Genomic DNA, 115,343 nt, shown 5'->3' with positions numbered 1-115,343 from the left:
GAGATTGGAAAACCACGACGGCAGTTGGCGCAAAATCCGCAGCCGGAAATATGGTATACCAGCACCCGATCTCCCGCTTTAAAATGCCGACAGCCGGCCCCGGTTTCCATAATTTGCCCGCAGGGTTCATGGCCATTAATAAAACCTTGATACAGCGGTTTCTCCGGTGCCGCAGCGGTACCACGATGCTGATGATAAATATAATGAACATCGCTACCACAAATCCCCGAAGACTTCATTTTAATCAGAACCTGGTTAATTCCCGGCGTTGGTACAGGAACTTCGCGCAACTCAACGCTTGAATCCCCGGGTAAAAAAGCAGCCAACATTGTTTTCATAATTCCCTCTAAACAGATTAATGAATATTAATGTTTACGTTTACTGTTGCGCTGGGTCAGCAATATATTTGCCAGAACAGCAACCACGATAATTAATCCGCGGACGACCTGCTGGAAGAATGAGTTAATACCCAGAAGCACTAACCCATTGCCAATAAGGGTAATAACCAGTACGCCTAATAATGTGCCAAATAGCGAGCCGCGGCCGCCAGACAGTGCGGTGCCTCCGACCACCACCGCGGCGATAACATCAAACTCGAGTCCGTTGGCGGCCCCGGCATTGCCCGATCCAAGCCGCGCTGCCAGCAGAATACCGGTAATCGCCGCCAGTAAACCTGAAAGCGTAAAAATTAAAATACGCACCCGCTTGACGTTAATTCCACAGAGTTGCGCTGCCGTTGCGTTACCGCCGGTCGCGAATACGGAACGGCCAAAGGCGGTTTTGCGGCTGATAAAGACAAAGATGACGAACAGAATCAGCATAATTAATGCCGAAACGGGGATGCCAAAGAGTTGCCCGCCAAGCCAGTCCAGCACCTCATTTTCATCAATGGGTACCGGCAGCGCGTTGGTCATGAAGAGCCCCATGCCGCGTAATGCGCTCCATAGACCTAAGGTCGCGACAAAGCTCGGCACGTTGAATACGCCTCTCAGCACGCCAGCGAGAGTCCCCAGCGCAGCACCGAGGATTAATACCAGCAGGCAGGCAATACTAAGCGGAACCTGAAACTGCAACAGAAAGGCCAGGCAGACGGAGATAAACGCCACCATCGGACCGACGCTGACATCAATCTCACCGGAGATAATAATCAGCGTCATCGCCCATGCGGCAATACCAATCGTCGCCGCATCGCGTAGGACATTCATTTGATTGTTTAAAGAAATAAATCCCGGCGCGTTAAATGAAAACACCAGATATAGAATAGCGATCACCACCAGCAGGCCAATTTCATTAATATGACGACTGACAAACTGCTTGGGTGTGGCATTTTTGCCTTGCGGCAGCGTTAATGATGAGGCAGACATCTGTTAATTCCTCAATAAACGTTGTGGCTAATGCGTGGATAAAATTGCCGACATTAATTCATCGACATTAACGGGGGCTAAAAGCTCGCGAGTAAATTCGCCGTTTTGCAGCAGCAAAATACGATCGCAGACTAAGGGCAGTTCCTCTATTTCGCTGGAAATGAATACGACGCTTTTTCCTTCAGCCGCGAGTTCCCTCACAATTCGATAAATCTGCTGCTTAGCTTCGATATCAACTCCGCGCGTGGGCTCATCAAGCAGTAAAATTTCACTTCCGGCGTAAACCCAACGGCCAATCACCACTTTTTGCTGGTTGCCCCCCGATAGCGTCCCGATGGCAGTCTCCGTATTTGCCGCTTTGACCGTCATTCTGCTCATGACGGCGGCAGTCAACTGCTGGATCCGCTGCCAGTTCAGTACGCCGCGGCGGCTCACCTTATGCCGGTTGGTCATCACCGTATTTTCATCTACGCCCAGCAGCGGAATGATGCCCGCTTCCTTACGGTTTTCCGGGGTATAGCCCACTCCACACTTGAGCATTGAGATATATCGCGGGCGCTCAATGCGCTCACCATTGAGCGTTATCTCCCCCTCAGCAAACGTTTCTAAACCGATGATAGCCTTGAGTAACTCGCTACGACCCGATCCCAGAAGCCCGGCAATACCCAGCACTTCGCCGCGGTGCAGTGTAAAATTAATCTGCTGCAGCTTAGGGGGATGGCGTAGCCGGGCCACCTGCAGTACCGGGGTTGTCAGTGCGATTTCAGATTTCACCTGCGGAAGATCGATGTGCTCCCTGCCTAGCATCAACGATACAATTTCCTGCGTTGTCGTACTCTCCAGCGTGACATCACCGGCAACCTGACCATCGCGCATAATAGTGGCGCAAGAGGCGATGCGGCGTATCTCCTCCATTCGATGACTGACATAAATTACGGCAACGCCCAGCGCTGACATTTTCTTCACCGCGTTGATCACCAGTTCAACCTCCGCATTAGCCAGTGAACTGGTCGGCTCATCAAGAATCACCACTTGCGGTTGACCCTTCATCACACGGGCGATTTCTACCAGCTGCTTTTGCGCCGGGCTCAACGTGTCGACCAGCGCATCTGACGGGACATCGACACCAAGGGCGGCTAATGCCTCTGCGGCCTGGCGGGCCATAGCATTTTTGTCAATCATGCCATTGCGGCGCGGCCACTGACCAAGACACAGGTTCTCCGCTACCGTTAATCCCTCGACCAGGCTTAACTCCTGGTATACGGCTCTGACGCCCAGTTCCGCAGCCCGGCGGGTTAGCGTTGCATCGTTACCTTCGAGACGCGTTCCGGCCAACCAAATCTCGCCGCTATCGGGACTTTCGCTTCCAGTCAGCATGCGGATTAAAGTGGACTTTCCCGCACCATTTTTCCCCAGCAGCGCCCGAACTTCGCCTTTTGACAGGGTAAAATCAACGTTATCCAGTGCAACTACGCCAGGATAGCGCTTATTTCCCCCCAGGATCTGAGCTACCGGCACCGCCGTTTTTTCTGTTGCCGTCATTGAGTCTTTACCTCAGTTATTCGACAGGGGAATTAAGGCAAGCCATCGACATGCGTAGCCAGCCACTGCTTACCGTCTTCAGATTTGGTATAGGTATCGATAGCAACAGGGATAATTTTATTTGCTGGCGGGGTTTTATTAATGACATTCAACGTTTGTGCGAAAACGGCGTTACCCATTTTCTTGCCGGAAATATCCACCACCGCTTTTAGTACCTGATAGCTATTTAACTCCTGGGCTATTTCGGTGGTCATATCGGAGCCAAATACGGCGATTTTTCCGGCCTTATTTTGGTTACGGACCGCTTTTACTGCCCCCAGCGTTGCCCCTCCAGACTCTCCCATGATGGCGTCCAGCTCGGGCGAGGAGATAATCAGCTTCTCGCCAACTGAGATAGCCTTATCCAGAACGGTTCCCTCCTGATTCGCGACAATCTGCATATCTGGAACGCGCGCCTTCAGCGCGGCTTCAAAACCTTTGCGCCGCTGTACGCATACTTCAAATGCTTCACAGTTGATGACAGCAATTTTCGGTGCGCTAATTTTGTTGGCAATAAAATAATCCGCGGCCGCAGCGCCGAGTTTTTTACCAAACTCGAGTGGGTCGCCGACCAGATAGGCAGAGACATATTTGTCGACGCCTTTCTCATTAATGCAGGTGTTATAGCAAATCACCGGAATACCGGCTTCATTGGCCCGACGCACCGCGCGGCTACTGCCATTTTCTGAAACGGCGGAAAGAATGATGGCATCTACGTTACGCGCCACCAGCGTGTCGATAAATGAACTCTCTTTAGAAATATCGCCTTGCGCGTTGGTCTCAATCAGCTGGATTTTCGCATCGGTGCTTTTTGCCGCATCCTGAACGCCTTGCCGCACGCCGGCGTAATAGCCCTGGGTATCGAGGTAGATAGCCCCCACCGTGATATCCTTTGCCGCACTATAGCCGGGGAATGAAATACTCAACGACGTTAACAGTAAACATAAAAAACATGAGACTGCCTTATTTTTAGACATACGTGCCTCCTGTAGGGTCAGGCATTTATTGTTGTTTGGCTTCTGCGGCATTCGGGCCTGTCGCAGAACGATTTCACATATTCTAAACATCTCGAGAAGAGCGGCGGGTCAGACCGCTCAAAAATTACAGTAAACGTTCTTTAGTTAATGAGATGCAGCACAAACGGCAGCGTTTCCCGAAATAATGCGGCCTTCGCCCAGGCAGGGTTTAGCGCTTCCAGCTCAGACAGTGCCTGTTCATACCGCGATCCGCCGCCTAATCCCGCCGTCGCCAGAACGCGCACCAATAAACACTTCTCCTGATGCTGCTTTTGGATATCGGCATATAGCGCCAGCAGGTCAGGCTGCGACACCGCGAAAAAATCGGCCTCTATCTGTACCGTTTCCATATGCTCAACCCACTGCAACATTTCAGTGAAAAGATGCTCGCTGCTCAGACGATCGCCGAGCATCCGCAGAGCCACGCCTTGCCAGAAGAGATAGTCCACCGGCTGATCGTTGTAGTAGCTATGAATATTGATCGTCCGATCGCCTGACGCCGCCTTGCGGAAGCACTCAACCGCACGTTCTTCCCTACTCTGCTGCCTGGCGCAAATACCCAGCCAGAACCAGATATCGTTATCTGTCTGCCCCGGGAGGCGCCCCTCGCTCAGGTTCTCGGGATAGCGTAACGCCGATAACAACAGCGCTTCCGCCTGCTGCGACTGTTGCTGCTGAAGATGCTGCCAGGCACGCAATAGCTGGTTGATGACAAACTGGCTGGTCACTTTGCCTTCGCCGCCTTCCCAGGGATGGAATTTGCGCGAGGCAAGCACGTTTGCCGCCTGCTCAGTGTTACCAGCAAGATGCCAAAGATGAAGCAGCTCCGCCGTTAAATCATCGCGTTTCAATGCGGTCGCGAGATTGGCCTCCAGTCGGGCAAGGCGTTTTTCCGGTTCAACGGCGGTCAGCTTATCCAGCAGATCGCGTTCAAAAAGCAGGCGTGCATCCTGCGGCTGTTGAGTACAGGCTTGATCCAGATACTCTGCCGCCAGGCGGGCATTCCCCTGTTTATTCCACGCATGAATCGCCAGCCCTCGCCAGGCATCGGCAAAATCAGGGGCCATTTCAACGCAGCGATGCCATAGCTGCGTCGCTTTCTCATCATTACGCCGGCTATAGTGAAAGCAGGCGAGAAGATGCCGGGCAAAATAGCAGTCGCTAATCGTCTCCAGGGCAGCCACTTCCACCAGCAAATTGGGAAAACGTACGAAGTCAGGAAACACCGCGCGTGCACGGTCGATCAGCGCAATGCGTTCGTTCCCTTCGGCCAGGCTGGCCTGTAAATAGAGCGGCAGCGTTTTCTGGCAGTTAAGTGTCGCCAGTACGGCTTTTGCCTGAGTCGGAATTCCCCAGCTCAACAGCAGCCCGGCGGTCAGCAGTGCGTTAATATCCCGCGACTGGCATACGGCTAACCAGCGCGCCGTATCCGCTTCAGCCTCTGATATTGTCGCGTTGAGCCACCACAGAGTGGGATTTAGCGGATAGTCGCTCAGCAACTTTTCAATCTGCTGTAGGGCCTGGCGGCGACGGCCGGTGAGATGCAGTAAGAAGGTTTCCAGCGACAGCACATCCTGGTTGGTGGGACACGCCCGCAGGCTCTGCTGGCAAAATGCCAGTGCATCATCGTAGCGCTCGCTGCGCGTCGCCAGCCGGGCAAGTCCGTAATATCCCCCTGCCTTGCTATTGCCGCTCCACACCGCGCGCCAGAAATCCTCCTGGGCATCATGCCACTGCTGTAAGCGCTCGCGTGCGCTGGCACGAATCAAACTTGCCTGCCCACACTGCGGATTTTTGTTCAACCGATGCGCGCGAGACAGCGCCCGGGTCGCATACTCGATGGTTTGCGGATAGTCCGCGCGGTTGTACTCCAGCATCGCCAGCGCCAGATTGCAGCGGTAGTCCTGCGGATCCAACTCAACCCCGCGCAGATAATAATCAAACGGTGAGCGGCTGGCATGGTGATACTGCTCCAGATGCTGGCCGATAAACCATGCCTCATCCACGCTGCTTATGGCTCCGGCGCTTAAGGGCGTAACCGCCACTTCCGGCAGCGGCAACGCCTGCGGCTGATGCTCCTGATAGCGCAAAACGCACCTGCCGTGACTGTCCAGCAGTTCCATCGTCAGACGAGATGGGTCAATACCGGCTAAGGCTCCCTGCACGGCAGCGCATGGCGCCAGCTCAATCATTTCATCTAGCAGCGGCTGCGGGTTGCCCTCCTCGCGAACCGTAAGCCGGTGGGCGACCAGAGGAGAAATAGCATAGACACCCCATATAATGTCGCCCTCTTCGCGTTGCAGTTTGATAACCGCATCGCGCGAAGCGTTCTGTACCATGCCCAGCGAATGGTAAGGCAGGAAGTATTGTTCAAAGCGCTTTTCTTCAAACGGATCGAGCCAGGTAAAATCCGGTTGGTTATCGGCAAAAATGCCGGTCATCAGCTCGATGTATGGGCCATTCTCATCCGTCAGATTTTTATCCCACGCCTGACCAAACTCGCTGTAACCCCAGCTCCACTGTTTTTTCCCCGGCGCAATGTGATGATCCGCAACGTGCAACAGCCCACCATCTTCATCGTGGCACCAGGCGCCGACGAAATCGTACTCTGACTTTTCCGCCATATAGGAGGTCGGTACCGGGACATTTTTATAACGCGAGATATCGACGCCAGCCGAATAGTCCACCTTGTAATAGGTGCCGGTAGCAATCGGAAACGCGGAAACCGCGCGCTTGCCGTGATCAAATACCGCCGTCACATCCGGCGGGAATACGCTTTGATGTCCATCGCCCCCCTTAACCGCAGGGTTCGCCCACCACAAGAAATGGCGCGGCGTGGCGTTACCGTTGTAAACCCGGCTACCAATCTCCAGCGCCGCGCGCTGCGGACGCAGAGTAAACCCGGTCATCACCTGCAACCCGTGCATCGGTTCCGTCTCGCCAACCCAAACGGTTTTTGAGCCGTCGTCATTTTCGCCGATCGTAAAATCAACCGGCATATAGGTGGTGGGACGGTGGTGCTGCGGCCAGTTAAACTCAATTCCTCCGGAAATCCATGGTCCAAGCAAGCCAACCAGCGCAGGTTTGATAACATCGTTGTGATACACAAAATCGCGCTGTCGGACCTTATCCCACGCGCGATGCACGCGGCCCCCCAACTGGGGTAGGATCATGATTTTGATGTAATCATTTTCCAGCCACACTGCCTGCCAGGCCTTTAACGTTTTTTCCTCACTCAGCGTATCCGTCACGCCATAGGGATACACCGCCCCGGAAGACCCCTGATAAACCCGATTTTCCAGAAACATGGGATGAACATCCTGCGCCCCCGTTTCATAGGTTGGAATATGTACCGTTTCCTGCCAAACATTTACTGAACTCATAATGCCCTCAAAGTTAACAAGACATACTGAAGTGAAATAATGAGAGCAGTTTAATAGACAGGATCAGCGTATTTACGCACAATAATCACGCAATTTAGTTAACAAGGTTTAGTTTATGAAAGCCTGCATTAACAATCAGCAAATTCGCCATTACAACAAGGGCGTGCTGCTGGAGTATCTGTACCGGAAGAAACGGGCCAGTAAATCGGCACTCGCGCGGCTGGCGCAAATCTCCATTCCCGCGGTCAGCAATATCCTCCAGGAGCTGGAAGCGGAAGGACGCGTAGTCAACGTGCAGGACGAGCGCCTCGCCCGCGGCCATAGCAGCGGCGCCTGGCTTATTGCGCCCGATGGCGACTGGACCCTGTGTATGAACATCACGCCCACCAGTATCGAGTGTCAGCTTGGGAATGCCTGCCTGAGTGCGAAAGGTGATGTCGAATACCACGCCATTGACGCCCCAACGCCTCAGGCATTACTGGCAGCGATTGAGAAATGCTGGCATCAGTACCGCAAGAACTGGCCGAGGCGTAAAATCAATCTGGCGCTGGCGGTTCATGGGCAGGTTGATGCGGGAACGGGGGTATCACAGACCATGCCGCAGGCCCCCTGGAAGCAACCCGTAGAGATCAAATATCTGCTGGAAGAAAAACTCAATGTCCGCGTCATGGTCGACAACGACTGCGTCATGCTGGCGCTGGCGGAAAAATGGCAAAATGAAGGACAGTATCGGGACTTCTGCGTGATCAACGTCGATTACGGTATTGGCTCGTCATTTGTCATCAACGACCAGGTCTGGCGCGGTAGCCTTTATGGCAGCGGCCAGATTGGACACACCATTATCAATCCTGATGGCGTTGCCTGTGACTGCGGGCGCTATGGCTGCCTGGAAACGGTGGCCTCGCTCAGCGCATTGAAAAAACAGGCGCGGATATGGCTTAAAACGCAGCCCGATCTCGCCGATAATCCCGATGCGCTGACCATCGATGCCCTGATCGAAAAATGGCAGCAGGGTGATTCCCGCCTTCATACCTGGGTGGAAGACTCCGCAAACGCCATCGGGCTCAGCCTCTACAACTTTCTGAATATATTAAATATAAACAATATCTTATTGTACGGCCGCAGCTGCGGATTTGGTGAAGCGTGGTTGAATACCATCATCAGGCAGACAGGCTTTAATCCTTTCGATCATCGCGACACGCCGCGCACCAGAGCAACGCAAATCGGCTTCGGACAGCTGAGTCGTCAAAAACAACTGCTTGGCATTGGCTATCTGTATGTGGAAGAGCAACTGCAGACATTACGTTGATCGCGATGGTCAAAGAATCAGCGGCAATTTATAACCATGGCGGCCACATCTGGTCCTGAAAGACAAAACGCCCGATGACGTGCATCGGGCGTTACAACGCTGAAAAGTGCCAACCGGCGACAAACCAGTCAGGATGCCATCAAACAATGGGAGCTATAACCGCTCACAGCGCGTTTTCACAATATCAATAAAATCACGCAGCGCAGGCTTCAGCTCACCTTTTTTCCATACCATCAGCAGGGCAATGGTCGGCACCTCGCCGGCCAGCGGCCGGAAAACGACCTGCCCGGTGTTAAAACTCTGCATATAACCGGGGATCAGGGATACGCCAAGCCCCATGCCAACCATGTTCATGGTGACCAGAATATTGGTCGCCATCTGCACCACGTTGAGCTGGCAGCGCTGCTCTGTAACCCATTTATCTACAATAGCGGCCAGCTCGCCGGAATAAGCGGGGTCGGTGCTGACAAAATTAACCCCGTTTAGCTGCTCTGCGGTGATTTCACGTTCCCGCGCCAGCGGGTGTGTGGCAGGCATCACCACGACCAGCGGTTCGTGGAAAAGCGCGAGAGACTCAATTTTCGGGCTATAGACAGGATGACGCATCAACCCCACATCCAGCTCGCCGCTGAGTAGCTTCTCTTCCTGCTGAGTGGTGATCAAACTGACCAGCTCGATGTGGGTTTCCGGCTGGCGCAGACGGAGTAGCGGCATCACCATCGGCAACAGATTGACCTCTGCCGAAGGTACAAAGCCAATGACCAGATGATTATTCTGTATGGCGGCGCTACGCGCGCGGATTTTCGCCTGTTCGGCCTGATCGAGAATGGCCAGCGCATCAGCAAGAAAACTCTCGCCTGCGGCGGTCAGGGTCACTGTACGCTTATCTCTTTCCAGCAACGAGACGCCCACGCACTGTTCCAGGTCGCGGATCTGGCTGCTGAGGGACGGCTGCGATGTGTGCAGTTTTTCCGCTGCGCGGGTGAAATTCAGTTCCTGAGCAACCGCGACAAAGTAGCGAAGGTGTCTCAGTTCCATCCCCCCTCCTTGTCATAGATAAAACGTCTCAGCTGGTAGAAATTAAGTATTTTACATAACAACAACCAATTAGCAACATAACAAAGACACAAGAACCAGAAGGTCAATACCTCTTACCCACGAGATAATGATATGACCACGAAAACACCTGTAGACATCTACTCACTGATCGACACCCATAACGGTAGCGTGACCCCGCTTATCTATACCGACCCTGATATTTATCAACTGGAGCTTGAGCGTATTTTCGGTCGCTGCTGGCTGTTTCTGGCGCACGAGAGCCAGATCCCCAAAGCAGGCGACTTTTTTAACACCTACATGGGCGAAGATGCGGTAGTTGTCGTTCGTCAGAAGGATGGCAGCATCAAAGCATTTTTGAACCAATGCCGCCACCGCGCAATGCGCGTAAGTTACGCCGATTGCGGCAACACCAAAGCGTTTACCTGCCCATATCACGGATGGTCGTACGGTATCAACGGCGAACTGATTGATGTGCCGCTGGAGCCGCGCGCCTACCCGCAAGGGCTGTGTAAATCCCACTGGGGCCTGAACGAAGTGCCCCGCGTTGAGAGTTATAAGGGGTTGATTTTCGCCAACTGGGATACATCTGCCCCCGCGCTGCTGGAATACCTTGGCGATATGAAATGGTATCTGGACGGGATGCTCGATCGCCGCGAAGGCGGCACCGAAATTGTCGGGGGCGTACAGAAATGGCTCATCAACTGCAACTGGAAATTCCCGGCAGAACAGTTCGCCAGCGACCAGTACCACGCCCTCTTCAGCCACGCCTCCGCCGTACAGGTGCTGGGCGTAAAAGATGATGACAGCACCAATCATCTCGGCGCTGGCCAGACCGCGCGCCCGGTGTGGGAAACGGCGAAAGATGCGCTGCAGTTCGGTCAGGATGGTCACGGCAGCGGCTTCTTCTTTACTGAGAAACCGGATGCTAACGTCTGGGTCGATGGCGCAGTCTCCAGCTATTACCGCGATACCTACGAGGAAGCTGAACAGCGGCTGGGTAAGGTGCGTGCCCTGCGTCTGGCGGGTCACAACAATATTTTCCCCACCCTCTCCTGGCTGAACGGCACCGCTACGCTGCGCGTCTGGCATCCGCGCGGGCCGGATCAGGTCGAAGTGTGGGCTTTCTGCATCACCGACAAAGCGGCGTCTGATGAGGTCAAAGCCGCCTTTGAAAACAGCGCTACCCGCGCCTTTGGTCCGGCAGGATTTCTCGAGCAGGACGACTCAGAGAACTGGTGTGAAATTCAAAAACTGCTGAAGGGCAACAAGGCGCGTCACAGCAAGCTCTGTGTGCAAATGGGCCTCGGTCAGGAAAAGCGCCGCGAAGATGGTATTCCGGGCATCACCAACTATATCTTCTCGGAAACCGCCGCGCGCGGGATGTATCAGCGCTGGGCCGATTTGCTCTCCAGCGAAAGCTGGCAGGAAGTGAACGAGAAAACCGCTGCCTGGCAGCAGGAGGTGATGAAATGAGCGCCCCGGTCTCTTTAGAACTGCATCATCGCATCGCCCAGTTTTTGTATCTGGAAGCCTCACTGCTGGACGACTGGCGCTTTCGCGACTGGCTGGCTCAACTCGACGACGAGATAGTCTATACCATGCGCACGACGGTGAATGCGCAAACCCGCGATCGTCGCAAAGGCAAGCAGCCGCCGACGACCTGGATTTTCAACGACAACAAAGATCAGCTTGAACGTCGCATCGCCCGTCTCGAGACAGGAATGGCGTGGGCGGAGGAACCGCCGTCGCGCACCCGCCATATGGTCAGCAATATTCACATCACCGAAACTGACCAGGCCGATGTGTTTGCCGTGCGCGTCAACTACCTGCTGTATCGCGCCCAGAAAGAGCGCGACGAAACCTTTTACATTGGAACGCGCATTGACAAAGTGCGACGCCTGGATGGCGAACAGTGGCGTCTGCTGGCACGCGAAATCGTGCTCGACCAGGCGGTGATCACCTCCCACAACCTGAGTGTATTGTTCTGATGAGCCGTGTATTTGCCTGCTCCACCGAGGAGCTGCCGGAGGGTGAAGCGCTCCGGCTGGAAACATCCCCTGTCATTGCCCTGTTTCACGTTGGCGGGGAATTTTATGCCATTAACGATCGTTGCAGCCACGGCAACGCATCAATGTCCGAGGGATATCTGGAAGACGATGCGACCGTGGAGTGCCCGCTGCACGCCGCCAGCTTTTGTCTGAAAACCGGTAAAGCCATGTGCCTGCCCGCCACCGTTCCCGTCGCCACTTACCCGGTTTATGTCGAAGGCGGTGAGGTATTTGTTGATATCCCGGAGGAAGCACAATGAGCGATTTAAAAGATGAAGTGATTTTTATCACCGGCGGCGGCTCCGGTTTGGGGCTGGCGCTGATCGAGCGTTTTATTGAAGAGGGCGCGAACGTGGCCACGCTGGAACTGTCCGCCGCCAAAGTCACCAGTCTGCGTCAGCGTTTCGGCGAGCATGTGCTGGCGGTGGAAGGTAACGTCACCTGCTACGCCGACTATCAGCGTGCCGTCGAGCAGATCCTGATCCGATTCGGCAAGCTGGACTGTTTCATCGGCAACGCGGGCTTATGGGATCACAACGCCTCACTGGTCACGACCCCCGCCGATGCCCTGGAGAGCGGCTTCCACGAGTTGTTTAACGTCAACGTATTAGGTTATTTACTGGGCGCGAAAGCCTGCGCACAGGCGCTGATTGCCAGCGAAGGCAGCATGATTTTCACCCTGTCGAATGCAGCATGGTACCCCGGCGGCGGCGGCCCGCTCTACACCGCCAGCAAACATGCCGCCACCGGGTTAATTCGCCAGCTCGCCTACGAACTGGCACCGAAAGTGCGCGTGAACGGTGTCGGGCCATGCGGGATGGCGAGCGACCTGCGCGGCCCGCAGGCCCTGGGACAGAGCGACACCTCGATTATGCAGTCGCTAACAGCGGAGAAAATTGCCGCCATTCTACCGCTGCAATTTTTCCCTGCCCCGGCTGACTTCACCGGACCTTACGTCATGCTGGCGTCGCGGCGCAACAATCGGACGTTAAGTGGCGTGATGATCAATGCTGATGCCGGCCTGGCAATTCGTGGCATCCGCCACGTTGCCGCCGGCCTGGATCTCTAAGGAGACACCATGAATAATGAAATCATTGCCATTATTGGCGGCGGTCAGGCCGCCGCGATGGCGGCGGCGTCTCTACGCCAGCAGGGGTTTAGCGGCGAACTGCATCTCTTTTCGGATGAGCCGCACTTGCCCTATGAGCGCCCGCCATTGTCGAAAGCAATGCTGCTGGACGATAGCCCGCAGCTTCAGCCGGTGCTTGCCCCCGAGTGGTGGCAGGCGAATAACGTGCAGTTACATTCAGGAGTGACGATTCGCCAGCTTGATCGCCAGGCGAAAACGGTGCTTCTGGCAGAGGGTCAAACCTACCGCTGGACGAAACTGCTCATCGCAACCGGCGCGGCAGCGCGCCCGCTGCCGTTGCTGGACAAGCTGGGCGACCGTTGCTTCACGCTGCGCCATGCCAACGATGCTGCACGCCTGCGCCCTGTGCTGGAGGCAGGAAAATCGCTGGTGATTGTTGGTGCGGGAACCATTGGCCTGGAGCTGGCCGCCAGCGCCACCCTGCGCGGCTGTCAGGTCACGGTGATTGAACTTGGGCCGACGGTAATGGGCCGCAATGCCCCGCCGCCTGTGCGCGACTACCTGATACATCGCCACCAGCAAGCCGGCGTGCGTTTGCTGCTCAACAGCGCTATTGAACACATTGAGGCGAGCGACAACCTGACGCTGACGCTACAGAGCGGCGAACAACTTCAGGCCGACGCCGTGATTTACGGTATCGGTATCGTCGCGAACGACGCCCTCGCCCGTGACGCCGGGCTGGAAACGGCCAACGGCATTGTGGTGGACGAACGCTGTAACACCTCCGATCCTGCTATTTTCGCTGCCGGAGATGTGGCCTTGACGCGTCTGGCCGATGGCACCCTGCATCGCGTTGAAAGCTGGGAAAACGCCAACGTTCAGGCGCAAATCGCCGCGGCAGCCATGTTGGGGCAGGAGCTACCTGTCGCGGCGCCGGGCTGGTTCTGGACCGATCAATTCAGCGACAATTTGCAGTTCGTCGGGGATATGCAGGGTGAAAGCTGGTGTTGTCGGGGCGACCCTGAGCAGAAAAAAGCGATTTGGTTGCAGTTACGTGGCGGTAAGTTAGTCGGGGCCGTTGCGCTCAATCAGGGGCGCGAAGTGCGCCTACTGCGCAAGCTGATTCAATCGGGCAAACCGCTTTCGATTGAAGCATTGACCGATGAGAGTATCGCGCTTAAATCTCTGTAAGGCCGGGTTAAAAGGTCGCGCTCCGACCTTTTGCGTATTTGACAAACATAACGGTACATAGCATGGCAGAGTGCCTCATTGTGTATTACGTTTAAGTCATGCACCTTCACAACGGATTGATTATGAACACGCTACGCTATTTCGACTTTGGCTCTTCCCGTTCTGTTCTGCTGCTGATCGCCCGTATTGCCGTCGTGCTGCTGTTTATTATATTTGGCTATCCCAAACTGATGGGCTTTAGCGGTACGGTACAATATATGGCCTCCTCCGGCGCTCCGCTTCCGACACTATCGGCTATTATCGCGATTTTGATGGAGGTTCCGGCGGCGATCCTGATTGTCCTCGGTTTCTTCACCCGCCCGCTGGCGGTTATCTTTATTTTTTACACGCTCGGCACGGCCGTCATTGGCCATCATTACTGGGATATGAGCGGTGATGCCGTACTTCCCAATATGATTAACTTCTACAAAAACATCAGTATCGCTGGAGCCTTCTTGCTTCTGGCCATCACGGGTCCGGGCGCTATCTCCCTCGACCGTCGTTAATCTCTGCACGCCGAACGTAAAAAAGGCCGCACTGGCGGCCTTTTTCTCTACGCTTGCGTCGTTAAACGTTACGCATAAACCGGGAAGCGCGCGCAGATATCCAGCACTTTCCCCTTCACGCTCTCAATGACCGCTTCGTCATTGATGTTGTCCAGCACGTCGCACATCCAGCCGGCCAGCTCTTTTACTTCCGCTTCTTTAAAGCCGCGACGGGTGACCGCCGGAGAACCGATACGGATACCGGAGGTCACGAACGGGCTCTTCGGATCGTTCGGTACGCTGTTTTTATTGACGGTGATGTTAGCACGGCCCAGCGCAGCGTCAGCTTCTTTACCGGTCAGGTTTTTATCGACCAGATCCAGCAGGAACAGGTGGTTTTCAGTCCCGCCGGACACCACTTTGTAGCCGCGGCTCAGGAACACTTCCACCATCGCTTTGGCGTTTTTCGCAACCTGCTGCTGGTAGACTTTGAACTCTGGCTCCATCGCTTCTTTCAGCGCCACCGCTTTACCCGCGATAACGTGCATCAGCGGGCCGCCCTGAGCGCTAGGGAATACGGCAGAGTTCAGTTTTTTGTACAGCTCTTCGCTACCGCCCTTCGCCAGGATCAGGCCGCCGCGCGGACCCGCCAGGGTTTTATGGGTCGTGGTCGTGACAACGTGAGCATGCGGAACCGGGTTCGGGTAAACGCCTGCGGCAATCAGACCCGCAACGTGGGCCATATCAACGAACAGGTATGCGCCGATGCTGTCAGCGATTTCACGCATTTTTGCCCAGTCAACGATACCGGAGTAAGCAGAGAAACCACCGATGATCATTTTCGGTTTGTGTTCCTGAGCCTGCTTCGCCATGTCTGCATAGTCGATTTTACCCGACTCATCGATGCCGTAAGGAATGATGTTGTACAGTTTGCCGGAGAAGTTAACCGGGGAGCCGTGAGTCAGGTGACCGCCTTGCGCCAGGTTCATACCCAGAACGGTATCGCCCGGTTGCAGCAGCGCGGTGTAGACCGCGAAGTTAGCCTGAGAGCCGGAGTGCGGCTGCACGTTCGCGTAGTCAGCGCCAAACAGTTCTTTTGCACGGTCAATCGCCAGTTGTTCAACGATATCAACGTATTCGCAACCGCCGTAGTAGCGCTTGCCCGGATACCCTTCGGCATATTTATTGGTCAGCTGAGAACCCTGAGCCTGCATAACACGCGGACTGGTGTAGTTCTCGGAGGCGATCAGTTCGATGTGCTCTTCCTGACGTACTTTTTCCTGCTCCATAGCCTGCCACAGTTCGGCATCATAATCGGCAATGTTCATTTCACGCTTTAACATCCGCATCTCCTGCTCAGCTAACAATAAATTACAGCTCTAAAAGGGGGCCTTTTTGGGCGACGGCCCACAGTATAACCGAATCGTTCTGTGATAACAGGTCTTGACAAATGATTTTACGCAAACGATTGGCTACCCATGACACAAGGCTTTGAGCAATAACGACTCAACGATTATCAACGGATTTCTTTTCAGGTTTGTGATGCAAATTGTTCATGTTGTTAGCGCGACGGGGAAAAGCGTTAAGGAACCATTTACAGTGCAGGGTTATTTTTATAAGATGCATATAAAATACATCATTTAAATAACACCAAAGGAAGCTGCTATGCTCGACGCCCAAACCATCGCAACGGTTAAAGCCACTATTCCCCTGCTCGTCGAAACAGGACCTAAGCTGACCGCCCATTTTTACGATCGCATGTTTGCCCATAACCCGGAGCTCAAAGAGATCTTCAACATGAGCAACCAGCGTAACGGCGATCAGCGTGAAGCGCTGTTTAATGCCATTGCCGCTTATGCCAGCAATATCGACAATCTGCCTGCCCTGCTGCCTGCCGTCGAGAAAATCGCGCAGAAACACACCAGCTTCCAGATCAAACCAGAACAGTACAACATTGTCGGCGGCCATCTGCTGGCGACGCTCGACGAGATGTTCGGTCCGGGCCAGGAAGTGCTTGACGCATGGGGAAAAGCCTACGGCGTGTTGGCCAATGTTTTTATTCATCGTGAATCTGAAATCTACCAGGCTAACGCCAGCAAAACCGGCGGCTGGGAAGGCACGCGCGCGTTTCGTATCGTGAAGAAAACCCCGCGTAGCGCCCTGATTACCAGCTTCGATCTGGAGCCGGTAGACGGCCAGCCGGTGGCGGATTACCAGCCGGGCCAGTATCTGGCGATTTGGCTGAAACCGCAGGAGTTTGCATATCAGGAAATTCGCCAGTACTCGCTGACCCGCAAGCCAGACGGCAAAGGCTACCGAATTGCGGTTAAACGCGAAAACGGCGGCCAGGTCTCAAACTGGCTGCACAACGCGTCGCTGGAAGGGGATATCGTGCATCTGGCTGCGCCGGCGGGAGACTTCTTCCTCGCCGTTGAGCCAAAAACGCCGGTGACGCTTATCTCCGGCGGCGTCGGCCAGACGCCGATGCTGGCAATGCTCGACACGCTGGCAAAAACGCAGCATACGACCCAGGTGAACTGGTTCCATGCGGCGGAAAATGGCGATGTCCATGCGTTTGCCGACGAGGTTGCCACGCTCGGCGCCAGCCTGCCCCAATTCACCTCCCATATCTGGTATCGCACGCCGACCGAAGCCGACCGCCAGGCGGCACGCTTTAACAGCGAAGGTCTGATGATGTTATCGGATCTGGCTGACACGCTGCGCGACCCGCAGATGCAGTTCTATCTGTGCGGCCCGGTAGCCTTTATGCAACATGCGGCGAAACAGTTGGTGGCGCTGGGCGTTAATCGCGACAACATTCACTACGAATGTTTTGGCCCACATAAAGTGATATAACCCGTCCTCCCGATCGGCCATGCCGATCGGGAGTGGTTCAGCCACGTTCAGGGAGCGCCATACTGCTCTCGTCCCCACTGCAACGCGGTATTAATCAACCGCTCCAGCAACTGCTGCGCCTGCTGCGCTTTCTCCGGAAGATAGGCAAAGCTCTCTTCATCCATATAGCTGCACTGAGCCATTTCCAGCTGTACCGCATGAATATGGTTCGCGGGATCGCCGTAGTGGCGGGTGATATATCCGCCTTTAAAGCGGCCGTTAAGTATCCGGCTGTACTGCGGGAACGCCTCGCAGCCTGTCAGCAGCGCCTGACTGAGCTGCGTCGAACAGCTGGCGCCGTCCGCCGTACCGAAGTTCAGATCCGGCAGGCGCCCTTCGAACAAGCGCGGCACCACGGATTTAATCGAGTGCGCATCCCACAACAGCGCATAGCCAAATTTCTCACGCAGGCGCGCCAGTTCAGCGGCCAGCGCCTGGTGATAAGGCTGCCAGACGTGTTTTAAGATAACCTCTCTCGCCGCCGCGTCAGGCGCGCCGCCCGGCACAAACAGGGCTTCGCCGTCAAAAAAGATATCGGTAAACAGTCCGGTCGTCGCCGTGCTATAAAGCGGTTTATCATCGGCCGGGCGATTGATATCCACCACATAGCGGGAATAACAGGCGCATAGCGTGCTGGCCCCCATGTCGGCGATGGTCTGATAGAGCACAGGAATATGCCAGTCGGTATCTTCCAGACGTTTCGCCCTCGGCGTGAGTCCCTGGGCGACTTCGGGGGTTAATAACGTTCCCGGATGGGGCATACTGACCAGCAGCGGCAGGTTCCCCTGCCGCAAATCAAACGCCTTAATCACAATAAACCTCCTTACCTTGATAAATCACCTGTTTCGAAAGGGAGCCCCCCAGCCAGTAGCTCAGCTCCGCCGGATGGGCAATATCCCACGCCACAAAGCTGGCCTCTTTTCCGGCTTCCAGAGAACCGCAAACCGCATCCAGCCCCAGCGCCTTCGCGCCGTTAAGCGTCACCCCAGCCAACGCCTCTTCCGGCGTCATGCGAAACAGCGTACAGGCCATATTCATCATCAGGCGCAGGGACAATACCGGCGAGGTGCCGGGATTTAAATCGCTGGCGAGGGCAATCGGCACCCGGTACTGGCGCAGCAGATCCAGCGGCGGTAGCTGTTTCTCACGCAGGAAGTAATAGGCACCCGGCAGCAGTACCGCCACCGTCCCATGGCGAGCCATCGCGGCGATATCTTCTTCGCACAAATATTCCAGATGGTCCGCCGACAGCGCGTGGTAGCGAGCGGCCAACGCCGCCCCATGCTGTCGCGTCAACTGCTCGGCATGGAGCTTCACTGGCAGCCCCAGCTCCCGGGCCTTCTGAAAGACCCGTTCCACCTGCGAGGGCGAAAACGCCAGGTGTTCGCAGAACGCATCCACCGCATCCACCAACCCTTCCTGATGCAGGTCCGGCAGCAGTTGTTCGCAAATAGAGTCAATCCAGGCATCTGCCCGATCCTGATACTCGACGGGCACCGCATGGGCCGCCAGACAGGTACTGCGCACGGTCAGCGGCAATATGTCGCCTAAACGGCGGATCACCCGCAGCATTTTACGTTCGTTAGCCAGATCCAGGCCGTAGCCGGATTTAATTTCCAGCGCCGTTACGCCGTCCCGGCACAACGCCCCGATACGCTGCCTCGCGCTCTCCAGTAACTGGCTTTCGCTGGCCTGTCGCGTGGCGTTGACCGTACTGGCGATACCGCCGCCGGCGGCCGCGATCTCCGCATAGCTCGCCCCGTTAAGACGCATTTCAAATTCCCGGGCCCGGTCGCCGCCAAACACCGCGTGGCTATGACAATCCACCAGCCCCGGCGTGACCACCCGGCCCTGCAAATCCACCCGCTGCGCGACGGGTAGGTCCGGCAGTTCCGCCCGCTTGCCGACCCATAACAGCGCTGCGCCGTCGGTCAGCATCGCGCCATCGTCAAGCAACTGATAATGACCCGCGGCCATGGTGGCAATCCGGCAGTGGTGCCAAAGGGTATACATGGCGTTCTCCTTTAACGACTGATGGCGGCGCCGGCCGCCGCTGCGGACTGCGCTTTGCGCAGGACATAGTAGAGCGCCGCCGGAAGCGCCAGTCCGATGAGCCAGGAGATATCGATACCGCCCAGCATCTTCACGAACGGGCCGGAATAGAATCCACTATCAATAAACGGCGTCTGTACCGCCACTCCGACGAGATAAACCCCGATCCCCGTCACGTTCCACGCCCGGTATTTCCCGTTCGGATCGTTCAGCGCCTCCATGTCTATCGCCTGGTGATTAAAGAAATAGTAATCCACCAGGTTAATCGCGCTCCACGGTGTAAAGAAAGTCAACAGGAATAGCAGGAAGGATTTAAACGCCGACAGGAAAGAGTGCTGCCCAATAATTGCGATACCGGTCGCCAGGGTAATAATCACCGCCAGCACCAGCAGACGCACCGACTGGCTCACGCGCACTCGCTGCTTCCCGCAACTGTATACCGTCGCCAGGCACATCAGGCTACCGTAGGCATTCAGGGTATTGATAGTCAGTTTACCAAACGCGATGCTCAGATAGAGCAGCGTGGCTATTGCGCCGGTGCCGCCGAGGCCGACGATATAGTCCACCTCATGACCGACCAGTTTTCCCTGAGAGAGCGCGGCAGCCAGCACCCCGACGGTCATGGCGATTTGCGCGCCAATGACCGAACCGCTCCCGACGGCGAAAAAGACCTTCCCGGGAGAGGTGCTGCGCGGCAGATAGCGGGAATAATCGGCAACATAGGGGCCAAAGGTGATCTGCCAGGAGGCCGCAAGGCCGGTGGCGGTTAAAAACGTGCTCCAGCTAAAGGGCCGGACACTCAGCAGCTCGCCAATAGCCGGAAAAGAGCTGATTTTCCACAGCAGATAGAGAAACGCGATAATCCCCACCACGCTCGCCAGCTTACCCAACAGGTGGATCAAGCGATAGCCGACATAAGCGATAACCAGCGTGGCGGCAGCAAAAAGCAGAATGCCGCTGGTTTCCGTGGTATGGAAAACCGCCGAAATCGCCTGACCGGACAGCACCGCCCCGGTGGCGATAAAGCCAAGGTACATCAGGCAGACCAGCAGAATCGGCAGGCAGGCGCCGTAGACGCCGAACTGCACCCTACTGCTGATCATCTGCGGTATCCCTAACTGCGGCCCTTGCGCGGCGTGCAATGCCATCACAATCCCGCCAGCAATCTGTCCCAGCATCAGACCGGCCAGCGACCAGAAAACATCCCCGCCGAATACAATAGTTAAGGCGCCGGTGACCATGGCGGTGATTTGCAGGTTAGCCCCCAGCCACAGGGTGAACTGGCTAAAAATGCTACCGTGGCGTTCACTGTCAGGGATGGGCTCAATAGAGCGTGTTTCGATGTATGTGGTGTTGTTATTCATGGCAGCACTCCGGTCAGGGCGAAGGGGATACATTGCCCCCTTCGCCGGAGAAATTAATCCGCAATCATTGGCAGGTTGAGTCCTTGCTCTCTGGCGCATTCAATCGCGATGTCGTAACCCGCATCCGCATGGCGCATCACGCCGGTGGCCGGGTCGTTGCTCAGCACCCGGGCGATGCGTTCCGCCGCTGCATCGCTGCCGTCGCAGACAATGACCACGCCGGAGTGCTGGGAGAAGCCCATCCCTACGCCGCCGCCATGGTGCAGAGAAACCCAGGTCGCGCCACTGGCGGTATTCAGCAGCGCGTTCAGCAACGGCCAGTCGGACACCGCGTCGGAGCCGTCCTGCATCGCTTCGGTTTCGCGGTTAGGGCTGGCAACGGAGCCGGAGTCAAGATGATCGCGGCCGATCACTACCGGCGCCGACAGCTCGCCGCTGCGGACCATTTCGTTAAACGCCAGGCCCAGACGGGCGCGCTGCCCCAGGCCGACCCAGCAGATGCGGGCCGGCAGCCCCTGGAAGCTGATGCGCTCTCTGGCCATATCCAGCCAGTGGTGGAGGTGTTCGTCGTCGGGGATCAGCTCTTTGACTTTCGCATCGGTGCGGTAGATATCCTCCGGATCGCCGGAAAGCGCCGCCCAGCGGAACGGGCCAATCCCCCGGCAGAACAGCGGACGAATATAGGCGGGAACAAAGCCTGGGAAGTCAAACGCGTTTTCCACCCCCATCTCTTTCGCCATCTGGCGGATGTTGTTGCCGTAATCGAAGGTGGGAATGCCCTGCTGCTGGAAGGCGAGCATGGCTTTAACGTGTTCAGCCATTGAGGCTTTCGCCGCGTGGATCGTCTCCACCGGGTGGGACTGCGCGCGAGCGCGGTAGTCTTCCCAGCTCATGCCCAGCGGCAGATAGCCGTTAAGGGGATCGTGTGCGCTGGTCTGGTCGGTCACCATGTCCGGGCGCACGCCGCGTCTTACCAGCTCCGGTAAAATTTCCGCCGCGTTGCCATGCAGCGCGATGGATACCGCTTCTCCTTTTGCGGTATAGCGGGCGATGCGGGCCAGGGCGTCATCCAGATCGCTGGCCTGCTCATCGACATAGCGGGTACGCAGACGGAAGTCGATACGCGACTGCTGGCATTCAATATTCAGCGAACAGGCTCCCGCCAGGGTTGCGGCCAGCGGCTGAGCGCCGCCCATGCCCCCCAGACCCGCGGTCAGCACCCAGCGTCCGCGCAAGCTACCGTTATAGTGCTGGCGCCCGGCTTCCACAAACGTTTCGTAAGTGCCCTGAACAATGCCCTGACTGCCGATGTAGATCCATGAGCCGGCCGTCATTTGCCCGTACATCGCCAGACCTTTTGCATCAAGCTCGTTGAAGTGCTCCCAGTTTGCCCAGTGCGGCACGAGGTTCGAGTTGGCGATCAGCACCCGTGGGGCGTTGTCGTGGGTTTTGAAAACCCCCACCGGTTTACCGGACTGGATCAACAGCGTTTCATCATCATTGAGCTGCTTCAGGGTCTCAACGATCTTGTCGTAGCATTCCCAGTTGCGCGCCGCCCGGCCAATACCGCCGTACACCACCAGCTCTTTGGGATTTTCGGCGACATCGGGATCCAGGTTGTTCATCAGCATGCGCAGCGGCGCCTCTGTGAACCAACTTTTTGCGTTCAGCTTAGTGCCTCGCGGGGCTCTGATTTCAACATCGCGAAAACGGGTTGCTTGTTTACTCATGCGCTTCACCTTCTTATCCGTTGCCTGATTCATGTTACTTGACTGTTAAATTTGTGATTGACACTTTAATTGTATATACATGATAAGCATATTGGATGCCAGGTTAGCAATTAATTTATAAAATTAAATAAATTCAATTAATTAAGATAAAAAAAATAAAAATATGCTGCGCACGACCTCGCGGATCACACCATGATGATGAGCCATAATGGTGCAAAAACATGCCTCAACGCATTATTTTTGTGCAACAAAACATCACAAAAAGATAACATCAATGCATTTTCGACCCCGCCATGACCTCTCACCTCGCTAAAAATTGCGCGACCAGAAAGCACTATAAATAACTAAATAGTTGTTTTAAATGACCAAATAGTCATTCGTTTGCAGCAACCCCTGGTAATGGCACAAGTTTTGCTAGTTGTACATACAAGATTATACATAGCAGCATTTGTCGCATGATTCCCCTGCATACGGGAACACAACACACAACAATCAGAGGCGTGAAGATGATTACCTTCCAGAATGTGACTAAGCACTACGGCAACGGTTCGGTCGTAGTAGACGGCCTTAGCCTGGTAGCGCCGGGAGGCAAAATTACGGTATTTGTCGGCCCTTCGGGCTGTGGAAAAACCACCTCATTGCGGATGATCAACCGCTTAGTGGAGCCGTCATCGGGCCGAATCCTGCTTAACGGCGAAGCCACCGAGCAAATGGATATCGTGCAACTGCGCCGCCGTATTGGCTATGTCATTCAAAACGCTGGTTTATTTCCCCACAAAAACATTATCGATAATATTGCCACCACCGCGATTCTCAACGGCGCCGCCAAAAGTAAAGCCAGAGCCAGAGCCGGGGAATTGCTGGAAGTCGTCGGTCTGGATCCGCAAATCGCCAAACGCTTTCCCTGGCAGCTTTCCGGAGGCCAGCAGCAGCGCGTGGGCGTCGCCCGCGCCCTGGCGGCCGACCCGGAGTTTATGTTGATGGACGAACCGTTCAGCGCGGTCGACCCGGTGGTTCGCGAACAGCTGCAGGAAGAGTTTTTGCGTATTCAGAAAGAGGTGAGCAAAACCATCATTATGGTCACTCACGATATTGATGAGGCGATGAAGCTCGGCGATCTGGTCGCGGTACTCAAACCCGGCGGCAAACTGGCGCAGATGGCCTCCCCAGGCAAACTGCTCAATACGCCGCAAAACGCCTTTGTGGCGGACTTTATCGGCAAAGACAGAGGCTATCGCAAACTGAGTTTCCACTCCGCCAACACCGGAACCGCGTTACGCAACGAGCCCTATGCCGAGCTGGACTGTTCCTTCGAGCAGGCCAAAGAGATGGCCATCGACCGCTGGCTGTTGGTTACCCAAAACGGCAAAGCGTTTGGCTGGTTCGACACCCATCAGCCGGCAACGGCGATTACGCTCGACAACATCAATCTGGGGGCGACATTCCACCAGCAGGGAAGCCCGTTGCGCCATTTGCTGGACGCTGCGCTGAGTTCTCCCAACCACCGGGCCGTGATCGTCGATGAACGGCAAATCCCGCAGGGGACTATCCACCTCGATCAGGTACTCGATATGTGTAAATCCACGCGTCAGGAGGGAGCATGAGATTCGATTGGCTATGGGCGCAGAGCGATAAAATCTTCAACCTGCTTCTCTGGCACAGCTATCTCTCGATTGTGCCGGTAGTGATAGGGTTAATTCTGGCGATCCCGGTGGGCTGGGGCATTCACAACCTGCCATCGGTCAAGTCGGCGATCATTAACCTGTTTGGCCTGCTGTATACCATTCCGTCCCTGGCGCTGTTTGTGCTGCTGCCCCCGCTGCTCCACACGCAGATACTGGACCCCATTAATGTGGTGGTCGCTCTGACCATCTACAGCTTTGCGCTGCTGGTTCGCACCGTCTGCGACGGGCTGGACTCCGTATCGGCCGATACCCGTCAGTCCGCGGCGGCGCTCGGCTATAAGCCCGCCCAGCAGTTTTTCCAGATTGACCTGCCGCTGGCCGTGCCGGTGATTGGTTCCGGCCTGCGCGTGGCCGTGGTGTCTAACGTCAGTATCGTTTCCGTCGCGGCGTTGATCGGCGCGCCGCAGCTCGGCTCGCTGTTTACCCAGGGCTTCCAGCTGCAATTTCTGACCCCGATCATCGCCGGGATCGTACTCAGCATCATTCTGGCGCTGCTGCTGGATATTCTGGTGGTTTACGCCACTCGTCAACTCAGCCGCTGGCAACCTCAGAGAGGATAATTATGCTTACCTGGTTCCTGGATCCGACCCACTGGTTTGGCGAGGGCGGCATTTTCCCCCTTCTGGCGCAGCACATCAGCTATAGCGTTGTCGCGCTGGCGATCGCCTTTATCATCGCGTTTCCCGTCGGCTGTTACACCGGCCATACCGGCAAAGGGGAAGGGCTGCTCATCGGTACCACCAACGCCCTGCGCTCCCTGCCCTCATTTGGGCTGATTATTCTGCTGGTGATTTTACTTTCCGGCGAGTTTGAGTCCGATATGGCGTTTATTCTGCCCTGTATTCTGGTGCTGGTGGCGCTGGCGCTCCCGCCGATTGCCCTGGGCGTGCATGCGGGTATCCGCTCGCTCGATCCCTATGTCCTTGATGCCGCTCGCGGCATGGGGCTGACGCGGCTGCAGATCCTGCTACAGGTAGAGTTGCCCTGCGCGCTTCCGCTGATCCTCTCCGGCGTGCGCAGCGCCACGTTGCAGATTATTTCAACCGCCACCATCGCAGCCTATGTCTCGCTGGGGGGACTTGGACGTCTGATTATCGACGGACGCGCGGCGAACGATTTCAGCCAGATGACCGCCGGCGCCATGCTGGTGGCGCTGCTGGCTTTACTGATCGACTGCTTGTTCTCTTTCTCGCAAAAAATGGTCGTTTCACCCGGTATTACCCGGCGTATTAAAAACCAATAACCTCACTCCACCGATCAAAAGGGTATTTACGATGAATATGAAAAAAAGTGTTTTGACGCTGTGTTCGGCTCTGCTGCTGTCGGCGACCTCATCGGCCTGGGCCGCCCCGAAAGTCATTGTCGGTTCTGCGGACTTCCCGGAAAGCCAGCTGCTGGGCACCATTTATGCGGGAGCGTTAGAAGCGCAACACATCCCGGTGGAGAAAAAGCTCAATATCGGCAGCCGCGAGGTGTATATCCCGGCGCTGCTGGACGGCTCCATCACGCTAATCCCGGAATACAGCGGCGCGCTGTTGAGCTATCTGGATGCGAAAAATGAGGCCCACGACAGCCAGGACGTCGCCAGAGAGCTGGCCGCTAAGCTGCCAGAGAAGGTCAAAATGCTGGAGATCTCCCAGGCTCAGGATATCGACGTTCTGGCCGTGACGCAGAAAACCGCCGATAAATATAAACTGAAAACCATCGCCGATTTACAGCCGGTTGCCAGCCAACTGGTGCTGGGCGGCCCGGCGGAATGGAAAACCCGCCATGAGGGGCTCTCCGGCCTGCGCGAAGTGTACGGGCTGAACTTTAAGAGCTTTAAAGTGCTGGACGTCGGCGGACCGCTGACGCTCAGCGCTATGAAAAATAACCAGGTCCAGGTAGCCGATCTGCTTTCAACCTCGCCCGCAATCAAAAAAGATCGCCTTGTGGTGCTGGAAGACACCAAACATCTGTTCGCGGCGCAAAATATTGTGCCCATCGTCGCCAGCGCGGCGCTGAATGACACCGTGACCACTACCCTGAATAAAGTCTCCGCCCAGCTAACGACGGAAGATCTGATCGACATGAACGAGCAAATTGCCGAATTCGTCAGCATCGACGATATCGCGCATCAGTGGCTGGTAAAACACGGATTTAGCCAATAAGGTCACCGACATGACAACTACCCTGAACGGCAGCATTACCCTCGGGCAGGCGCCAGGCACTGTGGATGAGATAGTGCGGATTGCCGACGGCGCGCCGATCGCGCTGGAGCAGGCCGCGCTGGATAATATGGCGCGGGTCAGCAGCCGTATTCAGCGCGCCATTGAACAAGGTCAGGTGATCTACGGGCTGACGACCGGCGTTGGCGATCTGGTCACCACCCGGCTTTCCCCGGACAAGATGACGGATACGCAGTTGAATATGCTGCGCAGCCACGCCTGTGGCGTCGGGCCGGATCTGACGGTACGTGAAGTACGAGCCATGATGGCGGTGACGTTAAAATCCCTGTTGCAGGGATACAGCGGCGTCACCCCGGCGCTGGCGCAGCGTATCGCCGAGATGCTGAACCGGCAGGTGACGCCGTGGTCACCCGCCAGCGGCTCCGTCGGTTACCTGATAGCCACCGCCCATATCGGCCTTGCGGTCTTCGGCGAAGGCAAATGCTGGTATCAGGGAGAACTGCTCCCGGCGCAACAGGCGCTGACACGGGCGGGTATCCCGCCCTATGCTCCCGCTCCCAGAGAGGGTCATGCGTTGGTTGGCGGCACCTATGAGATAACCGCGCTAGGCTGCCTGGCCGTGGCGGATTTCCAGCGCCTGCTTCCCGTCGCCGATATGGCGGGCGGGATGGGACTGGAGGCCATGCGGGGCAACACGCGCGGCTACGATGCCCGCCTGCACGCCCTGCGCCCTCATCCCGGGCAGCAGGAAACCGCGCAAAACCTGCGCCGTCTGCTGAAAGGCAGCGAGATCCTGGAGCGTTATCGCGACCACCGGGTTCAGGACGCGCTGAGTTTACGCTGTATCCCCCAGATCCACGGTGCGGTGCGCGACCAGCTGGCCCACTGTCGGCAGATTATGACCACCGAACTCAATTCGGTGACCGATAATCCGCTGTTTCTGGTTGAAGAAGACCAGCTTATCGTGATGCCCGGAGGCAATGGCCACGGCGCGCCAACGGCGCTGGCGCTGGATGCGCTGGCCGTTGCCATTGCCCAGTTGAGCACCGCTTCTCAGGCCCGCTGCGACCGCATCACCAACGCGCATCTCAGCGGGCTGCCGGCCTTTCTTGTCTCGCCGGGTTCGGGGTATTCCGGGATGATGATCCCACCTTACGTTGCCGCTGCGCTGGCGGGCGATAACCGCAGTCTGGCTGGCCCGGCCAGTATCCACACGGTATCCACCTGCGCCGGTCAGGAAGATCATGTCAGCATGGGGGTTGCCGCCGCGCGTAAAGCGCTTAAAGCGGTGGAGAACGCGGTGGATATCGTCGCCATCGAGCTGCTGTGCGCCTGCCAGGCGCTGGAGTTCCATCGCCCGCTGCGTGCCGCCGTGGGCAGCGAGGCGACGCTGGAGAGAGTGCGTCAGGCGGTGCCGTTCCGGGATAAAGATACGCTACTCTACCCGGATATACATGCGCTACGCGCCCTGATTAATCAGGGCGAACTCAGTGCGATGCTACTGGCATTGTGCGAAGAGGAGTAACAACAGCACGCCGCGGAAGGAGTCTGCGGCGTGATTAAAGGGGAAGCAGAGCGATGCGGGCCAGAAGCGCGCCTGGAGTGTCCTCGATAACCAGCGTCACCGCCTCATCCACCAGCAGGCTGTCGTAATGTTCCAGTAAATAGTGCCGATCGCCGGCGTTCACCCGCAACGTGGGCCCGGCATTAAACAACACCCGCAGTCCGCCCTGATGCGACCACGTTCCCGCTCCGCACCAGCTTACCGTCGCCCGGAGGGCGGCTTCCCGGTAAATCACATTAAAATCCAGCAGCGGCCCGCCGACAATCTCACAGGATACGCCGCTCGCACCGTTAAATCGCAGCGCCTGGAAAGGCGCAATCAATGCGCTGCGCTGCCCATCGATCGTCAGATACATCCCCTCGCCTTCCAGCACGCTGATATTGCGCAGGTAGCCGGGAAACGCGGAGAACGGGCCAGGCTGGCGAATGGTCGCCAGGGAAATACGCCAGTCGTATTCCCCCTCTTGCGGATAGCGGGCCACTTCGCGCGTTACGCCCTGGCCGTTTTTCCAGGGCATTTCCGTATACTGCCGGGCGGGGAGCAGACGAATCATTTGCGCATGCTCCCTTCCAGGCGGTAACGCGGGCCGGGATAGACCAGGCGCACGCTGGTGACGATTCTCTTCTCCTGGCGGCCGGTCCACGTCCGACGATTGACCAGCAGACAAGGCGTATGTTCATCGATTTCCAGGTAGACGCATTCGGCCCGTCTGACGTTGACCGCTTCAATCACGTGCTCGCCTTCAACAATCGGCGCAATCGAGGAGAGGTAGGCGTTAGGCGTGATGCGGGTGAAATCCTGCTGCAGATAATCCGGCACCACCTGCATATTCACCAGCCGGTCTTCCAGCATCACCGGTACGCCATTTTCATAATGGCAAATCAGCGAATGGTACAGACCGCATCCCTGCTGCATGCCGAAACTGAACGCCTGCTGAGCATCGGCTTCGATTTCCGTCAGCCTGAAGACTCTGGCGTGGTGGCGATGACCACGGCTGGCTATCTCGTCGGCGATATTGTTAATGTCCAGCAGCGCCGACTGGCCGCGAATTTCGGCGACAAAAGTACCGACCCCCTGCATCCGCACCAGCAGTCCTTCCGCCGTCAGTTCCCGCAGCGCGCGGTTAATCGTCATCCGGCTATAGCCAAACAGATTGACCAGTTCGCTTTCAGAAGGGACACGGTAATTCACGGGCCACGCCCCGCTGTGGATCTTGGTTTTGATCATCGCCTTTACCCTTTCATAAAAGGGGGCAGGATGTTCAGGTAACTCATCCATGAAATCCGGATTTGACAGGTCACTGTGCGCCATTAACCATTCCTCATATGCTGACGTTGTCAGTTTACTCTATGACCTATTAGATGTATATATATGTACATGTATATACATTAACAATACGCTGAAAACAGGGTGATACTATGGCAGTCTGGTTGGCAGAAAAAGCGCTGTTGCCTGATGGCTGGGCAAATAATGTCGGCATAACCGTATCCGAAGAAGGCATCATTACCGCGCTGGAAAAGAACGCGGCGCCGAATCCGCAGGCAACGCGCATCAAAGGGGTCGTCGTGCCGGGTATGCCGAACCTGCACTCCCATGCCTTCCAGCGGGCGATGGCCGGGTTAACGGAGGTGGCGGGAAACCCGTCGGATAGCTTCTGGACCTGGCGTGATCTGATGTACAGGCTGGTAGATAAAATTACGCCAGAACAGCTGGAAACCATCGCCAGCTACCTGTACATCGAAATGCTCAAAGCCGGGTACACCTCGGTCGCCGAGTTCCACTATCTGCATCACAGCAGCAGCGGCGCGCCTTATGAAGAGCGGACAGAATTAGCGCTGCGTATCGCCAGCGCAGCCAGACATACCGGCATCGGCCTGACGCTGCTGCCCGTGCTGTACAGTTACGCCGGGTTTGGCGCGCAGTCGCCTTCCGCCGGTCAGCGCCGCTTTATCAACGACAGCGACAGCTATCTGACCATGTACGAGTCGCTCACCGCGCGCCTCGCCGGCGAGCCGATGCAGCGTACCGGCCTGTGTTTCCACTCCTTGCGGGCCGTTACGCCGGAGCAGATCGGCACTATTCTGGCCTGCCATCCTGGCCAGCAGCCGATTCATATTCATATCGCTGAACAGCAAAAAGAGGTGGATGACTGCCTGGCCTGGTCCGGCGAGCGCCCGGTAGAGTGGCTGTACAACCATCTGCCGGTGGATGCGCGCTGGTGTCTGGTCCACGCCACCCATCTGACGCCTCAGGAAACGATGAAGATCGCCACTTCCGGCGCGGTGGCCGGCCTATGCCTGACCACCGAAGCCAATCTCGGCGACGGCGTGTTCCCTGGCCCCCACTATCTGGAGCATAACGGTGTCTGGGGGATCGGTTCGGACAGCCACATCAGCGTCAGCGTCAGCGAGGATTTACGCTGGTTCGAATACGGGCAGCGCCTGGTCGCCCAGCGCCGCAACCGACTTACCGTTCCGGGCGAGCCTCACGTCGGTAACGTGCTGTATCAAGGGGCGCTCCGCGGCGGCGCCAGAGCGCTGGGCCAGAACATCGGCCAGCTAAGCGTAGGCTACCGGGCCGATCTTCTGGTACTGGATAGCGAGGATCCGTTCATCGCCAGCGCAGAAGACAGGATGCTGCTCAACCGCTGGCTCTTTGCCTGCTCGTCAAACCCTATTCGCGCGGTGATGACCGGCGGGCGCTGGGTGATCGAGGATGGCCATCACCGTAAAGAGGAGTCTATCGCTCAGGCGTTTATTCAGGTGATGAAACAGCTGGCGGCCTGACACGAAACAAGCCGCTTCACCGACGGCGAAGCGGCCTGGTCTCTGTACGGGCGGGACGAACGACGGGCTTAGATTGCCTCGTCGTCTTCTTCCCCGGTACGAATACGAATCACGCGGGCGACGTCAAAGACGAAGATTTTACCGTCACCGATTTTACCGGTCTGCGCCGTGCGGATAATGGTATCCACGCAGGTATCAACGATATCGTCAGTAACCACAATTTCGATTTTCACTTTCGGCAGAAAATCCACCATGTACTCCGCACCGCGGTACAGCTCGGTGTGGCCTTTCTGACGGCCAAAGCCCTTCACTTCCGTAACCGTCATCCCGGTGATGCCGACTTCGGCCAGCGCTTCGCGCACGTCATCCAGTTTGAAAGGTTTAATAATCGCATCAATCTTTTTCATGGTTTTCCTGTCTTAGAGCCTATCCCATTAAGGCTATTTTACTTGCCATTTTGAACCTGGGCAGTGTTCAAAATCCTCACGTACTACGTGTACGCTCGGGTTTTTCCGCGCTGTCCGTGTTCAAACTGCCTGCGACAATAACGCCTACTGGGATAGGCTCTTAGTCGCGTAACCGGTTGCTTACCGTATCATAACTTGCGCCATGCTGCTGAGCTACTCTTTAAAGTCGTTGGCGTCGAGCTCATGGCGCGCCAGCAGTTTGTAGAATTCAGTACGGTTGCGCCCCGCCATTCTTGCCGCGTGGGTGACGTTGCCTTTGGTAATTTGCAGCAGCTTGCGCAGATAGTTAAGCTCAAACTGATTGCGCGCTTCGACGAAGGTCGGTAGCGCGGTATTTTCCCCTTCCAGCGCCTGTTCCACCAGCGCATCACCGATGACCGGCGAAGTGGTCAACGCCACGCACTGCTCAATCACGTTCACCAGCTGGCGCACGTTGCCGGGCCATTTGGCGGCCATCAGCCGTTTCATCGCATCGTTTGAAAACGCCCGCACAAACGGCTTATGCCGATCGGCAGACTGGCGCAGCAGATGATTTGCCAGCAACGGGATATCCTCCGCGCGCTCGGCCAGCGGCGGGATCTTCAGGTTCACCACGTTCAGGCGATAAAACAGATCTTCACGAAACTCGCCGCGCGCCATTGCCTTCGGCAGATCGCGGTGGGTGGCCGAGATGATACGCACATCGATATCGATATCGCGGTTACTACCCAGCGGGCGCACTTTGCGCTCCTGCAATACCCGCAGCAGCTTCACCTGTAGCGCCACCGGCATATCGCCGATCTCATCGAGAAACAGCGTCCCGCCTTCCGCGGCCTGGAACAGCCCCTCCCGGTTGCTGACCGCGCCGGTAAACGCGCCGCGCGCATGGCCAAATAGCTCGGATTCCAGCAGCTGCTCCGGCAGCGCGCCGCAGTTAATGGCGACAAAAGGTTTGTCGTGGCGCGGGCTGGCATGATGAATCGCCTGCGCGACAATCTCTTTCCCGGTCCCGCTCTGGCCGTTAATCAGCACGCTGACGTCCGACTGCGCCACCATCCCGGCCTGTTCCAGCAGACGCAGCATCAGCGGACTGCGGGTGACGATAGCCTGACGCCAGCGCTCATCCGTCGCCGGCGCACTGTGTTCCAGCGCGTCATCAATGGCTTTATACAGGGCGTCTTTGTCCACCGGTTTGGTCAGAAAACCAAACACCCCTTGCTGAGTGGCCGCCACCGCGTCGGGAATCGAGCCATGAGCGGTAAGAATAATCACCGGCATCCCCGGATGCACTTTCTGGATTTCGCTGAACAACTGCAGGCCGTCCATCTCATCCATGCGTAAATCGCTGACCACCAGTTCGACTTTGTCCCGGGCCAGAATACGCAGCGCCTCCGGACCGCTTTCAGCGGTCACGACGCTGTAGCCCTCGCTGGTCAAACGCATTCCCAGCAGTTTTAGCAGACCCGGATCGTCATCCACCAGCAGCAAACGCGCTGGTTTACTGATCGTCATGTATGACCTCCGGAACTTTGTCACTGCCGTGGCTGCCGTCGGAATTAAAATTCCCCCCCGGCTTGCGGCTGGAAAGCTGGCGTTCAATATCGGTGAGGTTTTCCAGCTTGCGGGTGGTTAGCTCAAGCTGGCTGCGCAACTGCTGTTCCTGCAGGCGCAGGGTCTCCAGTTCGCTATCGCTGGACTGCTGCAGCTTCGCGTAACGGGCGCGTTCATCCACCAGCTGCAGTTGACTGTTCTGGCCATCACGCCAGAGCTGATACAGCGGACGCACCTGCATGGCTATCTGCGGGCTGAAGGTATCCAGGCGGGATACCAGTGCGCGGCGTTCATCCGGCGTAATCTTCGCATCCGCCAGCAAAATGCCGCGCTTAAAGGCATCCTGCCAGCTGTCATCATCGTGTCGTTTGGCCTCCGCTCGCGCCTGAACCGGCGCCAGACGGTCGGCACAATCGATCCCGCGTAGCCAGTACAGCGGATTTTTATCGCTGGCTTCGCTCTTCAGCGACCAGATATCGGCGCAGTCGACGGAGAGAAAATCCGCCACCTGGTGCTGCGGCAGCGCGGATTGTGCGGTGTCATTTTCCGTGTGCGGCGAAAACGCGGCGGAACACCCCGCCAGCGCCAGACACGAAATGCCGGGCAACAGCCATCCTTTGAAAGCACGGACCATTACGAAAAAGTGGGACATATTCACCCATTGTAGATTCATGTGTTGGTTTTTCCCGGCTCAGCGGCGGGTAGCGTTATGCGAAAACAGATAAGCCCGGGTTGACTCTCTTCCAGGCTAAGCTCACCCTGCATTTGTCGGACGCAGTCCCGGGCAATACTCAGCCCCAGACCGCTGCCTTTTACCGCCCCTTTACGCTGATGGCTTCCCTGATAAAAAGGCTCGAAAATCATATTTTTTTCCGCCTGCGGGATCGGTTCGCCGCTGTTGATCACGTCGATGCGAACCTGCTCGCCGTGCCGGTAGCTATGAATACGAATGTTACCGGATTCAGCCCCATAGTGCACCGCATTGGAATAGAGATTATCTATCACGCTGATTAATAGCGCCGGTTCTGCCAGGCAGGTACGCTCCGCCAGCTGAATCGCGGTATGCATCATTTTTGCGCGCGCGGGCAAGCTGTGAGCGGCCACAACATTATCAACCAGTTCAGCAATATCAACGATTTCACGCGGGACCGGGCCATCGGCCTGTTTACGATTGTAGTCCAGCAGCTGCTCAATCAGTTTTTGTAGATTGCGGCTACTGCTATCGAGAATTTCGACGATCTCCTGCTGTTCCGTGGTCAACGGTCCGGCCACGCGGTCGGCCAGCAGCTCGGTACCTTCCCGCATGCTGGCGAGCGGCGTTTTCAGCTCGTGTGAAAGGTGGCGTAAAAACTGATGGCGCTGCGATTCAAGCCAGGCCAGACGCTCGCTCAGCCAGATGATGCGCTCACCGACGGAACGCAGTTCGCGCGGGCCGGTAAACAGCGCCGCGTTATCCAGCGACTTCCCCTCGCCCAGTCGGTTAATCATTTTCTCGATCCCTTTTACCGGGCCGATAATCATCCGGGTAAACAGCAGAACCAGCGCCAGGCTCAGCAGAAAAAGAACCAGCGCCTGCCAGCCAAAAAACTGCCCGCGTTCGGCAATTTCCTGCTGGAGCTGTTGTCCGCGTGAATAAACCACCGTTCGGGTAGCCTGAACCATCTCGCTGTTGGCGGCGGCAAAGGCTTCAAGGCTGGCTCCCGATTGCGCATCCGGGCTGCTGTTTTTGCACCTGAGCAGCGCAAGGTCGTTCAATTGCTGGCTCAGCGCCTGCCAGATTTTTTCGTCCGGCAACACCCCGGCATGAGCGTCAAGCATCTCGCTGTAGCGTTTACGCTGATTTTGATAGACCTTCGCCAGCGTCGGATCGTCCAGTACGCAGTACTGCCGGTAGCTACGTTCCATTTCCAGCGACGCGTTTACCATCGCCTCGCTGCGCCGGGCATCGACAAGCGTCGTGCGGTTAATATGCGCGGCCTGCGCGCTCAGCGCATTCAGGCTCTGCCACGCCTGCCAGGCCAGAACCAGCAGCGGCAGCAGAATCAACACAAACGAGAGCGTGACCAGCTGACGCAACGAACGGGGGAAAAGAGAGATTCGCTTCAAGGATAGGGTCTCAATCATTAGCTCATCACGATGCTAACTGAGGACGCCGGAGAGTAACAGGAGCAATCGACCTTTCTGTTGCGCGAAAGGCGAAAAATAGCCCAGACGACGGGTAAGAGCATCCCGTGGCGCTGCAATAACCGCGGCGATATGGCAAGCATGTCGGCCTGAGAATCGGTAAATTGTCACGCCGCGAATAAAACAAAGCCAGGCATCGGCCTGGCTTTGTTATGGAATAAGGCGGTGCCTAACTCGACGTTTCGCCCGATGGTTGATAAAGCAAAGCTGTTATCAGAAGCTGGACGGCAGGCACCTTGTTGTGCGTCATTCGAAGTTTATGTAGCGCGTCCCGAAGGGGCTGACATAAGAAGGTGAATGAGCCACTGCCTGTTATTATGCATTAACTATGCCACATCGCAAAATAAATTATTAACACAATGAAATATAATGGATTTATAGTATTTGACGCGCATTTCCGTCACGGTGTTTTTTTAACCACACTGTCGCCGTTTAGCAACACATAGCGCCATGTTTTCTCACCCCATTAAAAATCAATGAGTTAAATGTCTCCATTTGGAGACATCTCACACCGGCGTTTGTCGGTAATTCCCGACACCCTCAGGCGACCGCCGTCACAAATGAAAAAGCCCCCGCTCAACGTCGGGGGCCTGATACATTACGGTTCAGCCTGACAGGCTACGCGAACGCGGCAGATCCTGTACAACTCGCCGGATTAACCCAGCTGTTTACGCGCGTTGCGGAAGATGCGCATCCACGGGCTATCCTCGCCCCAGTTTTCCGGGTGCCAGGAGTTCGCCACCGTGCGGAATACACGTTCCGGATGCGGCATCATGATCGTCGCGCGGCCGCTTTCGCTGGTCACGGCGGTGATACCGTTCGGTGAACCGTTCGGGTTAGCCGGATAGCTCTCCGTCACCTTACCGAAGTTATCGACAAAGCGCAGTGCCACCAGACCTTTGCTCTCCAGCTGAGCCAGATGCGCGCTGTCACGCACTTCCACCTGCCCTTCACCGTGAGAAACGGCAATCGGCATCATTGAACCGGCCATGCCCTGCAGCAGCAGAGACGGGCTTTGCGTCACTTCGACCAGGCTGAAGCGCGCTTCAAAACGGTCGGAATAGTTACGCACAAAGCGCGGCCACAGGTCGCTTCCCGGGATCAGCTCACGCAGATTGGACATCATCTGACAACCGTTACACACGCCCAGCGCCAGCGTCTGCGGACGGTGGAAGAAGGTGGCAAACTCATCGCGCACGCGCTCGTTAAACAGAATCGATTTCGCCCAGCCTTCGCCCGCTCCCAGCACGTCGCCATAGGAGAAGCCGCCACAGGCTACCAGCGCCTGGAAATCAGCTAGTCCGGTACGTCCCGCCAGCAGGTCGCTCATGTGCACGTCGATCGCATCGAAGCCCGCGCGGTGGAAGGCTGCCGCCATCTCAACGTGGGAGTTAACGCCCTGCTCACGCAGTACCGCGACCTTCGGACGCGCGCCAGTGGCGATGTACGGTGCGGCAATGTCTTCATTGATATCGAAGGAGAGCTTCACGTTCAGGCCCGGATCGTCTTCACGGCGTTTCGCTTCGTGCTCGCTATCGGCGCACTCCGGGTTGTCGCGCAGACGCTGCATCTGCCAGGTGGTTTCTGCCCACCAGATACGCAGCGTGGTACGGCTTTCGCTGAACACCGGATGACCTTCGGCGGTGATGACAAAGCGGTCACCTGCCGTCGCCTGGCCCAGATAGTGGACACAGTCCGCCAGGCCGTGAGAGGCCAGCAGCGCTTCAACCGCTTCGCGATCCGCGGCACGTACCTGGATAACCGCGCCCAGCTCTTCGTTAAACAGCGCCGCCAGACGATCGTCGCCCAGCGCGGCGATATCTGCCGTCAGGCCGCAGTGGCCGGTAAAGGCCATCTCAGCCAGGGTTACCAGCAGGCCGCCATCAGAGCGGTCGTGGTAAGCCAGCAGCTTACGATCGGCCACCAGCGCCTGCATCGCATCCCAGAAGCCTTTCAGCTGCGCGACATCGCGTACGTCGGCCGGAACATCGCCCAGCTGACGGTAAACCTGCGCCAGCGCGGTGGCGCCGAGCGCGTTACGACCCTTGCCTAAATCAATCAGCAGCAGGGCGTTATCTTCCGTGGAAAGCTGCGGCGTCACGGTATGGCGCACATCTTCCACGCGGGCAAAGGCGGAAATCACCAGCGACAGCGGCGAAGTCATCTCGCGCGGTTCGCTGCCTTCCTGCCAGCGGGTTTTCATCGACATCGAGTCTTTACCCACCGGAATGGTCAGGCCCAGAGCCGGACACAGCTCTTCGCCAACCGCTTTTACCGCTTCATACAGACCGGCATCTTCACCCGGGTGACCCGCTGCGGCCATCCAGTTTGCAGAAAGCTTCACGCGATTCAACGCGCCAATTTGCGTTGCCGCGACGTTGGTCAGCGCTTCACCGACGGCCAGACGAGCAGAGGCGGCAAAGTCCAACAGCGCGACCGGCGCACGTTCACCAATTGCCATCGCTTCACCGTAGTAGCTATCGAGGCTGGCGGTAGTTACCGCACAGTTCGCTACCGGAATCTGCCAGGGACCGACCATCTGATCGCGCGCCACCATCCCGGTGACGGTGCGGTCGCCGATGGTGACAAGGAAGGTTTTCTCGGCAACCGCCGGCAAATGCAGCACGCGATTCACCGCGTCGGCGAGAGTGATATCCTGGCGATCCAGCGCATCACCTTTCACTTTCAGGGTCTGCACATCGCGGGTCATTTTCGGCGTTTTACCCAGCAGCACATCCAGCGGCAGGTCGATCGGCTGGTCGTTGAAGTGAGCATCGCCCATGTTGAGATGCAGTTCTTCGGTGGCTTCCCCGATCACCGCGTACGGCGCACGCTCGCGGCGGCACAGCTCATCAAACAGCGGCAGCTGTTCCGGCGCGACCGCCAGCACATAGCGCTCCTGGGATTCGTTACACCAGATCTCCAGCGGGCTCATCCCCGGCTCATCGCTCAGGATATCGCGCAGCTGGAATTTACCGCCGCGCCCGCCGTCGCTGACCAGTTCCGGCATGGCATTAGACAGACCGCCCGCGCCAACGTCGTGGATAAACAGAATCGGGTTCGCATCGCCCAACTGCCAGCAGCGGTCGATCACTTCCTGGCAACGGCGTTCCATTTCCGGGTTATCGCGCTGTACGGAGGCAAAATCAAGATCCGCGTCGGACTGGCCGGATGCCATTGAAGAGGCTGCCCCGCCGCCCAGGCCGATATTCATCGCCGGGCCGCCAAGGACAATCAGTTTCGCCCCGACGCTAATTTCGCCTTTCTGCACATGCTCGCCGCGGATGTTACCAATACCGCCCGCCAGCATGATCGGTTTGTGGTAACCGCGCAGCTCTTCGCCGTTGTGGCTGGTCACCTTTTCTTCATAGGTACGGAAGTAGCCGTTCAGCGCCGGGCGACCAAATTCGTTGTTAAACGCCGCGCCGCCCAGCGGGCCGTCGGTCATGATATCCAGAGCGGTTACAATACGCTCCGGCTTGCCGAAATCTTCTTCCCACGGCTGTTCAAAGCCAGGGATCCGCAGGTTAGAGACCGAGAAACCGACCAGGCCGGCTTTCGGTTTCGCTCCGCGACCGGTTGCCCCTTCATCGCGGATTTCGCCGCCGGAGCCGGTCGCCGCGCCCGGCCATGGAGAGATGGCCGTCGGGTGGTTGTGCGTTTCCACTTTCATCAGGATATGGGCGTCTTCCTGATGGTAGTTATAGCGGCCTTTTTCGCGATCGGCGAAGAAGCGCCCGACCTGAGAACCTTCCATGACCGCGGCGTTGTCTTTATAGGCGGACAGGACGTAATCCGGCGTCTTTTCGAAGGTGTTTTTGATCATCTTGAACAGCGACTTCGGCTGCTGTTCGCCATCAATGATCCAGTCGGCGTTAAAAATCTTGTGGCGGCAGTGTTCGGAGTTCGCCTGCGCAAACATATACAGTTCGATGTCGTTCGGGTTGCGGCCAAGCTTGTTGAACGCCTCCTGCAGGTAGTCGATTTCGTCTTCCGCCAGCGCCAGCCCCAGACGGAGGTTGGCGTCAATCAGCGCCTGACGTCCCTGCCCCAGCAGATCGACGCTGGTCACCGGCGTCGGTTGATGCTGAGCGAACAGCTTTTCTCCCTCTTCCAGCGTGTCAAAGACGCTTTCCATCATCCGGTCGTGAAGTTCACTCGCGACCGCAGCCCATTGCGCTTCGCTCAGCGTACTGGCTTCCACATAGTACGCTACACCGCGCTCAAGGCGCACAACCTGCGACAGACCGCAGTTATGGGCAATATCGGTAGCTTTAGAAGACCAGGGGGAGATGGTGCCAGGGCGGGGGGTGACGAGCAGTAATTTACCGGTTGGGGTATGGCTGTTTAAACTTGGGCCATACTTGAGCAGTCGTGCCAGACTCTCACGCTCATCACCGCTTAACGGCGCGTTCAGTTCGGCAAAATGAACATACTCTGCATATATTGTGCTAACCGGCAGGTTGGCCGCCTGGAAACGTGCCAGCAGTTTATTAACACGAAATGCCGACAGTGCAGGTGAACCACGCAAAATTTCCATCATAAGTCTCTCGTCTTCGCAGCTTTCAATATGAGCCAGGGGGGAAACGGGCGCCATTATAGTGAATCCTGAGCCTCGACGAAACCGTTTGCGTGGAAATAAAATCATTCCCCTGGTTTATCAATTAATGTGACCTCCCTCGCGAATAAGTTGCCAACTGACGCATTCTTAAGCAAAATGCCGCTCATTCGAGGACTCTCTTTTTATTTTTCCGCTAATAGCCTGCTGAGGAACACAGAGCTGCAGAAGATTAACTCTCTGAAAAAATTAAAGATTAATTATCTGCTCATCGGCATTGTGACCTTATTGCTGGCGGCCGCCCTGTGGCCGTCGATCCCGTGGTCAGGAAAGCCGGAGAACCGTGTTGCCGGAATTATGGCGCGCGGGGAGCTGCGCATCAGCACCATCAATTCGCCGCTCACCTTCGCGACCATCAATAACAAAACCTACGGGCTGGATTACGAGCTGGCAGAACAGTTTGCCAATTACCTCGGCGTCAGGCTGAAGGTGACCGTTCGCCAGAACATCAGTCAGCTGTTCGATGACCTTGATAACGGTAATGCCGATATGTTAGCTGCCGGGCTGGTTTACAACTCGGAGCGGGTCAAAAACTATCAGTCCGGGCCGGGCTACTATTCGGTATCGCAGCAGCTGGTCTACCGGGTTGGCACGCCGCGCCCGCGCAGCCTCGCCAACCTCACGGCAGAACAGCTGGTGATTGCTCCAGGGCACGTCGCCATTAACGACCTGCAGACGCTGAAAGGGAATAAATACCCCGATCTCGGCTGGCGCGTGGATGAAAAGCGCGGGGCGACAGCGCTGATGCAGGCGGTTATCGATGGCGAAGTGGATTACACCATTGCAGATTCGGTGGCGATTAGCCTGTTCCAGCGCGTACATCCGGAACTGGCGGTCGCCCTGGATATCAGCGATGAACAGCCGGTGACCTGGTTTAGCGCCAGGAGCGAAGACAACTCGCTCCCGGCGGCGATGCTGGATTTCTTCAATAATATGAATGAAGACGGCACCCTGGCGCGGCTGGAAGAAAAATACCTCGGACACGGTAACGGTTTCGATTATGTCGACACCCGGACCTTCCTGCGCGCCGTCGAAAATATTCTGCCGGACCTGCAGCCGATGTTTGAGAAATACGCGCGTCAGATCGACTGGCGCCTGCTGGCGGCCATTTCATGGCAGGAGTCGCACTGGGATCCGCAGGCCACCTCCCCTACCGGGGTTCGTGGCATGATGATGCTGACCCGCAATACCGCGCAGAGCCTGGGATTAAGCGATCGTACCGATGTGGAGCAGAGCCTCAGCGGCGGTATGCGCTACCTGCAGGATATGATGAATAAAATCCCGGACACGGTCCCCAAAGATGAGCGAATCTGGTTTGCGCTGGCGGCTTACAATATGGGGTACGCCCATATTCTGGACGCCATCTCGCTGACAAAAAGGCAGAAAGGCAATCCCGACAGTTGGGCGGACGTCAAGCAGCGCCTGCCGCTGCTCAGTCAGAAACCTTATTACAGCCGGCTGAAATATGGCTATGCGCGCGGTCACGAGGCATACGCCTACGTCGAGAACATTCGCAAATACCACATCAGCCTGGTGGGCTACCTGTCGGAGAAAGAGAAAAAGGATGAGCAGCGGCTGGCGCTTGCCGGAGACTATCCGGCGGTCATGCCGGATGAACTGGATAAGGAACAGCAGGCGCTCCCCTTTTTCCAGTTTCGCGCAGCATCGTTAGTCGACAACGCCAGACTGAAGATTCCCGGACTGGGGCACTAAGCGTCCCCGGCCCGACGCGCCTTTTTCAAGGCTTTTTTCTCTTCCCGCCGCCAGCGGAAAAAGTCGCTGAGCATGCCTGAGCACGACTCCGCCAGAATACCTTCACTGATCTCCACCCGATGATTCATTCCCGGATGGTGCAGGACATCAATGAGCGAGCCGGCCGCGCCGGTTTTTGCATCCCGGGCACCAAATACCAGCCGCGAAATCCGGCTATGCACCATCGCCCCCGCGCACATCACACAGGGTTCAAGCGTGACATACAGCGTCGCGTCAATCAGGCGATAGTTTTGCAGTACCAGCCCCCCCTGACGCAGCGCCATAATTTCGGCATGCGCCGTAGGATCGTGACGCCCGATAGGCCGGTTCCAACCTTCGCCGATAACCTGATGGTTGTGCACCAGCACGGCGCCAACCGGCACTTCGCCCTCTTCCCAGGCGCGCTTAGCCAGCGTCAGGGCGTGACGCATCCAGTATTCATCGGTCAGTTCATGGTCAGACAAAACGGGCACTCCTGCGGAAAAAGCGGGCCGCATTATACATGGCCGACAGATATTACACACTATTCTAACTGGTGGAGATCGCCCTGCGGGGTGACCCGCCAGCGGTGCTGGCAAAAATGAAGCAACGGATTATCCTGCTCGCTATCGCTATAGCCGCTGTACAGTTGCAGCGGCGCACCGATCTTCTGCTCCAGTTGCGCCACTTTTTCATGGCCCAGACAGCGTAGCGACAGGCCCCAGCCGCCGCAGCGGCGCTCCATCCGACTGGCGATAATGTTCACCCTCGGCAACCAGACGGTATCGCCGTAGACCTGTTCCACCAGCGATTGCGGCGACCCGGTAATCAGCCAGACGTCAGCATCGCGCCGGGTCAGGTAGTCCGACAGTCGGGCCTGCACGACCGGGAAGGCGGTGACGCGCTGGCGAAACCAGCGGACAAAGCCGGCCTCAAGGCGCTTTAGCGCGCGCTCGCTGCGCCCGAACGTCGATGCCCACAGCAGCAGGCTCATCGGCCAGCGCGCCGCCCGGCCATTTACCGCCAGTCCCGCCAGGATAACCGGCAACAGCGGTACCACCAGCAGCAGATTCAGGGGCTGGTGACGCAAGGCGTAGCGTAAGAAGCTGCCGAACATATCCTGTTGATGCAACGTTCCATCGAGATCAAAAAAAACCACTCGCTGCGTGCTGCTCTTCAAACCTGACCTCTTTTTATCCAATGTTGTCTCTGATAGCGCTAGCTTAACAGTCTTGCGCCATGAACAGAGAAAACATCCGCCGATGTTAAGCCTGGGTTGAGGCAATTCCTCTGCCGTGAATAAATCTCAGCGGTAGAATTTTTAATTCGCCGCAATCCTCTTATAATCGAATACAAAATTCTTTCAGCAGAGGGCGAAGGTTGTCCTGAGGAAAACCGATGAACTGTTTAATCCGCATCCGCCAGCGCTATCCGTCGCTGGCAGCAAGCGATAAGAAGCTGGCAGACTTTATTCTGGCTCAGCCGGACCAGACCCGCCACCTTAGTTCGCAGCAGCTGGCAGGCGAGGCAGGCGTCAGCCAGTCCAGCGTCGTGAAATTCGCGCAGAAGATGGGGTTTAAAGGTTTCCCGGCGCTGAAACTGGCGCTCAGCGAAGCGCTGGCCAGCGCGCCCGATCCTCAGTCGGTGCCGGTCCATAACCAGATCCTCGGCGACGATCCGCTGCGCCTGGTGGGCGAGAAACTGATTAAGGATAACGTGGCCGCCATGCACGCCTCGCTGGATGTGAACAGCGAAGAGAAGCTGCTGGAAGCCGTGGCGCTGCTGCGTCACGCGCGCCGGGTGATTATTACCGGCATTGGCGCATCCGGTCTGGTGGCGCGTAATTTCAGCTGGAAGCTGATGAAGATCGGCATTAACGCCGTTTCCGAACAGGATATGCATGCCCTGCTCGCCACCGTGCAGGCCATGTCGTCAGACGATCTGCTGTTAGCCATCTCCTACTCTGGCGAACGTCGCGAAATCAATATGGCCGCCGGAGAAGCGCTGCGCGTGGGCTGTCGGATCCTGGCGATCACGGGCTTCACCCCCAACGCCCTGCAACAGCAGGCCACGCAGTGCCTGTATACTATCGCCGAAGAGCAGGCGACCCGCAGCGCGGCTATCTCCTCCACCAGCGCGCAGATGATGCTCACCGATCTGCTGTTTATGGCGCTGGTTCAACAGGATCTTGAACATGCGCCGGAGCGTATCCGGCACAGTGAAGCGCTGGTGAAAAAACTGGTGTGAACAGAAAATGGGCGTATAATGCCCGCCCTGTTTGTGTTGTTTCTGAGAATTTCCCGATGGCGCTGTTAATCACCAAAAAATGCATCAACTGCGATATGTGCGAACCGGAATGCCCTAACGAGGCCATTTCGATGGGTCACAGCATTTATGAAATTAACAGCGACCGCTGCACGGAATGCGTGGGCCACTATGAAACGCCCACCTGTCAGAAAGTGTGCCCGATCCCGAATACGATTCTGAAAGACCCGGCACACCTCGAAAATGAAGAACAGCTGTGGGATAAGTTCGTGCTGATGCATCACGCGGACAAAATCTGATACCGCGGGCTGCGGGCGCTAACTCTCTACGATAACCGTGGCACAAGCGTAATGGCGCTCATCGGCCAGCGTCACGTGAATGCTTCTGACGCCCAGACGTTCCGCCAGACTCTTCGCCTCGCCCCATAAACGTAGCTTAGGTTTGCCCAGTTCGTCGTTGTAAACTTCGAACTGATTAAAAGCCAGACCGTTACGGATACCGGTTCCGAGGGCTTTCGCCGCCGCCTCTTTCACCGCAAAACGCTTTGCCAGAAAACGCACCGGCTGCTGGTGCTGCGCCCATATCGCCCACTCGTTGTCGCTGAGCACGCGCCGGGCGAGACGATCGCCGCTGCGGGCGATCACCGCTTCAATACGGGCAATTTCAACAATATCGGTGCCCAGCCCCAGAATAGCCATTACGCGCGAGCTTCCCGCATCAGGCGTTTCATTTCGGCAACCGCCTCTTTCAGGCCGCTCATCACCGCCCGACCGATGATCGCATGACCAATGTTCAGCTCATGCATCTGCGGAATGCGGGCAATCGCCTGCACGTTATGGTAGGTCAGGCCGTGACCGGCGTTAACCTTGAGGCCAAGGCTCGCGGCATAGGCGGCCGCCGTCGCGATACGCTCAAGCTCTTTTGCCTGCTGTGCGTCGGTTTCGGCGTCCGCATAGCAACCGGTATGGATTTCGATATACGGCGCGCCGACGTCCGCCGCAGCTTTAATTTGCGCGGCATCGGCATCGATGAACAGCGAGACCAGAATACCGGCATCGGCAAGACGCGTGCAGGCATCGCGCATTTTGTCGCGCTGACCGGCCACATCCAGGCCGCCTTCCGTCGTCACTTCCTGACGTTTTTCCGGAACCAGGCAGCAGAAATGCGGTTTGGTCTCACAGGCGATGGTCAGCATCTCTTCGGTGACCGCCATCTCCAGGTTCATTCGGGTATCCAGCGTCTGGCGCAGAATGCGGACATCGCGGTCGGTAATGTGACGGCGGTCTTCGCGCAGGTGCACGGTAATTCCGTCGGCGCCAGCCTGTTCGGCGATAAAGGCCGCCTGTACCGGATCCGGATAGGCCGTGCCGCGAGCGTTACGCAGTGTCGCAATATGGTCAATATTGACCCCTAACAGTAATTCAGCCATGACAATCCTCATTGATCGTTATTCGTTTTATCTGCTGCTCGCGCCGCGAGGGCGGGCATAAACTGGCGAAACAGCTCCCGGCTCTTCAGCGGTTTACCGCCAAGATAGGGTTTCAGGGCGATACGGGTAAAGCGCTTTGCGGCACGTAGCGCATCGCTATCCGGGAACTCACGGTTAGCCAGCGCCTTCAGATGGTGCCCGGTAAAGGTGTTGTTATCAATAACCACGCTGGCGATAAAGCCTTTTTCTTCACGGTAGCGATAGGTCATGGTGTCATCCACCGCTTCGCCGCTGCCGGCACAGTGGAGGAAATCGACGCCATAGCCCAGATGCCCCAGCAGCGCCAGTTCAAAACGGCGCAATGCCGGCTCCGGCGTACCGCTTGCGCCAGCCAGCGCCTGCAGACAGTGCAGGTAATCGAAAAAGAGTTCGGAGAAGCGCGTTTCATGTTCGAGCACGCGGGAAAGCAGCTCATTGACATACAGACCGCTGTAAAGCGTGATGCCGCTGAGCGGAAGCGCCAATGAAACGGCTTCGGCGCTGCGTAGCGTTTTCACTTCGCCACGGCCGCCAAAGCGCAGGAGTAAGGGGGTAAAAGGCTGGAGGGCGCCTTTGAGGTTGGAGCGTCTGGAACGTGCGCCTTTTGCTACCAGGCGCACGCGACCCGACTCTTCCGTGAAGACGTCCAGCATCAGGCTGGTTTCGCTCCAGGGACGACTATGCAGAACGAAAGCGCGCTGCCAGCCTTCCATCATACTCGTCGTCTTTCAGGTTGCAGGTGCGTTGGCCGCACTCTTTCACCCCAGTCACTTACTAATGTAAGCTCCCGGGGACTCACGGTCTTGCCGCCTGTCTGCGCCGCGAAAGCCATGGCGTATCAAACTCAGAGATCGTCAACGTAACCGAGGCTGCGCAATGCGCGCTCGTCGTCGGCCCAGCCGGATTTGACCTTCACCCACAGTTCGAGGTGAACCGGCGCTTCGAACATATCCTGCATGTCTTTACGCGCTTCAATACCGATGGTTTTGATTTTGGCGCCTTTGTTGCCAATGACCATCTTCTTCTGACCTTCACGCTCAACCAGAATCAGGCCGTTAATATCATAACCGCCGCGTTCGTTAGCCTGGAAACGCTCGATCTCAACCGTCACCGAATACGGCAGCTCGGCGCCAAGGAAGCGCATCAGCTTTTCACGAATGATTTCGGAGGCCATAAAGCGCTGAGAACGGTCGGTAATATAATCTTCCGGGAAGTGATGAATCGCTTCCGGCAGATGTTTGCGTACGATCCCGGCGATGGTATCGACGTTCATCCCGGTTTCCGCAGAAATCGGTACGATATCGAGGAAGTTCATCTGGCTTGCCAGGAACTGCAGGTGCGGCAGCAAATCCGCCTTCTCCTGCACGTTATCCACTTTATTGACCGCCAGAATCACCGGCGCTCTGGCATCGCGTAACTTGCCCAGCACCATTTCATCATCGGCCGTCCAGCGGGTGCCTTCGACAACGAAAATCACCAGTTCAACGTCGCCAATAGAGCTGCTCGCCGCTTTGTTCATCAGGCGGTTGATCGCGCGTTTCTCTTCCATGTGCAGGCCCGGGGTATCCACATAAATTGCCTGATACGGCCCTTCGGTATGGATACCAACAATGCGGTGACGCGTGGTCTGCGCTTTACGGGAAGTGATCGAAATCTTCTGCCCAAGCAGATTATTCAACAGCGTGGATTTCCCCACGTTCGGGCGGCCAACAATGGCGACAAACCCACAATAACTTTTATCGATGCTCATTCCAGCTCCAGCTTTTTCAGCGCCTGTTCGGCGGCAGCCTGCTCCGCCTTGCGACGGCTGGAACCTGTGCCTACCACCGGTTCACTCAGGCCACTGACCTGGCAGTGGATAGTAAATTCCTGATCGTGTGCTTCACCGCGCACCTGCACCACCAGATAGGAAGGCAGCGGCAGGTGACGACCTTGCAGGTACTCCTGCAAACGGGTCTTTGGATCTTTTTGCTTATCGCCAGGACTGATTTCGTCCAGACGAGTCTGGTACCAGCTGAGAATCAGGCGCTCAACGTTCTGGATATCGCTGTCGAGGAAGACCCCGCCAATCAATGCTTCTACGGTATCCGCCAGAATAGACTCGCGACGGAAGCCGCCGCTTTTCAACTCACCCGGACCAAGGCGCAGACACTCACCCAGTTCAAACTCGCGGGCGATCTCCGCCAGCGTGTTGCCTCGTACCAGCGTTGCGCGCATACGGCTCATATCACCTTCGTCCACCCGAGGGAAACGATGATAGAGCGCATTGGCGATCACAAAACTCAGAATTGAGTCACCTAAGAACTCCAGGCGCTCATTGTGTTTGCTGCTGGCACTGCGATGAGTTAATGCCTGTTGCAACAGCTCCTGATGATGAAAAGTGTAGCCCAGCTTCCGTTGAAGCCGATTAATTACGATGGGGTTCATGCGTTACCAATAAATGAATGCGTCAAAAATGCAGCACACGAAACCGACCTGGGCAGCTCTGTCCCTGTTAAGATTGCCTGTGCGCTTGCCTGCCGCCTTTCTGCAACCCAAATTATTCAGAGTAAAATCAACCAACGCGGTTTCGTGTGCAGTGTCACTCTTGCGAGAGACAACCAAAACTTCGGGGGGATATTCTATACGCAACGACAATAGATGTCGTTAGTCTGAAGGGATTTAAATATTAAATAATTCACGCTGCCAATATTGCAGCGGCAGCGTGAATAAGGCAGGAAAATTAATGAATGCTGCCGATACGCGATAAACGCACGCCGGTCGGCCATTCACCTTCCTGTTTTTCAAAGCTCATCCAGATGGCCGTGGCTTTACCCACCAGGTTGGCCTCTGGCACAAAGCCCCAGTAACGGCTGTCGGCGCTGTTATCGCGGTTATCACCCATCATGAAGTAGTGACCCGGCGGCACTATCCAGGTGGCCAACGGCAGGCCAGACTGGTGGTAGTACATTCCAACCTGATCCTGAGCAATCGGCACGGTCAGAATGCGGTGAGTCACCTCGCCCAGCGTCTCTTTGCGCTCGGTCAGACGAATGCCGTCCGCCTTGCTTTCGCCTTTCGGCAGCTGCCAGAAACCGCTGGTCGCTTCCCCGCCGTTCTGACGAGAGAACGTCTGGACGAAATCGCTGGGCTCAACGTTGGAGTAAGTCACCGGCAGTGCGTTACCACATGCCTGGCCGGAACTGCAGCCCGGCTGGATGGTGACCTGTTTTGCCACCGGATCGTAGGTGATCTTATCGCCCGGCAGGCCAACAGCACGCTTAATGTAGTCCAGACGCGGATCTTCCGGGTATTTAAACACCACGATATCGCCGCGTTTCGGATGACCGGTTTCGATCAGCGTTTTCTGGTAGATAGGATCTTTAATGCCGTAGGCAAACTTCTCCACCAGAATAAAATCGCCAATCAACAGCGTTGGCATCATCGAACCGGACGGAATTTGAAACGGCTCATAAATAAATGAGCGCACCACCAGAACGATCGCCAGCACCGGAAATACCGAGGCTGCCGTTTCCAGCCAGCCCGGTTTCGGGCCGACTTTCTTCAGCGTTTGCTTGTCGAGGCTATCACCGGTCGCTGCCTGAGCAGCGGCCTGACGTTCACGACGTTTTGGTGCAAAGATAAATTTATCCAGGCACCACAAAAGCCCCGTGATCACGGTTGCAATCACCAGGATCAGGGCAAACATGTTCGCCATGCCAACTCCTTAATGGTTATTTTCCGTCTTTACCGACGTGCAGAATAGCGAGGAACGCTTCCTGCGGCAGCTCAACGTTACCCACTTGCTTCATACGTTTCTTACCGTCTTTCTGCTTCTGCAGCAGCTTTTTCTTACGGCTGACGTCGCCGCCGTAGCATTTCGCCAGCACGTTTTTACGCAGTTGTTTAACGGTCGAACGGGCAATAATGTGGTTGCCGATAGCCGCCTGAATCGCGATATCGAACTGCTGGCGTGGGATCAGATCTTTCATCTTTTCCACCAGCTCACGACCACGGTACGGCGCATTATCGTTGTGGGTGATCAGCGCCAGCGCATCAACACGCTCGCCGTTGATCAGCACATCCACGCGAACCATGTTGGATGCCTGGAAACGTTTGAAGTTGTAATCCAGCGACGCGTAGCCACGGGAGGTGGACTTCAGGCGGTCAAAGAAATCGAGAACCACTTCCGCCATCGGAATTTCATAGGTCAGCGCAACTTGTTTACCGTGATAAACCATGTTGGTCTGCACGCCACGCTTTTCAATACACAGCGTGATGACGTTGCCCAGGAACTCCTGCGGCAGCAGCATGTGACATTCTGCGATCGGCTCACGCAGCTCCTGAATGTTATTCAGCGGCGGCAGCTTGGACGGGCTATCGACATAGATGACTTCTTTCGACGTGGTCTCCACTTCGTAGACTACCGTCGGCGCGGTGGTAATCAGATCCAGGTCGTATTCGCGTTCCAGACGCTCCTGGATGATTTCCATGTGCAGCAGGCCGAGGAAGCCGCAGCGGAAGCCGAAGCCCAGCGCCGTTGAACTTTCCGGCTCATAGAACAGAGAGGCATCGTTCAGGCTCAGCTTGCCCAGCGCATCGCGGAAGGCTTCATAGTCATCGGAACTCACCGGGAACAGACCGGCATACACCTGCGGTTTCACTTTCTTAAAGCCTGGCAGGGCCTTATCCGCCGGGTTACGCGACGTCGTCAGGGTATCGCCAACCGGAGCGCCGAGGATATCTTTAATGGCGCACACCAGCCAGCCTACCTCGCCGCATTTCAGCTCGGTACGATCAACCTGTTTTGGCGTGAAGATACCCAGGCGGTCGGCGTTATAGACCTGACCGGTGCTCATAACTTTGATTTTGTCGCCTTTACGCATCGTGCCGTTTTTGATACGCACCAGCGAAACAACGCCAAGATAGTTATCGAACCAGGAGTCGATAATCAGCGCCTGCAGCGGGGCATCGGCATCACCTTCCGGCGGCGGAATATCACGCACCAGACGTTCCAGAACATCGGGAACGCCGACGCCGGTTTTCGCCGAGCAGCGGACCGCATCGGCCGCATCGATACCGACGATGTCTTCGATTTCATCGGCTACGCGCTCCGGATCGGCAGCAGGCAGGTCGATTTTGTTGAGAACCGGCACCACTTCCAGATCCATTTCCATGGCGGTATAGCAGTTGGCCAGCGTCTGAGCTTCCACCCCTTGACCCGCATCGACCACCAGCAGCGCGCCTTCACATGCGGCGAGCGAACGTGACACCTCATAAGAGAAGTCGACGTGCCCCGGGGTATCGATAAAGTTCAGCTGGTAGGTTTCGCCGTTGGTCGCCTTGTAATCCAGGGTGACGCTTTGCGCCTTAATGGTGATACCACGCTCACGTTCAAGATCCATGGAGTCCAGTACCTGGGCTTCCATTTCACGATCGGAAAGGCCACCGCAAATCTGGATGATACGGTCAGACAACGTCGATTTACCGTGGTCGATATGAGCGATGATTGAAAAGTTACGTATATTCTTCATATGTTAGAGTTAATTATGCCTTACGCGTATCATGAGGCCACTGTTCTGTGCCTGACGTTTTTTAATCCGAAAACGCCGCATTCTACACTACATCCGCGAAACCAGGAAATGCTCTTACCAGCAGCAGAACCGTAGCAAATGATGTGTTCTGGCGGGGGTAATAAATCAAAAATAAAGGCCAGTGGAATCACTGGCCTGGTTCTGAAGAGGGTGTCTCTACGCGCACCAAATCTGGCGGCAGGCCAACGCTAATAATAACGGGCTGCCACGACTGGCGGGCGGCTAATCCGGGCGAAAGCCCGCGCGCCACCAGAAATCCACCGACGCCGCCGAGTAGCGCGCCACACAGCGAAGCGAAATCATTTGCAAACAGGGCCTGAAAAACAGACGCCATGACAAACAGCCCAACCAGCGGCGCCATGTAGACCAAAACCGCCGAGCCCAGCAGGCTGCTTTCAGCAATCCCCAGCTCGACTTTTTGCCCGGCGGACAGCGGCTGCTCGCTGGGAACGCTGATCGTGTGACTGGTTTGCGGCCCCAGCTTGTTGAGCACCCGACTGCCGCAGCCAGCGCGCGAGGCGCAGCTGCTGCACGAGGCTTTAACGTCACAGTGCACCTGCGCCATGCCGTTATGCCAGGAGACGACCGTGGCCCATTCTTTAATCATTGTACTGCCCTGAATTTGATGCTGTCGGAGATGCGTTTAGCCGTTTGCGGCGGCAGCTCGCCAACCACGGTTATCTCGGCGTTATCACGTACCGTCGTGCTCACAGTGCGACGCCCGGTACGCAGCAGCTGATCGCTACTGTTTGCCGAGGCGCGGTTCACGTTTATCGAGAAGCTAAACAGCCCATCTGAGTACAGGCGAGATTCAACCGGACCATCAAACGTCGGCAGACGACGCTGACTGCTGGAGACTTCTGAAACGCCCTGCGGCAGCCAGGCTGGCGCCCAGTTGAAATTGGCTTTATCGCCTGCTTCCGGCACCGACAGCAGGGGTGGCAGACTGGCTTTCGCCAGGGTCTCCATACTGCTGCTGACCTTATCGCCGACGTTAAAGGACACCACCCGGAACTGTTCCAGCGTTTCCCCGTCGCGGTCGAGCAAATCAACGCGCATCGGCAGCCTGGTTTCCGCATCCAGCCAGACAATGTAGCTATAGCGCGTACCGTCCCGCGCAACAACGCGAATCACTTCACATAGCCGGTCGGCAATACGAGTGCGTCCGACAGAGATAAAGTCGTAGTAGGCAGCCAGTCGCTTAAAATCGGTATAGGCCAGCGAAGGCAATGAATCGACGATATAGTCGCCATTCAGCGTGAACGGATCGAGCCCCGGTTCAAAATAGCTGATTTCATTACCGCGCAGTACAACCTCCCGGCGTGGGCCGTCGAGTTGTAAAAGCTGGGCAAGAGGTTGATTGTTCAGCCGCGCGTGACGATAACGCAGCGACTCAACGCCCTGTTTGTTGATGCTGATGAAAGACAGCTCATAATTGAGGGACTGGCTGGCCAGGTTCATTTGCTGCAACAACGCCCCGGACGATGTATCAGCCGAGGCGTTGACAGAGAAGAACAGGCTGCCTGCCATGAGCGACATGGCACACCAAAGTTGCTTCATTACTGCGATTGCGTTCCTAAAGTTTGATAGCCTGGCACCTGAACAGCGGCTTGCTGAGTCTGGGCCTGACCAAACTGAAGCTGTTCTGCGTGCAGGCGACGCTGCAATTCATAGTCCTGCAGCATAGCATTAATACGGCGACGCTGTTCTTGCACCTGAGCCTGCTGGCCGCTCCCTGCCGACGCATCAGCCGGAACGCCAAGACTGACCGGGCTGGCTTTCCCCATCATCGGCATGGTGTTGAAAACAGGCGCTTCGGGCTGCTGAGCGGATTCGCTTTGCCCATTATACTGCTGGACGCCGACGATAACAGCAAGCGAAACGCACGCTGCCACCCCCATCTGAGTCAGTGAACTGGCCCACGGGCGGACTTTCTGCCAGAAAGGCATCTGACGCCACTGGTGTGGTGCTGGCTGAGATTCAGGAATAAGCGGCACCGCCTGACGAACGGGCTCGTTCTCAATGGCGGCCATCACGCGGGCTGAGATATCAAAATGGAGCATCTCAGCGGTATCGCCTCGCAGCGAATCACGGATGAGATGGTAGCTCTCCCAGGTCTTTTGCATTTCAGAAGAACGGCTCAGCTCATTGAGCAGCTCGTTATCCAGCGTTTCACCATCCATTAAGGCCGAAAGTTTTTCTTTCTGCATGCCTGATACCCTTTTCAGTATTCCGCTATCGTCAACGCCTGATAAGCGGTTGAACTTTATTATCAATAGCTTCTCGTGCCCGAAAAATGCGTGAACGTACCGTTCCTACCGGGCAATCCATGATAGCGGCTATCTCTTCATAGCTCAGGCCATCCAGCTCCCGCAACGTAATTGCCATGCGTAAATCTTCCGGGAGTGATTCAATGGTACGAAAAACTATTTGTCTCAGTTCTTCTGACAACATTAAGTTCTCAGGGTTCGAAATTTCTTTTAGCGCCCCCCCACTTTCGAAGTTTTCCGCCTCATTGGCGTCAACATCGCTGGACGGTGGACGGCGTCCCTGAGCTACCAGATAATTCTTCGCCGTGTTGACAGCGATGCGATATAACCAGGTATAAAAAGCACTATCTCCCCGGAAGGACTCCAGCGCGCGCCATGCTTTTACGAACGATTCCTGAACAACGTCAGGGATATCGCCCGGCGGCACGTAGCGGGAGACCAGGCTCGCGACCTTATGCTGATAGCGCACCACCAGCAAGTTAAACGCTTTCTGATCTCCTTTCTGGACCCGTTCGACGAGGACCTGATCCGTTAACTGCTCGCTCATCCGAGGTAATGTCTCCCCAAACCCAATTCCCATGCGTCTTCAAAGCACTACCCAATCACTGCAATATGAGCAAGCAGACGATTGGAGTGTTTGAAAACAATAAAGTTCCGTTACGCCTTTGATTTTTGTCTGGCAACGGCGGACGATTTGTTATCTCTCATTATATGTCCCGCAACTCAACGCCAGGTAAGATGATGAAGAAAAAGCGTAAGGTCCGCCAGAAGGGTAACGTAACATCGCTTTTATTTCACTATAAAATCTGAAGCTAACGACCTGCCTCGCAAATATTTTCTTTCGTTTACACTGCGCCGCCCCACCCGCTTATGTTTAGTTTCCACAACGGCCAGTAAAAAAAATGTACGAATCATCACGACCTGGTGCTATTGTGGCAAAAATGTGTTTAGTAAATTAAACAAAGACGATGAATACGACTCCTGACTTCTCCTGTGATGTGCTGATTATCGGCAGCGGCGCTGCCGGTTTATCCCTTGCGCTACGTCTGGCGGAGCACAGCTCCGTCGCCGTACTGAGCAAAGGCCCTGTCAGCGAAGGTTCCACGCTGTACGCGCAGGGCGGCATTGCCGCCGTTTTTGATGAAACCGACAGCGTGGAATCTCACGTTGAAGATACGCTCATCGCCGGGGCCGGCCTGTGCGATCGCCATGCTGTCTCTTTCGTCGCCAGCAACGCCAAATCTTGTGTGCAATGGCTTATCGATCAGGGTGTGCTGTTTGATACCCAGACCCAGGCCAACGGCGAACAGAGCTACCACCTGACCCGTGAAGGTGGCCATAGCCATCGCCGGATTCTCCACGCGGCCGATGCCACCGGTAAAGCGGTGGAAACGACGCTGGTTGGCCAGGCGCTCGCGCACCCGAATATTCGTATTCTGGAGCGGAGTAACGCCGTTGATTTGATCATTTCCGATAAAATCGGCCTGCCGGGGACGCGCCGTGTGGTTGGCGCCTGGATCTGGAACCGGAACAAAGAAAAGGTTGAGACCTGCCGCGCGAAATCCGTGGTACTGGCCACCGGCGGGGCGGCGAAAGTCTATCAGTACACCACCAATCCGGACGTCTCCTCCGGCGATGGCATTGCTATGGCCTGGCGCGCCGGCTGTCGCGTGGCCAACCTCGAGTTCAACCAGTTTCACCCCACCGCCTTGTACCATCCGCAGGCGCGCAATTTCCTGTTAACCGAAGCATTACGCGGCGAGGGCGCATACCTGAAACGCCCGGACGGAACCCGGTTTATGCCCGATTTTGACGAACGTGGCGAGCTGGCTCCACGCGATATCGTCGCCCGCGCGATTGACCATGAGATGAAACGCCTCGGCGTCGATTGTATGTATCTCGACATCAGCCATAAGCCTGAAGCCTTTATTCGTCAGCATTTCCCGATGATCTACGAAAAACTGCTCGGCCTGGGTATCGATTTGACAAAAGAACCCGTCCCGATTGTCCCCGCCGCCCACTATACCTGCGGCGGCGTGATGGTTGATGACAACGGACGTACTGATGTTGACGGGCTGTATGCGATTGGCGAAGTGAGCTACACCGGGCTGCACGGAGCTAACCGCATGGCGTCAAATTCGCTGCTCGAATGCCTGGTCTACGGTTGGTCCGCCGCCGAGGATATTCTCCGGCGTCTGCCGCTGGCGCAACCGGTTAACAGCCTCCCTTCCTGGGATGAGAGTCAGGTTGAGATCCCCGATGAACTGGTGGTGATTCAACATAACTGGCACGAGCTAAGATTATTGATGTGGGACTACGTGGGGATTGTCCGCACCACTCGTCGGCTGGAGCGTGCGCTACGACGAATTACCATGTTGCAGCAGGAGCTCGACGAATATTACGCCCGCTTCCGCGTGTCGAACAATTTGCTGGAGTTGCGCAACCTGGTGCAGGTAGCCGAGCTGATCGTTCGCTGCGCAATGCAGCGTAAAGAGAGTCGCGGGCTGCACTATACGCTGGATTACCCGCAACAACTTGCGGATAGCGGCCCGTCGATTCTGTCACCTCTGGCTCACATAAAGAGGTAAAAGTCCTGGGTCAGGGCAGTAAACCCTTCGGAGTATTGCTGCTCAGGCCCACGGATAATCAGCCGATCGCTAAAACACTCCCCGGCGGTCGGCGAGAAAGCCAGCAGTACGCGGTGCGGCGGGCGCATTTCTGTTTCCGCGACATCGGTGCGTAAACGCAGATGCCAGCCCATAGTTTCGGCGCGTTGAACAAACGCATTACCAATATCCACCGGTAACACCACGCAGAAAAAGCCCTCTTCGGTGATCGACTCCGCGGCACAGGTTAAGAGCGTGACGTGATCGAGCGTGGTCGTATATCGCGCCTGCTCGCGCTGCGATGTCGCACAGGGCACACCTTCGGTAAAAAAAGGCGGGTTGCTGACAATCAGTTCATAACGGCGGGTTTGCGCAGGCTGCCACTGTTGAATATCACCCTGATGCACCTGGATACGCGACCCCCACGGGGAGGTCGCCACGTTTTCGCGCGCTTGCGCTGTCGCCTCTTCATCAAGCTCTACCGCATCCAGCATAACCCGGTTGTCGGTTCGCTGAGCCAGCATTAAAGCCAGCAAACCGCTACCGGTCCCGATATCCAGCACGTGTTTGACCTGCGCGATCGGCGCCCACGCGCCAAGCAAAATGCCGTCAGTGCCCACTTTCATCGCACAGCGGTCGTGGGCAATAAAGAACTGTTTAAACGTAAAACCATTGCGCGGCAGCGCAAACTTCGACTGAGACATCCTGAATAACCTTGCGAACAAAAACTCCTGAGCCTGAAGCTATGCACAATACCGGAGAACAGATAGCCTTACAAACAGATGAACATTACGCCCGTAACGTCTATAATCGTCGGTCCACTCAGAGGTAGATCATGACTGTAACGACTTTTTCCGAACTTGAACTCGACGAAAACCTTCTGGAAGCCCTCCAGGAAAAAGGTTTCACACGCCCGACAGCCATTCAGGCCGCCGCTATTCCGCCTGCGCTTGATGGCCGTGATATTCTCGGTTCAGCCCCGACAGGTACCGGTAAAACAGCGGCGTATCTGTTGCCAGCGTTGCAGCACCTGCTTGATTTCCCGCGTAAGAAGTCGGGGCCGCCGCGTATTCTTATCCTGACGCCGACCCGTGAGCTGGCGATGCAGGTTGCCGACCATGCCCGTGAGCTGGCCGCCCACACACATCTGGACATTGCCACCATCACCGGCGGTGTCGCATACATGAACCACGCGGAAGTGTTCAGCGAGAACCAGGATATCGTGGTCGCCACCACCGGCCGCCTGCTGCAATATATTAAAGAAGAAAACTTCGACTGCCGGGCGGTCGAAACGCTGATCCTCGATGAAGCGGATCGTATGCTGGACATGGGCTTCGCGCAGGATATTGAGCACATTGCCGGTGAAACCCGCTGGCGTAAGCAGACCATGCTGTTTTCCGCGACCCTCGAAGGCGATGCCATTAAAGACTTTGCCGAGCGCCTGCTGGAAGAGCCCGTTGAAGTCTCCGCCAGTCCCTCCACGCGCGAACGTAAGAAAATTCATCAGTGGTACTATCGCGCCGATGACATTAAGCATAAAACCGCGCTCCTGGTTAACCTGCTGAAACAGCCGGATGCAACCCGCTCTATCGTTTTTGTGCGTAAGCGCGAGCGCGTTCATGAGCTGGCCTCCTGGCTGCGCGAAGCGGGGATCAATACCTGCTGGCTGGAAGGCGAAATGGTGCAGGCCAAGCGTAACGAAGCAATCAAACGGATGACCGACGGTCGTATGAATGTACTGATTGCCACCGACGTCGCTGCCCGCGGGATAGATATTCCGGACGTGAGCCACGTTTTCAACTTTGACATGCCGCGCACGGCGGATACCTATCTGCATCGTATCGGACGCACCGGCCGCGCGGGGAAAAAAGGCGTTGCCATTTCCCTGGTTGAAGCTCATGACCATCTGCTATTGGGTAAAATTGGCCGCTATATTGACGAGCCGCTCAAAGCGCGCGTTATTGATGAACTACGCCCGACAACCCGCGCACCGAGCGAGAAGCAGACCGGTAAGCCATCCAAAAAGGTACTGGCTAAACGCGCCGAGCAGAAAAAAGAGAAAGATAAAGAGAAATCGCGCGTGAAGAAACGTCACCGCGACGCCAAAAATGTTGGCAAGCGCCGTAAACCAAGCGGTAGCGCGGGTGAAAATCAGCAGTAACAAAAAAACGCCGGGATATCCCGGCGTTTTTATATTCAAGCCTCGACTTACAGGCTTTCAGTAAAAGTACGAGCAATAACGTCGCGCTGCTGTTCTGGCGTCAGGGAGTTGAAGCGCACCGCGTAGCCAGAGACACGAATCGTCAACTGCGGATATTTTTCCGGATGTTCAACCGCATCCAGCAGCGTTTCACGACGCAGCACGTTAACGTTCAGATGCTGGCCGCCTTCTACACGGACTTCCGGTTTCACATCGAGCGGAATTTCGCGATATTCGATGTCACCCAGTTTATTGACCGCAACCACGTCATCTTCAGCAAAGCTTCCTTTTGCACACAGGCAGCGGGCTTCGCCTTTTTCGCTATCCAGCAGCCAGAAAGAGTTCAGCAGGTCGTCGTTTGCAGCTTTAGTAATTTGGATACCAGTAATCATGTGATGCCTCCCTTAGGCAATATTTATTCGTCTTTTTGGCCCATTCCCGGCCAATTGGTAAAACCATTGTTGTCTGAGTGTATGTATATCAGCCAAACAACCGGCATTCATTGACTTAAATCAACAAAAACCACTCAATAAAAATGGGTATAGAGGGATATTATTGTTTTATATCAAGTTACGCCAGAAGCTATGCAAAATATTTTTGTAAATTTTCAATTTTTTTTTGCATGCGAAACGTCAGTCTGACACCGTGGATTTTGTTATGCAGAAAGAAGCAGTTAAGCTATAGTGATGACACTTTGCAGGAGAGCAAGATGACCCCCCCATTGACCTGGCACGACGTGCTGGCGGAAGAGAAGCAGCAGCCCTATTTTGTGAATACCCTGAAAACCGTCGCCGAAGAGCGCCAGTCGGGTATGACGATTTATCCGCCGCAAAAAGATGTCTTTAATGCCTTTCGTTATACCGAACTTGGCGATGTCAAAGTGGTTATTCTTGGTCAGGATCCTTATCACGGGCCCGGACAGGCGCACGGCCTGGCCTTCTCCGTACTGCCGGGAATCCAGACGCCGCCGTCGCTGTTAAATATGTATAAAGAACTGGAAGGGACGATCCCGGGATTCAGCCGTCCTACGCACGGTTATCTGGAAAGCTGGGCGCGACAAGGGGTTCTGCTGCTCAATACCGTCCTGACGGTGCGGGCGGGTCAGGCCCATTCGCATGCCAGCCTTGGCTGGGAAACCTTTACCGATAAGGTCATTTCATTGATCAACGAACATCGGGAAGGGGTCGTGTTTTTACTGTGGGGCGCCCATGCGCAGAAAAAAGGGGCGATTATCGACAGGAAACGTCATTGCGTGCTAAAAGCGCCGCATCCTTCGCCGCTTTCCGCCCATCGCGGTTTCTTCGGTAGTAATCACTTCGTCCAGACTAACCAGTGGCTGGCCGAGCGCGGCGAGTCCCCCATTGACTGGATGCCGGTATTACCGGCCGCAGATGCTTAGTCTCCGCCTTTCGCAGACACAAAAATGCCAGCGTGACGCTGGCATTTTTTCAATTGAACTCAGCCATCAGGCCTTGTTCTGACGCCACCACTCGGCCAGCAATATGCCGGTCGCCACGGAGACGTTCAGGCTTTCTACATTGCCGGTACCTTCAATGGCCACATTCAGATCGGCGCTGGAGATCGCCGCATCAGACAGGCCATCGCGCTCCTGGCCTAATGCCAGCACCATTTTCTTCGGCAGCTCGGCCTTATGCAACGGCGTGCCGTTGTGGCTGGAGGTCGAAACAATGGCGTAGCCCGCTTTGCGGAACTGCTCCAGAGTGTCAATAAAGCTGTCGCCGGTGACAGGCTCCACGTGTTCTGCGCCGCCTTCCGCGGTACGGATTGCCGCGCCAGATTCCAGCATGCCGGCATCCTGCACCACCACACCCTTCACGCCAAAATGCGCGCAGCTACGCATGATCGCACCGAGGTTGTGCGGGTTACCAACATCTTCCAGCGCCAGAACGCAATCTTCGGCGTCGGCTTTGGCGACCCACTGAGCCACCGAGGTACCGTTACGTTTCTTAATCAGGAAGCAAACGCCGCCGTGATGCTCGGTACCGGATGCTTTTGCCAGTTCAGCCTCATCAACCACGTGATAAGCTTTGCGGTTCGCCGCCATCCAGCGCAGCGCCTCTTTGAAACGCGGGGTGACGCTCTGCACAAACCAGGCGCGAACAATCGCTTCCGGACGGCTCTGGAACAGCGCCTGACAAGCATTCTCACCGTAAACGCGGGTCTCTTCCGCGCGCTGACGACGCAACACTTCCGGATCGATAAAGCTTTTGCCGCTGATCCCGCCGTGATCCGGCTTCACCGCCGCATCATCGTTTGGCGCACGCGAGACGGTACGCCACGGAGAAGAGCTGTCACGATCGAAATCATCGCGTTTACGATCGTCACGTTTGCGGTCATCACCGCGGCTGTTACGTTCATCGCGGGCAGGGCGGCTACGGCCGTCAACACGAGATTTTCCTGGGCGCCCTCCCCCTTTCCCGGTACGCGGGTTATGGGTGCGTCTGTCAGAATCATCATCACTGCGGACATACATCACTTTGACCTTGCCGCTTTTATTTTTCAGTTCGTCGCTCATCAATTTTCTCCACCTGCGCTGCGCGAAGCGCGAAGATTACCCGATGTGTCACCGCTGCGCCATGATTTCGTTTAAAAGATAGGGTCTATCGTATTCATCGAACAAAACACATTGTTGTTTAATAGCAGCTAATCGATAATATGTAACATTAAAGAAACAAATCGGCCACGCGCCACGCTGCAACCCATAACCAGAGGTTAGTTATGAATACCGTTTGTGCCAGTTGTCAGGCTCTGAACCGCATCCCCGACGATCGTCACGCCGATGGCGCTAAGTGCGGACGCTGCGGCCACGATCTTTTTGACGGCGATGTCATCAACGCGACCGGGGCAACGCTGGATAAACTACTGAAGGACGATCTGCCCGTTGTTGTCGATTTCTGGGCGCCATGGTGCGGTCCTTGTCGTAATTTTGCGCCGATCTTTGAAGACGTCGCGGAAGAACGCAGCGGCAAGATGCGCTTCGTCAAAGTGAACACCGAAGCCGAACGCGAGCTGAGCGCGCGTTTCCGCATCCGCAGTATCCCGACCATTATGATCTTTAAAAAAGGCGAAGTCATCGACATGCTTAACGGCGCGGTACCGAAAGCGCCGTTCGATAACTGGCTGAATGAAGCTAACGCGCAGTAAACCTTCCGGGGCACAGCTTGTGCCCCTTTTTCACCTCTGCGACAATGGCGTTTTTTCTTAGCGACACTCTATGATTGATAACGCCGTCCTTCGCCTTCGCGCCGAACGTCTCGCTCGCGCGACCCGCCCTTTTCTCGCGCGTGGTAACCGGGTCCATCGCTGCCAACGCTGTCTGTTACCGTTGAAGCAGTGCCTGTGCGCGACCCTGATGCCGGCAACGGCCACCAGTCGTTTCTGCCTGGTGATGTTCGATACCGAGCCGATGAAGCCAAGCAATACCGGACGCCTCATTGCCGACATCCTGCCGGACACGGAAGCTTTTCAATGGTCGCGAACCGAGCCGCCGCAGGCGTTACTCGATCTGGTCGCCAACCCCGATTACCAGCCAATGGTGGTTTTCCCGGCCTCTTACGCGGGAGCGGAACGCCAGGTACTGAGCGCCCCGCCGGCGGGGAAACCGCCGCTGTTTATCATGCTCGACGGAACCTGGACCGAAGCGCGCAAAATGTTCCGCAAAAGCCCGTATCTTGATACGCTGCCGATCATATCTGTCGATCTGTCACGCATTTCAGCCTACCACCTGAGAGAAGCCCATGCCGATGGGCAGTACTGCACCGCAGAAGTCGCCATTGCGCTGCTCGACCTTGCTGAAGACCACACGGCCGCGCGCGCGCTCGGGGACCATTTTAGCCTGTTCCGCGCCCGCTATCTGGCGGGAAAAACCCAGCATAAGGGCAGCATCACAGCACAAATGGCGGAAAGCGTTTAAAATCATTCGGTCACAGGGGATTAAAGGAGACCGGAATGAGCCAACGAGGCCTGGAAGCACTGCTGCGGCCGAAGTCGATCGCCGTTATTGGCGCATCAATGAAACCACAGCGCGCCGGTTATCTGATGATGCGTAACCTGCTGGCCGGGGGGTTCAACGGCCCGGTCTTACCCGTCACCCCGGCCTGGAAAGCCGTTCAGGGCGTACTGGCCTGGCCGACCATCGACAGCCTGCCCTTCACTCCGGACCTGGCCGTGCTCTGTACCAACGCCCGGCGAAACCCCGAGCTGCTGGACGCGCTGGGGAAAAAGGGCTGCAAGACCTGCATTATTCTCTCCTCCCCGGCGGAACAATATCCTCTGCTGCTGGAATGCGCCGCACGCTACCAGATGCGCCTGCTTGGCCCTAACAGCCTCGGCCTGCTTGCGCCCTGGCAGGGGCTGAATGCCAGCTTTTCGCCGGTACCGATTCATCGCGGCAAACTGGCGTTTATCTCCCAGTCCGCAGCAGTTTCCAATACCATTCTTGACTGGGCGCAGCAGCGCGAGATGGGCTTCTCTTATTTTATTGCGCTTGGGGATAGCCTGGATATTGATGTCGACGATCTCCTTGATTTCCTTGCCCGCGATAGTAAAACCAGCGCCATTCTGCTCTATCTTGAACACCTGAGCGACGCCCGGCGCTTCGTGTCCGCGGCACGCAGCGCATCGCGTAATAAACCGATCCTGGTTATCAAAAGCGGCCGCAGTCCAGCCGCGCAAAAGCTGCTCCACGTCAATTCAGGCATGGATCCGGCCTGGGACGCTGCGATTCAGCGGGCGGGGTTATTGCGCGTACAGGATACTCATGAACTCTTCTCTGCGGTTGAAACTCTCAGCCATATGCGCCCGCTGCGCGGCGAGAAACTGATGATCATCAGTAACGGTGCCGCCCCTGCGGCGCTGGCGCTGGATGAACTGTGGTTACGAAACGGCAAACTTGCCACCCTCAGCGAAGAGAGCGCGGAAAAACTACGCCAGGCGCTACCGGGTGGTATCGACATCGCGAACCCGCTGGATCTCCGTGATGATGCCAGCAGCGAACACTATCTCAAGGCGCTGAACGTTCTGCTGGATAGCCAGGACTACGACGCCCTGCTGGTGATTCATTCCCCCAGCGCCGCCGCACCGGGAACTGAAAGCGCCCTGGCGCTGATCGACGCGCTGAAACACCATCCGCGCGGTAAATATGTCACGGTCCTGACAAACTGGTGTGGCGAATTCTCTTCTCAGGAAGCCCGCCGCTTGTTCAGCGATGCGGGGCTGCCAACCTACCGCACGCCGGAAGGAACCATTACCGCTTTTATGCACATGGTGGAATACCGACGTAACCAGAAGCAGCTCCGGGAGACGCCGGTTTTGTCGGATATGGTGACCGCCAATACCGCAGAAGCCCATATGTTGTTGCAACAGGCGATTCGCGAAGGCGCCCGTTCGTTAGACACCCATGAAGTAAGCCCGGTATTGCACGCTTACGGGATCCACACCTTACCGACCTGGATTGCCGCCGACAGCGCCGAGGCGGTACACATCGCCGAACAAATTGGCTACCCGGTGGCGCTGAAACTGCGCTCGCCGGATATTCCGCACAAATCGGAAGTTCAGGGCGTGATGCTCTATTTGCGGACCGCCGTGGAGGTACAGCAGGCGGCGGATGCTATTTTCGACCGCGTCAAAATGGCCTGGCCTCAGGCACGTATTCACGGTCTGCTGGTACAAAGTATGGCCAACCGCGCCGGCGCGCAGGAGCTGCGGGTCGTCGTTGAGCACGATCCGGTGTTCGGCCCGCTGATTATGTTGGGCGAAGGCGGCGTCGAATGGCGTGCGGAAGATCAGGCCGCCGTCGCCCTGCCGCCGTTAAATATGAATCTGGCCCGCTATCTGGTTATCCAGGCGATCAAAAGTAAGAAGATCCGTGGCCGCAGCGCGCTACGCCCGCTGGATGTTTCGGGCCTGAGCCAACTTCTGGTCCAGGTATCAAATCTGATCGTCGATTGCCCGGAGATCCAGCGGCTGGATATTCACCCGCTGCTCGCTTCGGGTAACGAGTTCACCGCGCTTGACGTCACGCTGGCCCTTGCCCCGTTTACCGGCGATAGCGAAAGTCGGCTGGCCATCCGCCCTTATCCGCAGCAGCAGGAAGAGTGGGTGGTGATGAAAAATGGCGAGCGCTGCCTGTTCCGCCCGATCCTGCCGGAAGATGAACCGCTGCTTCAGGCTTTTATCGGCCAGGTGACGAAAGAAGATCTGTACTATCGTTATTTCAGCGAAATCAATGAATTTACTCATGATGACTTAGCCAATATGACGCAGATCGACTACGATCGAGAAATGGCGTTTGTTGCCGTACGCACCAGCGCCGAAGGCAATGAGATCCTTGGCGTAACGCGAGCCATCTCCGATCCTGACAACATTGATGCGGAATTTGCCGTCCTGGTTCGTTCTGACCTGAAAGGGTTAGGTTTAGGCCGGCGGCTGCTGGAAAAGCTGATTGCCTACACGCAAAGCCACGGTCTGCAGCGGCTAAATGGCATCACCATGCCTAATAACAGAGGCATGATCGGCCTTGCCAGGAAGCTGGGGTTCGCGGTTGATATTCAGCTGGAAGACGGAATTGTGAGTTTGTCCCTGCAACTGGCAGCATAACAATCATAAACTGGCGACCGCAATTGTTGACCACATTCGCGAACAGTAATGTTATTATTGCCCGCTTACGTCGTCTGCATGGTACAGAAGACCCTTCAATAAACAGAGAAGAAACGCACTGTGATGTTGTCAAAATTTAAGCGTAATAAACATCAACAACACCTTGCCCAACTCCCTAAGCTTTCTCAGTCAGTTGATGATATCGAGTTCTTTTACGCTCCTGCGGATTTCCGGCAAGCGTTACTGGCAAAGATAGCCCACGCCACCCAGCGTATTTGTATTGTTGCGCTCTATCTGGAGCAGGATGATGGCGGCAAAGGAATTCTGCAGGCACTTTACGATGCCAAGCGCCAGCGTCCGGAGTTAGATGTTCGCGTTCTGGTTGACTGGCATCGCGCCCAGCGTGGACGCATTGGCGCGGCGGCCGCGAACACCAATGCCGACTGGTACTGTCGCATGGCGCAGGAAAACCCCGGAATCGATGTTCCGGTTTATGGCGTGCCGGTCAATACCCGGGAAGCCCTCGGCGTGCTGCACTTCAAAGGTTTCATTATCGATGATTGTGTCCTGTACAGCGGCGCAAGCCTGAACGATGTCTATCTGCATCAGCATGATAAGTATCGTTACGACCGCTATCAGTGTATTCGCAATGGCAAAATGGCCGATGTGATGTTCGGTTGGGTCGAGCACAACCTGGTGGAAGGCCGCGGCGTCAATCGCCTCGACAGCGCCGATCGCCCGAAAAGCCCGGAAATCAAAAATGATATCCGCCAGTATCGCCAGGAACTGCGTGACAGCGGCTATCATTTCTCTGGCAATGCGGATGACGATCGGCTGTCGGTCACGCCGCTGGTCGGTCTGGGCAAATCGAGCCTGCTGAATAAAACCATCTTCCATCTTATGCCCTGCGCTGAGCGTAAGCTGACGATTTGTACGCCCTATTTCAACCTTCCGGCTCTTCTGGTGCGTAACATTATTCAGCTACTGCGTAGCGGAAAGCAGGTAGAGATTATCGTTGGCGATAAAACAGCAAATGACTTCTACATCCCTGAAGATCAGCCGTTTAAGATTATCGGCGCGCTCCCCTATCTGTATGAAATCAACCTCCGCCGCTTCCTCAGTCGACTGCAGTATTATGTTAATACTGATCAGCTGATTGTTCGTCTGTGGAAAGATGACGATAACAGCTATCACCTTAAGGGAATGTGGGTTGATGATGAGTGGATGCTGCTCACCGGCAACAACCTCAATCCGCGCGCCTGGCGCCTGGATCTGGAAAATGCGATTCTGATTCACGATCCGCAGCATCAGCTCGGCGCGATGCGTGAAAAAGAGCTGCATCTGATTCGCCAGCACACGACGGTCGTTAAACACTATCGCGACCTGCAAAGCATTGCGGATTATCCGGTCAAGGTACGCAAACTGATTCGCCGCCTGAGGCGTATCCGTATCGACCGCTTGATCAGTCGTATTCTCTGAATATCTGCCCCGCATCGTCGGGGCTTTTTTCTGGAATGTGTATGCGTACTTTCATTATTATTGCCCCGTTGCTGCTTACCGGCTGTAGCCATATGGCACATGACTCATGGAGCGGCCAGGATAAGGCTCAGCATTTTCTGGCCTCGGCGATGCTCTCGGCGGCCGGTAACGAATATGCCCAGCATCAGGGCTACAGTCGTGACCGAAGCGCAACCATTGGCCTGATGTTCTCCGTCAGTCTGGGGGCGTCGAAAGAACTCTGGGATAGCCGCCCGGCAGGAAGCGGCTGGAGCTGGAAAGATTTCGCGTGGGATGTGGCCGGTGCCACGACGGGCTATGCCGTGTGGCAGCTGGCGCACCAGTAGATCTAAAGTCGTAACCCCTTGCCCTTACGGTGCAGCATCAGAGAGACCAGAAAGGCAATCGCGCTCATCACGGTAACGTACCAGTAAAAGACATGCTCAACGCCGACCGATTTTAGCGACAGCGCGACGTATTCAGCCGAGCCGCCAAACAGAGCATTTGCCACGGCATATGACAAGCCAACGCCTAATGCGCGTACCTGAGCCGGGAACATTTCCGCCTTCAAAATACCGCTGATCGAGGTATAGAAGCTCACGATCATCAGCGCACAGATAACCAAACCAAATGCGGCATAAGGTGAGGTTACGCCCTGCAGCGCACTCAAGACAGGCACGGTAAAGAGCGTCGCTAATGAGCCAAAACAGAGCATTGATGTCCGGCGACCTATTTTATCCGATAGCGCGCCAAATAGCGGCTGAGCCAGCATATAGACAAACAGCGCCGCAGTCATAATCACGCTGGCCGTACCGGCACTCATGCCCGCCGTATTAACCAGGTATTTCTGCATATAGGTGGTGAAGGTATAAAAGCTTAACGACCCGGCGGCGGTGAAACCCAGGACCATCAGAAATGCTTTGCGATTGCGCCATAACCCTTTGAACGAGCCGGCCTCTTTTAATGCCCGCGTCTCCTGCTTAGATGTTTCATCCAGCTGGCGACGTAGCCACAGGGCCACAACAGCAAGTACCGCCCCAAGCGCAAACGGTATCCGCCATCCCCAGGCATGCAGTTGCTCGTCGCTAAGAATTTGCTGTAGGGCCACCACCACAAGCACGGCCAGAAGCTGACCGCCGATGAGCGTCACGTACTGGAATGATGCGTAGAAGCCTTTCTTGCCTTCTACAGCAACCTCACTCATGTAGGTTGCACTGGTACCGTACTCCCCCCCGACGGATATCCCCTGAAACAGACGCGCCAGAAGTAATAAGGCCGGCGCCCATGTGCCAATCGTTGCATAGCCGGGCAGACAGGCAATCACCAGTGATCCCATGCACATCATGCATACGGAAATGAGCATCGAGGCTTTACGTCCGCGGCGGTCAGCAATACGACCAAACAGCCATCCGCCAATCGGGCGCATCAGGAAACCCGCGGCAAAAACCCCGGCGGTTTGTAATAGCTGAGTGGTGGTATTTCCGGAAGGAAAGAAGATATGTGCAAAATAGAGAGAGCAGAATGAATAGACATAAAAATCAAACCATTCAACCAGATTCCCCGAAGATGCGCCTACAATCGCCCATATGCGGCGGCGGGTGTCGCTTTGCTCCAGCGCACCCCGTTCATTAATACTGCTTTCTGCCATTGTCATCCTGCTCCAGCAAAGACTGCAATCTGTCTTTTCGGGCGTGCCACGTCACTGAGACAAATCAATTAGTGAAACAAATGTTATATAATTGTTATTGATTTATATGTGATTCAATTCACGTTTTTTTTCGTCGCGTGGTTTTCGGGATTAACGCCAAAGCATGAACGGGAATAAAGTGAAATATGGTGGGGAGGTGGTCATGGCAGGCTTTTATGTCGTCTGAACAAACAGATTGCTGCCAGACGCCTGACTGACGGATTATCGGGACAAAAACGCAAAAAGCCCGTCCGTGAGGACGGGCTGCTTTCGCCATAAACCGCAGATAAACAAAAGGCCCGGTCTTTCGACCGGGCCTTCTGCTTTATTTGATGCCTGGCAGTTCCCTACTCTCACATGGGGAGACCCCACACTACCATCGGCGCTACGGCGTTTCACTTCTGAGTTCGGCATGGGGTCAGGTGGGACCACCGCGCTAGTGCCGCCAGGCAAATTCTTTATGCTCGTCCTGTGTCTTTTGCGCTCATACTGCGTTGCCTGCGCTCGCGAGCGTCAGTCACATACTTCAGTATGCTCCTTCCTTCGCTTCGCTGGCCGCCTTGTCTCAGCGCAAAATCCTTCGGACTCTGAATCTAAGCTGAAAATCTTCTCTCAAATCCGCCAAAACAGCTTCGGCGTTGTAAGGTTAAGCCTCACGGTTCATTAGTATCGGTTAGCTCAACGTATCGCTACGCTTACACACCCGACCTATCAACGTCGTCGTCTTCAACGTTCCTTCAGGACTCTCAAAGAGTCAGGGAGAACTCATCTCGGGGCAAGTTTCGTGCTTAGATGCTTTCAGCACTTATCTCTTCCGCATTTAGCTACCGGGCAATGCCATTGGCATGACAACCCGAACACCAGTGATGCGTCCACTCCGGTCCTCTCGTACTAGGAGCAGCCCCCCTCAATTCTCCAGCGCCCACGGCAGATAGGGACCGAACTGTCTCACGACGTTCTAAACCCAGCTCGCGTACCACTTTAAATGGCGAACAGCCATACCCTTGGGACCTACTTCAGCCCCAGGATGTGATGAGCCGACATCGAGGTGCCAAACACCGCCGTCGATATGAACTCTTGGGCGGTATCAGCCTGTTATCCCCGGAGTACCTTTTATCCGTTGAGCGATGGCCCTTCCATTCAGAACCACCGGATCACTATGACCTGCTTTCGCACCTGCTCGCGCCGTCACGCTCGCAGTCAAGCTAGCTTATGCCATTGCACTAACCTCCTGATGTCCGACCAGGATTAGCTAACCTTCGTGCTCCTCCGTTACTCTTTGGGAGGAGACCGCCCCAGTCAAACTACCCACCAGACACTGTCCGCAACCCGGATGACGGGTCTACGTTAGAACACCAGCCATTAAAGGGTGGTATTTCAAGGTCGGCTCCATGCAGACTGGCGTCCACACTTCAAAGCCTCCCACCTATCCTACACATCAAGGACCAGTGTTCAGTGTCAAGCTATAGTAAAGGTTCACGGGGTCTTTCCGTCTTGCCGCGGGTACACTGCATCTTCACAGCGAGTTCAATTTCACTGAGTCTCGGGTGGAGACAGCCTGGCCATCATTACGCCATTCGTGCAGGTCGGAACTTACCCGACAAGGAATTTCGCTACCTTAGGACCGTTATAGTTACGGCCGCCGTTTACCGGGGCTTCGATCAAGAGCTTCTCCTTACGGATAACCCCATCAATTAACCTTCCGGCACCGGGCAGGCGTCACACCGTATACGTCCACTTTCGTGTTTGCACAGTGCTGTGTTTTTAATAAACAGTTGCAGCCAGCTGGTATCTTCGACTGAGTTCAGCTCCACGAGCAAGTCGCTTCACTTACCATCAGCGTGCCTTCTCCCGAAGTTACGGCACCATTTTGCCTAGTTCCTTCACCCGAGTTCTCTCAAGCGCCTTGGTATTCTCTACCTGACCACCTGTGTCGGTTTGGGGTACGATTCGTTGTTACCTGATGCTTAGAGGCTTTTCCTGGAAGCAGGGCATTTGTCACTTCAGCACCGTAGTGCCTCGTCATCACACCTCAGCGTTAATAAGGTACCGGATTTACCTGGAACCTCCGCCTACATGCTTAAACCGGGACAACCGTCGCCCGGCCAACATAGCCTTCTCCGTCCCCCCTTCGCAGTAACACCGAGTACAGGAATATTAACCTGTTTCCCATCGACTACGCCTTTCGGCCTCGCCTTAGGGGTCGACTCACCCTGCCCCGATTAACGTTGGACAGGAACCCTTGGTCTTCCGGCGAGCGGGCTTTTCACCCGCTTTATCGTTACTTATGTCAGCATTCGCACTTCTGATACCTCCAGCAACCCTCACAGGCCACCTTCAACGGCTTACAGAACGCTCCCCTACCCAACAACGCATACGCGTCGCTGCCGCAGCTTCGGTGCATGGTTTAGCCCCGTTACATCTTCCGCGCAGGCCGACTCGACCAGTGAGCTATTACGCTTTCTTTAAATGATGGCTGCTTCTAAGCCAACATCCTGGCTGTCTGTGCCTTCCCACATCGTTTCCCACTTAACCATGACTTTGGGACCTTAGCTGGCGGTCTGGGTTGTTTCCCTCTTCACGACGGACGTTAGCACCCGCCGTGTGTCTCCCGTGATAACATTCTTCGGTATTCGTAGTTTGCATCGGGTTGGTAAGTCGGGATGACCCCCTAGCCGAAACAGTGCTCTACCCCCGAAGATGAATTCACGAGGCGCTACCTAAATAGCTTTCGGGGAGAACCAGCTATCTCCCGGTTTGATTGGCCTTTCACCCCCAGCCACAAGTCATCCGCTAATTTTTCAACATTAGTCGGTTCGGTCCTCCAGTTAGTGTTACCCAACCTTCAACCTGCCCATGGCTAGATCACCGGGTTTCGGGTCTATACCCTGCAACTTAACGCCCAGTTAAGACTCGGTTTCCCTGCGGCTCCCCTATTCGGTTAACCTTGCTACAGAATATAAGTCGCTGACCCATTATACAAAAGGTACGCAGTCACCCCATAAAGAGGCTCCCACTGCTTGTACGTACACGGTTTCAGGTTCTTTTTCACTCCCCTCGCCGGGGTTCTTTTCGCCTTTCCCTCACGGTACTGGTTCACTATCGGTCAGTCAGGAGTATTTAGCCTTGGAGGATGGTCCCCCCATATTCAGACAGGATACCACGTGTCCCGCCCTACTCTTCGAACTCACAGCCTGTGCATTTTAGTGTACGGGAGTATCACCCTGTACCCTGCGACTTTCCAGACGCTTCCACTAACACACAAACTGATTCAGGTTCTGGGCTGCTCCCCGTTCGCTCGCCGCTACTGGGGGAATCTCGGTTGATTTCTTTTCCTCGGGGTACTTAGATGTTTCAGTTCCCCCGGTTCGCTTCGTTAAGCTATGTATTCACTTAACGATAGTGCAACGAATTGCACTGGGTTTCCCCATTCGGAAATCGCCGGTTATAACGGTTCATATCACCTTACCGACGCTTATCGCAGATTAGCACGTCCTTCATCGCCTCTGACTGCCAGGGCATCCACCGTGTACGCTTAGTCGCTTAACCTCACAACCCGAAACTGTTTCGTAAAACGGCTCGTGTTGCGAAAATTTGAGAGACTCGAACACACATAACATGTGTGTCGTTTCAATTTTCAGCTTGATCCAGATTTTTAAAGAGCAAATATCTCAAACGTCACCCGAAGATGAGTTTTGAGATACTGAGGTCGGCGACTTTCACTCACACAAACCAGCAAGTGGCGTCCCCTAGGGGATTCGAACCCCTGTTACCGCCGTGAAAGGGCGGTGTCCTGGGCCTCTAGACGAAGGGGACACTGAAGTCTCAATCGCAAGACGCCTTGCTTTTTACTTTTCATCAGACAATCTGTGTGAGCACTACAAAGGCAGGTTCTTTCAGGTAAGGAGGTGATCCAACCGCAGGTTCCCCTACGGTTACCTTGTTACGACTTCACCCCAGTCATGAATCACAAAGTGGTAAGCGCCCTCCCGAAGGTTAAGCTACCTACTTCTTTTGCAACCCACTCCCATGGTGTGACGGGCGGTGTGTACAAGGCCCGGGAACGTATTCACCGTAGCATTCTGATCTACGATTACTAGCGATTCCGACTTCATGGAGTCGAGTTGCAGACTCCAATCCGGACTACGACATACTTTATGAGGTCCGCTTGCTCTCGCGAGGTCGCTTCTCTTTGTATATGCCATTGTAGCACGTGTGTAGCCCTACTCGTAAGGGCCATGATGACTTGACGTCATCCCCACCTTCCTCCAGTTTATCACTGGCAGTCTCCTTTGAGTTCCCGACCAAATCGCTGGCAACAAAGGATAAGGGTTGCGCTCGTTGCGGGACTTAACCCAACATTTCACAACACGAGCTGACGACAGCCATGCAGCACCTGTCTCAGAGTTCCCGAAGGCACCAAAGCATCTCTGCTAAGTTCTCTGGATGTCAAGAGTAGGTAAGGTTCTTCGCGTTGCATCGAATTAAACCACATGCTCCACCGCTTGTGCGGGCCCCCGTCAATTCATTTGAGTTTTAACCTTGCGGCCGTACTCCCCAGGCGGTCGACTTAACGCGTTAGCTCCGGAAGCCACTCCTCAAGGGAACAACCTCCAAGTCGACATCGTTTACAGCGTGGACTACCAGGGTATCTAATCCTGTTTGCTCCCCACGCTTTCGCACCTGAGCGTCAGTCTTTGTCCAGGGGGCCGCCTTCGCCACCGGTATTCCTCCAGATCTCTACGCATTTCACCGCTACACCTGGAATTCTACCCCCCTCTACAAGACTCAAGCCTGCCAGTTTCAAATGCAGTTCCCAGGTTGAGCCCGGGGATTTCACATCTGACTTAACAGACCGCCTGCGTGCGCTTTACGCCCAGTAATTCCGATTAACGCTTGCACCCTCCGTATTACCGCGGCTGCTGGCACGGAGTTAGCCGGTGCTTCTTCTGCGAGTAACGTCAATCGCTAAGGTTATTAACCTTAACGCCTTCCTCCTCGCTGAAAGTACTTTACAACCCGAAGGCCTTCTTCATACACGCGGCATGGCTGCATCAGGCTTGCGCCCATTGTGCAATATTCCCCACTGCTGCCTCCCGTAGGAGTCTGGACCGTGTCTCAGTTCCAGTGTGGCTGGTCATCCTCTCAGACCAGCTAGGGATCGTCGCCTAGGTGAGCCGTTACCCCACCTACTAGCTAATCCCATCTGGGCACATCTGATGGCATGAGGCCCTAAGGTCCCCCACTTTGGTCTTGCGACGTTATGCGGTATTAGCTACCGTTTCCAGTAGTTATCCCCCTCCATCAGGCAGTTTCCCAGACATTACTCACCCGTCCGCCACTCGTCACCCGAGAGCAAGCTCTCTGTGCTACCGTTCGACTTGCATGTGTTAGGCCTGCCGCCAGCGTTCAATCTGAGCCATGATCAAACTCTTCAATTTAAGTTTGATGCTCATGAATTAAACTTCGTAATGAATTACGTATGTTCACTCTTTGAGACTTGGTATTCATTTTTCGTCCGAGGACGTTAAGAATCCATGTCACTTTGAGTGCCCACACAGATTGTCTGATAAATTGTTAAAGAGCAGTTGCGACGCGCTTTAGCGCTCTGTCGCGAGGTGGCGTATATTACGCTTTCCTCATTCAGAGTCAAGCATTTATTTTTGCTTTTCTCTGGCAGGATTTCCGCAGAAACCCTGCTGACCCGGCGGCTTGTCTGCCGTTGTTCCGTGTCAGTGGAGGCGCATTATAGGCGGTAATTCTGATGTGGCAAGTTTAAATTCAAATAAATGATTCATTCGCTCATTTATTAATCAACCGCGCATCCAGACTTTAATTCTTGCCTGGTTTTTAAACAAAAACGAGCCCGAAGGGCCCGTTTTTGTCATTTTGTGATTTACTGCACTGCCACTATATGGTCGTTTTTAACCACCAGCTGAACTTCTTTGCCAGGGATCAGCTCGCCGGAAAGGATTTGCTGCGCCAGCGGGTTTTCAATCTGCTGCTGGATAGCGCGTTTTAACGGACGAGCGCCATACACCGGATCGTAACCATTCGCACTCAGCAACTTCAGCGCCTCATCGGACATGTGAACTTCGTAGCCACGTTCTTCCAGACGTTTGTACAGACGCTGCAGTTGAATCTGAGCAATAGAAGCAATGTGTTTTTCACCAAGCGGGTGGAAGACCACGACTTCATCAATACGGTTGATAAATTCCGGACGGAAGCTCTGGCTAACCACACCCAGCACCAGATCCTTCATATGACCGTAATCCAGTTCCCCGAAACGTTCCTGGATCAGATCCGAACCAAGGTTAGAGGTCATAATCACAACCGTATTACGGAAATCAACCGTTCTCCCCTGCCCGTCTGTCAGACGACCGTCATCCAGTACCTGCAACAGAATGTTAAACACATCCGGATGAGCCTTTTCCACTTCATCCAGCAGGATGACAGAGTAAGGACGACGGCGTACGGCTTCAGTCAGGTAGCCACCTTCTTCGTAACCGACATATCCCGGAGGCGCACCGACCAGACGCGATACGGAGTGTTTCTCCATAAACTCAGACATATCGATACGCACCATGGCATCATCGCTATCAAACATAAAGTTCGCCAGCGTTTTGCACAGCTCCGTTTTACCGACCCCGGTTGGGCCGAGGAACAGGAACGACCCGATTGGACGGTTAGGATCGGACAGACCGGCCCGGCTACGGCGGATGGCGTTGGATACCGCTTCAACCGCTTCGTTCTGACCAATCACCCGACTGTGCAACTCCTGCTCCATACGCAGCAGTTTTTCGCGCTCACCTTCCATCATGCGCGCAACCGGAATACCGGTCCAGCGGGCCAGCACTTCGGCAATTTCCGCATCGGTAACCCTATTACGCAGCAGACGCATCGTTTTGCCTTCCGACTGGGTGGCTGCCGCCAGCTGTTTTTCCAGTTCCGGGATTTTACCGTACTGCAGCTCGGACATCCGCGCGAGGTCGCCGACGCGACGCGCCTGCTCAATCGCAATTTTGGCCTGCTCCAGCTCAGCTTTAATTGTCTGCGTACCGGAAAGAGAGGCTTTCTCCGCCTTCCACTCTTCTTCTAAAACGGAATACTGGCGCTCTTTATCTGCCAGCTCTTCATTCAACATATCCAGACGTTTCAGACTGGCCTCATCGGCTTCTTTCTTCAGCGCCTGCTGTTCCAGCTTGAGCTGAATAATACGTCGGTCGAGTCGGTCGAGCTCCTCCGGCTTCGAGTCAATCTGCATACGAATGCTGGATGCGGCTTCATCGATCAGGTCAATAGCTTTATCCGGCAGCTGACGGTCAGCGATATAGCGATGCGACAAGGTTGCCGCTGCGACGATCGCCGGGTCAGTGATCTGCACATGGTGGTGCAGCTCATAACGCTCTTTTAACCCGCGCAGGATCGCGATGGTATCTTCCACGCTTGGCTCAGCCACAAACACTTTCTGGAAACGACGCTCCAGCGCAGCATCTTTTTCAATATACTGACGATACTCATCGAGCGTCGTTGCGCCGACGCAGTGCAACTCTCCGCGCGCCAGAGCAGGTTTGAGCATATTCCCGGCATCCATCGCGCCGTCTGCTTTCCCCGCCCCTACCATGGTGTGCAGTTCGTCGATAAACAGGATGACATTGCCTTCCTGTTTCGCCAGATCGTTCAGCACCCCTTTCAGGCGCTCTTCGAACTCGCCGCGATATTTCGCCCCGGCCACCAGCGCGCCCATATCCAGCGCCAGTACCCGACGACCTTTCAGCCCTTCCGGTACTTCACCGTTGACAATACGCTGCGCCAGACCTTCAACGATGGCGGTTTTACCGACACCAGGTTCACCAATCAGTACCGGGTTATTTTTAGTCCTTCGCTGCAGAACCTGGATCGTACGACGAATCTCTTCGTCACGGCCAATAACCGGATCCAGCTTGCCTTGTTCTGCCCGCTCGGTCAGATCGACCGTAAATTTCTTCAATGCCTGACGTTGGTCTTCGGCACCCTGATCGTTCACGCTTTCACCTCCGCGCATTTGTTCAATCGCCTGAGTCACGTTGGCGGTTGTTGCTCCGGCGGATTTTAAAAGGTCGGTCAGCGTACCGCGTGATTCAAGCGCCGCCAGAACGAACAGTTCTGACGAAATAAAATTGTCCTTCCTCTTTTGCGCCAGCTTGTCGCAAAGGTTCAGAATACGCACTAAATCCTGAGACGGCTGTACGTCGCCACCGGTGCCTTCCACCTGCGGTAAACGGCTCAGCGCCTGAGTGATACTGGTGCTTAACTCTCCGGCGTTAATGCCAGCAGAGGTTAATAAAGGACGTACCGATCCCCCTTCCTGATTCAGCAAGGCGCTCATTAAATGAAGAGGTTCGATGAATTGGTTGTCGTGCCCGAGTGCAAGCGACTGGGCATCGGCAAGAGCAAGCTGGAATTTATTGGTAAGACGATCCAGACGCATAACTCCTCCCATAACAGGTCAAATTTGCTACTGGAGATTAAATGAGGTCATCCCTCAATTATTCAAGGTTAAAGACCTGAACTATGCGAAAAATAAATTTGCCTTCTGGACCGTCTTGATTCGCCAGGTTATCTCAACCAGATAAAACTCGCCATACGACCCGTCATCCTATCGCGGCGATAAGAGAAAAAATCATCCTTTTCGCTTAGCGTACAGCGATCGCCGCCGAAGATCTGCGTGACGCCAACATTGGCTAAGCGCTGACGAGCCAGCCGATAGATATCAGCAAAATATTTCGCGCCGACGGGGCGGAAAGCGTCTTCCGCTTGCCCATCCTTTGCTACAAACGCATCCCGCACTTCCGGACCGACCTCAAAAGCCTCGGGACCGATCGCCGGGCCAAGCCAGGCGAGAATGTTTTCCGGCTTATCGGCAAAACATGCGACCGTTGCTTCCAGCACCCCGTCGCATAATCCGCGCCAGCCGGCATGCGCAGCGGCAACTTCCGTCCCTGCGCGATTACAAAAAAGAACCGGCAGACAGTCCGCCGTCATCACCGCACACACCGTGCCCGGTGTATTGCAGTATGACGCATCCGCCCGTTTTGACTCATATGGCCCGCCGTCCAGCGTCAGCACCGCGGTGCCATGAACCTGCTCCAGCCAGACCGGATACGACGGCAGTCCGCCTGCGGCAAACATCCGCCGACGGTTTTCTTCCACGTGCTGCAGATTGTCTCCGCAATGGGCGCCCAGATTGAGCGAGTCGTACGGAGGCTGACTGACGCCGCCAGTACGTGTGGAGCTACAGGCAGCTACGCCTTCCGGCACAGGCCATTGCGGTACAATCAGTTTAGTCATAGCCAGTCAATATCGTCCTTGTGATCTTCATAATCTGCACGCATTGCCTCAATCAGCTCAACCATATCCTGAGGAATCGGCGCATGCCATTCCATCTCTATGCCGCTGATCGGGTGATACAGACGTAACATCGTCGCGTGCAGCGCCTGACGGTCAAACTTACGCAGCGCGCTGATAAACGCTTCCGATGCACCTTTCGGCGGACGCGGGCGGCCGCCATAGACCTGATCGCCCACCAGCGGATGGGTGATGTGGGCCATATGCACACGAATCTGGTGAGTACGGCCGGTTTCCAGACGCAGACGCAGACGCGTGTGAATACGGAAGTGCTCCATAATACGGTAATGCGTGACCGCCGGTTTCCCCATCGGGTGCACCGCCATATGCGTGCGTTTCGTCGGGTGACGGCTGATAGGTTCTTCTACCGTCCCGCCCGATGTCATGTGACCAATGGCCACCGCTTCATACTCACGGGTGATTTCACGCAGCTGCAGCGATTCCACCAGACGAGTTTGCGCCGGGATGGTTTTCGCTACGACCATCAGACCGGTCGTATCTTTATCCAGACGGTGAACAATACCCGCGCGCGGCACGTCGGCAATCGGCGGATAATAGTGCAGCAGCGCATTCAGCACAGTACCGTCGGGGTTGCCCGCGCCTGGGTGAACAACCAGATCGCGCGGTTTATTAATCACGAGGATGTCATCATCTTCGTAGACGATATTGAGCGGAATATCCTGCGGCTCGAAGCGTACGTCTTCTTCGATTTCAACATCGATGGAGACGCTCTCTCCCCCTAACACTTTTTCTTTCGGCTTGTCGCTGACAGCGCCATTTACCAGCACTCGCTGGTCAAGGATCCATTCTTTTATACGCGAACGCGAATAATCCGGGAACATTTCGGCCAAAGCCTGATCTAAGCGTTGACCGAGTTGATTTTCGGACACCGTTGCGGTGAGTTGTACTCGTTGTGCCATATACAGCTTCTTCGTTTAACGTTGGGTTTTACGGCTTTGCCGTTTAATATAGTGTGCTATTGTAGCTGGTCTTAATCGGGAGCAGGAACAGAGATTCTCCCGCATAAACATTTTGAGGAAGTCAAAACGTCATGACGCGCATGAAATACCTGGTGGCAGCGGCCACACTGAGCCTGGCTTTGGTGGGTTGCTCCGGCTCAAAGGAAGAGGTGCCTGATAATCCGCCGAATGAAATCTATGCGACCGCACAGCAAAAGCTGCAGGACGGTAACTGGAAACAGGCAATAACGCAACTGGAAGCGTTGGATAACCGCTACCCGTTCGGTCCTTATTCCCAACAGGTACAGCTGGACCTGATTTATGCGTATTACAAAAATGCCGATCTGCCGCTGGCTCAGGCAGCCATCGACCGCTTCGTTCGTCTGAACCCTACGCATCCTAACATTGATTACGTCATTTATATGCGTGGCCTGACAAATATGGCGTTGGATGACAGTGCGCTGCAAGGATTCTTCGGGGTCGATCGCTCCGACCGCGACCCGCAGCACGCTCGCGATGCCTTTAACGACTTCTCCAAACTGGTACGTGGCTACCCAAACAGCCAGTATGCGACCGACGCCTACAAACGTATGGTGTTCCTGAAGGATCGCCTGGCTAAGTACGAGCTGTCGGTCGTTGATTACTACACCGACCGCGGCGCATGGGTTGCCGTCGTGAACCGTGTCGATGGTATGCTGCGCAGCTACCCGGATACCCAGGCGACTCGCGATGCGCTACCGAAAATGGAAAACGCCTACCGTCAGATGCAAATGAACGCTCAGGCAGACAAGGTGGCGAAAATTATCGCCGCGAACAGTAAAAACACCTGAGTGTTTTTCAGATAAGCAAAACGGCAGCCGCGAGCTGCCGTTTTTTATGGTTAAGCCCCCAGAGCTGAAGCGTTTTAGCGCCGGGGTATCCTATCAAATATGACTCTCTTTCCCCTTTCCGACAAGAAAAATCTCACCTGTTCCTGCCCTGCCTCACAAAATGAATTCGTTGACAAAAAGCGACATTAAAATGTGATCTCCATCACACATCTTGACATTAGGAGAGGTATGCTGAGTTCACCAAGACGGGAAAGACAAGAGGTAAAATTTATGACAATGAACATTACCAGTAAACAAATGGAAATTACTCCGGCAATTCGCCAGCATGTCGCAGACCGTCTCGCTAAACTGGATAAATGGCAAACCCACTTAATCAACCCGCACATCATTCTGTCTAAAGAGCCGCAGGGTTTTGTCGCTGACGCAACCATCAATACGCCAAACGGGCATCTGGTCGCCAGCGGAAGAAATGAAGATATGTACGTCGCTATCAACGAATTGATCAACAAGCTGGAACGGCAGCTGAATAAAGTGCAACACAAAGGGGAAGCCCGCCGCGCCGCAACATCGGTGAAAGAGGCAGGCTTTGTGGAAGAAGAAGAGTAATCCTTAACTTAATATTGTGTAACGCCACGCGCCTTCGGGCGCGTTTTTTATTGACAGGATGAAAACAGTACGGGTACTGTAATCTCAACTGAGCAAAGGAATTCATTGTGAAACGACTAGCGTTCTTCTTCGCATTCTTTTTTACCTTCCCCTGAACGGGAGGCGATTCGTCGTGTGATAAAGAATGCGAAGACGAACAACAAGGCCTCCCAAAAGGGAGGCCTTTTTTATTGATAAATCAATAACAAGAAAGGCAACACATATGACCGAGGAAAACCCGTTACTGGCTCTGCGCGATAAGATCAGCGCTCTGGATGAAAAACTGCTCGCGCTGCTGGCGGAACGCCGCGGACTGGCTGTAGAGGTCGGTAAAGCAAAGCTGGCATCGCACCGTCCGGTTCGTGATATCGACCGCGAGCGCGATCTACTGGAGCGCCTGATTACGCTGGGGAAAAACCACCATCTGGATGCCCACTACATCACCCGCCTGTTTCAGCTGATCATCGAGGATTCCGTTCTCACCCAGCAAACGCTGCTGCAACAGCATCTGAATAAAATCAATCCGCATTCAGCGCGCGTGGCTTTCCTGGGACCAAAAGGGTCATATTCACATCTGGCCGCACGCCAGTACGCGGCGCGCCATTTCGAACAGTTTATTGAGAGCGGCTGCGCGAAATTTGCCGATATCTTTAACCAGGTGGAAACCGGTCAGGCCGACTACGCGGTCGTTCCTATCGAAAATACCAGCTCCGGTGGCATCAACGATGTCTACGATCTGTTGCAACATACCAGCCTGTCGATCGTCGGTGAACTCACGATCCCAATCGATCACTGCGTTCTGGTCTCGGCTTCAACCGATCCGCAGCACATTCAGACCGTATACAGTCACCCTCAGCCGTTCCAGCAGTGCAGCCAGTACCTGAGCCGTTATCCGCACTGGAAAATCGAATACACGGAAAGTACCTCTGCGGCAATGGAAAAAGTGGCGCAGGCGAACTCGCCGGGCGTTGCCGCGCTGGGTAGCGAAGCCGGTGGCGCGCTGTATGGCCTGCAGGTTCTTGAACATTGCCAGGCAAATCAGACGCAAAACATCACCCGTTTCCTGGTGCTGGCACGTAAAGCGGTGAATGTTTCCGATCAGGTACCGGCCAAAACCACACTGCTCATGGCAACCGGCCAGCAGGCTGGTGCGCTGGTTGAAGCGCTGCTGGTGCTGCGCAATCACAACCTGATCATGACCAAGCTGGAATCTCGTCCGATTCACGGCAATCCGTGGGAAGAGATGTTTTATCTGGATATCCAGGCCAACCTGGACTCAATGCCGATGCGTAAGGCATTAAAAGAACTGGCCGAGATTACTCGTTCCATGAAGGTTCTGGGTTGCTACCCAGGCGAAAACGTCGTGCCGGTCGACCCTATCTAACGCTCTGTAAATACGGGTTTCTTCATCCCTGCCACCGCCACCGGCAGGGTGAAGATCGCGCCGGAAAGCGGATATTGCCGGACTTCGTCGGCAGACATATTTTCCCGCGTGGTCGTGATGTACAACGTACGCATATCCTCTGCGCCAAAACAGACCATTGTCGGGCAGCGCACCGGCAATCGGTACTCTTCCAGCTGTTCACCGGTCGGTGAAAAACGGGCGATACGCCAGCCATCAAACATCGCACTCCAGTAGCAACCCTCTTCATCCACGGCCGCCCCGTCAGGGATGCCTTCCCCAGGCTGAAACCGACGAAAAACTTCGCGTTTGCCGGGTTCGCCCTGCTCATCCAGCGGAGTGCGGTAGATAACGGCATTTGGCGTATCCGAGGTGTACATCCAACGCCTGTCGGCGCTAAAGGCCAGACCGTTGGCGCCATGGATATCGCACTGAATCACCCGAGGCGTCAGATCGTGGTTGATACGCATTAACAGCGCGCCGTTATAATCGCCCGGCCCCCAGAATGTACCGGCATAAAAACGCCCGTCGCGATCGGTGCCGCCATCGTTAAAGCGTGCCAGCTGAGGATTGCCCGGATTATCACAAATTTTACGCCGCAGCAGGCCGTGGGCATCGGTAAGCCAGATAGCGCTGCGTAACGCCACAATGAAGCCCCCTTTCTCACGCAGGGCAAAGCAACCCACTTCTTCGGGAAACTGCAGAACCTGATGTTCGCCGCTGCGGATGTCGTAACGGTGAATTTCACACTCCAGAATATCGGCCCAGTAGAGCGCCTGCTCGGCTTCACTCCAGGTCGGACATTCCGGCAGATGCCCTGCGTAATCAAACAGCGGTTGTGGTTCAGCCATCGTTTTCATCCCTATAAAAAAAGCCAGCGGGTTTCCCCTCTGGCTTTGATTATATACGCTTTTCCGTTACTGCCGGTTATCATTTGCCTGACGCAGCAGCGTCCGACTTTCGCTCTGGAAGCGCTGGGCATAATCGCCAAACCAGTGCTCCACTTTACGGAAGCTGTCGATAAACGCCTGTTTATCCCCCTGCTCCAACAGGCCAATCGCTTCACCAAAGCGCTGGTAGTAGCGTTTAATCAGCGCCAGATTGTTTTCCGACGACATAATAATATCCGCATACAGCTGCGGATCCTGCGCAAACAGGCGGCCAACCATCGCCAGCTCAAGGCGGTAAATCGGTGAGGACAGCGCCAACAGCTGTTCCAGGCGAACGTTTTCTTCCGCCAGATGCAGGCCGTAAGCAAAGGTTGCAAAGTGACGTAGCGCCTGAATAAAAGCCATATTCTGGTCATGTTCAACGGCGCTGATACGGTGCAGACGCGCGCCCCAGACCTGAATCTGCTCAAGGAACCACTGATACGCCTCCGGCTGACGACCATCGCAGTAAACCACCACCTGCTTCGCCAGGCTGCCGCTATCGGGCCCGAACATCGGGTGCAGACCCAGTACCGGACCACGGTGCGCGGCCAGCATCGCCTGTAAAGGTTCCGCTTTCACCGACGCCAGATCGACCAGGATGCAGTCTGCCGGTAACGGCGGCAACTGACCAATTGTATCGACCGTCGCATGAATAGGCACGCTGACGATGACCATTCCGGCATCGGCAACAATGTCCGCAGCCCGCGCCCAGTCGTCTTTCTCCAGGATACGTACCTGGTAGCCTGAAAGCGTCAGCATTTTCTCAAACAGGCGCCCCATCTGCCCGCCGCCGCCGACAATCACCACCGGGCGCAGATTCGGACACAGCGTTTTGAAGCCTTTATCATTCTCGCTGGAATATGACTCGCGCATGACGCGACGCAGCACGTCTTCGATAAGATCGGGCGGAACACCCAGCGCCGACGCCTCTTCGCGCCGGGAAGCCAGCATCGCAGCTTCCCGCTCCGGGACGTAAATCGGCAGCCCATACTGGCTTTTGACCTCTCCGACTTCAGCGACCAGCTCCAGGCGCTTAGCCAGTAGCCCCAGCAGCGCCTTATCGACTTCATCAATTTGATCGCGTAACGCGGTCAGTTCAGCAACCATACTATCCTCTTACCCCAGACGAGCCGCCAGATGACCGCGCAGATCTTGATCCAGTTCGCGGAGCAGTGCATCAGTCGTTTCCCAGCTGATGCAGGCATCGGTGACGGACACGCCGTATTTCATATCACAACGCGGCTGCTCAGAAGACTGATTACCTTCGTGGATATTACTTTCGATCATCAGACCAATGATGGAACGATTACCATCTTTAATCTGTGCGACGACGGATTCCGCAACCGCAGGCTGGCGGCGGTAGTCTTTATTAGAATTCCCATGACTGCAATCTACCATCAGCGACGGTTTCAGTCCCGCCTGAGCCATCTCTTTTTCACATTTTTCGACATCTTCCGGACCGTAGTTAGGGGCTTTACCGCCGCGCAGAATAACGTGGCCGTTCGGATTGCCCTGGGTTTGCAGCAGGCAAACCTGGCCGGCCTGGTTAATCCCGACGAAGCGGTGCGGCATCGCCGCGGCGCGCATCGCGTTAATGGCCGTTGACAGGCTACCGTCGGTACCATTTTTAAAACCAACCGGCATTGACAGACCTGAAGCCATTTCACGGTGAGTCTGAGATTCGGTGGTGCGCGCGCCGATAGCCGACCAGCTAAACAGATCGCCGAGGTACTGCGGGCTGTTTGGATCCAGAGCTTCTGTCGCCAGCGGTAATCCCATATTCACCAGCTCTACCAGCAAGCGACGTGCAATCTTCAAGCCGCCTTCAACATCAAACGAGCCATCCATATGCGGATCGTTAATCAACCCTTTCCAGCCCACGGTAGTACGGGGTTTTTCAAAATAGACGCGCATGACCAGGTAGAGGCTATCGCTGACCTCTTCGGCAAGTGCTTTAAAACGATGAGCATATTCAATTGCCGCCTCTGGATCGTGAATCGAGCAAGGTCCGCACACCACCAGCAGACGCGGATCGCGGCCGGCAATAATGTCAGATATCGTCTGACGGGACTGCGCAATTTGCGCTTCTTGTTCGAGGCTCAGCGGGAATTCAGCTTTCAGTTGATCCGGCGTGATCAGAACCTGTTCGTCGGTAATATGTACGTTATTCAGCGCGTCTTTTTGCATGATTGCGATCCTGTGTAGCTCGTTTGCGATAGTCGGTTCCTCAGCGAGGAGTGCCGTAACGATACCACACAAAGTAAAGATTTCAATCCATAATCCGTAAATTTTAATTTACACCAGCAAATTAAATGGCCCTTTATTTCGCTATATGTGTAAAGTTATCAGTACAACTCGATATTTCCCCATGCTAAAACTCACCTTTCACCCATCCTGGTTTACGAATAATCCTGGCCAGAATTATCACAAATCGAAGGTGGCGATTAATGACGCTCCCCAGCAACAATGGTATCCTGCGCCGGGCATCAGCGATTGCAATTCATGCACCCCGACGAACCTGACGGATCCGTTAATGAAAGAGCTTTACCGTCTTTTTTTTATTTTTTTGTTATTTATCGTGGGCTATCCCGCTTTTGCCGCAGACGCGCCTAAAAATGTCCGGGCTATTGTTTCGGGTATCGTCACCTATACCCGCTGGCCAGCATTATCTGGCCCGCCCAGGTTGTGTATTTTTTCTACCTCGCGTTATACCTACAGCCTGGCTCAGGAACAACCTGAGACTTTACCGTACAAACCGGTCATTGTGCGTAATACAGAAGAAGCGCTGAACACGGTCTGCGATGGATTTTATTTTGGCAGCGAGTCGCCCTCTCAACAGGCGAAGCTCACGGCGGAATACCCATCGCGTCCCCTGTTACTCATTGCAGAACAAAATAGCGAGTGTGCAATCGGCAGTGCTTTTTGCCTGATCATAAATGACAAAAGGGTCAGATTCTCCGTGAATCTGGATGTCCTGACACACAGCGGTGTGCGGGTTAGTCCAGACGTACTGATGCTTGCCCGGAATAACGCGCATGAATAAGGATTTCTCTCAGGCTCCGCGCCCCACTTTTAAACGAGCACTACGCCGCATCAGTGTGATAAGCGTTGTTATCTCTATGACCCTGGTCTGGCTATTGCTGAGTACCGCATCAGTCTTTACCTTGAAACAGTATGCGCAGAAGAATCAGGCGCTGACGGCCGCCACAATGAGCCGTAGTCTTGAAGCGGCGCTGGTTTTCGCTGATAGCGCCGCGGCAGAAGAGACGCTGGCCACGCTCGGAAAGCAGGGGCAGTTCTCAGAAGCGCTGGTACTGGATAGCCAGCAAAATCACTTTGCCGTCTGGCGTAATACGGACCTGGTTCGGCAGGAAAAACTCAGCGGCATCATCAGCCAATGGCTGTTTCCCGAACCCACAACCCAGCCAATCTGGCATCAGGGGAAGGTCATCGGCGAACTTCGGCTGACGGCGCTGGACAGCCTGATAAGCCACTTCCTCGGCATATCCATTATCGTGTTAACCGGCAGTATTCTGCTGGCCTCATTCATCGCCTTATTGCTGACGCATTCTCTGCACCACGGTATCGTCGCCGCCTTACAAAGCATTACCGAGGTGGTCCATGATATCCGGGAAAACCGCCACTTCTCCCGCCGGGTCCCTGAAGAGCGTATCGAGGAGTTCCATCTGTTTGCCCAGGACTTTAATAGCCTGTTGGGTGAAATGGAGGACTGGCAGCAGCAGCTACAGGCTAAAAATGCCCAGCTGTTACGCACCTCGTTGCACGATCCTCTCACCGGGCTGGCCAATCGCGCTGCGTTTCGCAACGTTATCAGTACATTAATGAAAGATGAGACCGCCAGACGCAGTTCGGCGCTACTCTTTCTTGATGGCGATAATTTTAAGCTGATTAATGATAACTGGGGTCATGCGACGGGCGACAAGGTCCTCATCGAAGTCGCCAGCCGGCTGATGAGTTTTGCCAGCAAGCGCCATCAGGCCTGGCGTTTAGGCGGTGACGAATTCGCAATCTTGCTACGTGACGTTCACTCAGAGGCGGAAGTGAAGGCGCTCTGCGTATCGTTATCCGGCCAGTTTCTCAAGCCGTTTAATCTGCATAACGGCCACACTACGACCCTGTCACTCAGCATCGGCTACGCGCTGGCCTGGGAACACGCGTGCGCGGAGAACCTGCAGGAGTTCGCCGATCAAAATATGTATCGGATGAAACACCGGCGTCTTGCGCAAGGACAAAAATAAAAGGAACAACCATGATCAGGAAATATTTTACTCCCGCGCTGATGGCCGCGGTTTTACTCACCGGCTGCCGGGCCCCGCAAGGAAAATTCTCTCAGGAACAGGTTGCCGCCATGCAGTCTTACGGCTTTACGCAAAGCGATGGCGACTGGTCTCTGGGTTTGTCCGACAGCATCCTGTTTGATAAAAACGACTACCATCTGCGCAGCGATAGTCTGGCGCAAATCCAGAAAATGGCCTCTCGCCTGGCGTCTACCGGGATTACGCACGCGCGGTTAGATGGGCACACCGATAACTACGGTGAAAACAGCTATAACGAAACGCTGTCGCTTAAACGCGCCGACATCGTCGCGGATGCCTGGGCGAAGGGAGCCAATATCCCGCGCAGCAATTTAACCACCCGCGGGTTAGGTAAAAAATATCCTATTGCCAGCAACGATACGGCGAAAGGACGTGCTGAAAACCGCCGCGTCACGGTAGTCATCAGCACGCCGTAGGCACTTAGTCGGCCGACTTCGCGAGCATGGCGGCCGTTGCCGCCCGCCAGCGCAGAGAGTCAACGACCAGTCCTGCCGCGAGGCTGGCGCCCATTAACGGTAGCGCCAGCCCCAACATGACTGCTATCGCCAGCGTGAGCGCGCGGGCAGGCCATCCGAGGTTGAACCAGGCCTGAATCAGGGTATTCGCCGGATTAAACGCCGCATGCGCCGGGCGGCGGATCCACCACAGGCGATATCCCACCACAATCATCACGCACAGCGCGATCCCAAACGCGATCAGCAGCAGTTGATTGGCAAGACCAAACAGAATCCCCATATGGAAATCGATGCCCCAGCGGGTCAGCTTCGCCATGAGCGGGAAACTGGCAAAGCGGGTGCGATCGACAACCTGCATGCTCTCCCCATCCACCGCTATGGCGTCTACCTGCGTAGGCCAGCTTCGGTCAATCTCATTGACCGTCCACGCCCGCCCCGCCGCTGCCGGAGGGCGGATTTCCAGCTTGCTGGCATCGAGCCCCGCCGCCCGCGCAATCGTCAGCATCCGATCAAACTGTTCGCCTTTCGGCGCCGGCGCCGCATCTGCCCTATGCGCCATGTGATGTCCGGCATGCGGATCATGCGGCATCGGCATGGCGCTATGCAGTTGCGTATTCACCTGCGGCGTCAACCAGCCGAATGCCGCGCGCATTTTATCCACATTGCCACCGGCCCACTGCGACCAGGTCAGCCCGGTGGCGGAGAAGAGCAGCATACCGGCCAGTAGCGCCCAGCCCAGAGAAACATGCAGGCGACGGCTATTCTGCATACGGTTATTTATCCGCTTACGGGGACGAGTCATCGCCCAAAGGACAATGCCACCGAGTGCCGCAACCCACATCCAGGATGCCGCCAGCTCGCTATAGAGCCGGCCGCTATCCCCAAGCAGCAACGATCTATGGGCGTAATCGATCCACTGGCGTAGCGGTAGAATTCCGCTGGTTCCATAGACCGTCATATCGCCCTTCACCTTCAGCGTTACCGGGTCGATAAAGATAGCCCGGGACTCAGACACGCCCAACAGCGGATCGGCAAACATCACCCGCGTGGTCTCCCCGGCCTTAATGGCCGGGCGCAGCGCCTGTAAACGAAGATTCCCCTGAGTCGTCTCTTCCGCAACCGCCAGCTGGGCGCTAAGCGGCTGACGTTCGCCGTTCAGCGAACCATGCAGAGCATCCTGATAGAGCCAGTTCTCCAGCTGCGGAGTGGCCACGTACAGCGTCCCGGTGAGGGCCGCCACGAAGATAAACGGCCCGACAAACAGACCAATATAAAAATGGAGGCGTCGCAGCAGGTTCAGCCATGCCGCGCGCGAGGTGCAGGTAGTCATACTTTTCCTTTCTGAAAGCAACAAGAGGACGTAGCGCTGTGCGCATCGTTATTTTTAGAAGGCAGAAAAAGCAGAGCGCTGCGGCGGCGCGCGGGTTTCGGGGTACAGCCAGGGGAAGTAATGCCGACGCTTTAGCACCAGGCAGGAAAAAAGAACGCGCACGCGACGCAGGACGGCGGAGAGAAGCAGCGCCAGCGCAAAGAGCAGCCCCGGAACGTGGGCCAGCAGCACGCAGTAGCCACAGGCCTCCGCATGGTCGAGCGGCATCGTGTGCGTCGACTGCGGCGCAGGAGAAACCGCCGGGTGGGACATCGTCTGCTCATGCGGCATGTCCGCCATCATCATCGCATGATGCATGCCGGGCATAGCGCTCAGCGGATCTTTTTGCAGTGAGACCGAGATCAGCGGCGCAATCACAATCAGCAGGATCGAAAACAACGCCAGCCATGCGGCCCGCCGTTTGAATGCTGATTGTTGAGAAAGTTTACTGACCACCGCCCCTCCGAAATGAGAGCGATATTGTAAATGATTTACATCAGAATGGTTAAATTGAGGATAAAAAAAGGGCCGGCCCATCAGGCCAGCCCTTTTCATCAGGATGTCGCGAAAGCGAATCTTAGTTAAGACGCTCTTTGATACGAGCAGACTTACCGGTACGCTCACGCAGGTAGTACAGTTTAGCTTTACGTACAGCACCACGACGTTTAACAGCAATGCTGTCAACTACCGGAGAGTGAGTCTGGAAGACACGCTCAACGCCTTCGCCGTTGGAAATTTTACGAACAGTGAATGCAGAGTGCAGACCGCGGTTACGAATAGCGATAACCACGCCCTCGAATGCCTGCAGACGTTTTTTGGAACCTTCAACAACCCATACTTTCACTTCCACGGTATCACCCGGACGGAAGGAAGGTACGTCCTGCTTCATCTGTTCTTGTTCAAGTTGCTTAATAATGTTGCTCATAATTTAATCTCTTATCCTGGGTAAACTGATATTGGGGGCTTACGCCATCCCATCATGTTTATGCTGCTGTTTTACGTGTTCAGTTTTGAACTCCGCCAGCAACTTTGCTTGCTCTTCAGTCAGAGCCAGGTTTTCCAAAAGTTCAGGTCTTCTAAGCCAGGTACGGCCCAGCGACTGTTTCAAACGCCAGCGACGAATCTCAGCATGGTTTCCCGACAGCAAAACTGGCGGTACTTCCATCTCTTCTAACACTTCAGGACGGGTATAGTGTGGGCAGTCCAGTAATCCATCGGCAAAGGAATCTTCCGTTGCCGATGCTTCATGACCCAGAACCCCCGGAATAAACCGGGAAACGGAGTCAATCAGCGTCATGGCTGGTAACTCACCACCGCTGAGGACGTAATCACCGATTGACCATTCTTCGTCAATTTCGGTCTGGATTACGCGCTCATCTATGCCTTCGTAGCGACCGCACACCAGAATCAGTTTCTGATTCGTGGCCAGTTCGCTGACGCCCGCTTGATCAAGCTTGCGTCCCTGAGGTGACAGATAAATCACCTTTGCGCCTTCACCTGCCGCGGCTTTTGCTGTGTGAATGGCGTCCCGTAAGGGTTGCACCATCATTAGCATCCCCGGTCCGCCGCCGTAAGGACGATCGTCCACGGTACGGTGCCGGTCATGAGCAAAGTCACGAGGACTCCAGCTCTGGATGCTCAGCAGGCCATTTTTTACTGCCCGGCCAGTTACCCCGTAATCGGTAATTGCGCGGAACATTTCAGGAAACAGGCTAATTATGCCAATCCACATAGCGCCGTCTTTTACCGTTTATCCGGAGAATTTAAAAACCAGGATCCCAGTCTACTTCGATTGTGCGAGTAGCGAGATCGACTTTCTTGATAACCTGCCCATCGAGGAACGGAACCAGCCGCTCCTTGATACCAAATGCATCTTTCAGGTTTGCCTTAATGACGAGAACGTCATTTGACCCGGTTTCCATCATGTCGATGACTTTACCCAGGCCATAGCCTTCTGTGGTTACTACCTGGCAGCCCATCAGGTCTTTCCAGTAATAGTCACCCTCTTCGAGCTTCGGCAGCTGCGAGGAGTCCACGACAATTTCGCAATTCGTCAGCAGATTCGCAGCATCACGATCGTCAATGCCTTTCAGCTTAATAACGATGTCCTGATTATGGTGGCGCCAGCTTTCCAGCTCAACGACCTGCCACTGACCCGCCTTCTGGATTAACCAGGGCTGATAGTCAAAAATGCTTTCGGCGTCTTCGGTGGAGGAAAACACTCTGAGCCAACCACGGATACCGTAGGAAGAACCCATCTTGCCCAATACGATCGGATCAACAGGTGCTTGTGCGGTGTGTTGCTTGCTCATCATGACCACCGTGACAGATTAAGCTGCTTTGTTTGCTGCTTTGATCAGCGCGGCAACGCGATCGGAAACGGTAGCGCCCTGGCCAACCCAGTGAGCGATACGATCCAGATCCAGACGCGTTTCTTCTTCGTTCGCAGAAGCGATCGGGTTGAAGAAACCAACGCGCTCGATGAAGCGACCGTTGCGTGCATTACGGCTGTCGGTGACAACAACCTGGTAGAACGGACGCTTTTTAGCGCCGTGACGAGCTAAACGAATAGTTACCATAACATCCTCTTGTGTGAATAGAACACCCGGGCCCCATCGAGGAACGGAGCCCGGGTGTCATATTAAAAGCCCGAAAATTTTACTGATTTCTGTGCAAAAATCAATTCAAAACTACAATACGCTAAATAATTCGAGTTGCAGGCAGGCGGCAAGTGAGCAAATCCCCGGGAGCGTACACAAGTACGTGACCGGGGTGAGCGAATGCAGCCAACGCATCTGCGGCTTGAATTATGACGCGTATTAGCGACCTGGGAATCCTGGCGGCATCATCCCTTTCATCCCGCGCATCATCTTCATCATGCCGCCTTTCGATTTCATCTTCTTCATCATGCGCTGCATATCGTCGAACTGCTTCAGCAGACGGTTCACATCCTGCACCTGCATCCCGCAGCCGGCGGCGATGCGACGCTTACGTGAACCTTTAATGATTTCCGGCTTAGCGCGCTCTTTCAGGGTCATCGAGTTGATGATCGCCTCCATCCGCACCAGCACTTTGTCATCCATCTGCGATTTCACGTTGTCCGGGATCTGCCCCATGCCTGGCAGTTTGCCCATCAGGCTGGCCATGCCGCCCATGTTTTTCATCTGACGCAATTGCTCGAGGAAATCGGTGAGGTCGAAACCATCGCCTTTCTTCAGCTTGGAGGCCAGTTTCTCGGCCTGCGCGCGGTCAACCTTGCTCTCGATATCTTCGATCAGCGACAGCACGTCGCCCATGCCGAGAATACGGGAAGCAATACGATCCGGGTGGAACGGCTCCAGCGCTTCGGTCTTTTCACCCACGCCAAGGAACTTAATCGGTTTGCCGGTGATATGGCGAATCGACAGCGCGGCACCGCCGCGAGCGTCGCCATCGACTTTAGTCAGCACCACGCCGGTCAGCGGCAGCGCTTCGTTAAACGCTTTGGCGGTATTCGCGGCATCCTGGCCGGTCATCGCATCAACGACGAACAGCGTTTCTACCGGGTTAAGCGAAGCGTGGACCTGTTTGATTTCGTCCATCATCGCTTCATCAACGTGCAGACGACCGGCGGTATCCACCAGCAGCACGTCGTAGAATTTCAGCTTCGCTTCTTTCAGCGCGGCGTTCACGATATCGATCGGCTTCTGGCCCACATCGGACGGGAAGAAATCAACGTTAACCTGCTGTGCCAGCGTTTCCAGCTGTTTAATCGCCGCCGGGCGATAAACGTCCGCGGAGACTACCAGCACTTTCTTCTTGTGCTTCTCACGCAGGAATTTACCCAGCTTGGCGACGCTGGTGGTTTTACCCGCACCCTGCAGACCCGCCATCAGCACGACGGCCGGTGGCTGAGCGGCTAAATCCAGCGCCTGGTTCTCTTCGCCCATCGCCGCAACCAGCTCGTTACGTACGATTTTGACAAACTCCTGACCCGGGGTCAGGCTTTTGTTTACTTCATGACCCACCGCGCTCTCTTTAACGCGGCTGATGAAGTCACGAACAACAGGCAGCGCGACGTCTGCTTCCAGCAACGCCATGCGAACTTCACGCAGGGTGTCTTTAATATTGTCTTCGGTAAGGCGTCCGCGGCCGCTAATGTTGCGCAGCGAACGCGACAAACGATCGGTTAAATTATCAAACATTGTCTCTCGCCTGAGGTGGAAACTGTCGGTCGCAGCAGCGACACGAAAACACGGATTTGGCGCAGTATAACACGACATGACGCGCGATGTGATGCAACGGTTGGAGCCGACGTCGCGTGACGCTATACTGCTTCTCTTTCTTATTTAGTCAACAGTCGACACCCATATGCCTGTTTTTGCTCTGCTCGCGCTTGTCGCCTACTCCATCAGCCTTGCGCTGATCATCCCCGGCCTGTTGCAAAAAAACAGCAGCTGGCGGCGAATGGCGATTCTTTCCGCAACTATTGCGTTGATTTGTCATGCTTTTGCGCTGGAGTCACGTATTTTCCCCGGCGGCGAGAGTGGACAGAATCTCAGTTTATTGAACGTCGGTTCGCTGGTCAGTCTGATGATCTGTAGCGTGATGACTATCGTCGCATCGCGCAACCGCGGCTGGCTGCTGCTGCCTATCGTCTACGCATTTGCGTTGATTAACCTGGCTTTCGCCACTTTCGTGCCGAACGAATACATCACCCATCTGGAAACCACGCCGGGAATGCTGGTGCACATCGGCCTGTCGCTCTTCTCGTACGCGACGCTGATTATTGCCGCGCTGTATGCGCTCCAGCTGGCATGGATCGATTATCAGCTGAAGAACAAAAAGCTGGCCTTCAGCCATGAAATGCCGCCGCTGATGAGTATCGAGCGTAAAATGTTTCATATTACCCAGGTCGGGGTGGTCCTGCTGACGCTGACGCTGTGCACCGGTTTGTTTTATATGCATAACCTGTTTGGCACGGAAAATATCGATAAAGCCGTGCTGTCGATCGTCGCGTGGTTCGTCTATATCGTTCTGTTGTGGGGCCACTATCATGAAGGATGGCGCGGTCGTCGGGTGGTCTGGTTTAACGTCACCGGCGCAGGCCTGCTGACGCTGGCTTACTTTGGCAGCCGCGTGCTGCAACAGTTTATTAGTTAATCCCGAACACCTGCCTGTCCCGGTAGGTGTCATCATTGCAAAAAGCCTGAAGACTGGCTGCGCTCAGCGCCAGCAGGCTCATAAAATAGCCTACCGGACCAGGCGTTAAGGAGTCCCCCCTGGAACACATATCTACCACCACGCTGATCGTGACGCTGATTATCATGGTGATTATCTCTGCCTATTTCTCCGGCTCCGAAACCGGGATGATGACCCTGAACCGCTATCGACTGCGGCATATGGCGAAACAAGGCAGCCGCCAGGCAAAACGCGTCGAAAAACTGCTGCGTAAGCCCGACCGTTTAATCAGCCTGGTCCTGATCGGCAATAACCTCGTCAACATCCTCGCCTCTGCGCTGGGGACGATTGTTGGCATGCGTCTGTATGGCGATGCCGGGGTGGCTATTGCCACCGGCGTGCTGACCTTCGTGGTCCTGGTTTTCGCCGAGGTCCTGCCTAAAACCATCGCCGCGCTGTATCCGGAAAAAGTCGCCTATCCGAGCAGCTTCTTACTGGCGCCGCTGCAGGTGCTGATGATGCCGCTGGTCTGGCTGCTGAACACCATCACCCGCCTGCTGATGCGCATGATGGGCATCAAAACCGATATCATCGTCAGCGGCGCGCTGAGCAAAGATGAGCTGCGCACTATCGTGAACGAGTCGCGGACCCAAATCTCCCGCCGTAACCAGGACATGCTGCTGTCGGTGTTGGATCTCGAAAAGGTCAGCGTCGATGACATCATGGTCCCGCGCAATGAAATCATCGGTATTGATATTAACGACGACTGGAAGTCAATCGTTCGTCAGCTTACCCACTCTCCTCACGGGCGCATCGTGCTGTATCGCGGCTCGCTGGACGACGCCATCAGCATGCTGCGCGTGCGTGAAGCCTATCGCCTGATGACCGAGAAAAAAGAGTTCACTAAAGAGGTGATGCTGCGCGCCGCCGATGAAATTTACTTCGTACCGGAAGGGACGCCGCTCAGTACGCAACTGGTGAAGTTCCAGCGCAATAAGAAGAAAGTCGGTCTGGTGGTCGATGAGTACGGTGATATCCAGGGGCTGGTGACGGTAGAAGATATTCTCGAAGAGATTGTCGGTGACTTCACTACCTCCATGTCGCCGACGCTGGCTGAAGAGGTCACGCCGTTAACTGACGGAACCGTCATTATCGATGGCAGCGCCAGCGTGCGTGAAATCAATAAAGCGTTTAACTGGCATTTGCCGGAAGATGAGGCCCGAACGGTTAACGGGATTATTCTGGAGGCGCTGGAAGAGATCCCGGTTCCCGGCACGCGCGTGCGCATCGAGCAGTATGATATCGATATTCTCGACGTCCAGGACAATATGATTAAGCAGGTGAAGGTCAAGCCGGTGAAGCCCCTTCGTGAAAGCGCCGCCGAGTAATCGACTGGCCTGATGCCAGGACGGTGAACCCAGGGTTCGCCGTTTTTTTTGCCCGCGATTTCCCGGGCTGCGGACAGCAAAGAAAAACGGCCGCCTTGCGGCGGCCGTTGAAGGCAGGTTACTTCGCTTTCGCCACGGTCACCATCGCTGCGCGAATGGTGCGACCGTTCAGGGTATAGCCTTTTTGCATCACGCCCAGCACGTTGCCAGCCGCCACATCGTCAGACTCGACCATGGCGATGGCCTGGTGCACGTTCGGATCCAGCGGCACGTTGGTATCGGCAATCACTTCCACGCCGAATTTGCGTACGACATCCAGCATCGACTTCAGCGTCAGCTCGATACCTTCAACCATGGAAGCCATGTCCGGATTGGCTTTATCGGCCACTTCCAGCGCGCGGTCCAGGCTGTCGATAACCGGCAGCAGTTCGTTAATGAACTTCTCAAGGGCAAATTTGTGCGCTTTTTCCACGTCCAGTTCGGTACGACGACGCAGGTTTTCCATTTCCGCTTTTATGCGCAGGACACCATCGCGTTCACGAGTCTGAGCTTCAGCCAGCTGCGCTTCCAGATTCGCAATTTTTTCATCGCGCGGATCCACCTGCTCAGCAGAAACTTCAGGCTCAACCGCCTCAACGTTCTCGTGCTGTTCCGTGATAATTTCTTCCGGGGCTTGCCCGTCAGGCGTTTTCTGTTCTTTACTACTCATGAATTTCTCCGCGTTTTTTTCGCATTCATCTCGCTAACTTCGCTTATTATGGGGATCCGTTTCCGGGTTTCAAGGGAAGCTGTCAGATTGTCATCATTCATTTAACGCAAGGACATCCAGAACATGAAGAACCATTTCAAGTGTATAGGCATTGTGGGACACCCTCGTCACCCAACCGCGCTGACCACACATGAAATGCTCTGGCGCTGGCTCTCCGGCAAAGGCTACGAAGTTCTGGTCGAACAACAGATTGCCCATGAACTCCAGCTTAGCAACGTCAAAACGGGCACGCTGGCGGAAATTGGCCAGCAGGCGGATCTGGCGGTTGTGGTGGGCGGCGACGGCAATATGCTCGGCGCGGCGCGAACGCTGGCGCGTTACGATATCAACGTCATCGGCATTAACCGCGGCAACCTCGGTTTTCTGACCGATCTTGACCCGGATAACGCCCTACAGCAGCTCGCCGACGTGCTGGAAGGCCACTACATTTCGGAAAAACGCTTTTTGCTGGAAGCCCAGGTCTGCCAGCAAGATTGCCAGAAGCGCATCAGCACAGCGATTAATGAAGTGGTCCTGCACCCGGGCAAAGTCGCGCATATGATTGAGTTCGAAGTGTATATCGATGAGGTGTTTGCCTTCTCCCAGCGCTCGGACGGCCTGATTATCTCCACGCCGACGGGGTCCACCGCCTATTCACTCTCCGCCGGCGGCCCCATTCTGACCCCCTCATTAGATGCCATCACCCTGGTGCCAATGTTCCCGCATACGCTATCGGCGCGCCCGCTGGTGATTAACGGCGACAGCACCATCCGCCTGCGTTTTTCCCAGCGCTGTAGCGATCTGGAGATCAGCTGCGACAGCCAGATAGCGTTGCCGATTCAGGATGGCGAAGATGTCCTTATCCACCGCTGCGATTATCATCTGAACCTTATCCACCCAAAAGATTACAGCTATTTCAATATATTGAGCACAAAACTCGGCTGGTCGAAAAAATTGTTCTGATCTTAGCGGCTGCCTCTTTACTGGATAAAAAACCAGTTTATACTGTACGAAAACACAGTAATGGTTTTTCATACAGGAAGGCAGCTATGCTGGCGCAACTCACCATCAGTAACTTTGCTATCGTTCGTGAACTGGAAATCGATTTTCACAGCGGAATGACCGCTATCACCGGGGAAACCGGTGCCGGGAAATCTATTGCCATTGATGCGCTGGGGCTGTGCCTCGGCGGAAGAGCCGAAGCAGACATGGTGCGCAGAGGCGCCAGCCGTGCAGACCTGTGCGCCCGCTTCGCTTTAAAAGATACTCCGGCGGCGCAGCGCTGGCTGGAGGAGAACCAGCTGGAAAGCGGACGTGAGTGTTTACTTCGCCGCGTCATCAGTACCGACGGCCGCTCCCGCGGTTTTATTAATGGCACCGCCGTCCCGCTCTCTCAGCTTCGTGAGCTCGGCCAGCTGCTTATCCAGATTCACGGCCAGCACGCGCACCAGCTGCTGACCCGGCCTGAACATCAAAAAACGCTGCTCGATGGCTACACCGGTGAGTATGCGCTTACTCAGCGTATGGCTGAACACTACCGCCAGTGGCATCAAAGCTGCCGCGAGCTGGCCCAGCATCAGCAGCAGAGCCAGGAACGAGCATCCCGCGCCGACCTGCTGCAATATCAGCTGAAAGAGTTGAATGAGTTCAATCCGCAGCCGGGCGAGTTCGAACAAATCGATGAAGAGTACAAACGTCTGGCCAACAGCGGCCAGCTGCTGACCACCTGCCAGCACGCGCTGACGGTGCTCGCAGACGGCGAAGAGGCCAATCTACAGAGCCAGCTCTACACCGCCAGGCAACTGGTGACCGAGCTCACCGGTATGGACAGCAAGCTCTCGGGCGTGCTGGATATGCTTGAAGAGGCGGCTATCCAGCTCAGCGAAGCCAGCGACGAACTGCGTCACTATAGCGACCGCCTGGATCTCGACCCGAATCGTCTGTTCGAGCTGGAGCAGCGCATCTCTCGCCAGATAGCCCTGGCACGTAAGCATCAGATTACCCCGGAAGAGCTCCCCGCTTTTTATCAGGCTCTGCTGGAAGAGCAGCGCCTGCTGGACGACAGCGCGGGTTCACTGGAATCCCTTAGCCAGACCGTGGTAGAGCACCATCAGCTGGCGCTGGAGAGCGCCCGGCAGCTGCACGCTCTGCGTCAAAGCAGCGCGGAAGAGCTGGCGCAGTTAATCACTGAGAGTATGCGCTCACTTTCCATGCCTCACGGAGTATTTGCCATCGAGGTAGCCTTTGATGAGCGCCATCTCACCGCCGAAGGGGCCGACCGTATCGAGTTTCGCGTCACCACGAACCCCGGGCAGCCGCTTCAGCCCATTGCTAAAGTCGCTTCCGGTGGCGAACTGTCGCGTATTGCGCTGTCCATTCAGGTCATTACTGCGCGGAAGATGGAAACGCCGGCCCTGATTTTCGATGAGGTGGATGTCGGCATCAGCGGCCCGACGGCCGCGGTGGTGGGCAAATTGCTGCGTCAACTGGGCGAATCTACCCAGGTCATGTGCGTCACTCACCTGCCGCAGGTTGCCGGCTGCGGCCATCATCATTTCTTCGTCTGCAAAGAGACCGACGGCGAGATGACGGAAACCCATATGCACCCGCTCGACAAACGGGCGCGGCTGCAGGAACTGGCCCGTCTGCTGGGCGGGAGCGAAGTCACCCGCAACACGCTGGCAAACGCGAAAGAGTTGCTCGCGGCGTAAACTTTTTGATTTTCGCAGAGTCATAGTGAACAGCAAATTGCCGTAAGACCTGCAGTCGAAGGTTTCCAACTGGGCAAAGGTCTATTATTATCGGCATATTACAGATGAGCCACGTACTGCTCGGGCCCGAAAAGGAATAAAATCACTATGCGCTGTAAAACGCTGACTGCTGCCGCAGCGGTTCTTCTCATGTTGACCGCAGGCTGTTCCACTCTGGAACGAGTGGTTTACCGTCCTGATATCAACCAGGGTAACTATCTGGCACCTAACGATGTAGCAAAAATTCGTGTCGGCATGACGCAACAGCAGGTTGCGTATGCGCTGGGTACCCCAATGATGTCGGATCCGTTTGGTACCAACACCTGGTTCTATGTTTTCCGTCAGCAGCCTGGGCATGAAAATATCACCCAGCAGACGCTAACGCTGACCTTTAACAGCAGCGGCGTGTTAACCAATATTGATAACAAACCGGCTCTGACCAACGAGTAATGTGGTAAACACCTTGCTGCAGAAAGACAAAAAGCGCTCATTGAGCGCTTTTTTTATTCCTTTCGCCGCTATTTCCCGGCGTTTTTCTCCGCGCGCTGACGACGCAGCTCTTTCGGATCGGCAATCAGCGGGCGATAGATTTCCACCCGATCGCCATCATGCACCACATCATGCAGTTTAACCGGGCGACTGTATATTCCAACCTTGTTTTTCGCCAGATCGATATCGCCGCGCAGCGCCAGCAGGCCGCTGGCAACAATCGCCTGTTCAACCGTAGCGCCCTCTTCAAGCTTTACGCTTTGCAGGTACTGCTTCTCCGGCAGGGCATAAGCCACTTCCACCACGATGTTAGCCGGCACGATAAACCTCTTTGGCCCTGGCCGTGAAAGCCTGCACCATATTTAACGCCAGCTCTTTAAAGATGCGCCCAAACGCCATCTCAATCAGCATGTTGGTGAATTCAAAATCGAGATGAAACTCAATTTTGCAGGCATCCGGGCTCAGCGGGATAAACTTCCAGCCGCCTATCAGCTTTTTAAACGGCCCATCGACCAGGCTCATCAAAATGCTCTGGTTACTGGTAAGGGTATTGCGTGTCGTAAAGGTCTTACTGATGCCTGCTTTGGATACATCAACCGCCGCCATCATTTGCGTCGGCCCAGACTCCAGCACACGACTCCCGGTGCAGCCAGGCAAAAAATCAGGATAGGACTTCACGTCATTTACGAGTTGATACATCTGTTCCACACTGAAGGGCACCAGTGCAGTACGGCTAATCTGAGGCATAGCGAGTTCCACATTTATACACGCGGTAAATAATATCATTTATCTGCCGCTAAAAAAAACGCTGTGCCGCAACTCGTGCTAAGATAGCGCATTACACCTCGCAGGATGGATTGAGGTACTGTGTTCCCGTTTAGCAATGACTTCAGGACATTATGACCAAGAAAAAAGCCCACAAACCTGGATCAGCCACCATTGCGCTGAATAAACGCGCCCGCCATGAATACTTTATCGAAGATGAATACGAGGCTGGTCTTGCCCTGCAAGGGTGGGAAGTCAAATCCCTGCGCGCCGGCAAAGCCAACATCAGCGACAGTTATGTCATCCTGAAAGATGGCGAAGCCTATCTCTTCGGCGCCAACTTTACGCCGATGGCCGTGGCATCGACCCACTACGTCTGTGACCCGACGCGTACCCGTAAGCTGCTGCTTAATCAGCGCGAGCTGGATGCCCTGTATGGCCGTATCAACCGTGAAGGCTACACCGTCGTGGCCCTGTCGCTGTACTGGAAGAACGCCTGGTGCAAAGTGAAGATCGGCGTCGCCAAAGGTAAGAAACAGCACGACAAGCGTACCGACCTCAAAGATCGCGAGTGGGCGCTGGATAAAGCCCGTATTATGAAACACGCCGGCCGCTAATCCCCTCTTTTTAAGGGCCGGCTCAGCTGGCCCTTATGCGCTATATCGTTGTTGATGCTGCTTTTTCACCCAATCCGCTCCCACAATCGTGCGAACGAGTGCTGGTAACTCCATTCACAAATCTGTTATACTCGTCTTAACACATTGGGGCTGATTCTGGATTCGACGGGATTCGCGAAACCCAAGGTGCATGCCGAGGGGCGGTTGGCCTCGTAAAAAGCCGCAAAAAAATAGTCGCAAACGACGAAAACTACGCTTTAGCAGCTTAATAACCTGCTAAGAGCCCTCTCTCCCTAGCTTCCGCTCTTAAGACGGGGAATAAAGAGAGGTCAAACCCAAAAGAGATCGCGTGGAAGCCCTGCCTGGGGTTGAAGCGTTAAAACTAATCAGGCTAGTTTGTCAGTGGCGTGTCCGTCCGCAGCTGGCCAGCGAATGTAAAGACTGGACTAAGCATGTAGTGCCGAGGATGTAGGAATTTCGGACGCGGGTTCAACTCCCGCCAGCTCCACCACTTTTTAGTTGTTTGAAGTATACTGAAGTCTACTAAGCCCGCATGGAACCAGCCTTGCGGGCTTTTTTACGTCTATTGTAGTCTAGTGAGAATTGCTGAGAACTATCACTTATGGCACCCTGAATGGGACCCACAACGAAGGGTCCAAAAATCGAGGGTCCCAAAATGGCAAAAATCGCTAAGAAGCTCACTGACACTGAAATCAAAAGCACGAAGCCAGCCGATAAAGAAATCAACTTGTTTGACGGTGATGGTTTGATCCTGCGAATCGCTTCTCTCACAAAAGGAGGGAAGAAGAATTGGTATTTCAGATATGCGGTCCCAGTGAGTAAGAAAAGAACCAAAATGAGCCTTGGGACCTATCCTCACCTTACACTGGCAAGAGCCAGAACCTTACGAGATGAATACCTTTCCTTGCTTGCCAATGGCATTGATCCCCAAGTCCATAACAGCAATAAAGCTAATGCCTTAAAGAATGCTACTGAACACACTCTCCAAGCCGTGGCAAGGAAATGGTTAGATGAGAAGGTAAAGACCTCAGGTATCTCACAAGACCATGCAGAAGACATCTGGCGAAGCCTGGAGAGAAATATCTTTCCAGGATTGGGTAATGTTCCTGTCAATGAGATCCGACCCAAACTCTTAAAGCAACACCTTGACCCTATTGAGCAACGGGGAGTCCTCGAAACCTTACGGCGAATCATTTCCCGATTAAATGAAATTTTCCGCTATGCAGCAACAGAAGAACTCATAGAATTCAATCCTGCTGACAACCTTGGTCAACGGTTCAGTAGGCCTAAAAAACAGAATATGCCAGCATTACCCCCTTCCGAACTCCCCCGCTTCCTGGTTGCTCTAATCAATGCTTCTATCCGTTTAGAAACAAGGCTACTGATTGAGTGGCAACTTCTCACATGGGTTCGCCCTGGTGAAGCTGTTCGCACAAGATGGGCTGATATAGATATCGATAATTCAATGTGGAACATCCCGGCTGAGTTTATGAAAATGAAGAAGCCTCACAAAGTTCCACTAAGCAAAGAAGCTTTGAGAGTCCTGGAGTCAATGAAAGGGATTAGTGGGCATCGTGGATGGGTGTTTCCAAGCATAAAGGCTCCTCTTAACCATATGCATGAACAAACAGCTAATGCGGCCATAATCCGTATGGGCTTCGGAGGTGAGCTTGTAGCTCATGGAATGAGATCTATTGCACGAACGGCCGCAGAGGAGTCGGGTAAGTTCAGGACAGATGTCTTAGAAGCGGCCCTTGCACACTCGAAGACAGATGAAATAATTGCAGCCTATAACCGAGCAGAATACATAGTAGAACGAGTGGCTCTCATGCAGTGGTGGGGTGATTATGTCCAAGCTCAAAGGCTAAAAGTCATTGCTGCTTGATAAACAACTATCAACGCAGTTATTTTATATAACCATCTCAATTCATTAACTTTATTTCTGGAAGAAAGAATGAAACAAAACAAATACAAAAGGGTAATTGATCATTTAGCATCAAAAAATTGCCCCGAAGAGGATATCATTATTAATCTAGAATTATTTAATTTAATCATGTAATTTTAAACCCATGATAAAAGCCCACTACAGAATTGGACTATAAAGGAAATTATTATGCAGCATGATACAACAGAAATCATAAAAAAACATTTTAAGAACAAAGAAAAATTTATAGATATTAAGAAAGTTAGTACACGAACGGAAACTTTCTTTGGTAAAGAGTTCACTACAATCATTATGCAAAAAAATGAATTAGGAAAGGAAAAATCTAAAAACAACGGACCTTACGTCTGCATAGTTGAAAACGAAAGCGGAATAGTTCATTCTTCAAGGAAGATTTATGTACGCCAATTAATAAACAAAAAAATATTTAATATTTTCTTTATTCCCTTTTTGCTAATTTTATTTTTGATATGCCTTGGGTATTACAGCATTGTCTTTTTTGCAATATTATCATATCTTTTACCCATATTATTTGGATATATGATTTATTCTATGACATATGACCAAATGGGTGATTACTTAAAGAAAATGGCTGACTTTGTTGTAATATTTACAGGAGCCATTGGCGCAACCGTATTGATTCTAGAATTTATTGATATAAATATATTTAAAGAAAATGTTTTTATTTTTGAAGTAATAACTTTCTCCCAAGCAAAAATAAATCACCTAAAAGCTTTCCGTGTACTTGCCGTTGAAATATTTATTTTCTTCTACACAATAAAATTATTTATTTCCTTCACTGAATTTAGAGTTGCAAGGAAAGAGTGGATTTCAAAAGGAACTATAAATTCAATTTTTGTAACAAACTCTCCAAAAAAAATTTTGCGTTCCAAACTCAAAACCCTAGTAAAGAAAGCCACTTACAAGATTATAAATTTATATCTAGAAGTTAAACATAAAATTTTTCAGTAAGATTTTCTTGTCATAACGTATATTAATGGTGAGAGAAGTATGCTGCCTGAAATGGTAAAAAAGGCAGCATAATAAAGATACTCACCTAATAATGTTTTAGGCTCTCCAATAATTATAAGAACCAAAAGACTTAGTGTATTGAAAAAAAGCATTTTACGCATAATTATTCCTTACAATATCATTTACACTAATAAAGCACATAAAAATTTAAAGTCAATAGCATACTAAATATTATATTGATTATTTAGTGCTGTCATGCGAATATTACTTTATTTTGTATAGAAATGATATTAAAGTAATTAATCCGTATTTTTTATTAATAGAATAAATAGTAATTTTCGATATTTTTTTGCTACATAATTGATGTTTCCTCTACTTGATGAAATCCATTTGACCAAGATCATAAATTCCCAATCGGCTATGTTGTGCAGATTCGCCAATGTGCTAAAATGTTATGCAAGGGTACATTTTAAAAAATGTCGATAAATAACAATGCATTAGGGGTTAACATTGACTTCTTTACAGGTTTTGAATGCTATCGCTGTTAGGATTACACCTCCAGAGAACGAACAGAAAGATTGGTCCTATACCTTAGGTGCTCTCTGGCCCACCGATCAGCAGGAAGTCATCACATTTACAACGAAAGTAGATGCAAGATTTCATAAGAGCAGTAAATCTCATGCGAAGTTTCAAAAACCTTATCCAGGAAGCTCTTTCCCTTCAAAGCTGTCAAAATTTTTAGAAAAAGAAACTTCATTCGAAGTCTTCGTAGATGATTTTATCCAGAAAAAGTTAATTACATCTGCAAGACAATCCAGAGCAAGTAATGGTGCAATATTGGTTTTTACTCATTACCAACTGCAACATGAAAAGGAAGATGGTTCCGTTCATAAAGATTTCGAGCGACTTCTTGTTTTAATGCTTAAAAACACCGATGCACTAAGATTCAAAGAAAACCTACAACTAAATCCCGTTGATATAATTGACTTAGATAAATTCTTGCAGGGAGCAAGAATTGATATAACCAGATTTATTTCTGAGGAGGTAGAAGATGAAGACAAAAATAATTTATGCTTCATCCGTGGAACTGGTGATGTAAGAAAATATTTTACCGAATCAATTGGCGCCGAAGATATTATCTCCAATAAAACCAGTAGTGAACAATGTATTAAAGCTTTGGAACAATTCTCTCATCAAAAAGAATTTGGTCGTGCTTTGAGAGAAAAAATCGAATCCAAGGTTCAGGAACTATTTAATAATTGTAAGCGTGGACAGTCCATAACCTTAGAAAAGATTCAAACACAAATCGATGCTATTATACCTGTTGATTTAGCAGAGCATAAAAATACATTCGTAGATTTTGTAAACGAAAATGGATTTGAAGTTAATGAAGAATTCGAAGTATCTGCAAGTGATAAAAGACAATATGAATGGTTAGATTTTGAAACCAATATTGCAAAAATGAGTGTAAGAAAACATCAGATTGGTTTGCCTGGTTCTGATAGACCAATTATCTTTGACACAGAAACAAACGAAGTAAAGCTAACTCAGAAGATTAATGATCCAATAATTATTGCTCGGCTGAAAGAGCTTGCAAATGAATAATAGAGAAATACTTAGTCTCTTGCTAAAAATAAAGCAAGAAGCTAAAAATATCGAATATGATGACCCATATCAGGTATGGGTCTTCGACAATTCCTCTTATGTAGCAATAGAGGACGATATTTCTCGTCTAAAAGAAGTTGATGATCTAAAGTTAGAAGCAATAAAAAAAGAAAGTATCGTAAAGGTATCACTTTTATTAACATCAGATATCAATTGGTTTTCTACCACAATTGAATATTTTAAAACTCTTAGGGTAAGAATAAAGAGCAGTAAAGAAGCAATCGATGATTTCTACATTGAAAATTTAAGTTCAGAAGAAATAGAAACCATATCTAATTCTTCAAAAGCATATATACAATGGTGTGAAATACTCTCAAAAATTGCAGACCACGTAGAATACGATGATTCAAATTTTTGGCCAAATTATATTTTTGTTATGGAAGGTGGTAAATCAAAGAAAATCACCACTTACAATTTACCATTAAAAAATGTTGATGAGAATTTTCTAAATTCGGTTGATATTAGCCCGTGTGATGTGTCTACTTTGACAAATGTTGACCTGCACTCCTATGAGCGAAAACTTGTATTAAGATCATCGTTAATTGAGTTATATAACGATTCTAATGAGAAAAATACGTTCCTTAGCTCAGTGTTAAATTCACCGAAAAAATTGTGGGATTTATTTTCCATTAACTATGAAATATACATCAACAAATATTCCATAAATAAAGTAATACACGAGGTTGAAACTCAGAAATTAGATTTCTTATCAAAGCTTAATTCTTTGATTCAAGAACATCAGACCAAATCACTTTCTATACCTGCTGTTCTGGTAAGTACAGCCATAATAAAGGGCTGGTCTCCATCTGGTTTACTGCTTATATTTGTAGCTATGCTACTTACGTGCTCTGTAGTTATATTGGGTATCCATAATGCCAAAAAATCATTATCAGATATTATTGAATCATCTAATAAGACGATGATTTTATTCACGAAAGAGAATGCCAATGATGATGACGAAGCATTAACCAACCGTATTAATCAGATCACAACCGAAGCTTTAACCAAACTCAGTAATAAAAAAGTCGATGCTGAAAAAACCTTGAATAAGCTCCAATCGTTGATTTTCATTGGTGTATCAGTCTGGTCTATGTTTGTTTTATATCAATTCAAAGATAACATAATCCCAGTTATTGAATTAGCCTATCAGCATATAAAGAGTTTCATTACTTATTTATTAAGCAAGGGCTAACTCTCCGAAGCTCCGCTTCTCTGAGCTCCCTTGCTTTTTCTGCACTATGTTTGAAAAAGAAAACAGTCATCTATTATTCCACTAAACAAGGTGTTAATTCGGGGATTTGATATATTGTGAGGTTGTTATGAACGGCTATAAATCAACGTTAGGTGCAAAAATAAAAATAGTAAGATAGAAAATATATAAAATTTAAGATCATCCTTGACGGTTTATGTCGAATTATTAACAGCCTAACAAAAATTAGCTAAAACAATTCCATTGTCTTCCCAGTAGATGGTCCCAGTTTAAGTGAGGAAGTCCCTTTGATTGGTTCATCCAAGAGTAGGAATTTATCCAATTGTAGTGCGGGAATAAATTTGAAGCCTTCTTCCCCACGAACTCTGGCTATTTCTCTAGTTTCCATGAGAATTCTACCAAGTACATTCATCCCATAAAAACTGCCATCTGATTCACGGCGAGCCCCCCAGAAAAGGTCTTTTTCAGAATGTTCAACAATATTAATACTACCAGTAGAATTAAGTAGTTGAGAAAAAACCTCCCAATTTTGGCAAAGTTTAATCCGGACGCACCATTTCATTATGGACACTCGATTTTTTTCCCAACCATCACGTGTTTTCGGCTCATAGTACCTAGCTACTTGCTTCGCCTCAAAGGGGTTACTTAGGGTGATTATCTCCTTTTGTATTTCCGGATAGTCGGGGTAGCGGCAGGCCTGATAGAGGATTTCACTCGACTGGATAGGAATATCGTTAACATACAGCGGAAATCCTCTCGCCATGTTAGATAGCCCGCCCCATTTTTCCGTAGTTTTCCTGAAACTGATAGTTTCGTTTTTTGGATAAATTCTGTAGCTCATAGTTACTGATTATACCCGATTCTACGCATCAATGGATACCAGCAATCCAGTGCCCTGTTTGGAATCCCATCTCGCTCATATCTTCCCCACCAAAAAGCTAGTGGAGTATTATTTGGACAATTTCGATAGGTAAAAATTGTTCCGCCAAACCCTAGTCCAGGGAATGTTGAAAAGCCGAGAGGTTTTAGAATCGGTGCGGGATTTTGACTTTGCTGTAGTATGTAAAAACCAGCCTTAGTCAGTGCATATTCAAAACGATAGCGATCAGCCATGTTGCGGAAGATGGTGTTTGGGCTAAAATGGGTCCTTTCAGTGCCTTCGCGCGATGTATAGATCTCCGGATTTTGAATCCAATCTGGTAGGTCAATACCATTTCTACGTAACCAGAAAACTTCAGAACACGAAGAATACCTAAGGCGATTTTCGCGTGTTTTGATAAATCCATTTTCTTTGATAACAAGTGTGATATTTCGCCCTTCAAATCTTCGTGCGAGAGTCGTCTCTAGCATATAGGTTGCATATTTATGTGTTCCCAAGAAACACACGCGAATAGTCACATTACTAAGGTTAAAATTTTCTACAAACCAAGTAATATCATTCAAGGCTTTGGTGCCAGAAAAACAAACATCGTCAAGATAAATAAAACTATTGAATTCTGCAACTCTCTGATTGGCAGAGGATCTTGATAATGTAACTATATCTACCCCTTCTAACTCCTCTGCTTGGGTTTCTAACAGCTCCAGCAAATCTCTCTGACTAGTCCCACGATTAGCTTCTTGAATATCAAGGAAAGCTGATTGGGAAAATATCGGTCTATTTCTCTGATTCCCAAGGATGAGAGCAATCATTTCTACATAATCATTTTTGCTGATATATGAATTTCGAAGTAACTCCAGCATTTGCTCAAGAATAAAAATTTGATCTCTCTCCTCAAATTGCACAATCCAACGACCTACATGTGCTGAGTTCATGCCTTCGGATGGGGAAAGTTCATAGTCTACAAGAATTTCCGCAATTTGATCTTGTAAAGCATTTTGTTGTTCGGATTCATTATTTCCCATAGAACTTTCACACATAACCACTCCTTTTATATAGCCAACACGCAGCCTCATAATTTTTTTTCAAATACATGTGTAACATGCTACTTCAGCATTTCGGATTAATAATAACATATTGATTTGTATGTTTTTTATGATAAAACTCACAAAAAGTCAATTCAGATGTGTACATATCTGAAGTTTCTTTCCAACAACCATCCATACTAAGCTGCCGTTCTTTCTTGATAGGTTATCACCCTGTTCTGGGTGGATGAGGTTCCAGCACATACTTTACTACCAACACCTCCCCGTGCGGTGTAGCTGTAAGCAGAAATGATCACCGTTGTAAGTACAAAGAAATCAATAGGTTACTTATAGTGCTCGATTCTTCTTTCCGACTATTGGATAAATAATATATTACAAAGATAAAACCTACCTTTTATAAAAATCTGCAATGGTTATTAAGATATTACACCCTCACGTTCTTTCTAGAATCACAAAATCCATACCTACCATTATAATTATATAGCAACAAACATCCTACAAGACCATATTCAACAGTGTAAAACAAATATCTATTCCTTTAGCTTGACTTTTAAAATCAACAGAATACAAATAAAATATAGCATAAGGATAATGCGATAAATTTAAAACAAAGGAGATTATATGGACATAACCCCATCAATGCCTCGCATTGTAAAAAGCATCACCACCGTAAAAAAACAATCCTCAAACCTTACTAATCTGATACCAGAGACACTCAGAACTCACTGTGTCAGTGTTCGTCTGAATAACGCAGAATTGAGCAAGCTAAACACATTGAGAGGAGATTATGCAAAAGGCGAATGGTTACGAATGGCTTCGTTACAGAAGCTGCCAACGATTGTGCCTCCTGTAAATATTGATACCTGGAAGACCCTGGGTGAGATCAATCAGAAGCTAAACCGTATTGCTCTTCATATCGATAGTAAGAGTAAAGATAGCCAGCTTACCCATACTGAACTATTTGCTGTTAGAAGATTAATTAAAGAGCTTCGCCAGCACCTGATAAATTCTGACATATGGAGCAACCCCGATGAAGGGTATGCAGAAGATCAAAAGGGGTAAGAATTTCTCAGGTGTGGTCCAGTATGCATTTAAGCCAGATTCACATCATAAAAGTGATCCAATCGTCATTGGCGGGAACATGTTAGGTGATTCAGCCTTTGAACTGATCGCTGAATTTGATGGCACTAAACAACTTCGGCCAGATGTTCAGAAGGTCGTTTGGCACAACTCGCTTCGCCTGCCCGATGGAGAATCACTAACTGCTGAACAATGGTCCAGCATCGCAGATGACTACATGAAGAGAATGGGGTTCAGTGATACTCATCTTCGTTGTTATGTGCTTCATGACGATTCGGCTGGTCAGCACATACACATTATCGCCAGCAGAATCGACATAGCCGGTGGAAAGCTCTACCTGGGTAGGAACGAAAACCTTATAAGCACACGGATCATTAGTGAACTCGAAATTGCTCACGGTCTGACAGTGACCAAGACAGCACCTTCCATTACACCAAAGCAACAGAAGCGAAGAAAAGTTTCCCGTAATGAACAGATGCTTTCAGAACGGACTGGCCTTCCCTCCCCTAAAGAGGCTCTCCAGCAGATACTTGATAAAAGTTTGGCAGATACACCTGACCTTTTAACCTTCACAAAACGACTGGAAGAAGCCGAAGTATCCTGGACGGCTAACATTGCTTCTACCGGTAAGATGAACGGCTTCTCATTCTCTTACCGAGATATAGCTTTCAAAGCTTCGCAGTTAGGCAAGAGTTACTCCTGGTCAAATCTTAGTAACCGTCTTAACTATAACCCCGGCCACTTAGAAGCTCTGCGAATCGACATACCTTCAAAGGAAGTTTCTCAAGCTCCCATGCCAATACCTGTTCCTGTTCCTGCTCCTGCTCCTGTTCCTGTTCCTGCTCCTGCTCCTGCTCCTGCTCCTGCTCCTGCTCCTGCTCCTGCTCCTGCTCCTGCTCCTGCTCCTGCTCCTGCTCCTGCTCCTGCTCCTGCTCCTGCTCCTGCTCCTGCTCCTGCTCCTGCTCCTGCTCCTGCTCCTGCTCCTGCTCCTGCTCCTGCTCCTGCTCCTGCTCCTGCAAAAGATGTTGCAACAACGGATATTCCAAGGGAAAGCATAAGTGAAAAAATTGCTGAACTCGAACTGCGACTCAGAGAAGACAGAAGAAAAGAAATAGTAGAAAAGATTCTTCAAAAAAACGCAGTACATCAGCAAAAGCATCTCAGGCTTATCGGCTGGCTTCCATTTCTTAGAAGGCTTGCAGAGCTTCTCCGAAGCTATGGTAAGAGCATTCTTCACAAACCTCACCCTGGATTTTCAAAACCCTATGCAACACGACCTCTGCATAAAGAAATAAAAATTCATTTATAGACAACAAGTTACCACTTAAACCTGACAGTGATATCAGTTAGTTAGTGGTAAATTTAGGATAAGTCAATATTAAATTGATCGTTATTACAGATCGATAACTTAATTATGATAGCTATTACCTATCAAGTGTCGATCATCGATCGGTACAAGCAATTTTACTAAAGTGAGCCGGTCATCGAGAATCCCTACAAACAGCATTTAATCTTCCAGATTGGGATAGCTATGAAAAACGAAATAATAAAGTGTCCTTTTTGCTTTAAAGAGAGCCAGTTCGGAGTACGTGTCTGCACTGGCTGTCACGCAACAATTAACTATGGTGTTGTTTCACCGTGGCTTGCTTTACTAATAGGAATTGTGCTGTTAGCGATTGCTTTCCTCATATTCGCTATCAGTCAAAGCTTTATATTAACTGTCGTTATCTATTTTGCCTCAGCAATTTTTTTAAGATTTTATTTACCTAAGAAATTTGCACACAGAGCCGTCTTCACACATAAAAGCTAACCCTATCCAAATATAATAAGGAAGATAAAATGAATAAATTTATTGTTACATCCTTTTTTATTGCAATATTTTCAATTTCTGGCTGTTCTACATCCGGCAACCAAAAAATCAAAAATGAAACGGCTCAAAGTCTACAATCGAAAATAATTAAAAACAAAACAACTAAGGCAGAGCTACTTGCTCAACTTGGTGAGCCTGACACCAGAACGACTCTTGACGATGGCAACGAGCAATGGAGATATTTCATGTATAACAATCAGTTCAATGCCTCGACTTTTATCCCTGTTGTCGGTTTGCTAACTGGCGGCTCCCAGACTCAGTCTAAAACTCTCGAAATCGACTTCAATGGAGAAACCGTAAGCAAGTGGACATTCTCTACTGATAATAACAATACAAAATCTGGCATTCTTAATTAATCGTTTCCTGGACAAGAAAATGAAAACATACTCAATTCTCGCAGTTATCCTTTCTACTTTTCTATTAACAGCCTGTAATTCCGAACCTTCTGAAAAAGACATATACAATGCTTTCAAAAGTGTTGTAGATAGATCAAATGCAAGTATGAAAGCTCTGAACTCAAGTATTCCCGAAAAAGATCTTTTAAGAATAGATTATGTTAAGAAACTAAGTTGCACAGAAGAAGCAAATAATGTTTATAACTGCATTGTCGATGCCTCGATTAGCAATATGAAACAGACAAAGCCTGTTAAGCTTGTGAAAGCTGATGGTGTCTGGAAAGAAGTTCAGTAGTATTCTATATCAAGAAGTCTCTTTTAGCCCCTGCATAGGGGCTTTTTTATTGCCTATAACCTGACGGTTCTCACGCGAACTTCATGGGTTAACTCTCCCTCAATTACTTTCATTTCATATTGTGCTTTAAAAGTATTATAAATATCTTCTGTCTGGTTCTGGTTATTATCAATGTAATTCACAAGGGAGTTTAGCTCTCTGATAACAGCTTCCTTATTGTTTAATCGCTGTAACAAAGTACTTGTAAGACATTTGTATACAGAACTAAACATTGTCATAATATTATCAATATTACGATTAGATTTGGAATAAATCCTTTTAGGGTAGAAATATTTTAAATGGTATCCCACAAAAACTAGGTAAAGTTGATATGAGAAACTTTTATCACCTGGCTGGTATCGTTTTGAGATATATTTATCGACGATAATGATAAGTTGCTCTTCCAGAGTAAACTCTGAATTGATGATGTTTTTGTCCATAAAATGCATCCTTGCATAATTGAAATAGTCATCCTGACCATATATTTATATTTATCGCATTTATTTAACTTGTCAATAGGTGTAACCTATCAAATATTATTTTTTATTAAATGGCCTATTCAATTGTTCCATAGTGAGACCATGTCTATAAGCATTATACTGCCAATAGCTAAACTGCTCTTTGTATCTATTATTCTGTTTTTTCAACATTTCATTTTCGGCTTTAAGATTTATTATTTGTTGTGCCGCAATCGTTAAATTAGCTGGCTTTTTAAGGCCAGATTTTTTCAAATTAGACAAATTTTTCTTTGTTCTATATGCTTCAACAACTTCATCATGAGCACTTAAAGATTGCCTTGTGATAGTTCTGTTTAAATTCTTATAAACTGATTCACATAAATCACTCCATGTGATTTTGCCGTCCCAAGTCAATATAATGTGTGTAATTGCCTTTATTTCACTCCTGTTCAAATGTTTCGCCATAAGTATCTCCTATTTTAATTATTCAAAAGCTTATTAATTCTTTCCAAATTTTTCTCATGGTGTTGCAGCCATTTGTCTGCACCATAATCACCATTTTCATAAGCAGTCTGCGTTATACTCTTCAGTTTTGTTACTTTTTCTCGGATAGATTCAAGTCTAATTCTATCTATTGATTTCATTTCCAGTGTTTCATTATCATATTCTATAAATTCATTGATTTTAGTACAAGGACGAACTAAATAGTTATGCACACAGTAGCCAAATTCTGTTAAGTGAATTGCTCCTTGATTCAGGTTATCAAAATCAACTGTCAATTCATTTGTGGGTATTGACTTCCTTTGACAATAATTTTTCATGCTCAACTTAATAGTTTTGATTTTATCTAACATATCTTCTTCTGACACATGATTATAAACTCTGTTCTGATTCACATTGACACGACCAGACCATTTAGCTATATCCAGTTCAGACATTTCACCATAATGAGCTATTGTGTTTAAAAGATGTCGTGGTTGGTGTGAGCGAATAAGCAGTGGCTGACCTTCAGTATCATAATATCCGTGTCGGGCGAAAATATTTTTATACCCCACTTCAAAACTTCTTTTACTTTGTATGTCACCAAAAAAGAATGCTTTAGTAGGTTTATAAAATGAATAGATATCACTCATTCGGGATAACGAGAATTGGCGATAATTCAGTAAACATAAGGCATTGCTAAATTTTATGGATTTTTCTTCATCATACCATGGAAAATCTCTGCTAATACCAGAGCTAATCATTTCCCATAACTCACTCAATGAATAGTTATAATCATTGGAATTTAAGAAACTTTTCCCACCATCCAAACTCGTTCTTTTAATTTTTAGAACGCATGATTTATGATCATGTAAATGGTAACCAAGTGCATGACAAACCTGTACAACTGTCAACTTTGAATTATCATCAACTTTTGGACAAAGTTCATGCCGGTAAAATTTATCAGGGTATTTTTCGCACCATTGAGCAAGTGCTCTTGCATTTTGTGATAAGGAAAGTAATCTTCTAATTGCTTTCTTTGCAACTGGTGCCATAACCCGTGGAATCCATTTGATATTAGGGCCATACCCCTTAACCGAATAGAATCTCAGACCATATCTTTCGATACCCTTCTCATCTTTTTGTGTAATCTCACAATCAGCAGGTAAAGCTAAAATCTCAGAAATTCTGCTCGGACAACAAAGCAGAAGTGCAAATACTGAACTGGTAAATTTATCCCTTGGACTCAGTAGCTCATCATTTTTAGAAAAAATATCAGCAATAGCAAGTAATGCTGATTCATCTGGTAACTTATCGTTTCTGTGATAGTCCTCAATCTCAGGAAGATAGTTGTTTTTGACCTTCTGCTTCACATGGTTTTTCCAGGATATGTACCCTGATTTCACAAGGTTATGTTCACATAGAAATTTTGATAATTTTTCAAGCTGTATCCCACATTGAGCGAGAACATTACCTTCAAAATATTTACTTCCGATTTGCATTGCCTCATCAAAAACAACGGCTGTAACATTATAAATGAGACCACTGTTCAGAACTTGCAAAAGAGCCTGTTCGAGACATCTCAAAGCCATCATTGTAATCCCATAATTTTTCAAGGGTTTCAATGAGTGTTGATATCTGATATATGCTTTTGCAAAATCGAGAAAATCTTCATGCATTGCATCTTTGGAGTTAAACACCTTATGTCCAACCCCTATCTTTCTAAAGGTTACATACCCTTTCCAGACATATTGTTCCCAATCCTGATTTTGGGTGAGCCCTGATAGTTGATCGCGGCAAAAATTTATGAATTCATTATAATTGTTTTCTGCCGTAATTTGTTTTTTAGATTTAAATAAAATAATATTGTTCATCGGGGATTTACCTCGTCAATATCAACTGGCATAAAGAAAGCACATTCATTACAAGGGAAACTTACATTTAAATTCTGACTTTGGCATTTTCTCGAAGAGCAAAACTTGAAATTCGTTATCTCTTTTGACTTTATTCCATTCATAAAAATTTCAGCGACAAATGACAATTGTTCTGAAACAGCGGAATCAATTCTTTCAACACTCTCAGCAAGATTTTTAATATAAATTCCCGTACTTGAAGTTGAAGAATGATCCAACAATTCAGCTATAGTATTGGCATTATGACCATCCTTAGCCAGCATAGTTGCTATTGTATAACGAAGCCTGCGAGGAGTAGCATTGAGTGGCGATCCTGTACGGTTTGAAATTAACTTCCCAGTATTAACAATATTCTTCAAAGCTCTATTAGCAATTGTTGGTTTTGCGTATATTTTATTAACCTCCAGGAAGTTAAAATCTATTATGACTAAATCAAGAAGTTTTTTCTCGTTCAAGAAAACTGGAACCTTGCTTTTGGCATGATCATCAAGGGTTTTGCCAAGGGTTTGCTCAACAAGCCTCACGGAATGATTAGCTTGAAGTTGAACAATTGATGCAACCTCTGAGATTATTGGCAGTTCTCGATATTGTAGTTGTTTACCCCTTTGTTTAACTCGTGGTACTGAAATTAAATATTCTACTTTACCATTATCTAAGTTCTTTTGAAGAAGGTCTTTATATTTCAACATAACTAACTGCTGAGGTCTTCTACCGGTAAGACTTATTAATAGCGATATCGCATAATTTGACAATGACAGTTCACCTATGCTATATGCGTGACTCATAGCCTTGATCAAGGAAGTGTGTTCCTCTTTAGTCAGTGGCCCCACAGTTGGATCATCTTGTAATATAGGTTGACCAGATTTTTTTATTCTTAGGTCAAAATGCTTTGCTATTTCAACAGCACTTTCATCTATTCCAGGGTATCCTGATTCAAACCATTTAGTAAAAAATGGCCGTAAAACACGAAATGATGCTGGGGCTTTTGATAATTGCTTATTTTGATATTCAATTAGAACCTTATCATCAATGTAATTAGGAGAAACATTGTTAACAAAATCCTTCATATTTTTAACTATTGTTTTTACATGCAAATGGCTTTTACTACAAAAATAATATTGTAATGTATTCACAAACCCACAAATCAAACTTTCGTCCATAACACATATTAAGTTTCTAATATTGATTCCATTACTCTCAATCAAAGTGACGATTTTTTGTTCATGAATTGACATTTTATCAGAGTTTTGTTTAATTAAATTATTCATTAAATCCTCCTTTGAATAGTTGATCTTGCTGCTCAAGTGCAGTTTTTTTCGATAGC

At 53.0% G+C, this 115,343-nt stretch carries 104 protein-coding genes, 1 tRNA gene, 3 rRNA genes, 1 other RNA gene and 1 other annotated feature (2 of these 110 cut by a window edge); of the genes, 47 read left to right on the top strand and 62 right to left on the bottom strand.

Annotation, left to right across the window (positions count from 1 at the left end; genetic code table 11):
- The 5 genes from Electrica_RS06110 to Electrica_RS06090 form a co-directional block, all read right to left on the bottom strand.
- A protein-coding gene (locus Electrica_RS06110; RefSeq protein ID WP_131048766.1) for a zinc-dependent alcohol dehydrogenase family protein crosses the window boundary here: on the bottom strand, nucleotides 1-338 show its 5' end (the start). 724 nt of this gene lie to the left of the window's left edge; only the first 338 of its 1,062 coding nucleotides appear in the window; it begins with the start codon at nucleotides 336-338; its stop codon lies beyond the left edge, outside the window.
- Nucleotides 339-365: 27 nt separating this feature from the next.
- Nucleotides 366-1,364, bottom strand: a complete 999-nt coding sequence (locus Electrica_RS06105) for an ABC transporter permease (protein WP_131048765.1) — start codon at nucleotides 1,362-1,364, stop codon at nucleotides 366-368.
- Between the two features lie 27 nt (nucleotides 1,365-1,391).
- Complete coding sequence (locus Electrica_RS06100) at nucleotides 1,392-2,906, bottom strand: sugar ABC transporter ATP-binding protein (protein WP_141963919.1); 1,515 nt, start codon at nucleotides 2,904-2,906, stop codon at nucleotides 1,392-1,394.
- 32 nt (nucleotides 2,907-2,938) lie between these two features.
- A complete protein-coding gene (locus Electrica_RS06095; RefSeq protein WP_131048763.1) occupies nucleotides 2,939-3,922 on the bottom strand; it encodes a substrate-binding domain-containing protein in 984 nt (327 codons plus the stop codon).
- A 140-nt stretch (nucleotides 3,923-4,062) separates the two neighbouring features.
- Nucleotides 4,063-7,344 carry a DUF5107 domain-containing protein gene (locus Electrica_RS06090; protein WP_141963917.1) on the bottom strand — a complete coding sequence of 1,094 codons (3,282 nt, stop codon included), beginning with the start codon at nucleotides 7,342-7,344 and terminating at the stop codon, nucleotides 4,063-4,065.
- A 115-nt stretch (nucleotides 7,345-7,459) separates the two neighbouring features.
- Here Electrica_RS06090 and Electrica_RS06085 point away from each other — a divergent pair, with 115 nt between their 5' ends.
- Nucleotides 7,460-8,653 carry an ROK family transcriptional regulator gene (locus Electrica_RS06085; RefSeq protein ID WP_141963915.1) on the top strand — a complete coding sequence of 398 codons (1,194 nt, stop codon included), beginning with the start codon at nucleotides 7,460-7,462 and terminating at the stop codon, nucleotides 8,651-8,653.
- A gap of 153 nt (nucleotides 8,654-8,806) precedes the next feature.
- Here the strand turns inward: Electrica_RS06085 and hcaR are convergent, their stop codons facing one another.
- The gene (gene hcaR / locus Electrica_RS06080; protein ID WP_141963913.1) at nucleotides 8,807-9,691 is read right to left on the bottom strand and encodes a DNA-binding transcriptional regulator HcaR; all 885 of its coding nucleotides are present in this window, start codon (nucleotides 9,689-9,691) and stop codon (nucleotides 8,807-8,809) included.
- Between the two features lie 132 nt (nucleotides 9,692-9,823).
- Here hcaR and hcaE point away from each other — a divergent pair, with 132 nt between their 5' ends.
- The 6 genes from hcaE to Electrica_RS06050 all read left to right on the top strand — a co-directional run bounded on the left by hcaE (nucleotide 9,824) and on the right by Electrica_RS06050 (nucleotide 14,586).
- Entirely contained in the window at nucleotides 9,824-11,185 is a 1,362-nt protein-coding gene (gene hcaE, locus Electrica_RS06075; protein ID WP_131048759.1) for a 3-phenylpropionate/cinnamic acid dioxygenase subunit alpha, read from the top strand.
- Nucleotides 11,182-11,700 carry a 3-phenylpropionate/cinnamic acid dioxygenase subunit beta gene (hcaF, locus tag Electrica_RS06070; protein WP_141963911.1) on the top strand — a complete coding sequence of 173 codons (519 nt, stop codon included), beginning with the start codon at nucleotides 11,182-11,184 and terminating at the stop codon, nucleotides 11,698-11,700. The genes hcaE and hcaF overlap by 4 nt, the downstream gene beginning before the upstream one ends.
- Nucleotides 11,700-12,020, top strand: a complete 321-nt coding sequence (gene hcaC, locus Electrica_RS06065) for a 3-phenylpropionate/cinnamic acid dioxygenase ferredoxin subunit (RefSeq protein WP_141963909.1) — start codon at nucleotides 11,700-11,702, stop codon at nucleotides 12,018-12,020. Before hcaF ends, hcaC begins: the two co-directional genes overlap by 1 nt.
- Nucleotides 12,017-12,829: a 3-phenylpropionate-dihydrodiol/cinnamic acid-dihydrodiol dehydrogenase gene (hcaB, locus tag Electrica_RS06060; RefSeq protein WP_141963907.1), complete on the top strand. Its 813-nt coding sequence runs from the start codon at nucleotides 12,017-12,019 to the stop codon at nucleotides 12,827-12,829. Before hcaC ends, hcaB begins: the two co-directional genes overlap by 4 nt.
- A gap of 9 nt (nucleotides 12,830-12,838) precedes the next feature.
- Nucleotides 12,839-14,041, top strand: a complete 1,203-nt coding sequence (gene hcaD, locus Electrica_RS06055; RefSeq protein WP_141963905.1) for a phenylpropionate dioxygenase ferredoxin reductase subunit — start codon at nucleotides 12,839-12,841, stop codon at nucleotides 14,039-14,041.
- A 122-nt stretch (nucleotides 14,042-14,163) separates the two neighbouring features.
- Complete coding sequence (locus tag Electrica_RS06050) at nucleotides 14,164-14,586, top strand: DoxX family protein (RefSeq protein ID WP_100683340.1); 423 nt, start codon at nucleotides 14,164-14,166, stop codon at nucleotides 14,584-14,586.
- 68 nt (nucleotides 14,587-14,654) lie between these two features.
- Here the strand turns inward: Electrica_RS06050 and glyA are convergent, their stop codons facing one another.
- Complete coding sequence (gene glyA, locus Electrica_RS06045; protein ID WP_100683341.1) at nucleotides 14,655-15,908, bottom strand: serine hydroxymethyltransferase; 1,254 nt, start codon at nucleotides 15,906-15,908, stop codon at nucleotides 14,655-14,657.
- A gap of 322 nt (nucleotides 15,909-16,230) precedes the next feature.
- Between glyA and hmpA the strand changes: the two genes are divergently transcribed.
- Nucleotides 16,231-17,421: an NO-inducible flavohemoprotein gene (gene hmpA / locus Electrica_RS06040; protein WP_141963902.1), complete on the top strand. Its 1,191-nt coding sequence runs from the start codon at nucleotides 16,231-16,233 to the stop codon at nucleotides 17,419-17,421.
- A 47-nt stretch (nucleotides 17,422-17,468) separates the two neighbouring features.
- Here hmpA and hutG read toward each other — a convergent pair whose 3' ends face one another.
- The 4 genes from hutG to hutU are packed head-to-tail and all read right to left on the bottom strand — an operon-like array spanning nucleotide 17,469 to nucleotide 22,606.
- Complete coding sequence (gene hutG / locus Electrica_RS06035; protein ID WP_141963900.1) at nucleotides 17,469-18,272, bottom strand: N-formylglutamate deformylase; 804 nt, start codon at nucleotides 18,270-18,272, stop codon at nucleotides 17,469-17,471.
- Nucleotides 18,265-19,473: an imidazolonepropionase gene (hutI, locus tag Electrica_RS06030; protein ID WP_131048754.1), complete on the bottom strand. Its 1,209-nt coding sequence runs from the start codon at nucleotides 19,471-19,473 to the stop codon at nucleotides 18,265-18,267. The genes hutG and hutI overlap by 8 nt, the downstream gene beginning before the upstream one ends.
- A gap of 11 nt (nucleotides 19,474-19,484) precedes the next feature.
- Nucleotides 19,485-20,876, bottom strand: coding sequence for a purine-cytosine permease family protein (locus Electrica_RS06025; RefSeq protein WP_131048753.1), 1,392 nt, complete (start codon nucleotides 20,874-20,876; stop codon nucleotides 19,485-19,487).
- A gap of 53 nt (nucleotides 20,877-20,929) precedes the next feature.
- Nucleotides 20,930-22,606, bottom strand: coding sequence for a urocanate hydratase (gene hutU, locus Electrica_RS06020; protein WP_100683346.1), 1,677 nt, complete (start codon nucleotides 22,604-22,606; stop codon nucleotides 20,930-20,932).
- A gap of 506 nt (nucleotides 22,607-23,112) precedes the next feature.
- Between hutU and Electrica_RS06015 the strand changes: the two genes are divergently transcribed.
- Genes Electrica_RS06015 through Electrica_RS05995 form a run of 5 tightly spaced genes read left to right on the top strand, consistent with a single transcriptional unit; the run spans nucleotide 23,113 to nucleotide 27,984 of the window.
- Nucleotides 23,113-24,210 (top strand): ABC transporter ATP-binding protein, encoded by a 1,098-nt coding sequence (locus tag Electrica_RS06015; RefSeq protein ID WP_100683347.1) that lies wholly within the window; start codon nucleotides 23,113-23,115, stop codon nucleotides 24,208-24,210.
- Nucleotides 24,207-24,851, top strand: coding sequence for an ABC transporter permease (locus Electrica_RS06010; RefSeq protein WP_131048752.1), 645 nt, complete (start codon nucleotides 24,207-24,209; stop codon nucleotides 24,849-24,851). The genes Electrica_RS06015 and Electrica_RS06010 overlap by 4 nt, the downstream gene beginning before the upstream one ends.
- A gap of 2 nt (nucleotides 24,852-24,853) precedes the next feature.
- On the top strand, nucleotides 24,854-25,534 hold the full coding sequence (locus Electrica_RS06005; protein ID WP_141963898.1) for an ABC transporter permease: 681 nt from the start codon (nucleotides 24,854-24,856) through the stop codon (nucleotides 25,532-25,534).
- Nucleotides 25,535-25,565: 31 nt separating this feature from the next.
- On the top strand, nucleotides 25,566-26,441 hold the full coding sequence (locus tag Electrica_RS06000) for an ABC transporter substrate-binding protein (protein ID WP_141963896.1): 876 nt from the start codon (nucleotides 25,566-25,568) through the stop codon (nucleotides 26,439-26,441).
- Nucleotides 26,442-26,451: 10 nt separating this feature from the next.
- Complete coding sequence (locus Electrica_RS05995; RefSeq protein WP_141963894.1) at nucleotides 26,452-27,984, top strand: HAL/PAL/TAL family ammonia-lyase; 1,533 nt, start codon at nucleotides 26,452-26,454, stop codon at nucleotides 27,982-27,984.
- A gap of 34 nt (nucleotides 27,985-28,018) precedes the next feature.
- On the opposite strand, the gene Electrica_RS05990 is transcribed toward Electrica_RS05995, so the two are convergent.
- The gene (locus tag Electrica_RS05990) at nucleotides 28,019-28,576 is read right to left on the bottom strand and encodes a HutD/Ves family protein (RefSeq protein ID WP_141963892.1); all 558 of its coding nucleotides are present in this window, start codon (nucleotides 28,574-28,576) and stop codon (nucleotides 28,019-28,021) included.
- Complete coding sequence (hutC, locus tag Electrica_RS05985; RefSeq protein WP_100683353.1) at nucleotides 28,573-29,334, bottom strand: histidine utilization repressor; 762 nt, start codon at nucleotides 29,332-29,334, stop codon at nucleotides 28,573-28,575. The genes Electrica_RS05990 and hutC overlap by 4 nt, the downstream gene beginning before the upstream one ends.
- Nucleotides 29,335-29,441: 107 nt before the next feature.
- Here hutC and Electrica_RS05980 point away from each other — a divergent pair, with 107 nt between their 5' ends.
- Nucleotides 29,442-30,809: a formimidoylglutamate deiminase gene (locus Electrica_RS05980; protein ID WP_131048748.1), complete on the top strand. Its 1,368-nt coding sequence runs from the start codon at nucleotides 29,442-29,444 to the stop codon at nucleotides 30,807-30,809.
- 68 nt (nucleotides 30,810-30,877) lie between these two features.
- On the opposite strand, the gene glnB is transcribed toward Electrica_RS05980, so the two are convergent.
- From glnB to purL, 5 genes are all read right to left on the bottom strand, one after another.
- On the bottom strand, nucleotides 30,878-31,216 hold the full coding sequence (gene glnB / locus Electrica_RS05975; RefSeq protein ID WP_041146740.1) for a nitrogen regulatory protein P-II: 339 nt from the start codon (nucleotides 31,214-31,216) through the stop codon (nucleotides 30,878-30,880).
- 213 nt (nucleotides 31,217-31,429) lie between these two features.
- Complete coding sequence (gene glrR / locus Electrica_RS05970; protein WP_141963889.1) at nucleotides 31,430-32,767, bottom strand: two-component system response regulator GlrR; 1,338 nt, start codon at nucleotides 32,765-32,767, stop codon at nucleotides 31,430-31,432.
- Nucleotides 32,754-33,458: a two-component system QseEF-associated lipoprotein QseG gene (gene qseG, locus Electrica_RS05965; RefSeq protein WP_160703315.1), complete on the bottom strand. Its 705-nt coding sequence runs from the start codon at nucleotides 33,456-33,458 to the stop codon at nucleotides 32,754-32,756. The genes glrR and qseG overlap by 14 nt, the downstream gene beginning before the upstream one ends.
- Nucleotides 33,459-33,475: 17 nt before the next feature.
- Nucleotides 33,476-34,912, bottom strand: coding sequence for a sensor histidine kinase (locus Electrica_RS05960; RefSeq protein ID WP_131048846.1), 1,437 nt, complete (start codon nucleotides 34,910-34,912; stop codon nucleotides 33,476-33,478).
- A gap of 733 nt (nucleotides 34,913-35,645) precedes the next feature.
- The gene (gene purL, locus Electrica_RS05955) at nucleotides 35,646-39,533 is read right to left on the bottom strand and encodes a phosphoribosylformylglycinamidine synthase (RefSeq protein WP_141963885.1); all 3,888 of its coding nucleotides are present in this window, start codon (nucleotides 39,531-39,533) and stop codon (nucleotides 35,646-35,648) included.
- A gap of 255 nt (nucleotides 39,534-39,788) precedes the next feature.
- On the opposite strand from purL, the gene mltF reads away from it, so the two are divergent.
- A complete protein-coding gene (gene mltF / locus Electrica_RS05950; RefSeq protein WP_228267416.1) occupies nucleotides 39,789-41,321 on the top strand; it encodes a membrane-bound lytic murein transglycosylase MltF in 1,533 nt (510 codons plus the stop codon).
- Here mltF and tadA read toward each other — a convergent pair.
- Nucleotides 41,318-41,824 (bottom strand): tRNA adenosine(34) deaminase TadA, encoded by a 507-nt coding sequence (tadA, locus tag Electrica_RS05945; protein WP_320416068.1) that lies wholly within the window; start codon nucleotides 41,822-41,824, stop codon nucleotides 41,318-41,320. The genes mltF and tadA overlap by 4 nt on opposite strands.
- 59 nt (nucleotides 41,825-41,883) lie before the next feature.
- The gene (gene yfhb, locus Electrica_RS05940) at nucleotides 41,884-42,456 is read right to left on the bottom strand and encodes a phosphatidylglycerophosphatase C (protein WP_242627887.1); all 573 of its coding nucleotides are present in this window, start codon (nucleotides 42,454-42,456) and stop codon (nucleotides 41,884-41,886) included.
- Nucleotides 42,457-42,737: 281 nt separating this feature from the next.
- Here yfhb and Electrica_RS05935 point away from each other — a divergent pair, with 281 nt between their 5' ends.
- Both Electrica_RS05935 and Electrica_RS05930 read left to right on the top strand, forming a co-directional pair.
- Nucleotides 42,738-43,586, top strand: a complete 849-nt coding sequence (locus tag Electrica_RS05935; RefSeq protein WP_141963883.1) for a MurR/RpiR family transcriptional regulator — start codon at nucleotides 42,738-42,740, stop codon at nucleotides 43,584-43,586.
- A gap of 56 nt (nucleotides 43,587-43,642) precedes the next feature.
- Nucleotides 43,643-43,903 (top strand): YfhL family 4Fe-4S dicluster ferredoxin, encoded by a 261-nt coding sequence (locus tag Electrica_RS05930; RefSeq protein WP_100683361.1) that lies wholly within the window; start codon nucleotides 43,643-43,645, stop codon nucleotides 43,901-43,903.
- Nucleotides 43,904-43,921: 18 nt separating this feature from the next.
- On the opposite strand, the gene acpS is transcribed toward Electrica_RS05930, so the two are convergent.
- The 11 genes from acpS to rpoE all read right to left on the bottom strand — a co-directional run bounded on the left by acpS (nucleotide 43,922) and on the right by rpoE (nucleotide 53,462).
- Complete coding sequence (gene acpS, locus Electrica_RS05925; protein WP_100683362.1) at nucleotides 43,922-44,302, bottom strand: holo-ACP synthase; 381 nt, start codon at nucleotides 44,300-44,302, stop codon at nucleotides 43,922-43,924.
- Entirely contained in the window at nucleotides 44,302-45,033 is a 732-nt protein-coding gene (gene pdxJ, locus Electrica_RS05920; protein WP_131048741.1) for a pyridoxine 5'-phosphate synthase, read from the bottom strand. Before pdxJ ends, acpS begins: the two co-directional genes overlap by 1 nt.
- Before the next feature lie 8 nt (nucleotides 45,034-45,041).
- On the bottom strand, nucleotides 45,042-45,785 hold the full coding sequence (recO, locus tag Electrica_RS05915; RefSeq protein WP_131048845.1) for a DNA repair protein RecO: 744 nt from the start codon (nucleotides 45,783-45,785) through the stop codon (nucleotides 45,042-45,044).
- 131 nt (nucleotides 45,786-45,916) lie between these two features.
- Nucleotides 45,917-46,822 (bottom strand): GTPase Era, encoded by a 906-nt coding sequence (gene era / locus Electrica_RS05910; protein WP_141963881.1) that lies wholly within the window; start codon nucleotides 46,820-46,822, stop codon nucleotides 45,917-45,919.
- On the bottom strand, nucleotides 46,819-47,499 hold the full coding sequence (rnc, locus tag Electrica_RS05905) for a ribonuclease III (protein WP_002914065.1): 681 nt from the start codon (nucleotides 47,497-47,499) through the stop codon (nucleotides 46,819-46,821). Before rnc ends, era begins: the two co-directional genes overlap by 4 nt.
- Nucleotides 47,500-47,794: 295 nt before the next feature.
- On the bottom strand, nucleotides 47,795-48,769 hold the full coding sequence (gene lepB, locus Electrica_RS05900) for a signal peptidase I (protein WP_100683365.1): 975 nt from the start codon (nucleotides 48,767-48,769) through the stop codon (nucleotides 47,795-47,797).
- A gap of 16 nt (nucleotides 48,770-48,785) precedes the next feature.
- Entirely contained in the window at nucleotides 48,786-50,585 is a 1,800-nt protein-coding gene (gene lepA / locus Electrica_RS05895) for a translation elongation factor 4 (RefSeq protein ID WP_100683366.1), read from the bottom strand.
- A 187-nt stretch (nucleotides 50,586-50,772) separates the two neighbouring features.
- Nucleotides 50,773-51,252 (bottom strand): SoxR-reducing system protein RseC, encoded by a 480-nt coding sequence (rseC, locus tag Electrica_RS05890; RefSeq protein ID WP_131048738.1) that lies wholly within the window; start codon nucleotides 51,250-51,252, stop codon nucleotides 50,773-50,775.
- Nucleotides 51,249-52,205 carry a sigma-E factor regulatory protein RseB gene (rseB, locus tag Electrica_RS05885; RefSeq protein WP_131048737.1) on the bottom strand — a complete coding sequence of 319 codons (957 nt, stop codon included), beginning with the start codon at nucleotides 52,203-52,205 and terminating at the stop codon, nucleotides 51,249-51,251. The genes rseC and rseB overlap by 4 nt, the downstream gene beginning before the upstream one ends.
- Entirely contained in the window at nucleotides 52,205-52,855 is a 651-nt protein-coding gene (gene rseA / locus Electrica_RS05880) for an anti-sigma-E factor RseA (RefSeq protein WP_131048736.1), read from the bottom strand. The genes rseB and rseA overlap by 1 nt, the downstream gene beginning before the upstream one ends.
- A 31-nt stretch (nucleotides 52,856-52,886) precedes the next feature.
- Entirely contained in the window at nucleotides 52,887-53,462 is a 576-nt protein-coding gene (gene rpoE, locus Electrica_RS05875) for an RNA polymerase sigma factor RpoE (RefSeq protein ID WP_004866461.1), read from the bottom strand.
- Nucleotides 53,463-53,883: 421 nt separating this feature from the next.
- Here rpoE and nadB point away from each other — a divergent pair, with 421 nt between their 5' ends.
- Entirely contained in the window at nucleotides 53,884-55,503 is a 1,620-nt protein-coding gene (gene nadB / locus Electrica_RS05865) for an L-aspartate oxidase (RefSeq protein WP_100683370.1), read from the top strand.
- Here the strand turns inward: nadB and trmN are convergent.
- Nucleotides 55,488-56,225, bottom strand: coding sequence for a tRNA(1)(Val) (adenine(37)-N(6))-methyltransferase TrmN (gene trmN, locus Electrica_RS05860; protein WP_141963879.1), 738 nt, complete (start codon nucleotides 56,223-56,225; stop codon nucleotides 55,488-55,490). The genes nadB and trmN overlap by 16 nt on opposite strands.
- A 131-nt stretch (nucleotides 56,226-56,356) precedes the next feature.
- Between trmN and srmB the strand changes: the two genes are divergently transcribed.
- Nucleotides 56,357-57,682: an ATP-dependent RNA helicase SrmB gene (gene srmB / locus Electrica_RS05855; RefSeq protein ID WP_100683372.1), complete on the top strand. Its 1,326-nt coding sequence runs from the start codon at nucleotides 56,357-56,359 to the stop codon at nucleotides 57,680-57,682.
- 47 nt (nucleotides 57,683-57,729) lie between these two features.
- On the opposite strand, the gene grcA is transcribed toward srmB, so the two are convergent.
- Nucleotides 57,730-58,113, bottom strand: a complete 384-nt coding sequence (gene grcA, locus Electrica_RS05850) for an autonomous glycyl radical cofactor GrcA (RefSeq protein WP_100683373.1) — start codon at nucleotides 58,111-58,113, stop codon at nucleotides 57,730-57,732.
- Nucleotides 58,114-58,430: 317 nt separating this feature from the next.
- Here grcA and ung point away from each other — a divergent pair, with 317 nt between their 5' ends.
- A complete protein-coding gene (ung, locus tag Electrica_RS05845) occupies nucleotides 58,431-59,120 on the top strand; it encodes a uracil-DNA glycosylase (protein ID WP_131048734.1) in 690 nt (229 codons plus the stop codon).
- A gap of 66 nt (nucleotides 59,121-59,186) precedes the next feature.
- Here the strand turns inward: ung and Electrica_RS05840 are convergent, their stop codons facing one another.
- Entirely contained in the window at nucleotides 59,187-60,257 is a 1,071-nt protein-coding gene (locus Electrica_RS05840; protein WP_100683375.1) for a tRNA/rRNA methyltransferase, read from the bottom strand.
- Nucleotides 60,258-60,460: 203 nt separating this feature from the next.
- Between Electrica_RS05840 and trxC the strand changes: the two genes are divergently transcribed.
- From trxC to Electrica_RS05815, 5 genes are all read left to right on the top strand, one after another.
- The gene (trxC, locus tag Electrica_RS05835) at nucleotides 60,461-60,886 is read left to right on the top strand and encodes a thioredoxin TrxC (protein ID WP_100683376.1); all 426 of its coding nucleotides are present in this window, start codon (nucleotides 60,461-60,463) and stop codon (nucleotides 60,884-60,886) included.
- Between the two features lie 70 nt (nucleotides 60,887-60,956).
- On the top strand, nucleotides 60,957-61,655 hold the full coding sequence (locus tag Electrica_RS05830; protein WP_131048733.1) for a tRNA-uridine aminocarboxypropyltransferase: 699 nt from the start codon (nucleotides 60,957-60,959) through the stop codon (nucleotides 61,653-61,655).
- Nucleotides 61,656-61,690: 35 nt separating this feature from the next.
- Entirely contained in the window at nucleotides 61,691-64,339 is a 2,649-nt protein-coding gene (locus Electrica_RS05825) for a bifunctional acetate--CoA ligase family protein/GNAT family N-acetyltransferase (RefSeq protein WP_141963877.1), read from the top strand.
- 123 nt (nucleotides 64,340-64,462) lie between these two features.
- Nucleotides 64,463-65,818, top strand: a complete 1,356-nt coding sequence (gene pssA / locus Electrica_RS05820) for a CDP-diacylglycerol--serine O-phosphatidyltransferase (RefSeq protein ID WP_142255849.1) — start codon at nucleotides 64,463-64,465, stop codon at nucleotides 65,816-65,818.
- A 41-nt stretch (nucleotides 65,819-65,859) separates the two neighbouring features.
- Nucleotides 65,860-66,183 carry a YfiM family lipoprotein gene (locus Electrica_RS05815; protein WP_141963875.1) on the top strand — a complete coding sequence of 108 codons (324 nt, stop codon included), beginning with the start codon at nucleotides 65,860-65,862 and terminating at the stop codon, nucleotides 66,181-66,183.
- A gap of 2 nt (nucleotides 66,184-66,185) precedes the next feature.
- Here Electrica_RS05815 and Electrica_RS05810 read toward each other — a convergent pair whose 3' ends face one another.
- From Electrica_RS05810 to rluD, 8 genes are all read right to left on the bottom strand, one after another.
- The gene (locus Electrica_RS05810) at nucleotides 66,186-67,484 is read right to left on the bottom strand and encodes an MFS transporter (RefSeq protein ID WP_141963873.1); all 1,299 of its coding nucleotides are present in this window, start codon (nucleotides 67,482-67,484) and stop codon (nucleotides 66,186-66,188) included.
- A 373-nt stretch (nucleotides 67,485-67,857) separates the two neighbouring features.
- A 5S ribosomal RNA gene (rrf, locus tag Electrica_RS05805) occupies nucleotides 67,858-67,973 on the bottom strand.
- A gap of 192 nt (nucleotides 67,974-68,165) precedes the next feature.
- Nucleotides 68,166-71,072: ribosomal RNA gene (locus Electrica_RS05800) — 23S ribosomal RNA — on the bottom strand.
- Nucleotides 71,073-71,263: 191 nt separating this feature from the next.
- Nucleotides 71,264-71,339, bottom strand: a tRNA-Glu gene (locus Electrica_RS05795).
- Between the two features lie 85 nt (nucleotides 71,340-71,424).
- Nucleotides 71,425-72,964, bottom strand: a 16S ribosomal RNA gene (locus tag Electrica_RS05790).
- The 16S, 23S and 5S rRNA genes sit together here with 1 tRNA gene alongside, the layout of an rRNA operon.
- 455 nt (nucleotides 72,965-73,419) lie before the next feature.
- Nucleotides 73,420-75,993 (bottom strand): ATP-dependent chaperone ClpB, encoded by a 2,574-nt coding sequence (gene clpB / locus Electrica_RS05785; protein ID WP_100686644.1) that lies wholly within the window; start codon nucleotides 75,991-75,993, stop codon nucleotides 73,420-73,422.
- A gap of 128 nt (nucleotides 75,994-76,121) precedes the next feature.
- Nucleotides 76,122-76,853: a purine nucleoside phosphorylase YfiH gene (gene yfiH, locus Electrica_RS05780; RefSeq protein ID WP_141963871.1), complete on the bottom strand. Its 732-nt coding sequence runs from the start codon at nucleotides 76,851-76,853 to the stop codon at nucleotides 76,122-76,124.
- On the bottom strand, nucleotides 76,850-77,830 hold the full coding sequence (rluD, locus tag Electrica_RS05775; protein WP_100686642.1) for a 23S rRNA pseudouridine(1911/1915/1917) synthase RluD: 981 nt from the start codon (nucleotides 77,828-77,830) through the stop codon (nucleotides 76,850-76,852). The genes yfiH and rluD overlap by 4 nt, the downstream gene beginning before the upstream one ends.
- Nucleotides 77,831-77,961: 131 nt before the next feature.
- Between rluD and bamD the strand changes: the two genes are divergently transcribed.
- The 4 genes from bamD to pheA all read left to right on the top strand — a co-directional run bounded on the left by bamD (nucleotide 77,962) and on the right by pheA (nucleotide 80,728).
- Complete coding sequence (bamD, locus tag Electrica_RS05770) at nucleotides 77,962-78,699, top strand: outer membrane protein assembly factor BamD (RefSeq protein WP_100686641.1); 738 nt, start codon at nucleotides 77,962-77,964, stop codon at nucleotides 78,697-78,699.
- Between the two features lie 270 nt (nucleotides 78,700-78,969).
- Entirely contained in the window at nucleotides 78,970-79,305 is a 336-nt protein-coding gene (gene raiA, locus Electrica_RS05765; protein WP_100686415.1) for a ribosome-associated translation inhibitor RaiA, read from the top strand.
- Nucleotides 79,306-79,411: 106 nt separating this feature from the next.
- Nucleotides 79,412-79,536: a sequence feature (Phe leader region), on the top strand.
- Nucleotides 79,413-79,460 (top strand): pheA operon leader peptide PheL, encoded by a 48-nt coding sequence (pheL, locus tag Electrica_RS28640; protein ID WP_193312497.1) that lies wholly within the window; start codon nucleotides 79,413-79,415, stop codon nucleotides 79,458-79,460. Its footprint overlaps the feature before it by 48 nt.
- Before the next feature lie 31 nt (nucleotides 79,537-79,567).
- Nucleotides 79,568-80,728: a bifunctional chorismate mutase/prephenate dehydratase gene (gene pheA / locus Electrica_RS05760; protein ID WP_141963870.1), complete on the top strand. Its 1,161-nt coding sequence runs from the start codon at nucleotides 79,568-79,570 to the stop codon at nucleotides 80,726-80,728.
- Here pheA and Electrica_RS05755 read toward each other — a convergent pair.
- The 3 genes from Electrica_RS05755 to aroF all read right to left on the bottom strand — a co-directional run bounded on the left by Electrica_RS05755 (nucleotide 80,725) and on the right by aroF (nucleotide 83,865).
- Nucleotides 80,725-81,597 carry an SMP-30/gluconolactonase/LRE family protein gene (locus Electrica_RS05755; protein ID WP_141963868.1) on the bottom strand — a complete coding sequence of 291 codons (873 nt, stop codon included), beginning with the start codon at nucleotides 81,595-81,597 and terminating at the stop codon, nucleotides 80,725-80,727. The two genes, pheA and Electrica_RS05755, sit on opposite strands and share 4 nt — an antisense overlap.
- A 66-nt stretch (nucleotides 81,598-81,663) precedes the next feature.
- The gene (gene tyrA / locus Electrica_RS05750; protein ID WP_032696867.1) at nucleotides 81,664-82,785 is read right to left on the bottom strand and encodes a bifunctional chorismate mutase/prephenate dehydrogenase; all 1,122 of its coding nucleotides are present in this window, start codon (nucleotides 82,783-82,785) and stop codon (nucleotides 81,664-81,666) included.
- A 9-nt stretch (nucleotides 82,786-82,794) separates the two neighbouring features.
- Nucleotides 82,795-83,865, bottom strand: coding sequence for a 3-deoxy-7-phosphoheptulonate synthase AroF (gene aroF / locus Electrica_RS05745; protein WP_004866527.1), 1,071 nt, complete (start codon nucleotides 83,863-83,865; stop codon nucleotides 82,795-82,797).
- Between the two features lie 346 nt (nucleotides 83,866-84,211).
- On the opposite strand from aroF, the gene Electrica_RS05740 reads away from it, so the two are divergent.
- Genes Electrica_RS05740 through Electrica_RS05730 form a run of 3 tightly spaced genes read left to right on the top strand, consistent with a single transcriptional unit; the run spans nucleotide 84,212 to nucleotide 86,431 of the window.
- Complete coding sequence (locus Electrica_RS05740; RefSeq protein WP_131048981.1) at nucleotides 84,212-84,721, top strand: YfiR family protein; 510 nt, start codon at nucleotides 84,212-84,214, stop codon at nucleotides 84,719-84,721.
- The gene (gene dgcN / locus Electrica_RS05735) at nucleotides 84,714-85,937 is read left to right on the top strand and encodes a diguanylate cyclase DgcN (protein ID WP_131048851.1); all 1,224 of its coding nucleotides are present in this window, start codon (nucleotides 84,714-84,716) and stop codon (nucleotides 85,935-85,937) included. Before Electrica_RS05740 ends, dgcN begins: the two co-directional genes overlap by 8 nt.
- An 11-nt stretch (nucleotides 85,938-85,948) precedes the next feature.
- Nucleotides 85,949-86,431: an OmpA family protein gene (locus tag Electrica_RS05730; protein WP_131048852.1), complete on the top strand. Its 483-nt coding sequence runs from the start codon at nucleotides 85,949-85,951 to the stop codon at nucleotides 86,429-86,431.
- A gap of 4 nt (nucleotides 86,432-86,435) precedes the next feature.
- Here the strand turns inward: Electrica_RS05730 and Electrica_RS05725 are convergent, their stop codons facing one another.
- The 7 genes from Electrica_RS05725 to ffh form a co-directional block, all read right to left on the bottom strand.
- On the bottom strand, nucleotides 86,436-87,800 hold the full coding sequence (locus Electrica_RS05725; protein WP_141963865.1) for a PepSY-associated TM helix domain-containing protein: 1,365 nt from the start codon (nucleotides 87,798-87,800) through the stop codon (nucleotides 86,436-86,438).
- 54 nt (nucleotides 87,801-87,854) lie between these two features.
- Nucleotides 87,855-88,295 (bottom strand): DUF2946 domain-containing protein, encoded by a 441-nt coding sequence (locus Electrica_RS05720; protein WP_141963863.1) that lies wholly within the window; start codon nucleotides 88,293-88,295, stop codon nucleotides 87,855-87,857.
- Between the two features lie 121 nt (nucleotides 88,296-88,416).
- Entirely contained in the window at nucleotides 88,417-88,764 is a 348-nt protein-coding gene (gene rplS, locus Electrica_RS05715) for a 50S ribosomal protein L19 (RefSeq protein WP_002914145.1), read from the bottom strand.
- 39 nt (nucleotides 88,765-88,803) lie between these two features.
- Complete coding sequence (trmD, locus tag Electrica_RS05710) at nucleotides 88,804-89,571, bottom strand: tRNA (guanosine(37)-N1)-methyltransferase TrmD (protein WP_100686423.1); 768 nt, start codon at nucleotides 89,569-89,571, stop codon at nucleotides 88,804-88,806.
- A 31-nt stretch (nucleotides 89,572-89,602) separates the two neighbouring features.
- A complete protein-coding gene (gene rimM / locus Electrica_RS05705; protein WP_004866548.1) occupies nucleotides 89,603-90,151 on the bottom strand; it encodes a ribosome maturation factor RimM in 549 nt (182 codons plus the stop codon).
- An 18-nt stretch (nucleotides 90,152-90,169) separates the two neighbouring features.
- Nucleotides 90,170-90,418, bottom strand: a complete 249-nt coding sequence (gene rpsP / locus Electrica_RS05700; RefSeq protein ID WP_004866550.1) for a 30S ribosomal protein S16 — start codon at nucleotides 90,416-90,418, stop codon at nucleotides 90,170-90,172.
- A 240-nt stretch (nucleotides 90,419-90,658) separates the two neighbouring features.
- A complete protein-coding gene (ffh, locus tag Electrica_RS05695; protein ID WP_100686424.1) occupies nucleotides 90,659-92,023 on the bottom strand; it encodes a signal recognition particle protein in 1,365 nt (454 codons plus the stop codon).
- A gap of 166 nt (nucleotides 92,024-92,189) precedes the next feature.
- Between ffh and Electrica_RS05690 the strand changes: the two genes are divergently transcribed.
- Both Electrica_RS05690 and Electrica_RS05685 read left to right on the top strand, forming a co-directional pair.
- Nucleotides 92,190-92,981 (top strand): cytochrome C assembly family protein, encoded by a 792-nt coding sequence (locus Electrica_RS05690; RefSeq protein WP_100686425.1) that lies wholly within the window; start codon nucleotides 92,190-92,192, stop codon nucleotides 92,979-92,981.
- A gap of 119 nt (nucleotides 92,982-93,100) precedes the next feature.
- On the top strand, nucleotides 93,101-94,387 hold the full coding sequence (locus tag Electrica_RS05685) for an HlyC/CorC family transporter (protein WP_141963861.1): 1,287 nt from the start codon (nucleotides 93,101-93,103) through the stop codon (nucleotides 94,385-94,387).
- Nucleotides 94,388-94,505: 118 nt separating this feature from the next.
- On the opposite strand, the gene grpE is transcribed toward Electrica_RS05685, so the two are convergent.
- The gene (gene grpE / locus Electrica_RS05680) at nucleotides 94,506-95,096 is read right to left on the bottom strand and encodes a nucleotide exchange factor GrpE (protein WP_100686427.1); all 591 of its coding nucleotides are present in this window, start codon (nucleotides 95,094-95,096) and stop codon (nucleotides 94,506-94,508) included.
- Between the two features lie 123 nt (nucleotides 95,097-95,219).
- Between grpE and nadK the strand changes: the two genes are divergently transcribed.
- The 3 genes from nadK to bamE all read left to right on the top strand — a co-directional run bounded on the left by nadK (nucleotide 95,220) and on the right by bamE (nucleotide 98,335).
- A complete protein-coding gene (nadK, locus tag Electrica_RS05675; protein ID WP_141963859.1) occupies nucleotides 95,220-96,098 on the top strand; it encodes an NAD(+) kinase in 879 nt (292 codons plus the stop codon).
- An 86-nt stretch (nucleotides 96,099-96,184) separates the two neighbouring features.
- Nucleotides 96,185-97,846 carry a DNA repair protein RecN gene (gene recN, locus Electrica_RS05670; protein WP_141963857.1) on the top strand — a complete coding sequence of 554 codons (1,662 nt, stop codon included), beginning with the start codon at nucleotides 96,185-96,187 and terminating at the stop codon, nucleotides 97,844-97,846.
- 147 nt (nucleotides 97,847-97,993) lie between these two features.
- Nucleotides 97,994-98,335 carry an outer membrane protein assembly factor BamE gene (gene bamE / locus Electrica_RS05665; protein WP_100686429.1) on the top strand — a complete coding sequence of 114 codons (342 nt, stop codon included), beginning with the start codon at nucleotides 97,994-97,996 and terminating at the stop codon, nucleotides 98,333-98,335.
- A gap of 68 nt (nucleotides 98,336-98,403) precedes the next feature.
- Here bamE and Electrica_RS05660 read toward each other — a convergent pair whose 3' ends face one another.
- Together Electrica_RS05660 and Electrica_RS05655 are read right to left on the bottom strand one after the other, a co-directional pair.
- On the bottom strand, nucleotides 98,404-98,694 hold the full coding sequence (locus tag Electrica_RS05660; RefSeq protein ID WP_131048859.1) for an RnfH family protein: 291 nt from the start codon (nucleotides 98,692-98,694) through the stop codon (nucleotides 98,404-98,406).
- Nucleotides 98,684-99,121, bottom strand: a complete 438-nt coding sequence (locus Electrica_RS05655; RefSeq protein ID WP_202395372.1) for a type II toxin-antitoxin system RatA family toxin — start codon at nucleotides 99,119-99,121, stop codon at nucleotides 98,684-98,686. Before Electrica_RS05655 ends, Electrica_RS05660 begins: the two co-directional genes overlap by 11 nt.
- Before the next feature lie 152 nt (nucleotides 99,122-99,273).
- Here Electrica_RS05655 and smpB point away from each other — a divergent pair, with 152 nt between their 5' ends.
- From smpB to Electrica_RS05625, 6 genes are all read left to right on the top strand, one after another.
- Nucleotides 99,274-99,756, top strand: a complete 483-nt coding sequence (gene smpB / locus Electrica_RS05650; protein ID WP_004866580.1) for an SsrA-binding protein SmpB — start codon at nucleotides 99,274-99,276, stop codon at nucleotides 99,754-99,756.
- A 146-nt stretch (nucleotides 99,757-99,902) separates the two neighbouring features.
- Nucleotides 99,903-100,267, top strand: a transfer-messenger RNA (tmRNA) gene (ssrA, locus tag Electrica_RS05645).
- Between the two features lie 165 nt (nucleotides 100,268-100,432).
- Complete coding sequence (locus tag Electrica_RS05640; RefSeq protein WP_167686222.1) at nucleotides 100,433-101,662, top strand: integrase domain-containing protein; 1,230 nt, start codon at nucleotides 100,433-100,435, stop codon at nucleotides 101,660-101,662.
- 228 nt (nucleotides 101,663-101,890) lie between these two features.
- Nucleotides 101,891-102,691, top strand: a complete 801-nt coding sequence (locus Electrica_RS05635; protein WP_004853340.1) for a hypothetical protein — start codon at nucleotides 101,891-101,893, stop codon at nucleotides 102,689-102,691.
- 510 nt (nucleotides 102,692-103,201) lie between these two features.
- The gene (locus Electrica_RS05630) at nucleotides 103,202-104,296 is read left to right on the top strand and encodes a nucleoid-associated protein (RefSeq protein ID WP_004853343.1); all 1,095 of its coding nucleotides are present in this window, start codon (nucleotides 103,202-103,204) and stop codon (nucleotides 104,294-104,296) included.
- Nucleotides 104,289-105,548: a hypothetical protein gene (locus Electrica_RS05625; protein ID WP_141963851.1), complete on the top strand. Its 1,260-nt coding sequence runs from the start codon at nucleotides 104,289-104,291 to the stop codon at nucleotides 105,546-105,548. The genes Electrica_RS05630 and Electrica_RS05625 overlap by 8 nt, the downstream gene beginning before the upstream one ends.
- A gap of 247 nt (nucleotides 105,549-105,795) precedes the next feature.
- Here Electrica_RS05625 and Electrica_RS05620 read toward each other — a convergent pair whose 3' ends face one another.
- On the bottom strand, nucleotides 105,796-106,407 hold the full coding sequence (locus Electrica_RS05620) for an NADAR family protein (protein ID WP_004853348.1): 612 nt from the start codon (nucleotides 106,405-106,407) through the stop codon (nucleotides 105,796-105,798).
- 2 nt (nucleotides 106,408-106,409) lie between these two features.
- Complete coding sequence (locus tag Electrica_RS05615) at nucleotides 106,410-107,483, bottom strand: phosphoribosyltransferase-like protein (protein ID WP_228267395.1); 1,074 nt, start codon at nucleotides 107,481-107,483, stop codon at nucleotides 106,410-106,412.
- A 627-nt stretch (nucleotides 107,484-108,110) separates the two neighbouring features.
- Between Electrica_RS05615 and Electrica_RS05610 the strand changes: the two genes are divergently transcribed.
- The 4 genes from Electrica_RS05610 to Electrica_RS05590 all read left to right on the top strand — a co-directional run bounded on the left by Electrica_RS05610 (nucleotide 108,111) and on the right by Electrica_RS05590 (nucleotide 111,129).
- Nucleotides 108,111-108,551 carry a hypothetical protein gene (locus Electrica_RS05610; RefSeq protein WP_023339295.1) on the top strand — a complete coding sequence of 147 codons (441 nt, stop codon included), beginning with the start codon at nucleotides 108,111-108,113 and terminating at the stop codon, nucleotides 108,549-108,551.
- Nucleotides 108,520-109,878, top strand: a complete 1,359-nt coding sequence (locus Electrica_RS05605; RefSeq protein ID WP_141963849.1) for a relaxase/mobilization nuclease domain-containing protein — start codon at nucleotides 108,520-108,522, stop codon at nucleotides 109,876-109,878. The genes Electrica_RS05610 and Electrica_RS05605 overlap by 32 nt, the downstream gene beginning before the upstream one ends.
- Before the next feature lie 530 nt (nucleotides 109,879-110,408).
- Nucleotides 110,409-110,795 carry a hypothetical protein gene (locus Electrica_RS05595; protein WP_032619194.1) on the top strand — a complete coding sequence of 129 codons (387 nt, stop codon included), beginning with the start codon at nucleotides 110,409-110,411 and terminating at the stop codon, nucleotides 110,793-110,795.
- A gap of 19 nt (nucleotides 110,796-110,814) precedes the next feature.
- Entirely contained in the window at nucleotides 110,815-111,129 is a 315-nt protein-coding gene (locus tag Electrica_RS05590) for a hypothetical protein (protein ID WP_047736989.1), read from the top strand.
- Between the two features lie 53 nt (nucleotides 111,130-111,182).
- On the opposite strand, the gene Electrica_RS05585 is transcribed toward Electrica_RS05590, so the two are convergent.
- The 5 genes from Electrica_RS05585 to Electrica_RS05565 form a co-directional block, all read right to left on the bottom strand.
- A complete protein-coding gene (locus tag Electrica_RS05585; protein ID WP_141963845.1) occupies nucleotides 111,183-111,608 on the bottom strand; it encodes a hypothetical protein in 426 nt (141 codons plus the stop codon).
- 96 nt (nucleotides 111,609-111,704) lie between these two features.
- Nucleotides 111,705-112,091, bottom strand: coding sequence for a hypothetical protein (locus Electrica_RS05580; RefSeq protein WP_047746555.1), 387 nt, complete (start codon nucleotides 112,089-112,091; stop codon nucleotides 111,705-111,707).
- 14 nt (nucleotides 112,092-112,105) lie between these two features.
- On the bottom strand, nucleotides 112,106-113,980 hold the full coding sequence (locus tag Electrica_RS05575; protein ID WP_141963843.1) for a DNA-binding protein: 1,875 nt from the start codon (nucleotides 113,978-113,980) through the stop codon (nucleotides 112,106-112,108).
- Nucleotides 113,977-115,287 carry a tyrosine-type recombinase/integrase gene (locus Electrica_RS05570; protein WP_141963841.1) on the bottom strand — a complete coding sequence of 437 codons (1,311 nt, stop codon included), beginning with the start codon at nucleotides 115,285-115,287 and terminating at the stop codon, nucleotides 113,977-113,979. The genes Electrica_RS05575 and Electrica_RS05570 overlap by 4 nt, the downstream gene beginning before the upstream one ends.
- Nucleotides 115,280-115,343, bottom strand: partial view of a tyrosine-type recombinase/integrase gene (locus tag Electrica_RS05565; RefSeq protein ID WP_141963839.1) — the end only. The gene runs 1,139 nt beyond the window's last position; the window shows 64 of its 1,203 coding nt (coding positions 1,140-1,203); its start codon lies off the right edge, out of view — the gene reads right to left on this strand; its stop codon occupies nucleotides 115,280-115,282. The genes Electrica_RS05570 and Electrica_RS05565 overlap by 8 nt, the downstream gene beginning before the upstream one ends.

Source organism: Klebsiella electrica, assembly GCF_006711645.1.
In the GTDB taxonomy this organism is placed as follows: domain Bacteria; phylum Pseudomonadota; class Gammaproteobacteria; order Enterobacterales; family Enterobacteriaceae; genus Klebsiella; species Klebsiella electrica.
This window is presented reverse-complemented; position numbering and strand designations above follow the sequence as displayed.

Excerpts from the sequence above, each read along its gene's own strand:
- rseA (WP_131048736.1), bottom strand. The coding sequence starts at position 52,855 with ATGCAGAAAGAAAAACTTTCGGCCTTAATGGATGGTGAAACGCTGGAT.
- yfiH (WP_141963871.1), bottom strand. The coding sequence starts at position 76,853 with ATGACTAAACTGATTGTACCGCAATGGCCTGTGCCGGAAGGCGTAGCT.
- hcaF (WP_141963911.1), top strand. The coding sequence starts at position 11,182 with ATGAGCGCCCCGGTCTCTTTAGAACTGCATCATCGCATCGCCCAGTTT.
- Electrica_RS05605 (WP_141963849.1), top strand. The coding sequence starts at position 108,520 with ATGAAGGGTATGCAGAAGATCAAAAGGGGTAAGAATTTCTCAGGTGTG.
- yfhb (WP_242627887.1), bottom strand. The coding sequence starts at position 42,456 with ATGTTCGGCAGCTTCTTACGCTACGCCTTGCGTCACCAGCCCCTGAAT.
- grcA (WP_100683373.1), bottom strand. The coding sequence starts at position 58,113 with ATGATTACTGGTATCCAAATTACTAAAGCTGCAAACGACGACCTGCTG.
- pssA (WP_142255849.1), top strand. The coding sequence starts at position 64,463 with ATGTTGTCAAAATTTAAGCGTAATAAACATCAACAACACCTTGCCCAA.
- nadB (WP_100683370.1), top strand. The coding sequence starts at position 53,884 with ATGAATACGACTCCTGACTTCTCCTGTGATGTGCTGATTATCGGCAGC.
- Electrica_RS06090 (WP_141963917.1), bottom strand. The coding sequence starts at position 7,344 with ATGAGTTCAGTAAATGTTTGGCAGGAAACGGTACATATTCCAACCTAT.
- purL (WP_141963885.1), bottom strand. The coding sequence starts at position 39,533 with ATGATGGAAATTTTGCGTGGTTCACCTGCACTGTCGGCATTTCGTGTT.
- Electrica_RS05825 (WP_141963877.1), top strand. The coding sequence starts at position 61,691 with ATGAGCCAACGAGGCCTGGAAGCACTGCTGCGGCCGAAGTCGATCGCC.
- srmB (WP_100683372.1), top strand. The coding sequence starts at position 56,357 with ATGACTGTAACGACTTTTTCCGAACTTGAACTCGACGAAAACCTTCTG.
- rplS (WP_002914145.1), bottom strand. The coding sequence starts at position 88,764 with ATGAGCAACATTATTAAGCAACTTGAACAAGAACAGATGAAGCAGGAC.
- Electrica_RS06085 (WP_141963915.1), top strand. The coding sequence starts at position 7,460 with ATGAAAGCCTGCATTAACAATCAGCAAATTCGCCATTACAACAAGGGC.
- hmpA (WP_141963902.1), top strand. The coding sequence starts at position 16,231 with ATGCTCGACGCCCAAACCATCGCAACGGTTAAAGCCACTATTCCCCTG.
- glrR (WP_141963889.1), bottom strand. The coding sequence starts at position 32,767 with ATGACGATCAGTAAACCAGCGCGTTTGCTGCTGGTGGATGACGATCCG.
- aroF (WP_004866527.1), bottom strand. The coding sequence starts at position 83,865 with ATGCAAAAAGACGCGCTGAATAACGTACATATTACCGACGAACAGGTT.
- pdxJ (WP_131048741.1), bottom strand. The coding sequence starts at position 45,033 with ATGGCTGAATTACTGTTAGGGGTCAATATTGACCATATTGCGACACTG.
- Electrica_RS05625 (WP_141963851.1), top strand. The coding sequence starts at position 104,289 with ATGAATAATAGAGAAATACTTAGTCTCTTGCTAAAAATAAAGCAAGAA.
- trmN (WP_141963879.1), bottom strand. The coding sequence starts at position 56,225 with ATGTCTCAGTCGAAGTTTGCGCTGCCGCGCAATGGTTTTACGTTTAAA.
- Electrica_RS05755 (WP_141963868.1), bottom strand. The coding sequence starts at position 81,597 with ATGGCTGAACCACAACCGCTGTTTGATTACGCAGGGCATCTGCCGGAA.
- rimM (WP_004866548.1), bottom strand. The coding sequence starts at position 90,151 with ATGAGCAAGCAACACACCGCACAAGCACCTGTTGATCCGATCGTATTG.
- Electrica_RS06000 (WP_141963896.1), top strand. The coding sequence starts at position 25,566 with ATGAATATGAAAAAAAGTGTTTTGACGCTGTGTTCGGCTCTGCTGCTG.
- Electrica_RS06105 (WP_131048765.1), bottom strand. The coding sequence starts at position 1,364 with ATGTCTGCCTCATCATTAACGCTGCCGCAAGGCAAAAATGCCACACCC.
- trxC (WP_100683376.1), top strand. The coding sequence starts at position 60,461 with ATGAATACCGTTTGTGCCAGTTGTCAGGCTCTGAACCGCATCCCCGAC.
- Electrica_RS06025 (WP_131048753.1), bottom strand. The coding sequence starts at position 20,876 with ATGAATAACAACACCACATACATCGAAACACGCTCTATTGAGCCCATC.
- recN (WP_141963857.1), top strand. The coding sequence starts at position 96,185 with ATGCTGGCGCAACTCACCATCAGTAACTTTGCTATCGTTCGTGAACTG.
- smpB (WP_004866580.1), top strand. The coding sequence starts at position 99,274 with ATGACCAAGAAAAAAGCCCACAAACCTGGATCAGCCACCATTGCGCTG.
- hutI (WP_131048754.1), bottom strand. The coding sequence starts at position 19,473 with ATGTATACCCTTTGGCACCACTGCCGGATTGCCACCATGGCCGCGGGT.
- hutU (WP_100683346.1), bottom strand. The coding sequence starts at position 22,606 with ATGAGTAAACAAGCAACCCGTTTTCGCGATGTTGAAATCAGAGCCCCG.
- hcaE (WP_131048759.1), top strand. The coding sequence starts at position 9,824 with ATGACCACGAAAACACCTGTAGACATCTACTCACTGATCGACACCCAT.
- Electrica_RS05690 (WP_100686425.1), top strand. The coding sequence starts at position 92,190 with ATGCCTGTTTTTGCTCTGCTCGCGCTTGTCGCCTACTCCATCAGCCTT.
- Electrica_RS05815 (WP_141963875.1), top strand. The coding sequence starts at position 65,860 with ATGCGTACTTTCATTATTATTGCCCCGTTGCTGCTTACCGGCTGTAGC.
- rpoE (WP_004866461.1), bottom strand. The coding sequence starts at position 53,462 with ATGAGCGAGCAGTTAACGGATCAGGTCCTCGTCGAACGGGTCCAGAAA.
- qseG (WP_160703315.1), bottom strand. The coding sequence starts at position 33,458 with ATGTCCCACTTTTTCGTAATGGTCCGTGCTTTCAAAGGATGGCTGTTG.
- recO (WP_131048845.1), bottom strand. The coding sequence starts at position 45,785 with ATGGAAGGCTGGCAGCGCGCTTTCGTTCTGCATAGTCGTCCCTGGAGC.
- hcaD (WP_141963905.1), top strand. The coding sequence starts at position 12,839 with ATGAATAATGAAATCATTGCCATTATTGGCGGCGGTCAGGCCGCCGCG.
- bamD (WP_100686641.1), top strand. The coding sequence starts at position 77,962 with ATGACGCGCATGAAATACCTGGTGGCAGCGGCCACACTGAGCCTGGCT.
- hcaR (WP_141963913.1), bottom strand. The coding sequence starts at position 9,691 with ATGGAACTGAGACACCTTCGCTACTTTGTCGCGGTTGCTCAGGAACTG.
- Electrica_RS05655 (WP_202395372.1), bottom strand. The coding sequence starts at position 99,121 with ATGCCTCAGATTAGCCGTACTGCACTGGTGCCCTTCAGTGTGGAACAG.
- Electrica_RS05725 (WP_141963865.1), bottom strand. The coding sequence starts at position 87,800 with ATGACTACCTGCACCTCGCGCGCGGCATGGCTGAACCTGCTGCGACGC.
- Electrica_RS05930 (WP_100683361.1), top strand. The coding sequence starts at position 43,643 with ATGGCGCTGTTAATCACCAAAAAATGCATCAACTGCGATATGTGCGAA.
- Electrica_RS05990 (WP_141963892.1), bottom strand. The coding sequence starts at position 28,576 with ATGATTCGTCTGCTCCCCGCCCGGCAGTATACGGAAATGCCCTGGAAA.
- Electrica_RS05935 (WP_141963883.1), top strand. The coding sequence starts at position 42,738 with ATGAACTGTTTAATCCGCATCCGCCAGCGCTATCCGTCGCTGGCAGCA.
- rpsP (WP_004866550.1), bottom strand. The coding sequence starts at position 90,418 with ATGGTAACTATTCGTTTAGCTCGTCACGGCGCTAAAAAGCGTCCGTTC.
- Electrica_RS06010 (WP_131048752.1), top strand. The coding sequence starts at position 24,207 with ATGAGATTCGATTGGCTATGGGCGCAGAGCGATAAAATCTTCAACCTG.
- Electrica_RS05640 (WP_167686222.1), top strand. The coding sequence starts at position 100,433 with ATGGCAAAAATCGCTAAGAAGCTCACTGACACTGAAATCAAAAGCACG.
- rseC (WP_131048738.1), bottom strand. The coding sequence starts at position 51,252 with ATGATTAAAGAATGGGCCACGGTCGTCTCCTGGCATAACGGCATGGCG.
- ffh (WP_100686424.1), bottom strand. The coding sequence starts at position 92,023 with ATGTTTGATAATTTAACCGATCGTTTGTCGCGTTCGCTGCGCAACATT.
- raiA (WP_100686415.1), top strand. The coding sequence starts at position 78,970 with ATGACAATGAACATTACCAGTAAACAAATGGAAATTACTCCGGCAATT.
- era (WP_141963881.1), bottom strand. The coding sequence starts at position 46,822 with ATGAGCATCGATAAAAGTTATTGTGGGTTTGTCGCCATTGTTGGCCGC.
- rluD (WP_100686642.1), bottom strand. The coding sequence starts at position 77,830 with ATGGCACAACGAGTACAACTCACCGCAACGGTGTCCGAAAATCAACTC.
- Electrica_RS05595 (WP_032619194.1), top strand. The coding sequence starts at position 110,409 with ATGAATAAATTTATTGTTACATCCTTTTTTATTGCAATATTTTCAATT.
- Electrica_RS05575 (WP_141963843.1), bottom strand. The coding sequence starts at position 113,980 with ATGAACAATATTATTTTATTTAAATCTAAAAAACAAATTACGGCAGAA.
- Electrica_RS05610 (WP_023339295.1), top strand. The coding sequence starts at position 108,111 with ATGGACATAACCCCATCAATGCCTCGCATTGTAAAAAGCATCACCACC.
- glyA (WP_100683341.1), bottom strand. The coding sequence starts at position 15,908 with ATGTTAAAGCGTGAAATGAACATTGCCGATTATGATGCCGAACTGTGG.
- lepA (WP_100683366.1), bottom strand. The coding sequence starts at position 50,585 with ATGAAGAATATACGTAACTTTTCAATCATCGCTCATATCGACCACGGT.
- glnB (WP_041146740.1), bottom strand. The coding sequence starts at position 31,216 with ATGAAAAAGATTGATGCGATTATTAAACCTTTCAAACTGGATGACGTG.
- tyrA (WP_032696867.1), bottom strand. The coding sequence starts at position 82,785 with ATGGTTGCTGAACTGACCGCGTTACGCGATCAAATTGATGAAGTCGAT.
- grpE (WP_100686427.1), bottom strand. The coding sequence starts at position 95,096 with ATGAGTAGTAAAGAACAGAAAACGCCTGACGGGCAAGCCCCGGAAGAA.
- lepB (WP_100683365.1), bottom strand. The coding sequence starts at position 48,769 with ATGGCGAACATGTTTGCCCTGATCCTGGTGATTGCAACCGTGATCACG.
- hcaB (WP_141963907.1), top strand. The coding sequence starts at position 12,017 with ATGAGCGATTTAAAAGATGAAGTGATTTTTATCACCGGCGGCGGCTCC.
- Electrica_RS05810 (WP_141963873.1), bottom strand. The coding sequence starts at position 67,484 with ATGGCAGAAAGCAGTATTAATGAACGGGGTGCGCTGGAGCAAAGCGAC.
- bamE (WP_100686429.1), top strand. The coding sequence starts at position 97,994 with ATGCGCTGTAAAACGCTGACTGCTGCCGCAGCGGTTCTTCTCATGTTG.
- Electrica_RS06015 (WP_100683347.1), top strand. The coding sequence starts at position 23,113 with ATGATTACCTTCCAGAATGTGACTAAGCACTACGGCAACGGTTCGGTC.
- Electrica_RS05635 (WP_004853340.1), top strand. The coding sequence starts at position 101,891 with ATGCAGCATGATACAACAGAAATCATAAAAAAACATTTTAAGAACAAA.
- Electrica_RS05980 (WP_131048748.1), top strand. The coding sequence starts at position 29,442 with ATGGCAGTCTGGTTGGCAGAAAAAGCGCTGTTGCCTGATGGCTGGGCA.
- acpS (WP_100683362.1), bottom strand. The coding sequence starts at position 44,302 with ATGGCTATTCTGGGGCTGGGCACCGATATTGTTGAAATTGCCCGTATT.
- Electrica_RS05740 (WP_131048981.1), top strand. The coding sequence starts at position 84,212 with ATGAAAGAGCTTTACCGTCTTTTTTTTATTTTTTTGTTATTTATCGTG.
- Electrica_RS06095 (WP_131048763.1), bottom strand. The coding sequence starts at position 3,922 with ATGTCTAAAAATAAGGCAGTCTCATGTTTTTTATGTTTACTGTTAACG.
- Electrica_RS05995 (WP_141963894.1), top strand. The coding sequence starts at position 26,452 with ATGACAACTACCCTGAACGGCAGCATTACCCTCGGGCAGGCGCCAGGC.
- dgcN (WP_131048851.1), top strand. The coding sequence starts at position 84,714 with ATGAATAAGGATTTCTCTCAGGCTCCGCGCCCCACTTTTAAACGAGCA.
- Electrica_RS06100 (WP_141963919.1), bottom strand. The coding sequence starts at position 2,906 with ATGACGGCAACAGAAAAAACGGCGGTGCCGGTAGCTCAGATCCTGGGG.
- rseB (WP_131048737.1), bottom strand. The coding sequence starts at position 52,205 with ATGAAGCAACTTTGGTGTGCCATGTCGCTCATGGCAGGCAGCCTGTTC.
- hutC (WP_100683353.1), bottom strand. The coding sequence starts at position 29,334 with ATGGCGCACAGTGACCTGTCAAATCCGGATTTCATGGATGAGTTACCT.
- clpB (WP_100686644.1), bottom strand. The coding sequence starts at position 75,993 with ATGCGTCTGGATCGTCTTACCAATAAATTCCAGCTTGCTCTTGCCGAT.
- Electrica_RS05830 (WP_131048733.1), top strand. The coding sequence starts at position 60,957 with ATGATTGATAACGCCGTCCTTCGCCTTCGCGCCGAACGTCTCGCTCGC.
- Electrica_RS05590 (WP_047736989.1), top strand. The coding sequence starts at position 110,815 with ATGAAAACATACTCAATTCTCGCAGTTATCCTTTCTACTTTTCTATTA.
- Electrica_RS05620 (WP_004853348.1), bottom strand. The coding sequence starts at position 106,407 with ATGAGCTACAGAATTTATCCAAAAAACGAAACTATCAGTTTCAGGAAA.
- Electrica_RS06005 (WP_141963898.1), top strand. The coding sequence starts at position 24,854 with ATGCTTACCTGGTTCCTGGATCCGACCCACTGGTTTGGCGAGGGCGGC.
- Electrica_RS05585 (WP_141963845.1), bottom strand. The coding sequence starts at position 111,608 with ATGGACAAAAACATCATCAATTCAGAGTTTACTCTGGAAGAGCAACTT.
- ung (WP_131048734.1), top strand. The coding sequence starts at position 58,431 with ATGACCCCCCCATTGACCTGGCACGACGTGCTGGCGGAAGAGAAGCAG.
- nadK (WP_141963859.1), top strand. The coding sequence starts at position 95,220 with ATGAAGAACCATTTCAAGTGTATAGGCATTGTGGGACACCCTCGTCAC.
- rnc (WP_002914065.1), bottom strand. The coding sequence starts at position 47,499 with ATGAACCCCATCGTAATTAATCGGCTTCAACGGAAGCTGGGCTACACT.
- hcaC (WP_141963909.1), top strand. The coding sequence starts at position 11,700 with ATGAGCCGTGTATTTGCCTGCTCCACCGAGGAGCTGCCGGAGGGTGAA.
- Electrica_RS05570 (WP_141963841.1), bottom strand. The coding sequence starts at position 115,287 with ATGAATAATTTAATTAAACAAAACTCTGATAAAATGTCAATTCATGAA.
- Electrica_RS05730 (WP_131048852.1), top strand. The coding sequence starts at position 85,949 with ATGATCAGGAAATATTTTACTCCCGCGCTGATGGCCGCGGTTTTACTC.
- Electrica_RS05615 (WP_228267395.1), bottom strand. The coding sequence starts at position 107,483 with ATGTGTGAAAGTTCTATGGGAAATAATGAATCCGAACAACAAAATGCT.
- Electrica_RS05840 (WP_100683375.1), bottom strand. The coding sequence starts at position 60,257 with ATGAGCGACGAACTGAAAAATAAAAGCGGCAAGGTCAAAGTGATGTAT.
- Electrica_RS06050 (WP_100683340.1), top strand. The coding sequence starts at position 14,164 with ATGAACACGCTACGCTATTTCGACTTTGGCTCTTCCCGTTCTGTTCTG.
- Electrica_RS05580 (WP_047746555.1), bottom strand. The coding sequence starts at position 112,091 with ATGGCGAAACATTTGAACAGGAGTGAAATAAAGGCAATTACACACATT.
- pheA (WP_141963870.1), top strand. The coding sequence starts at position 79,568 with ATGACCGAGGAAAACCCGTTACTGGCTCTGCGCGATAAGATCAGCGCT.
- trmD (WP_100686423.1), bottom strand. The coding sequence starts at position 89,571 with ATGTGGATTGGCATAATTAGCCTGTTTCCTGAAATGTTCCGCGCAATT.